At 61.9% G+C, this 115,343-nt stretch carries 91 protein-coding genes, 2 tRNA genes, 3 rRNA genes and 1 pseudogene (2 of these 97 running past the window's edge); 57 read left to right on the top strand and 40 right to left on the bottom strand.

All coding sequences use genetic code 11. The features are described 5' to 3' along the window. A protein-coding gene (glyA, locus tag FH041_RS14175) for a serine hydroxymethyltransferase (RefSeq protein ID WP_132578572.1) crosses the window boundary here: on the top strand, positions 1-268 show its final stretch. 998 nt of this gene lie to the left of the window's left edge; the window shows 268 of its 1,266 coding nt (coding positions 999-1,266); its start codon lies off the left edge, out of view; the stop codon is at positions 266-268. 254 nt (positions 269-522) lie between these two features. Here glyA and FH041_RS14170 read toward each other — a convergent pair whose 3' ends face one another. The 3 genes from FH041_RS14170 to FH041_RS14160 form a co-directional block, all read right to left on the bottom strand. Then, entirely contained in the window at positions 523-3,327 is a 2,805-nt protein-coding gene (locus FH041_RS14170; protein WP_111475472.1) for an FAD-binding and (Fe-S)-binding domain-containing protein, read from the bottom strand. 74 nt (positions 3,328-3,401) lie between these two features. Continuing rightward, positions 3,402-4,547: an FMN-dependent L-lactate dehydrogenase LldD gene (gene lldD / locus FH041_RS14165; protein ID WP_140174717.1), complete on the bottom strand. Its 1,146-nt coding sequence runs from the start codon at positions 4,545-4,547 to the stop codon at positions 3,402-3,404. A 63-nt stretch (positions 4,548-4,610) separates the two neighbouring features. After that, entirely contained in the window at positions 4,611-6,281 is a 1,671-nt protein-coding gene (locus FH041_RS14160; protein ID WP_049696585.1) for a lactate permease LctP family transporter, read from the bottom strand. 254 nt (positions 6,282-6,535) lie between these two features. Here FH041_RS14160 and FH041_RS14155 point away from each other — a divergent pair, with 254 nt between their 5' ends. Further along, positions 6,536-7,303 carry an FCD domain-containing protein gene (locus FH041_RS14155; protein WP_027915425.1) on the top strand — a complete coding sequence of 256 codons (768 nt, stop codon included), beginning with the start codon at positions 6,536-6,538 and terminating at the stop codon, positions 7,301-7,303. Positions 7,304-7,446: 143 nt separating this feature from the next. Here the strand turns inward: FH041_RS14155 and smpB are convergent, their stop codons facing one another. Further along, positions 7,447-7,929, bottom strand: a complete 483-nt coding sequence (gene smpB, locus FH041_RS14150; protein ID WP_023533119.1) for an SsrA-binding protein SmpB — start codon at positions 7,927-7,929, stop codon at positions 7,447-7,449. A 163-nt stretch (positions 7,930-8,092) separates the two neighbouring features. Here smpB and FH041_RS14145 point away from each other — a divergent pair, with 163 nt between their 5' ends. Next, the gene (locus tag FH041_RS14145; protein ID WP_027915424.1) at positions 8,093-8,533 is read left to right on the top strand and encodes a type II toxin-antitoxin system RatA family toxin; all 441 of its coding nucleotides are present in this window, start codon (positions 8,093-8,095) and stop codon (positions 8,531-8,533) included. A 123-nt stretch (positions 8,534-8,656) separates the two neighbouring features. On the opposite strand, the gene FH041_RS14140 is transcribed toward FH041_RS14145, so the two are convergent. Next, positions 8,657-9,184 carry an outer membrane protein assembly factor BamE gene (locus FH041_RS14140; RefSeq protein ID WP_140174715.1) on the bottom strand — a complete coding sequence of 176 codons (528 nt, stop codon included), beginning with the start codon at positions 9,182-9,184 and terminating at the stop codon, positions 8,657-8,659. 97 nt (positions 9,185-9,281) lie between these two features. Between FH041_RS14140 and fur the strand changes: the two genes are divergently transcribed. Beyond that, positions 9,282-9,686 (top strand): ferric iron uptake transcriptional regulator, encoded by a 405-nt coding sequence (gene fur / locus FH041_RS14135; protein WP_023533128.1) that lies wholly within the window; start codon positions 9,282-9,284, stop codon positions 9,684-9,686. Positions 9,687-9,788: 102 nt separating this feature from the next. Here fur and recN read toward each other — a convergent pair whose 3' ends face one another. After that, positions 9,789-11,462, bottom strand: coding sequence for a DNA repair protein RecN (gene recN / locus FH041_RS14130; protein ID WP_027915423.1), 1,674 nt, complete (start codon positions 11,460-11,462; stop codon positions 9,789-9,791). Between the two features lie 193 nt (positions 11,463-11,655). Between recN and grpE the strand changes: the two genes are divergently transcribed. The 8 genes from grpE (at position 11,656) to FH041_RS14090 (ending at position 22,041) form a co-directional block, all read left to right on the top strand. Next, on the top strand, positions 11,656-12,213 hold the full coding sequence (grpE, locus tag FH041_RS14125; protein ID WP_027915422.1) for a nucleotide exchange factor GrpE: 558 nt from the start codon (positions 11,656-11,658) through the stop codon (positions 12,211-12,213). Between the two features lie 101 nt (positions 12,214-12,314). Next, on the top strand, positions 12,315-14,240 hold the full coding sequence (dnaK, locus tag FH041_RS14120) for a molecular chaperone DnaK (protein WP_023533180.1): 1,926 nt from the start codon (positions 12,315-12,317) through the stop codon (positions 14,238-14,240). A gap of 191 nt (positions 14,241-14,431) precedes the next feature. Beyond that, on the top strand, positions 14,432-15,556 hold the full coding sequence (dnaJ, locus tag FH041_RS14115; protein ID WP_027915421.1) for a molecular chaperone DnaJ: 1,125 nt from the start codon (positions 14,432-14,434) through the stop codon (positions 15,554-15,556). Between the two features lie 13 nt (positions 15,557-15,569). Next, the gene (gene dapB, locus FH041_RS14110; RefSeq protein ID WP_028687807.1) at positions 15,570-16,373 is read left to right on the top strand and encodes a 4-hydroxy-tetrahydrodipicolinate reductase; all 804 of its coding nucleotides are present in this window, start codon (positions 15,570-15,572) and stop codon (positions 16,371-16,373) included. A 299-nt stretch (positions 16,374-16,672) separates the two neighbouring features. Then, positions 16,673-17,809 (top strand): glutamine-hydrolyzing carbamoyl-phosphate synthase small subunit, encoded by a 1,137-nt coding sequence (gene carA / locus FH041_RS14105; protein WP_027915419.1) that lies wholly within the window; start codon positions 16,673-16,675, stop codon positions 17,807-17,809. A gap of 104 nt (positions 17,810-17,913) precedes the next feature. Continuing rightward, positions 17,914-21,135: a carbamoyl-phosphate synthase large subunit gene (gene carB / locus FH041_RS14100; protein ID WP_027915418.1), complete on the top strand. Its 3,222-nt coding sequence runs from the start codon at positions 17,914-17,916 to the stop codon at positions 21,133-21,135. Beyond that, positions 21,132-21,614: a transcription elongation factor GreA gene (greA, locus tag FH041_RS14095; protein ID WP_173645884.1), complete on the top strand. Its 483-nt coding sequence runs from the start codon at positions 21,132-21,134 to the stop codon at positions 21,612-21,614. The genes carB and greA overlap by 4 nt, the downstream gene beginning before the upstream one ends. Beyond that, entirely contained in the window at positions 21,592-22,041 is a 450-nt protein-coding gene (locus tag FH041_RS14090) for an MFS transporter (RefSeq protein ID WP_080992917.1), read from the top strand. Before greA ends, FH041_RS14090 begins: the two co-directional genes overlap by 23 nt. Positions 22,042-22,053: 12 nt before the next feature. Here FH041_RS14090 and yhbY read toward each other — a convergent pair whose 3' ends face one another. After that, entirely contained in the window at positions 22,054-22,362 is a 309-nt protein-coding gene (gene yhbY / locus FH041_RS14085; RefSeq protein WP_023533185.1) for a ribosome assembly RNA-binding protein YhbY, read from the bottom strand. Positions 22,363-22,464: 102 nt separating this feature from the next. Between yhbY and rlmE the strand changes: the two genes are divergently transcribed. From rlmE to FH041_RS14005, 16 genes are all read left to right on the top strand, one after another. Next, positions 22,465-23,091, top strand: coding sequence for a 23S rRNA (uridine(2552)-2'-O)-methyltransferase RlmE (gene rlmE / locus FH041_RS14080; RefSeq protein ID WP_027915415.1), 627 nt, complete (start codon positions 22,465-22,467; stop codon positions 23,089-23,091). Positions 23,092-23,294: 203 nt separating this feature from the next. Next, positions 23,295-25,199 carry an ATP-dependent zinc metalloprotease FtsH gene (gene ftsH / locus FH041_RS14075; protein WP_027915414.1) on the top strand — a complete coding sequence of 635 codons (1,905 nt, stop codon included), beginning with the start codon at positions 23,295-23,297 and terminating at the stop codon, positions 25,197-25,199. A gap of 8 nt (positions 25,200-25,207) precedes the next feature. Next, positions 25,208-26,059, top strand: a complete 852-nt coding sequence (folP, locus tag FH041_RS14070) for a dihydropteroate synthase (RefSeq protein WP_049696584.1) — start codon at positions 25,208-25,210, stop codon at positions 26,057-26,059. A 16-nt stretch (positions 26,060-26,075) separates the two neighbouring features. Continuing rightward, the gene (glmM, locus tag FH041_RS14065; protein WP_027915412.1) at positions 26,076-27,416 is read left to right on the top strand and encodes a phosphoglucosamine mutase; all 1,341 of its coding nucleotides are present in this window, start codon (positions 26,076-26,078) and stop codon (positions 27,414-27,416) included. A 65-nt stretch (positions 27,417-27,481) separates the two neighbouring features. Beyond that, positions 27,482-28,237 carry a triose-phosphate isomerase gene (tpiA, locus tag FH041_RS14060; protein WP_027915411.1) on the top strand — a complete coding sequence of 252 codons (756 nt, stop codon included), beginning with the start codon at positions 27,482-27,484 and terminating at the stop codon, positions 28,235-28,237. A 4-nt stretch (positions 28,238-28,241) separates the two neighbouring features. Beyond that, a complete protein-coding gene (gene secG / locus FH041_RS14055) occupies positions 28,242-28,640 on the top strand; it encodes a preprotein translocase subunit SecG (RefSeq protein WP_027915410.1) in 399 nt (132 codons plus the stop codon). Between the two features lie 19 nt (positions 28,641-28,659). Continuing rightward, positions 28,660-28,745: transfer RNA gene (locus FH041_RS14050), tRNA-Leu, on the top strand. Between the two features lie 100 nt (positions 28,746-28,845). Next, positions 28,846-28,922: transfer RNA gene (locus FH041_RS14045), tRNA-Met, on the top strand. A 129-nt stretch (positions 28,923-29,051) separates the two neighbouring features. Next, on the top strand, positions 29,052-29,510 hold the full coding sequence (gene rimP / locus FH041_RS14040; protein WP_027915409.1) for a ribosome maturation factor RimP: 459 nt from the start codon (positions 29,052-29,054) through the stop codon (positions 29,508-29,510). A 59-nt stretch (positions 29,511-29,569) separates the two neighbouring features. Further along, complete coding sequence (nusA, locus tag FH041_RS14035) at positions 29,570-31,051, top strand: transcription termination factor NusA (protein ID WP_023533184.1); 1,482 nt, start codon at positions 29,570-29,572, stop codon at positions 31,049-31,051. A 27-nt stretch (positions 31,052-31,078) separates the two neighbouring features. Beyond that, positions 31,079-33,607 (top strand): translation initiation factor IF-2, encoded by a 2,529-nt coding sequence (gene infB, locus FH041_RS14030; protein ID WP_027915408.1) that lies wholly within the window; start codon positions 31,079-31,081, stop codon positions 33,605-33,607. A gap of 114 nt (positions 33,608-33,721) precedes the next feature. Next, the gene (gene rbfA, locus FH041_RS14025) at positions 33,722-34,120 is read left to right on the top strand and encodes a 30S ribosome-binding factor RbfA (RefSeq protein ID WP_028687810.1); all 399 of its coding nucleotides are present in this window, start codon (positions 33,722-33,724) and stop codon (positions 34,118-34,120) included. 3 nt (positions 34,121-34,123) lie between these two features. Beyond that, entirely contained in the window at positions 34,124-35,041 is a 918-nt protein-coding gene (truB, locus tag FH041_RS14020) for a tRNA pseudouridine(55) synthase TruB (RefSeq protein WP_027915407.1), read from the top strand. A gap of 150 nt (positions 35,042-35,191) precedes the next feature. Next, the gene (gene rpsO / locus FH041_RS14015; RefSeq protein ID WP_023533188.1) at positions 35,192-35,461 is read left to right on the top strand and encodes a 30S ribosomal protein S15; all 270 of its coding nucleotides are present in this window, start codon (positions 35,192-35,194) and stop codon (positions 35,459-35,461) included. Between the two features lie 249 nt (positions 35,462-35,710). Continuing rightward, positions 35,711-37,816: a polyribonucleotide nucleotidyltransferase gene (pnp, locus tag FH041_RS14010; protein ID WP_023533183.1), complete on the top strand. Its 2,106-nt coding sequence runs from the start codon at positions 35,711-35,713 to the stop codon at positions 37,814-37,816. A gap of 294 nt (positions 37,817-38,110) precedes the next feature. Further along, positions 38,111-38,461: a BON domain-containing protein gene (locus FH041_RS14005; RefSeq protein ID WP_027915406.1), complete on the top strand. Its 351-nt coding sequence runs from the start codon at positions 38,111-38,113 to the stop codon at positions 38,459-38,461. A gap of 124 nt (positions 38,462-38,585) precedes the next feature. Here the strand turns inward: FH041_RS14005 and FH041_RS14000 are convergent, their stop codons facing one another. The 13 genes from FH041_RS14000 to dksA all read right to left on the bottom strand — a co-directional run bounded on the left by FH041_RS14000 (position 38,586) and on the right by dksA (position 57,177). Then, positions 38,586-41,522: a DUF748 domain-containing protein gene (locus FH041_RS14000; RefSeq protein WP_140174713.1), complete on the bottom strand. Its 2,937-nt coding sequence runs from the start codon at positions 41,520-41,522 to the stop codon at positions 38,586-38,588. Positions 41,523-41,600: 78 nt separating this feature from the next. After that, positions 41,601-42,470 (bottom strand): oxygenase MpaB family protein, encoded by an 870-nt coding sequence (locus FH041_RS13995; protein WP_140174711.1) that lies wholly within the window; start codon positions 42,468-42,470, stop codon positions 41,601-41,603. A gap of 41 nt (positions 42,471-42,511) precedes the next feature. Then, positions 42,512-44,446, bottom strand: a complete 1,935-nt coding sequence (acs, locus tag FH041_RS13990) for an acetate--CoA ligase (RefSeq protein WP_132578562.1) — start codon at positions 44,444-44,446, stop codon at positions 42,512-42,514. 278 nt (positions 44,447-44,724) lie between these two features. Beyond that, positions 44,725-46,389, bottom strand: coding sequence for a glucose-6-phosphate isomerase (pgi, locus tag FH041_RS13985; RefSeq protein ID WP_027915403.1), 1,665 nt, complete (start codon positions 46,387-46,389; stop codon positions 44,725-44,727). A gap of 143 nt (positions 46,390-46,532) precedes the next feature. Beyond that, positions 46,533-47,396 (bottom strand): pantoate--beta-alanine ligase, encoded by an 864-nt coding sequence (panC, locus tag FH041_RS13980; RefSeq protein ID WP_027915402.1) that lies wholly within the window; start codon positions 47,394-47,396, stop codon positions 46,533-46,535. Next, complete coding sequence (gene panB / locus FH041_RS13975) at positions 47,393-48,193, bottom strand: 3-methyl-2-oxobutanoate hydroxymethyltransferase (protein WP_027915401.1); 801 nt, start codon at positions 48,191-48,193, stop codon at positions 47,393-47,395. The genes panC and panB overlap by 4 nt, the downstream gene beginning before the upstream one ends. Before the next feature lie 250 nt (positions 48,194-48,443). After that, on the bottom strand, positions 48,444-48,923 hold the full coding sequence (gene folK, locus FH041_RS13970; RefSeq protein WP_027915400.1) for a 2-amino-4-hydroxy-6-hydroxymethyldihydropteridine diphosphokinase: 480 nt from the start codon (positions 48,921-48,923) through the stop codon (positions 48,444-48,446). Next, the gene (locus FH041_RS13965) at positions 48,920-50,302 is read right to left on the bottom strand and encodes a polynucleotide adenylyltransferase PcnB (protein WP_027915399.1); all 1,383 of its coding nucleotides are present in this window, start codon (positions 50,300-50,302) and stop codon (positions 48,920-48,922) included. Before FH041_RS13965 ends, folK begins: the two co-directional genes overlap by 4 nt. 751 nt (positions 50,303-51,053) lie before the next feature. After that, positions 51,054-52,493, bottom strand: a complete 1,440-nt coding sequence (locus FH041_RS13960) for a sigma-54 dependent transcriptional regulator (protein WP_027915398.1) — start codon at positions 52,491-52,493, stop codon at positions 51,054-51,056. A 4-nt stretch (positions 52,494-52,497) separates the two neighbouring features. Then, positions 52,498-55,473 carry a sensor histidine kinase gene (locus tag FH041_RS13955; RefSeq protein WP_027915397.1) on the bottom strand — a complete coding sequence of 992 codons (2,976 nt, stop codon included), beginning with the start codon at positions 55,471-55,473 and terminating at the stop codon, positions 52,498-52,500. Continuing rightward, on the bottom strand, positions 55,457-55,633 hold the full coding sequence (locus tag FH041_RS13950) for a hypothetical protein (RefSeq protein ID WP_003250005.1): 177 nt from the start codon (positions 55,631-55,633) through the stop codon (positions 55,457-55,459). Before FH041_RS13950 ends, FH041_RS13955 begins: the two co-directional genes overlap by 17 nt. A 146-nt stretch (positions 55,634-55,779) precedes the next feature. Then, positions 55,780-56,667: a tRNA glutamyl-Q(34) synthetase GluQRS gene (gluQRS, locus tag FH041_RS13945; RefSeq protein ID WP_028687816.1), complete on the bottom strand. Its 888-nt coding sequence runs from the start codon at positions 56,665-56,667 to the stop codon at positions 55,780-55,782. Positions 56,668-56,730: 63 nt separating this feature from the next. Beyond that, entirely contained in the window at positions 56,731-57,177 is a 447-nt protein-coding gene (dksA, locus tag FH041_RS13940; RefSeq protein ID WP_023533176.1) for an RNA polymerase-binding protein DksA, read from the bottom strand. 210 nt (positions 57,178-57,387) lie between these two features. Between dksA and FH041_RS13935 the strand changes: the two genes are divergently transcribed. Beyond that, on the top strand, positions 57,388-58,560 hold the full coding sequence (locus FH041_RS13935) for a pyridoxal phosphate-dependent aminotransferase (RefSeq protein ID WP_049696577.1): 1,173 nt from the start codon (positions 57,388-57,390) through the stop codon (positions 58,558-58,560). Then, positions 58,560-59,273, top strand: coding sequence for a DNA/RNA nuclease SfsA (gene sfsA, locus FH041_RS13930; protein WP_088523496.1), 714 nt, complete (start codon positions 58,560-58,562; stop codon positions 59,271-59,273). The genes FH041_RS13935 and sfsA overlap by 1 nt, the downstream gene beginning before the upstream one ends. On the opposite strand, the gene FH041_RS13925 is transcribed toward sfsA, so the two are convergent. After that, positions 59,263-59,580: a Rieske 2Fe-2S domain-containing protein gene (locus FH041_RS13925; protein WP_049696576.1), complete on the bottom strand. Its 318-nt coding sequence runs from the start codon at positions 59,578-59,580 to the stop codon at positions 59,263-59,265. The genes sfsA and FH041_RS13925 overlap by 11 nt on opposite strands. 150 nt (positions 59,581-59,730) lie before the next feature. Here FH041_RS13925 and FH041_RS13920 point away from each other — a divergent pair, with 150 nt between their 5' ends. From FH041_RS13920 to FH041_RS13910, 3 genes are read left to right on the top strand one after another with little or no spacing between them, the layout of a single operon-like run. Further along, positions 59,731-60,615 carry a hemin ABC transporter substrate-binding protein gene (locus tag FH041_RS13920; protein ID WP_049696575.1) on the top strand — a complete coding sequence of 295 codons (885 nt, stop codon included), beginning with the start codon at positions 59,731-59,733 and terminating at the stop codon, positions 60,613-60,615. A 50-nt stretch (positions 60,616-60,665) separates the two neighbouring features. Beyond that, positions 60,666-61,649: an iron ABC transporter permease gene (locus FH041_RS13915; protein ID WP_176417790.1), complete on the top strand. Its 984-nt coding sequence runs from the start codon at positions 60,666-60,668 to the stop codon at positions 61,647-61,649. Continuing rightward, positions 61,649-62,416 (top strand): heme ABC transporter ATP-binding protein, encoded by a 768-nt coding sequence (locus FH041_RS13910; RefSeq protein ID WP_049696573.1) that lies wholly within the window; start codon positions 61,649-61,651, stop codon positions 62,414-62,416. The genes FH041_RS13915 and FH041_RS13910 overlap by 1 nt, the downstream gene beginning before the upstream one ends. 189 nt (positions 62,417-62,605) lie before the next feature. Here the strand turns inward: FH041_RS13910 and FH041_RS13905 are convergent, their stop codons facing one another. Together FH041_RS13905 and FH041_RS13900 are read right to left on the bottom strand one after the other, a co-directional pair. Continuing rightward, the gene (locus FH041_RS13905) at positions 62,606-62,908 is read right to left on the bottom strand and encodes a TfoX/Sxy family protein (protein WP_027915389.1); all 303 of its coding nucleotides are present in this window, start codon (positions 62,906-62,908) and stop codon (positions 62,606-62,608) included. Between the two features lie 138 nt (positions 62,909-63,046). Further along, the gene (locus tag FH041_RS13900) at positions 63,047-64,609 is read right to left on the bottom strand and encodes a bifunctional aminoglycoside phosphotransferase/ATP-binding protein (protein WP_049696572.1); all 1,563 of its coding nucleotides are present in this window, start codon (positions 64,607-64,609) and stop codon (positions 63,047-63,049) included. Positions 64,610-64,724: 115 nt separating this feature from the next. Between FH041_RS13900 and mrcB the strand changes: the two genes are divergently transcribed. The 15 genes from mrcB to recD all read left to right on the top strand — a co-directional run bounded on the left by mrcB (position 64,725) and on the right by recD (position 89,539). Further along, entirely contained in the window at positions 64,725-67,046 is a 2,322-nt protein-coding gene (gene mrcB / locus FH041_RS13895) for a penicillin-binding protein 1B (RefSeq protein ID WP_028687825.1), read from the top strand. Positions 67,047-67,073: 27 nt separating this feature from the next. Further along, on the top strand, positions 67,074-67,853 hold the full coding sequence (locus FH041_RS13890) for a tetratricopeptide repeat protein (protein WP_027915386.1): 780 nt from the start codon (positions 67,074-67,076) through the stop codon (positions 67,851-67,853). 38 nt (positions 67,854-67,891) lie between these two features. Further along, entirely contained in the window at positions 67,892-68,185 is a 294-nt protein-coding gene (locus tag FH041_RS13885; RefSeq protein WP_049696753.1) for a YqcC family protein, read from the top strand. Between the two features lie 407 nt (positions 68,186-68,592). Beyond that, positions 68,593-70,317, top strand: coding sequence for an acetolactate synthase 3 large subunit (locus FH041_RS13880; RefSeq protein WP_023533127.1), 1,725 nt, complete (start codon positions 68,593-68,595; stop codon positions 70,315-70,317). 1 nt (position 70,318) lies between these two features. Further along, a complete protein-coding gene (gene ilvN / locus FH041_RS13875) occupies positions 70,319-70,810 on the top strand; it encodes an acetolactate synthase small subunit (protein WP_003250040.1) in 492 nt (163 codons plus the stop codon). Positions 70,811-70,868: 58 nt separating this feature from the next. After that, positions 70,869-71,885 carry a ketol-acid reductoisomerase gene (gene ilvC, locus FH041_RS13870; protein WP_023533144.1) on the top strand — a complete coding sequence of 339 codons (1,017 nt, stop codon included), beginning with the start codon at positions 70,869-70,871 and terminating at the stop codon, positions 71,883-71,885. A 150-nt stretch (positions 71,886-72,035) separates the two neighbouring features. Beyond that, positions 72,036-72,887, top strand: a complete 852-nt coding sequence (pssA, locus tag FH041_RS13865; protein WP_023533151.1) for a CDP-diacylglycerol--serine O-phosphatidyltransferase — start codon at positions 72,036-72,038, stop codon at positions 72,885-72,887. Positions 72,888-72,966: 79 nt separating this feature from the next. Continuing rightward, positions 72,967-73,980 (top strand): protein-methionine-sulfoxide reductase catalytic subunit MsrP, encoded by a 1,014-nt coding sequence (msrP, locus tag FH041_RS13860; protein ID WP_049696571.1) that lies wholly within the window; start codon positions 72,967-72,969, stop codon positions 73,978-73,980. After that, complete coding sequence (gene msrQ, locus FH041_RS13855) at positions 73,980-74,591, top strand: protein-methionine-sulfoxide reductase heme-binding subunit MsrQ (RefSeq protein ID WP_028687827.1); 612 nt, start codon at positions 73,980-73,982, stop codon at positions 74,589-74,591. Before msrP ends, msrQ begins: the two co-directional genes overlap by 1 nt. A 531-nt stretch (positions 74,592-75,122) precedes the next feature. Further along, a 16S ribosomal RNA gene (locus FH041_RS13850) occupies positions 75,123-76,659 on the top strand. Positions 76,660-76,937: 278 nt separating this feature from the next. After that, positions 76,938-79,829 (top strand): 23S ribosomal RNA (locus FH041_RS13845). A 134-nt stretch (positions 79,830-79,963) separates the two neighbouring features. Beyond that, a 5S ribosomal RNA gene (gene rrf, locus FH041_RS13840) occupies positions 79,964-80,079 on the top strand. Together the 16S, 23S and 5S rRNA genes form the textbook arrangement of a ribosomal RNA operon. Before the next feature lie 234 nt (positions 80,080-80,313). After that, complete coding sequence (gene recC / locus FH041_RS13835; protein WP_033737041.1) at positions 80,314-83,793, top strand: exodeoxyribonuclease V subunit gamma; 3,480 nt, start codon at positions 80,314-80,316, stop codon at positions 83,791-83,793. Continuing rightward, positions 83,790-87,467 (top strand): exodeoxyribonuclease V subunit beta, encoded by a 3,678-nt coding sequence (gene recB / locus FH041_RS13830; protein ID WP_088522880.1) that lies wholly within the window; start codon positions 83,790-83,792, stop codon positions 87,465-87,467. The genes recC and recB overlap by 4 nt, the downstream gene beginning before the upstream one ends. After that, positions 87,464-89,539 carry an exodeoxyribonuclease V subunit alpha gene (recD, locus tag FH041_RS13825; protein WP_140174708.1) on the top strand — a complete coding sequence of 692 codons (2,076 nt, stop codon included), beginning with the start codon at positions 87,464-87,466 and terminating at the stop codon, positions 89,537-89,539. Before recB ends, recD begins: the two co-directional genes overlap by 4 nt. Positions 89,540-89,560: 21 nt before the next feature. Here the strand turns inward: recD and FH041_RS13820 are convergent, their stop codons facing one another. Further along, the gene (locus FH041_RS13820) at positions 89,561-90,523 is read right to left on the bottom strand and encodes a LysR family transcriptional regulator (protein ID WP_027914370.1); all 963 of its coding nucleotides are present in this window, start codon (positions 90,521-90,523) and stop codon (positions 89,561-89,563) included. Between the two features lie 133 nt (positions 90,524-90,656). Between FH041_RS13820 and FH041_RS13815 the strand changes: the two genes are divergently transcribed. Continuing rightward, a complete protein-coding gene (locus tag FH041_RS13815; protein ID WP_027914371.1) occupies positions 90,657-92,183 on the top strand; it encodes a CoA-acylating methylmalonate-semialdehyde dehydrogenase in 1,527 nt (508 codons plus the stop codon). A 10-nt stretch (positions 92,184-92,193) separates the two neighbouring features. Continuing rightward, positions 92,194-93,081 (top strand): 3-hydroxyisobutyrate dehydrogenase, encoded by an 888-nt coding sequence (gene mmsB / locus FH041_RS13810; RefSeq protein WP_027914372.1) that lies wholly within the window; start codon positions 92,194-92,196, stop codon positions 93,079-93,081. A gap of 61 nt (positions 93,082-93,142) precedes the next feature. On the opposite strand, the gene FH041_RS13805 is transcribed toward mmsB, so the two are convergent. The 7 genes from FH041_RS13805 to FH041_RS13775 form a co-directional block, all read right to left on the bottom strand. After that, a complete protein-coding gene (locus FH041_RS13805) occupies positions 93,143-93,487 on the bottom strand; it encodes a cupin domain-containing protein (protein ID WP_023534343.1) in 345 nt (114 codons plus the stop codon). A gap of 155 nt (positions 93,488-93,642) precedes the next feature. Beyond that, a complete protein-coding gene (locus FH041_RS13800) occupies positions 93,643-94,575 on the bottom strand; it encodes a phosphatidate cytidylyltransferase (RefSeq protein ID WP_023534414.1) in 933 nt (310 codons plus the stop codon). Position 94,576: 1 nt separating this feature from the next. After that, on the bottom strand, positions 94,577-95,200 hold the full coding sequence (locus FH041_RS13795; protein WP_027914373.1) for a lysophospholipid acyltransferase family protein: 624 nt from the start codon (positions 95,198-95,200) through the stop codon (positions 94,577-94,579). Between the two features lie 10 nt (positions 95,201-95,210). After that, on the bottom strand, positions 95,211-95,642 hold the full coding sequence (locus tag FH041_RS13790) for a hypothetical protein (protein ID WP_132578119.1): 432 nt from the start codon (positions 95,640-95,642) through the stop codon (positions 95,211-95,213). Then, a complete protein-coding gene (locus FH041_RS13785; protein ID WP_059183338.1) occupies positions 95,643-97,397 on the bottom strand; it encodes a bifunctional alpha/beta hydrolase/class I SAM-dependent methyltransferase in 1,755 nt (584 codons plus the stop codon). Positions 97,398-97,427: 30 nt separating this feature from the next. After that, complete coding sequence (locus FH041_RS13780; RefSeq protein ID WP_027914376.1) at positions 97,428-98,033, bottom strand: CDP-alcohol phosphatidyltransferase family protein; 606 nt, start codon at positions 98,031-98,033, stop codon at positions 97,428-97,430. 113 nt (positions 98,034-98,146) lie between these two features. Beyond that, the gene (locus tag FH041_RS13775) at positions 98,147-99,034 is read right to left on the bottom strand and encodes a LysR substrate-binding domain-containing protein (protein ID WP_049696529.1); all 888 of its coding nucleotides are present in this window, start codon (positions 99,032-99,034) and stop codon (positions 98,147-98,149) included. Positions 99,035-99,111: 77 nt separating this feature from the next. Here FH041_RS13775 and FH041_RS13770 point away from each other — a divergent pair, with 77 nt between their 5' ends. Further along, positions 99,112-99,876 carry a sulfite exporter TauE/SafE family protein gene (locus FH041_RS13770; protein WP_027914378.1) on the top strand — a complete coding sequence of 255 codons (765 nt, stop codon included), beginning with the start codon at positions 99,112-99,114 and terminating at the stop codon, positions 99,874-99,876. Here the strand turns inward: FH041_RS13770 and FH041_RS13765 are convergent. Next, positions 99,866-100,180, bottom strand: a complete 315-nt coding sequence (locus FH041_RS13765) for a putative quinol monooxygenase (RefSeq protein ID WP_027914379.1) — start codon at positions 100,178-100,180, stop codon at positions 99,866-99,868. The genes FH041_RS13770 and FH041_RS13765 overlap by 11 nt on opposite strands. 155 nt (positions 100,181-100,335) lie before the next feature. On the opposite strand from FH041_RS13765, the gene FH041_RS13760 reads away from it, so the two are divergent. From FH041_RS13760 to ggt, 3 genes are all read left to right on the top strand, one after another. After that, complete coding sequence (locus FH041_RS13760) at positions 100,336-100,926, top strand: NAD(P)H-dependent oxidoreductase (RefSeq protein WP_027914380.1); 591 nt, start codon at positions 100,336-100,338, stop codon at positions 100,924-100,926. Between the two features lie 82 nt (positions 100,927-101,008). Beyond that, positions 101,009-101,914 carry a LysR family transcriptional regulator gene (locus FH041_RS13755; RefSeq protein WP_027914381.1) on the top strand — a complete coding sequence of 302 codons (906 nt, stop codon included), beginning with the start codon at positions 101,009-101,011 and terminating at the stop codon, positions 101,912-101,914. 110 nt (positions 101,915-102,024) lie between these two features. Next, on the top strand, positions 102,025-103,692 hold the full coding sequence (ggt, locus tag FH041_RS13750) for a gamma-glutamyltransferase (protein ID WP_104925841.1): 1,668 nt from the start codon (positions 102,025-102,027) through the stop codon (positions 103,690-103,692). A gap of 132 nt (positions 103,693-103,824) precedes the next feature. On the opposite strand, the gene FH041_RS23260 is transcribed toward ggt, so the two are convergent. From FH041_RS23260 to FH041_RS13725, 6 genes and pseudogenes are all read right to left on the bottom strand, one after another. Next, positions 103,825-104,529: a methyl-accepting chemotaxis protein gene (locus FH041_RS23260; RefSeq protein WP_373682150.1), complete on the bottom strand. Its 705-nt coding sequence runs from the start codon at positions 104,527-104,529 to the stop codon at positions 103,825-103,827. Between the two features lie 198 nt (positions 104,530-104,727). Continuing rightward, positions 104,728-105,609: pseudogene (locus tag FH041_RS23255) on the bottom strand (methyl-accepting chemotaxis protein); the annotation flags it as partial. A gap of 340 nt (positions 105,610-105,949) precedes the next feature. Continuing rightward, the gene (locus FH041_RS13740; RefSeq protein ID WP_027914384.1) at positions 105,950-106,831 is read right to left on the bottom strand and encodes a neutral zinc metallopeptidase; all 882 of its coding nucleotides are present in this window, start codon (positions 106,829-106,831) and stop codon (positions 105,950-105,952) included. A gap of 148 nt (positions 106,832-106,979) precedes the next feature. Further along, positions 106,980-108,065: a tRNA (uridine(54)-C5)-methyltransferase TrmA gene (gene trmA / locus FH041_RS13735; protein ID WP_027914385.1), complete on the bottom strand. Its 1,086-nt coding sequence runs from the start codon at positions 108,063-108,065 to the stop codon at positions 106,980-106,982. After that, a complete protein-coding gene (locus tag FH041_RS13730) occupies positions 108,062-109,357 on the bottom strand; it encodes an NCS2 family permease (RefSeq protein ID WP_027914386.1) in 1,296 nt (431 codons plus the stop codon). The genes trmA and FH041_RS13730 overlap by 4 nt, the downstream gene beginning before the upstream one ends. Before the next feature lie 202 nt (positions 109,358-109,559). Further along, complete coding sequence (locus FH041_RS13725; RefSeq protein ID WP_027914387.1) at positions 109,560-110,780, bottom strand: MFS transporter; 1,221 nt, start codon at positions 110,778-110,780, stop codon at positions 109,560-109,562. A 355-nt stretch (positions 110,781-111,135) separates the two neighbouring features. Here FH041_RS13725 and FH041_RS13720 point away from each other — a divergent pair, with 355 nt between their 5' ends. From FH041_RS13720 to FH041_RS13710, 3 genes are read left to right on the top strand one after another with little or no spacing between them, the layout of a single operon-like run. Continuing rightward, entirely contained in the window at positions 111,136-112,572 is a 1,437-nt protein-coding gene (locus tag FH041_RS13720; protein WP_027914388.1) for a cytochrome ubiquinol oxidase subunit I, read from the top strand. 3 nt (positions 112,573-112,575) lie between these two features. Continuing rightward, positions 112,576-113,583 carry a cytochrome d ubiquinol oxidase subunit II gene (cydB, locus tag FH041_RS13715; protein WP_027914389.1) on the top strand — a complete coding sequence of 336 codons (1,008 nt, stop codon included), beginning with the start codon at positions 112,576-112,578 and terminating at the stop codon, positions 113,581-113,583. Between the two features lie 11 nt (positions 113,584-113,594). Next, positions 113,595-113,747 carry a DUF2474 domain-containing protein gene (locus FH041_RS13710; protein ID WP_033737044.1) on the top strand — a complete coding sequence of 51 codons (153 nt, stop codon included), beginning with the start codon at positions 113,595-113,597 and terminating at the stop codon, positions 113,745-113,747. Positions 113,748-113,822: 75 nt separating this feature from the next. Here the strand turns inward: FH041_RS13710 and FH041_RS13705 are convergent, their stop codons facing one another. Then, a complete protein-coding gene (locus FH041_RS13705; RefSeq protein ID WP_028687617.1) occupies positions 113,823-114,947 on the bottom strand; it encodes a methyltransferase in 1,125 nt (374 codons plus the stop codon). A 97-nt stretch (positions 114,948-115,044) separates the two neighbouring features. After that, positions 115,045-115,343, bottom strand: the end of a protein-coding gene (locus FH041_RS13700) for an autoinducer binding domain-containing protein (RefSeq protein WP_027914391.1). The gene runs 409 nt beyond the window's last position; 299 of the gene's 708 nt are visible here — the last part of the coding sequence; its start codon lies beyond the right edge, outside the window — the gene reads right to left on this strand; the stop codon is at positions 115,045-115,047.

The following is a 115,343-nucleotide window of genomic DNA, read 5'->3' as shown; positions in this document are numbered from 1 at the left end:
AGCCGATGCGGCCTTGAGCAGCGCCTATATCACGGCCAACAAGAACTCGGTGCCCAACGACCCGCGTTCGCCGTTCGTGACCTCGGGGCTGCGCATCGGTACACCGGCGGTGACCACGCGAGGGTTCGATGTAGAGGCGTGCGAGCAGGTGGCGGGGTGGCTGTGTGATGTGCTCGATGCCCTGGAAACCGGGCGCAGTGACGAGGTGGGGCACCATGTGCGTGAGCAGGTGGTTGCGCTGTGCCGTCGTTATCCGGTTTATGGTTGAGAGGATGGGGGCCTGGCACGGGCGGTGTCGGGGTGTTTGAGGCAGGTTTTTTGACCTGTGTGAAAGGGCTGCCTGGCAGCCCTTTTTTGTTGCTGGGTTTGCTGTGCCGTCGGGTCCGGGATGAAGACCGCCTGGGCCGCTGTGCGGCCCATCGCGGCACAAGGCCGCTCCTACAGGGATTTGCTTATTCGAAAGCTACCGGGATCTACTGTGGGAGCGGCCTCGTGCCGCGATGGGCCGCATAGCGGCCCCAACTACCGCGCCCGAGTGACCCGATCCACCAGATACACCAACCCGTGATAATCGATGCCACTGTGGGTCGACAAGCCAATTTCACAGGTGCGGCTGGTGGAGATGCCTTCACCGCAGTACTGCACCGCATCCTTCAGGCTGCGCAAGGCATGGGCATTGAGCTCAGGGGTGGTGAAGCCCTTGTCGCCGGCAAACCCGCAGCAATGAATCCCTTCAGGTATCACCACCTGCGTGCTGCACCGCCGCGCCAGGTCGATCAGCGCCTGGCTTTCGCCCAGGTGCTGCGTACTGCAGGTCACATGCACGGCGACCGGTTCATCCTGCGGAGTGAAGGTGAGCCGATCGACCAGGTGCGTACGGATGAAACGCACCGGGTCGTACAGGTCCAAACGGGTATCCCCCAGGTCCTGGACCAGGCGCAGGGTGCAGGGGCTGGTGTCGCAATAGATCGGGTCCAGGCCGCCCCGGCTGGCGTGCAGCAGTGCATTGATCAGCTCCTGGCGCTTGTGTTCAGCCTGCTCAGGGTAGCCTTTGGAGGCGAAGGGCTGGCCGCAGCACAGGCTTTCGGCATTGTCAGGGAAGACCACCTGATACCCTGCCTTCTCCAGCAGGCTGCGGGTCTTGTCGAGCAACGAGCTCTGCTCGCGATCGGCATACGCCGGGCCCATGACCTTGGACACGCAGGCAGCCAGGTAAACCACGCGAGGGCGCGGGTCGTTGCTCGCCTCACCCACGCGCACAGGGCGCACAGGCTGGGGCATGGCCGGGGTCCAGCGGGGCATGCGCCCTTTGCTGGTCTTGCTCAGGACGGCGCTCAAGCGGTTCAGGCGCGGCGCGCCCAGCAGCTTGCGGGCGGTATTGGCGGCGGTCAGGGACAGGCGCGCGCCGCCCATGGCCGTCTTGAAGTGTTCGGCCAACCAGTCGGCGGCCTTGCCATGTTCGGCCGTCTGGGCGCGCAGCTTCTTGACCAGCTCGCCGGTGTTGATGCCCACCGGGCAGCGCTGGGCACACAGCCCCGTGGCGGCGCAGGTGTCCATGCCCTGGTACTGGAAAGTGTCGCGCAGCGCGCGGGTGTCCTGGCCGTCGCGCTCCCTGGCCTGGATATCCCGCCACATGACGATGCGCTGGCGCGGGCTGAGGGTCAGCCCCTTGGACGGGCACACCGGTTCGCAGAACCCGCATTCGATGCATTTGTCGACGATCGCGTCGGCAGCCGGCAGCGGCTTGAGGTGCTTGAGGTGGATGGCCGGGTCTTCGCTGAGCACCACATCGGGGTTGAGAATGCCGTTGGGGTCGAGCAGGCGCTTGAGCTGCCACATCAGCTGGTAGGCATCCTGGCCCCATTCGAGCGCCACGAAGGGCGCCATGTTGCGGCCGGTGCCGTGCTCGGCCTTGAGCGAGCCGCCGAACTCCACGGCCACCAACTGCGCCACGTCGTCCATGAAGGCCTGGTAGCGCGCCACTTCCTCGGCGCTGTTGAAACCCTGGGTGAAGACGAAGTGCAGGTTGCCTTCCAGCGCATGGCCGAAAATGATTGCCTCGTCGTAGCGGTGCTGGTCGAACAGCTGGATCAGCCGGTTGACGCCTTCGGCCAGTTGCTCGACGGGGAAGGTGACGTCTTCGATGATGACCGTGGTGCCGGTCTGGCGCACGGCGCCCACGGCGGGGAAGGTGTCCTTGCGGATCTTCCACAGCTGGTTGTACACCACCGGGTCTTCGCTGAAATCCACTTGCTGTTCCAGGGGGAACTCGGCAATCGAGGCCATCACCTGGTGCACTTGCTCGTGCAGCAGGGTCTGGCTGGCGGCGCGGGATTCGATCAACAGGGCGCAGGCGTTGGCCGACAGGCCCTTGACCCACACCGGCATGCCGGCCATGTCCTGCACCGAGCGCAGGCTGCGCCGGTCCAGCAACTCCACGGCCGATACGGGCTGGCGCTTGAGGATCGGCACGGCGCGGCAGCAGCTTTCGACACTGGGGAACACCAGCAGGGCGCTGGCCTTGTGCGGGTGGTCGGGCACGGTGTCGTAGGTCACCGCGCTGATGAAGCCCAGGGTGCCCTCGGAGCCGACCAGCAGGTGCTGCAGGATGTCGAGCGGCTGGTCAAAATCCACCAGGGCATTGAGCGACAGGCCGGTGGTGTTCTTGAGCCGGTACTTGTGCCGGATGCGCTCGGCCAGGGCCGTATTGGCGCGGGTCTCCCGACCCAGGCGGGCGAGGGCGTCGAGCAAGGGGGCGTGGCTGTTCTGGAAGGCCGCGACGCTGGCCGGGTCCTCGCTGTCCAGGCAGGTGCCGTCGGCCAGCACCAGGCGCAGACCGGCCAGGGTGTGGTAGGTGTTCTGCGCCGTGCCGCAGCACATGCCGCTGGCGTTGTTGGCGACGATGCCGCCAATCTTGCAGGCATTGATCGAGGCAGGGTCGGGGCCGATCTTGCGCCCGAACGGCGCCAGCCAGGCGTTAGCCTGGGCGCCGATGACACCCGGCTGCAGCCTGATCTGTTCGCCCTGGCCGCGCACCTCGCGCCCGTTCCAGTTATCGCCCAGCACGATCAGGACCGAATCGCTGATGGCCTGGCCGGACAAGCTGGTGCCGGCGGCGCGGAAGGTGATGGGCACCCGCTCGCGCTGGGCCAGCTTGATCAGCCCAACCACTTCGTCCTCGGACTCTACCCGCACCACCAGCTTGGGGATCAGGCGATAGAAGCTGGCATCGGTGCCGAAGGCCAGGGTAGAGGTCGGGTCGTCGAAGCGACGCTCGGCAGGTATCAGGCGCTCGGCATCGCGCAGAAACGCAGCAGGCAGGCTCATGCAGTCTCCTCGCGGGGCCGCGGCGTCTGGTGCGGCGCGTGCCCCGGTAATCAGGCGGTGTTTCAGGCAGGCGCTCAGGCGCCGAGTTCGCGTACCAGCGAGTCGCGGGTGATCTCGCCGATGGACTTGGTGCCGGTCAGCACCATGGCCACGCGCATTTCTTTCTCGAACAGCTCCAGCAGGTTTTTCACCCCGGCCTGGCCATGAACGGCCAGGGCATACAGGAAGGCCCGGCCGATCAGTACGGTGTCGGCGCCCAGGGCGATCATGCGCACCACGTCCAGGCCGCTGCGAATGCCCGAGTCGGCCAGGATCTTCAGGTCGCCCTTCACCGCGTCGGCAATCGCCGGCAAGGCGCGGGCGCTGGACAGCACGCCGTCGAGCTGGCGGCCACCGTGGTTGGACACGACGATACCGTCGGCACCGAACTTGACCGCATCGCGGGCATCGTCGGCATCGAGGATGCCCTTGATGATCATCGGGCCGTCCCAGAATTCGCGGATCCATTCCAGGTCGCGCCAGGAAATGGACGGGTCGAAATTGTTGGCCAGCCAGCCGATGTAGTCGGCCAGGCCCGTAGGGTTGCCCCGGTAGGTGGAGATGTTGCCCAGATCGTGCGGGCGGCCCATGACGCCCACGTCCCATGCCCACTGCGGGTGGGTCATGGCTTGCAGCATACGCCGCAGCGGGCCGTTCTTGCCGCTCATGCCCGAGTGGGCATCGCGGTAGCGGGCGCCGGGGGTGGGCATGTCGACGGTGAACACCAGGGTGCGAACGCCGGCAGCCTTGGCGCGCTCCAGGGCATTGCGCATGAACCCGCGGTCCTTGAGCACGTACAGCTGGAACCACATCGGCCGGTCGATGGCCGGGGCCACTTCTTCGATGGGGCAGACCGAAACGGTGGACATGGTGAACGGGATACCGTGGGCAGCAGCCGCACGCGCCGCCTGCACTTCGCCACGGCGGGCGTACATGCCGGTCAGGCCGACCGGGGCCAGGGCCACAGGCATGCTCAGGGTTTCACCGAACAGCTCGGTCTGCAGGCTGAGTTCGGACATGTTCTTCAGCACGCGCTGGCGCAGGGCGATGCTGGCCAGGTCCGAAACGTTATGGCGCAGGGTGTGCTCGGCGTAGGCGCCGCCATCGGCATAGTGGAACAGAAAGGGCGGCAACTTGCGTTGGGCGGCGGCGCGGTAATCGGTAGAGGCAGAAATGATCATGGGCTCTCGCAGCTTGGCAGGTGAGTAAGGCCGGGCGATGTGGGCTGCCCGGCCCCTTTCACTTTAGTGATGAACCAGCATGCCGGTCAGCCAGTAGGCCTGCACCAAGGTGATCAGGCCGACGATGGTGGCGAAGAACAGGCTGTGCTTGACGGTGAAGCGGAACAGGTCGGACTCCTTGCCCACAAGGCCGGTGGCGGCGCACGCCACGGCGATCGACTGCGGCGAGATCATCTTGCCGGTCACGCCGCCGCTGGTGTTGGCGGCAACCAGCAGGGTGTCGTTCACGCCGATCTGGTGCGCGGTGGTGGCTTGCAACGAGCTGAACAGGGCGTTGGAGGAGGTGTCCGAACCGGTCAGGAACACCCCCAGCCAGCCCAGGAACGGCGAGAAGAACGGGAACGCCGCGCCGGTGCCGGCCAGTACCAGGGCCATGGTCGAGGACATGCCGGAATAGTTGGTCACGAAGGCGAAGGCCAGCACCATGCCGATGGACAGAATGGGCCAGCGCAGCTCGAAGAGTGTTTCCTTGAAAGTGGTCAGACCAGTCTTGACGTTGATCTTGAGCACGGCCATGGAGATCAGTGCCGACAGGAAGATCGCGGTGCCCGTGGCAGAAATCGGGTCGAGCTTGAACACGGCCGGCATGGCCGTAGGCGCCGCCACGATGGGGGCGGTCTTGATCACCAGTTGGTCGAGGTGCGGGATGGCGAAGTTGAACACGAAGTTGTACATCGCACCGCCCGGGGCAAACGCGGCCTTGAAGGGCTTGAGGGTCCAGATCGTCACCAGCACCGTGAGAATCAGGAACGGCGACCAGGCCTTGAAGATTTCACCCAGGCTGTAGGGGCTTGGCTGGCTGCCACCGGTTTGCACCACGGCCGCGCCAACGCTGCCGGTGGCCGCTGCGAACGAACGCTTGGGCTGCCACACTTTCAGGAACAAGGTCAGGGCGATCAGGCTGGCCAGGGCCGAGGTGATGTCAGGGAGTTCCGGGCCGATGAAGTTCGAGGTGAAGTACTGGGTGACGGCGAAGCTCAGGCCGGCCACCAAGGCAGCAGGCCAGGTTTCCTTCACGCCGCGCAGGCCGTCCATCATGAACACCAGCCAGAACGGCACGAACAGTGACAGCAACGGCAGCTGGCGACCGGTCATGGCGCCGATGTGGAAGGCGTCGATGCCGGTGACCTGGCCTGCCACGATGATCGGGATGCCCAGCGCGCCGAAGGCGACCGGTGCGGTGTTGGCGATCAGGCACAGGCCTGCGGCGTACAGCGGGTTGAAGCCAAGGCCCACCAGCAGCGCGGCGGTGATCGCCACCGGTGCACCAAAGCCGGCCGCCCCTTCCAGGAAGGCGCCGAAGCAGAAGCCGATCAGCAACACCTGCAGGCGCTGGTCGTCGGTGATCGACAGCACCGAACTGCGGATCACCTCGAACTGGCCGCTCTTGACCGTGAGTTTGTACAGGAACACGGCCGCGACGATGATCCAGGCGATGGGCCACAGACCATAGAGGAAGCCGTAGCCGGCAGCCGCCAGGGCCATGTCGACAGGCATCTGGAAAGCGAAGATCGCCACCAGGATCGACAAACCCAAGGTGATGCTGCCGGCGACATGGCCCTTGAGACGGAAGACGGCCAGGGCCAGGAAGAAGAAGACGATGGGGATGACTGCCGCCAGTGCGGACAGGCCGAGACTGCCCAGCGGGCTGTAGAGTTGTTGCCAGGTTTGCATATGGGGTGGCCCCTAATTGTTGTTGGTCATGCGCCGGCCCTGGATAATTGGTAAGACCAATTTACAATGGCTCGCCGCTAGGTTAAAAGCGCACACGGGGGTGTGTCAATTTGTCCGAGGCAGCACTTTGGTCGAATGCCGATGAGCGGGCAGGTGATGTGGCGTGAAAATCGAGCGCTGGTGGGTGTCGGCCGGCTGTGGATCGGCGAGAATGGATGCCCCGGATATCAGCCGGGATTCGTGGAGAGCGTGTGATGGTTTTTGATCAGGTCCGCCAGCGGCGCCTGTCCGACGACATTGTCGATCGGTTGGAAGGGATGATTCTGGAAGGCACGTTGACGTCGGGCCAGCGGCTGCCAGCCGAACGCGTGCTGGCCGAGCAGTTTGGGGTATCACGCCCGTCGTTGCGCGAAGCGATCCAGAAGCTGGTGGCCAAGGGGTTGCTGGTCAGCAAGCAAGGCGGCGGCAACTATGTGGCGCAGTCGCTGGGCTCCACGTTCAGTGACCCGTTGTTGCAACTGCTCGAACACAGCCCTCAGGCGCAACACGACCTGCTGGAGTTTCGCCATACCCTGGAGGCGTCTTGTGCCTACTACGCGGCCCAGCGCGCCACCGCACCCGACCGGGCTCGCTTGAAGGAGGCGTTCGACGTGCTGCAGGACTGCTACGCACGGGTGGGGGAAGTCACGCGGGCCGAAGAAGGCGCCGCCGATGCGCGCTTTCACCTGGCCATTGCCGAGGCCAGTCACAATGCCGTGCTGCTGCACACCATTCGTGGCTTGTTCGACCTGCTCAAGCGCAACGTGGTCACCAACATCGGTGGCATGTACCAGCAACGCAGCGAAACGCGCGACATGCTGATCAGCCAGCACCGGGAGTTGTACCTGGCGATTGTCGAAGGCAGGGCCGAGGATGCGCGTGAGGTGTCCAGCCGGCACATTCTGTACGTGCAGGAGGTGCTCGAAGAGGCGCATGAAGAGGCGCAGCGGGTCGCACGGGCGGAGCGGCGCAACGGGCACTGAGGGTATGTGTGCGGGCGAGTGTACGCATGAGCAGGTGGCCGCTGTGGGCGGCGCGCTGTTCACGGCAGGTAAGCTTCCCCTTGATGAAACGATCGGGCAACTAGTTGCCCGTATCATCACTCGGCGGGGAAGAGGGGCAAGCGCTAGTCTTCCTTGCCCTTGTTGCGCACGGCCCGCTGCAGCTCGCGGTTGGAATCGCGTTCGCGCACGGTATCGCGCTTGTCGTATTCCTTCTTGCCCTTACCCAGTGCGATTTCGCACTTGATCAGGTGCTTGCTCCAATACAGCGCCAATGCCACGCAGGTATAACCCTTTTGCGCCACGGCCGCTTCGAGCCGCTCGAGCTCACGCTTGTTGAGCAGCAGCTTGCGGGTGCGGATGGGGTCTGCGATGACGTGGGTGCTGGCGGTGGTCAGCGGGGTGATGTGGCTGCCGAACAGCCAGGCCTCACCGTCCTTGAGCAGCACGTAGCTGTCAACGAGGTGCGCCTTGCCGGCTCGCAGGCTTTTTACTTCCCAGCCGGACAGGACCAGCCCGGCCTCGAACTTGTGTTCGATGAAGTAATCGTGTCGCGCTTTCTTGTTCTGCGCGATGGTCCCGGTCGGATGTTTTTTTTGCTTAGCCATAGGGTCGGCATTATAGGCAAGTCCGCGCGTCGTCCGCTATGGGATTTCTGCGTGCTTGAGCCACTGGAATGAATACCGGACAATGCAGGCACTGTCATAGGTACAGAACCTGTAATCGGAATGCTGCGAAGCACCGCCACCCAGCCTAGGAAGTGACGCCTGGATGACTACCCATATTCAACGCTCCGCCCTGCTGCCGTATCCTGCCCAGGCCTTGTACGACCTGGTAAACGATGTAGCCAGCTACCCGGACTTCTTGCCCTGGTGTTCCGACTCGACGGTGCTCGAAGCCAGCGAAACCCACATGCGCGCCAAGCTCGAGGTGGCCAAAGGCGGTATCAGCCAGCACTTCGTTACCCGCAATGTGCTGGTGCCGGGGGAATCCATCGAGATGAACCTGGAGGAGGGGCCGTTCACCCAGCTGCATGGCATCTGGGTGTTCAAGCCGCTGGGCGAGAAGGCCTGCAAGATCAGCTTGGACCTGTCGTTCGACTATGCCGGCTCATTTGTGCGCGCCACGCTGGGGCCGCTGTTCAATCAGGCAGCCAATACCCTGGTGGATGCGTTCTGCGAGCGGGCCAAGCAGTTGTACGCTGCTTCGTAAGGTCTGCAATCGAGGTATCGCCACGCGCCTCCAGTGGCAGGAGGCGGTGACGTTTGATTGGCAGCGTTTATTGCAGCAATGAAAAAGCCCGGACACTGTCCGGGCTTTTTTGTATCAGCGCGTTTAGCGCGTTTCCAGCGGTGCCGGTGTAGGCACTGGCGTGGTTTCGATGGTGTCGATTTCGCGCTGGATGGATTCCTCGACCGAGCCTGGTTTGGCCGGTTTTTCTTCCGGTTGGGCTGCCGGCTGCTCGCCGTTGGCGCCTGGGCTGACCGTGGTGTCACCGCTGCCACCGAGGATTTCCTGGTCGCGGCTGACGCCCGGCATGAAGTCGCCAGACAGGCTTACCAGCTGGTCGTTTTCATTGAAGAAAATGCTCATGCGTTCCTGTTGGCGCTGACCGCCACCAGGTTGCAGGCTGTAGAGGTAATCCCACCGGTTGGTGTGGAACGTATCCTGAATCAGAGGGTTACCCATGATAAACCGCACTTGCCGCCGGGTCATTCCCGGACGCAATTGGTCTATCATGTCTTGCGTGACGACATTGCCCTGCTGGATGTCGATTTTGTAAACCCCGGGAAACGAGCAACCGGCGAGTGCGAGCAGTCCCACGAAGGTGAGGCTGGTTAGCAAGAGCTTGGTGTTTTGCATCGGTGGGCGACTTCCACTATCTTGGCTGGACAACGTAAACACCGATCATACCCGTATTAAGAGAAGCTGCGAAGCAGCATCGGCGAGAAAGCTGACCATGGTTGAAAATAGCGAATTGCGCAAAGCCGGTCTCAAGGTGACCCTGCCTCGAGTCAAGATCCTTCAAATGCTCGACTCTGCCGAGCAGCGTCACATGAGCGCCGAAGATGTGTACAAGGCCCTCATGGAGGCAGGCGAGGATGTTGGCCTGGCCACCGTGTACCGTGTACTGACCCAGTTCGAAGCAGCAGGTCTGGTGGTTCGCCACAACTTCGACGGCGGTCATGCAGTGTTTGAACTGGCCGATGGCGGTCACCACGACCATATGGTCAACGTGGATACCAGTGAAGTCATCGAGTTCATGGACGCCGAGATCGAGAAGCGTCAGCGTGAAATTGTCGAAGAGCACGGTTTCGAGCTGGTGGACCACAACCTGGTCCTTTATGTGCGTAAGAAGAAGTAACGATTACTTCGTTCTTAAACAGCAAAGGCGACCCTAGGGTCGCCTTTGTTTTTTCTGCAAGCGGTGGTGTTGGCCGTTACCCCGGCCCTTTGCCGAATGACTTCAGGCCTTGCCGCTGACCACCATCTTGCGCGCATGGGCCAGCGATTCCTTGGTCAGGTCGATGCCACCCAGCATGCGCGCCACTTCCTCGACCCGCTCGCGTTTGCCAAGGCTGGCCACAGCCGTGTGCGTGGTATCGCTCTCGCGGACCTTGTGCACGAACAGGTGATGATGGCCTTGAGCGGCCACCTGGGGCAGGTGGGTGACGGTCAATACCTGGCCGCGCTCGCCCAGGCGACGCAACAGTTGGCCCACGATTTCCGCCGTCGGCCCGCCGATGCCTACGTCCACTTCGTCGAACACCAGGGTAGGGATGCGCGAGGTCTGGGCCGTGATGACCTGGATCGCCAGGCTGATCCGGGACAGTTCGCCGCCCGAGGCGACTTTGGACAGCGCCTTGAGGGGTTGGCCGGGGTTGGCGCTGACCAGCAATTCGATCTGCTCGAGCCCATTGGGTGAAAGGTCGGCCGTCTCATTGGGCGTGAGCTGAATGCAGAAGCGACCGCCGGGCATGCCCAGGCGCTGGATTTCCTGCTCGACAGCCTCTGCCAGCTGCTTGGCGGCATGCTGACGCAGCCCGCTCAGTTCGCGGGCCTTCTCTTTATAGTGCTGAGCGAATGCAGCCATCTCTTCGCCCAGGCGTTCCAGCGATTCGTCGCTGGCGTTGAGCCCTTCGAGTTCCTCCATCAACTGCTGCTGCAGGTGGGGTAGCTCTGTGGGGTGCACCCGGTGCTTGCGCGCCAGGGTATAGATGGTGTCGAGGCGTTCTTCCAGGGCCTGCAGGCGCATGGGGTCGGCATCGAAGTTGTCGAGGAAACGGTTGAGCTCGCCCACGGCTTCTTCCACCTGAATCTGCGCGCTGGCAATCAGGTTGGCCGCTTCCGACAGTGCCTTGGGGGCATTGCTGGCAGCGCCCAACCGGTTGAGGCTGGAGGTGAGCGCGCCAAGCACATTGCCCGAATCGCTTTCACTGCACTGGTCGATGACCTGGCGGCAAATGCCGAACAGGGCCTCGGCGCTGGTGAGGTTCTTGTGCTCCTGCTCCAGGTGCTCCAGCTCGTTTTCGCCCAGGCCCAGGTTGTCCAGCTCTTCGAGCTGGTAGCTGAGCAGCTGGTGACGGGCCCGCTGTTCGTCGCCGGAATTGGACAGGCGCTCCAGTTCGAGTCGCGTCTGGTTCCAGCGCTTGGCCGCCATTTGCACCTGCCGGGCCAGGTCGATGGCCCCGGCGTACTCGTCGAGCAGGCGCCGGTGGGTGTCGGCCTTGAGCAGGGACTGGTGCTCATGCTGGCTGTGGATGTCTATCAGCAGCTCGCCCAGGGCCTTGAGGTCGCCGAGCGGGCAGGGCGTGCCGTTGATGTAGCCACGGCTGCGGCCTTCGGCAGTGATGACACGCCGCAGGATGCACAGCCCGTCGCTGGCGAGGTCGCGTTCGGCCAGCCAGGTGTGGGCTTCGGGAATGTCGACCAGGTCGAACGTGGCGAGGATGTCGGCCTTGTCGGTGCCGGGGCGTACCACACCGCTGTCGGCGCGGTCGCCCAGGGCCAGGCCCAGGGCATCGAGCATGATCGACTTGCCCGCACCTGTCTCGCCCGTGATCACGGACATGCCGCGGGCGATTTCCAGGTCGAGGTGTTCGACGATGGCGTAGTTGTGAATGGACAGGTGCACCAGCATGAGGGCGACTCCAGAAAGTCATGTCTGGTTATTTATACAGTAGTTTTTTCCAGCCTGCCAATGCCCTTTTGGCGCAAACGCTTGAAGGCGTAAAAACCGGGTTGCCCCTTGAAGCTGTATTTTCCGGCCCCATATACGCCACATCACCGGCGAGCCTGGCTCGCAGTCCACCAAATTGCGCAGGAGATATCCCATGGCTGATGAGCAGCTGAACGAGAAAGACCTCAACGTCGAGCAAACCGGTGCCGACAACGCAGCTGATGCCCGCGTGCTGGAACTCGAAGAACAGCTGGCCGCGGCCAAGGACCAATCGCTGCGTACCGTGGCCGAACTGCAGAACATCCGCCGTCGTGCCGAGCAGGATGTGGAAAAGGCGCACAAGTTCGCCCTGGAAAAATTCTCCACCGACCTGCTGCCTGTGATCGACAGCCTGGAACTGGCCCTGGCTCACTCCAGCGCCCAGGACGAACACGTCAAGCAGATCCGCGAAGGCGTCGAGCTGACCCTGAAGATGTTCCAGGACACCCTCAAGCGCTACAACCTCGAGGCCATCGACCCGCACGGCCAGCCGTTCAACCCTGAGCATCATCAGGCCATGGCCATGCAGGAAAACGCCGAGGTCGAACCCAACAGCGTATTGAACGTGTTCCAGAAGGGCTACCTGCTCAACGGCCGCCTGCTGCGCCCCGCCATGGTGGTGGTCAGCAAGGCGCCGAGCGCAGCGCAACCTTCTATCGATGAAAAGGCTTGAAATCCTTCCGGGCATCCCCATCTAGGTGTCAAGCCTTCAAGTATTACCGCAGTTGGCCACAGTAGCCGCTGCTACCTCATTCAAGTTTCGGGAGAGTTAACATGGGCAAGATCATCGGTATCGACCTGGGGACCACCAACTCGTGCGTCTCTGTGCTGGAAAACGGTAACGTCAAAGTCATCGAGAACGCCGAGGGTGCGCGTACCACCCCCTCGATCGTGGCCTACGCCAACGACGGCGAAATCCTGGTCGGCCAGTCGGCCAAGCGCCAGGCCGTGACCAACCCGCACAACACGCTGTTTGCCGTCAAGCGCCTGATCGGCCGTCGCTTCGAAGAAGACGTCGTGCAGAAAGACATCAAGCTGGTGCCTTACAAGATCGTCAAGGCCAACAACGGCGACGCCTGGGTTCAGGCCAGCGGCAAAGACATGGCGCCGCCGCAGATCAGCGCTGAAGTGCTGAAGAAAATGAAGAAGACCGCCGAAGACTACCTCGGCGAGCCTGTGACCGAAGCGGTCATCACTGTGCCGGCCTACTTCAACGACAGCCAGCGTCAGGCCACCAAGGACGCCGGCCGCATCGCCGGTCTGGACGTCAAGCGCATCATCAACGAGCCGACCGCCGCTGCACTGGCCTACGGCATGGACAAGGCCAAGGGCGACCACACTGTCATCGTCTATGACCTGGGTGGTGGTACCTTCGACGTATCGGTCATCGAAATTGCCGAAGTCGACGGCGAGCATCAGTTCGAAGTACTGGCCACCAACGGCGACACCTTCCTGGGTGGCGAAGACTTCGACATGCGCCTGATCGACTACCTCGTCGACGAGTTCAAGAAAGAGTCCGGCATGGACCTGAAGAACGACCCGCTGGCCCTGCAGCGCCTGAAGGAAGCTGCTGAAAAGGCCAAGATCGAGCTGTCCTCGGCCCAGTCGACCGACGTCAACCTGCCGTACATCACTGCAGATGCAACCGGTCCGAAGCACTTGAACGTGAAGATTTCCCGCGCCAAGCTGGAATCGCTGGTCGAAGACCTGGTCAGCCGCACCATCGAGCCTTGCCGCATTGCGCTCAAGGACGCCGGTATCGACGCCAGCAAGATCGACGACGTGATCCTGGTCGGTGGCCAGACCCGTATGCCGCTGGTTCAGAAAGCCGTTGCCGACTTCTTCGGCAAGGAAGCGCGCAAGGACGTGAACCCGGACGAAGCCGTTGCCATGGGTGCCGCCATCCAGGGCGCAGTATTGGCCGGTGACGTGAAGGACGTTCTGCTGCTGGACGTCAGCCCGCTGACCCTGGGTATCGAAACCATGGGCGGCGTGATGACCTCGCTGATCGAGAAGAACACCACCATCCCGACCAAGAAGTCGCAGGTGTTCTCGACGGCCGACGACAACCAGGGCGCCGTGACCATTCACGTGCTGCAAGGCGAGCGCAAGCAGGCGGCACAGAACAAGTCGCTGGGCAAGTTCGACCTGGCTGACATTCCGCCAGCACCACGTGGCGTGCCGCAGATCGAAGTGACCTTCGACATCGACGCCAACGGCATCCTGCACGTCAGCGCCAAAGACAAGGCCACTGGCAAGTCGCAGTCCATCGTCATCAAGGCCAACTCCGGCCTGTCGGACGACGAAATCGAGCGCATGGTGCGTGACGCCGAGGCCAACGCCGAGGAAGACCGCAAGTTCGAAGAGCTGGCCGCTGCCCGTAACCAGGGTGATGCACTGGTTCACTCGACCCGCAAGATGGTCGCCGACGCGGGTGACAAGGTCACCGCCGAAGAAAAGACTGCCATCGAAGCGGCCGTGGTCGCCCTGGAAACCGCCGTCAAAGGCGACGACAAGGCTGCCATCGACGCCAAGGTCGAAGAGCTGTCCAAGGTCTCTGCACCGGTTGCCCAGAAGATGTACGCCGAGCAGTCGGCTGAACAGCCTCAGGGCGGCGCGCAGCAGGCCGAGCCGGAAGCCAAGCACGATGACGTGGTGGACGCCGAGTTCGAAGAAGTGAAAGACAACAACAAGCAGTAATTCCTGCAAGTTGTCGGCCAGTGCACCGCCGTTTGGCGGTGAACTGGTAGGATGTCGCCGCGCGGGGGCTTGCTCCCGCGTTGACGTATCTGGAATTCGAGAATTTTTGCAGCATTTGTCAGCCCCTCATGGGGAGCAGGTGCTGACGGCGCGGCGCAGATGCCGGACGCCCAACAAGGTGCAAATGACCTATGTCCAAGCGTGATTATTATGAGGTCCTGGGTGTCGAGCGCGGCGCCACGGATGCTGACCTCAAGAAAGCCTATCGCCGGTTGGCGATGAAGTACCACCCTGACCGCAACCCGGGTGACAAAGAGTCCGAAGACAAATTCAAGGAAGCCAACGAGGCCTACGAGGTCCTGTCGGACGCCAGCAAGCGCGCAGCGTTCGACCAGTATGGCCATGCCGGTGTCGACCCGAGCATGGGTGGCGGCGGGGCCGGTTTCGGGGGCGCCAACTTCTCCGATATCTTCGGTGATGTGTTCAGCGATTTCTTCGGCGGCGGCCGGGGTGGTGGACGCGGTGGCGCCCAGCGCGGCAGCGACCTGCGCTACACCCTGGAGCTGAACCTGGAAGAAGCCGTACGCGGCACCACGGTCAGCATTCGCGTGCCGACGCTGGTCAACTGCCAGCCGTGCGATGGCAGCGGTGCGAAGAAAGGCTCCACCCCGTCGACGTGCCCGACCTGCGGCGGTATCGGCCAGGTGCGCATGCAGCAGGGCTTCTTCTCGGTGCAGCAGACCTGCCCGCGCTGCCATGGCCAGGGCAAGATCATCACCGACCCTTGTGGCGCCTGCCATGGCGAAGGCCGGGTCGAGGAATACAAGACCCTGTCGGTCAAGGTGCCAGCAGGCGTCGACACCGGTGATCGCATACGCCTGTCGGGCGAGGGCGAAGCCGGCGCGCACGGTGGGCCGACCGGTGACCTGTACGTGGTGATCAACGTGCGTGAGCACGAGATCTTCCAGCGTGATGGCAAGCACTTGTACTGCGAAGTGCCGATCAGCTTCACCGATGCTGCGCTCGGTGGCGAACTCGAGGTGCCAACCCTCGACGGTCGGGTCAAGCTGCGCATTCCCGAAGGCACCCAGACCGGCAAGCAGTTCCGCCTGCGTGGCAAGGGCGTGGCGCCTGTGCGCGGTGGTGGTGCGGGCGATCTACTGTGCCGCGTGGCGGTGGAGACGCCGGTCAACCTCAGCCGTCGCCAGCGCGAGCTGCTTGAAGAGCTGCGTGATTCGCTCGAAGGCGACAGCTCCCATTCGCCCAAGGCCAATGGCTGGTTCGATGGCGTGAAGCGTTTCTTCGGCGATCTCTGACAAGGAAAAGGCTATGCGACGTATTGCAGTGATGGGCGCGGCAGGGCGAATGGGCAAGACCCTCGTCGAAGCCGTGCAGCAAACCGCAGGTGCCGGACTCACGGCTGCCATCGACCGCCCGGACAGCACGCTGGTGGGTGCGGATGCAGGCGAGTTGGCGGCCCTGGGGCGCATTGGCGTGCTGCTGTCAGACGACCTGGCCAAGGTTGCCGATGACTTCGACGTGCTGATCGACTTCACCCATCCATCGGTCACCCTGAAGAACCTGGCGTTCTGCCGCAAGCATGGCAAGGCCATGGTCATCGGCACCACCGGGTTCACCGTGGAAGAAAAGCACCTGCTGGCCGAAGCGGGCAAAGACATCCCGATCGTGTTCGCGGCCAACTTCAGTGTGGGCGTCAACCTCAGCCTCAAGCTGCTGGACATCGCGGCGCGTGTGCTGGGCGATGACGTCGATATCGAGATCCTCGAGGCGCATCACCGCCATAAGGTCGATGCGCCTTCGGGCACCGCGCTGCGCATGGGTGAAGTGGTGGCCAATGCGCTGGGGCGCGACCTGCAGGAAGTGGCGGTGTATGGCCGCGAAGGGCAGACCGGTGCACGTGATCGCAAGACCATCGGCTTTGCCACGGTGCGCGCCGGCGATGTGGTCGGTGATCACACGGTGCTGTTCGCTGCCGAAGGCGAGCGCCTGGAGATCACCCACAAGGCCTCCAGCCGCATGACATTCGCCAAGGGTGCCGTGCGAGCGGCTTTGTGGCTGGACGGGCGCGAGCCTGGCCTGTACGACATGCAGGATGTGCTCGAGCTGCACTGAGCCATCGGTCGTGACCAGGGCAACCTGCCACCGCTGACGCGCACCTGTGCGGGTCTAGGCGGTGGGGCTCGCTTCTGGCGCGTGGCTCTGACAGCGGTCTGTCGCATTCATGTGTTTAAGAGGCACATATGCGGTAGACCCAAAACGCACTTTTCTGTAAGCTACAGCTTTAGTGTGTCCACTAAAAGCGCGCAGCGAATTGAATTCAGCACATAAAAGCGGGGTGACGTGTCCATACGTCACTCCGCTTTTTTGCAACCTGCGATCGCCCTTTCATGCTTGATTTTCGGGAGGTCTTCTTGACAAAGCCAGCCATACTCGCCCTTGCCGACGGCAGTATTTTCCGCGGTGAGGCAATCGGTGCCGACGGCCAGACCGTTGGTGAGGTGGTATTCAACACCGCTATGACCGGCTACCAGGAAATCCTTACAGACCCTTCCTACGCGCAGCAAATCGTTACCCTGACCTACCCGCACATCGGCAACACCGGCACCACGCCGGAGGACGCAGAATCCAACCGCGTCTGGTCGGCCGGCCTGGTCATTCGCGATCTCCCGCTGCTGGCCAGCAACTGGCGTAACACTCAGTCGCTGCCCGAGTACCTCAAGGCCAACAACGTGGTGGCCATTGCGGGTATCGACACCCGCCGCCTGACCCGAATCCTGCGTGAAAAGGGCGCTCAGAACGGCTGCATCCTGGCCGGTGACGACATCAGCGAAGAAGCCGCGATCGCTGCTGCGCGCGGCTTCCCAGGCCTTAAAGGCATGGACCTGGCCAAGGTGGTTTCCACCAAGGAACGCTACGAATGGCGCTCCAGCGTGTGGGAGCTCAAGACCGACAGCCACCCCACCCTCGAAGCTGCCGACCTGCCTTACCATGTGGTTGCGTTCGACTACGGCGTCAAGCTGAACATCCTGCGCATGCTGGTCGCCCGTGGCTGCCGCGTCACCGTGGTACCGGCCCAGACGCCGGCGAGCGAAGTGCTGGCTCTCAACCCGGACGGCGTTTTCCTGTCCAACGGCCCGGGCGACCCTGAGCCTTGCGACTACGCCATTCAGGCGATCAAGGAAATCCTGGAAACCGACATCCCGGTCTTCGGCATCTGCCTGGGTCACCAGCTGCTGGCCTTGGCCTCCGGCGCCAAGACCGTGAAGATGGGCCACGGCCACCACGGTGCCAACCACCCGGTTCAGGACCTCGATACCGGTGTGGTCATGATCACCAGCCAGAACCACGGCTTTGCGGTAGACGAAGCGACCTTGCCTGGCAACGTGCGCGCCATTCACAAGTCGTTGTTCGACGGCACCCTGCAGGGTATCGAGCGCACCGACAAGAGCGCGTTCAGCTTCCAGGGCCACCCTGAAGCGAGCCCAGGCCCGACCGACGTCGCGCCCCTGTTCGATCGTTTCACCGATGCCATGGCCAAGCGCCGCTGAGCCTCCTGCTTCAAGGCCCCGGGCGGCATGTGCCATGCCCGGATGCGCCTGACCCAGATTGTTCAATGCGGCTTGCCGACTGACCCCGGATTTGAGTGACAACCATGCCAAAACGTACAGACATCAAAAGCATCCTGATTCTCGGCGCTGGCCCGATCGTGATCGGCCAGGCCTGCGAATTCGACTACTCCGGCGCCCAGGCTTGCAAAGCCCTGCGCGAGGAGGGGTTCCGCGTCATCCTGGTGAACTCCAACCCAGCCACCATCATGACCGACCCGGCCATGGCCGACGCCACCTACATCGAGCCGATCAAGTGGCAGTCGGTGGCCAAGATCATCGAGAAAGAGCGCCCTGACGCCGTCCTGCCGACCATGGGTGGCCAGACTGCGCTGAACTGCGCCCTGGACCTGGAGCGCCATGGCGTTCTGGAGAAGTTCGGCGTGGAAATGATCGGCGCCAATGCCGACACCATCGACAAGGCCGAAGACCGTTCGCGCTTTGACAAGGCCATGAAGGACATCGGCCTGGAGTGCCCGCGCTCCGGTATCGCCCACAGCATGGAAGAGGCCAATGCGGTGCTCGAGAAGCTTGGCTTCCCGTGCATCATTCGTCCGTCGTTCACCATGGGCGGCACTGGCGGCGGCATCGCCTATAACCGCGAAGAATTCGAAGAAATCTGCACCCGTGGCCTGGACCTGTCGCCGACCAAGGAACTGCTGATCGACGAGTCGCTGATCGGCTGGAAGGAATACGAGATGGAGGTGGTCCGCGACAAGAAGGACAACTGCATCATCGTCTGCTCCATCGAAAACTTCGACCCGATGGGCGTGCACACCGGCGACTCGATCACCGTCGCCCCGGCGCAGACCCTGACCGACAAGGAATACCAGATCATGCGCAACGCCTCCCTGGCGGTGCTGCGTGAAATCGGTGTCGAGACCGGCGGTTCCAACGTGCAGTTCGGCATTTGCCCGAACACCGGCCGCATGGTCGTCATCGAGATGAACCCGCGTGTGTCGCGTTCCTCGGCCCTGGCCTCGAAAGCTACCGGCTTCCCGATCGCCAAGATCGCCGCCAAGCTGGCCATCGGCTACACCTTGGACGAGCTGCAGAACGACATCACCGGTGGCCGCACCCCGGCTTCCTTCGAGCCGTCGATCGACTACGTGGTGACCAAGCTGCCACGCTTTGCTTTCGAGAAATTCCCGAAGGCCGACGCTCGCCTGACGACCCAGATGAAATCGGTCGGTGAAGTCATGGCCATCGGCCGTACTTTCCAGGAATCCTTGCAGAAGGCCCTGCGCGGCCTGGAAGTCGGCGCCTGCGGCCTCGACCCGAAAGTCGACCTGGCCAGCCCCGAGGCTGCCAGCATCCTCAAGCGCGAGCTGACCGTGCCGGGCGCCGAGCGCATCTGGTATGTGGCCGACGCCATGCGTTCGGGCATGACCTGCGAGCAGATCTTCGACCTGACCGGCATCGACATGTGGTTCCTGGTGCAGATGGAAGACCTGATCAAGGAAGAGGAAAAGGTCAAGACCCTGGCCCTCACCGCGATCGACAAGGACTGCATGCTGCGCCTCAAGCGCAAGGGCTTCTCGGACCAGCGTCTGGCCAAGCTGCTGGGCATCACCGACAAGACCCTGCGCCGTCACCGCCACAAGCTGGAAGTGTTCCCGGTGTACAAGCGCGTCGACACCTGCGCCGCCGAGTTCGCCACCGACACCGCCTACCTGTATTCCACCTACGAGGAGGAGTGCGAGGCGAACCCGTCGACCCGCGACAAGATCATGATCCTCGGCGGTGGCCCCAACCGCATCGGGCAGGGCATCGAGTTCGACTACTGCTGCGTGCACGCCGCCTTGGCGCTGCGTGACGACGGTTACGAGACCATCATGGTCAACTGCAACCCGGAAACCGTTTCCACCGACTACGACACCTCCGACCGTCTGTACTTCGAGCCGCTGACGCTGGAAGACGTGCTGGAAGTCTGCCGCGTCGAGAAGCCCAAGGGCGTGATCGTGCACTACGGCGGCCAGACCCCGCTCAAGCTTGCCCGCGCCCTGGAAGAAGCCGGCGTGCCGATCATCGGCACCAGCCCCGACGCCATCGACCGTGCCGAAGACCGTGAGCGCTTCCAGCAGATGGTGCAGCGCCTCAACCTGCTGCAGCCGCCAAACGCCACCGTGCGCAGCGAAGAAGAGGCCATCAGCGCCGCTGGCACCATCGGCTACCCGCTGGTCGTGCGTCCATCCTACGTCCTGGGTGGTCGTGCCATGGAGATCGTCTACGAACTGGACGAGCTCAAGCGCTACCTGCGCGAAGCCGTTCAGGTGTCCAACGACAGCCCGGTGCTGCTGGACCACTTCCTCAACTGCGCCATCGAGATGGACGTGGATGCGGTCTGCGACGGTACCGATGTGGTTATCGGCGCCATCATGCAGCACATCGAGCAGGCCGGCGTTCACTCCGGTGACTCGGCATGTTCGCTGCCACCTTACTCGCTGAGCAAGGAAGTGCAGGATGAAGTGCGTGTGCAGGTCAAGAAAATGGCCCTGGAGCTGGGCGTAGTTGGGCTGATGAACGTGCAGCTGGCCCTGCAGGGCGACAAGATCTACGTGATCGAAGTCAACCCGCGTGCCTCGCGTACCGTACCGTTCGTGTCCAAGTGCATCGGCACGTCGCTGGCCATGATCGCCGCCCGCGTCATGGCAGGCAAAACCCTGAAGGAACTGGGCTTCACCCAGGAAATCATCCCCAACTTCTACAGCGTGAAGGAAGCCGTCTTCCCGTTCGCCAAGTTCCCAGGGGTTGACCCGATCCTCGGCCCTGAGATGAAATCGACCGGTGAAGTAATGGGTGTCGGTGACAGCTTCGGTGAAGCCTTCGCCAAGGCCCAGATGGGTGCCAGCGAAGTACTGCCGACCGGTGGCACTGCGTTCATCAGCGTGCGCGACGACGACAAGCCGCAAGTGGCCGGCGTTGCCCGCGACCTGATCGCCCTGGGCTTCGAAGTGGTGGCAACCGCAGGTACCGCCAAGGTCATCGAGGCGGCCGGCTTGAAGGTGCGCCGCGTGAACAAGGTGACCGAAGGCCGTCCTCATGTGGTCGACATGATCAAGAACGACGAAGTGTCGTTGATCATCAACACCACCGAAGGCCGTCAGTCGATCGCCGATTCCTACTCGATTCGCCGCAATGCGCTGCAGCACAAGATCTACTGCACCACGACCATTGCGGCCGGTGAAGCCATCTGCGAGGCGCTGAAATTCGGTCCGGAAAAAACCGTTCGCCGCCTGCAGGATCTGCACGCAGGACTCAAAGCATGAGCATGACCAAATACCCGATGACCGTCCAGGGCGCTCGCGCCCTGGAAGAAGAACTGCTCTTTCTGAGCAAGACCGAGCGCCCGCGCCTGAGCCAAGCCATTGGTGAAGCGCGTGAGCTGGGTGACTTGAAGGAGAACGCCGAGTACCATGCCGCCCGCGAGGAGCAGGGCATGGTCGAGGCCCGTATCCGCGACATCGAAGGCCGTTTGCAGAACTCGGTCGTGATCGACGTGACCACCATTGCCCATACGGGCAAGGTCATTTTCGGCACTACCGTCGATCTGGAAAACACCGAGACGGGTGATCAGGTCACCTACCAGATCGTTGGCGAGGATGAAGCCGACGTGAAGAAAGGCAAGCTGTCCAGCAGTGCGCCGATCGCTCGCGCCATCATTGGCAAGGAAGAGGGTGACACCGTTGTCGTCAAGACGCCAAACGGTACGGTCGAGTACGAGATTGTCGAAGTCAAGCACATCTGACCGGCGCCTGCGGGCGCCTTCCCTCGAGGGGATCCTCTGGCAGCTGGCCCAGGTATTCTGGGTCGGTGGCCTGTGGGTGTTCCACGTGGGGTTGGTGCCTGCGTTGAAAGTCAGCGGCCTTGCGCCATTGCTTGTCCAGGACATTGCCGGGCAGATCGACCGTTGGTTGATCGGCGTGGCACTGCTCGGCTTGATCACCCAGCTGGCCGTATTGGCGAGGGTGGAAGGCCTGGCTGCCTGGTGGCGCCAGTTCCGTGGCCAGATGCTGTTGCTGGGCCTTGGGGCCTGCATCGGCTACTACACCTTGCGCTACGGGATCTCCGTGGGCGAGCGCTGGCAGATGTTCTGTTTCCTGGTGCTGGGCTTTTCCGGCATCGTGCTGGTCGCCCAGCCCGTTCCACTCAGGGCGCGACATTCGCGCCACTGAGCGGCGCCACCGTTACTTGTAACGGTGGACGTTGGACAGCTGCTTGTTCGGCTGAGGGTTCTTGCGGTAGATCAGCGCCTTCTTGCCGATGGTCTGAACCAGCTCGGCGCGGCCGGCCTTGCACAGCGCGGCAATGGTCTCGGCACGCTCTTCGCGGTCTTCGGAACGAATTTCGACCTTGATCAGCTCGTGGTCGGCCAATGCGCGTTCCAATTCGGCGACGACGCCTTCATTCAAACCGTTGCCAGCAACGATCAGGACCGGCTTGAGGTCATGACCAATGGATTTGTATTGCTTCTTCTGCTCGTTATTGAGCGGCATAATCTGACCCTTTCCGTCTGATTCTGTAAAATTGACCGGCATTTTACCCGAGGGCCACCGGCTCCGCCCAGTCAATCACCACGCATATCATCGAGGTGCCCCGTGGTACAACGTTCCAAAAGCAGCGCAAACTGGCTGCGAGAGCATTTCAACGACCCTTTCGTCAAACAGGCGCAGAAGGACGGCTACCGCTCGCGAGCAAGCTACAAGCTGCTTGAGATCCAGGAAAAGGACCGCCTGATCCGTCCTGGCATGAGTGTCATCGACCTGGGCGCGGCGCCGGGCGGCTGGTCCCAGGTGACCAGTCGTCTGATTGGTGGTCAGGGTCGACTGATCGCCTCCGACATCCTGGAGATGGACTCAATCCCCGATGTCACCTTCATTCAGGGGGACTTCACCCAGGACGAGGTGCTACGGCAAATTCTCGAAGCCGTCGGCGATTCACACGTAGACCTTGTGATTTCGGACATGGCCCCCAATATGAGTGGTACGCCCGCGGTCGACATACCGCGAGCCATGTTCCTTTGCGAGCTGGCCCTGGATTTGGCAACCCGCGTGCTTCGGCCCGGCGGTGATTTCCTGATCAAGATCTTCCAGGGTGAAGGTTTCGATGTGTACCTCAAGGACGTGCGCACCAAGTTCGACAAGGTACAGATGCGCAAACCGTCTTCATCGCGGGATCGCTCCCGCGAGCAGTACCTGCTTGGCAAGGGGTTCAAGGGCGCGTGAACGGTACTAAGCGCAGCGGCCGATAGTTAATTCCAATCGGCCACGGCGTCAGGATCGTCCGAACTTCGTGTAGTCTGGATTTCACAAAGGGTTACAGACGGTGCCTGCGGTTGCGTGGGCAATGTAGTAAGTTAGGGCGATGAATATCATGCGAGGCACGGCTGCGTCGTGCGCCGGCCTCAGAGGGTAGCGAATTGAACGACATGGCAAAGAATCTGATCCTGTGGTTGATCATCGCAGCTGTCCTGGTGACGGTGATGAACAACTTCTCCAGCCCTAACGAGCCGCAGACCCTCAACTACTCCGACTTCATCCAGCAGGTCAAGGATGGCAAGGTCGAGCGAGTGACCGTCGACGGTTACATCATCACCGGCAAGCGCTCCGACGGCGACAGCTTCAAGACCGTGCGCCCGGCGATCACCGACAACGGCCTGATCGGCGACCTGGTGGACAACCACGTTACCGTTGAGGGCAAGCAGCCCGAGCAGCAGAGCATCTGGACCCAGTTGCTGGTTGCCAGCTTCCCGATCCTGGTCATTATTGCCGTGTTCATGTTCTTCATGCGCCAGATGCAAGGCGGGGCAGGTGGCAAGGGTGGCCCCATGAGCTTTGGCAAGAGCAAGGCGCGCCTGCTCTCCGAGGACCAGGTCAAGACCACCCTGGCTGACGTCGCCGGTTGCGACGAGGCCAAGGAAGAAGTGGGCGAGCTGGTCGAGTTCCTGCGCGACCCGGGCAAGTTCCAGCGCTTGGGCGGCCGCATTCCGCGCGGTGTGCTGATGGTGGGCCCGCCCGGTACCGGTAAGACCCTGCTGGCCAAGGCCATTGCAGGCGAGGCCAAGGTGCCGTTCTTCACCATTTCCGGTTCGGACTTCGTTGAAATGTTCGTCGGTGTCGGTGCCAGCCGTGTGCGCGACATGTTCGAGCAGGCCAAGAAGCACGCCCCGTGCATCATCTTCATCGACGAGATCGACGCCGTCGGCCGTCACCGTGGGGCTGGCATGGGCGGGGGTCACGACGAGCGTGAGCAGACCCTCAACCAGTTGCTGGTAGAGATGGACGGCTTCGAGATGAACGATGGCATCATCGTCATCGCCGCGACCAACCGCCCTGACGTGCTCGACCCTGCGCTGCTGCGCCCCGGTCGCTTCGACCGTCAGGTCGTCGTTGGCCTGCCGGACATTCGGGGTCGTGAGCAGATTCTTAAAGTGCACATGCGCAAGGCGCCGATCGGCGACAACGTCAACCCGGCCGTCATTGCCCGTGGTACGCCGGGCTTCTCCGGTGCAGACCTTGCCAACCTGGTCAACGAAGCCGCGCTGTTCGCCGCTCGCGCCAACAAGCGCCTGGTCGACATGAAGGAGTTCGAGCTGGCCAAGGACAAGATCATGATGGGCGCTGAGCGCAAGACCATGGTCATGTCCGAAAAGGAAAAGCAGAACACGGCCTACCACGAAGCCGGTCACGCGATCGTCGGTCGCCTGGTGCCCGAGCACGATCCGGTCTACAAGGTGTCGATCATCCCGCGGGGTCGTGCACTGGGTGTGACCATGTTCCTGCCCGAAGAAGACCGCTACAGCCTGTCCAAGCGTGCGCTGATCAGCCAGATCTGCTCCCTCTACGGCGGTCGTATCGCCGAGGAGATGACCCTGGGCTTCGACGGCGTCACCACCGGCGCTTCCAACGACATCATGCGTGCCAGCCAGATCGCGCGGAACATGGTCACCAAGTGGGGCCTGTCCGAGAAGCTGGGCCCGCTGATGTATGCCGAAGAAGACGGCGAAGTGTTCCTGGGTCGTAGCGCAGGCAGCCAGCAGACCAGTGTTTCCGGTGAGACGGCCAAGCTGATCGACTCCGAAGTGCGCAGCATCATCGACCAGTGCTACGCCACTGCCAAGCAGCTGCTGACCGAGAACCGCGACAAGCTCGATGCAATGGCCGAAGCCTTGATGAAGTACGAAACCATCGACGCCGAGCAGATCGACGATATCATGGCCGGCCGTACGCCTCGCGAACCTCGCGATTGGGATGATGATTCGGCTTCCGGTACACCGGCTGCCCAGGGTGACCGCCCGGAATCGCCCATCGGTGGTCCAGCGGCTCAACACTAAGGGCACCTATGAGCTCAGTGCAGCACCCGACCCGATTGCCTTGCGGCAATCGGGTTCTTGATTTGTCGCGTACCCATGTCATGGGTATTCTCAATGTCACGCCCGATTCCTTCTCCGACGGTGGCCGCTTCAGTCAGCGCGACGAGGCTTTGCGCCACGCCGAGGCAATGGTGGCTGCAGGCGCCACGCTGATCGATGTGGGCGGGGAGTCCACCCGCCCGGGTGCGCGGCCCGTTTCGGTCACCGAAGAGCTTGAGCGCGTGGCGCCGATGGTCGAGGCCATCCACCGTCATCTCGATGTCGTGGTGTCGGTGGATACGTCCACGCCTGCCGTCATGCGCGAAGCCGCCCGCCTGGGCGCTGGCCTGATCAACGATGTGCGCGCCCTCGAGCGCGATGGGGCGCTGGATGCCGCTGCTGCAACCGGGCTGCCGGTGTGCCTGATGCACATGCGCGGCGAGCCGGGCACCATGCAGGACGACCCGCATTATGAGAATGTCACCCAGGACGTGGCGCGCTACCTCCAGCAGCGCATGGTGGCCTGTGCGGACGCGGGCATCGAGGCCGACCGCATCGTGCTCGATCCAGGCTTCGGTTTCGCCAAGACCCTGGCCCACAATCTCAGCCTGTTCAAGCACCTCGAAGCGCTCCATCGCCTGGGGCGTCCGCTGCTGGTAGGCGTTTCCCGTAAAAGCATGATCGGCCTGACGCTCGAGCGTCCTGTGGATGAGCGTCTTTATGGCAGCCTGGCGCTCGCGGCGCTGGCCGTGACCAAGGGCGCAAGGATCCTGCGCGTGCATGATGTAGCGCAAACCGTTGACGTGGTCCGCATGATCGCCGCCGTTCAGCACGCCGAATAAGAACATTGGAGTTCCTATGAGCAGAAAATATTTTGGTACCGACGGCATTCGTGGCCGCGTCGGCGAATACCCGATCACCCCAGAGTTCATGCTCAAGCTTGGCTGGGCGGCTGGCATGGCGTTTCGCAAACAAGGCCATTGCCGCGTGCTGGTGGGCAAGGACACGCGGATCTCCGGCTACATGTTCGAATCCGCGCTCGAAGCTGGTCTTTCGGCCGCAGGCGCCGATGTGATGCTGCTGGGCCCGATGCCCACGCCTGCCATCGCCTACCTGACCCGCACCTTCCATGCCGAAGCCGGTATCGTCATCAGTGCCTCGCACAACCCGCACGATGACAATGGCATCAAGTTCTTCTCGGGGCAGGGCACCAAGTTGCCGGACGAAGTGGAGCTGATGATCGAGGAACTGCTCGATCAGCCCATGACCGTCGTGGAGTCGAGCAAGCTGGGCAAGGTTTCGCGCATCAACGACGCAGCCGGTCGCTACATCGAGTTCTGCAAGAGCAGCGTGCCCAGCAGCACCAGCTTCGCCGGCCTCAAGCTGGTGGTCGACTGCGCCCATGGCGCCACGTACAAGGTCGCGCCCAGCGTGTTCCGTGAGTTGGGTGCCGATGTGACTGTGCTGCACGCCCAGCCTGATGGCCTGAACATCAACGAGGGCTGTGGTTCGACCCACATCGAGTCGCTGCAGGCCGCCGTGCTGGTCGGCCACGCAGACCTGGGCATCGCTTTCGACGGTGATGGCGACCGTGTGTTGATGGTCGATCACACCGGCGCGATCGTCGACGGTGACGAGCTGCTGTTCATCATTGCGCGCGACCTGCATGACCGCGGCAAGCTGCAAGGGGGCGTGGTAGGCACGCTCATGAGCAACCTGGGGCTGGAGCTTGCACTCAAGGACCTGGATATCCCATTCGTGCGTGCCAAGGTCGGTGACCGCTACGTCATGGCCGAGCTGCTCGAGCGCGAGTGGCTGGTGGGTGGGGAAAATTCCGGCCACGTGGTGTGCTGCAACTACACCACCACAGGGGATGCGATCATCGCTGCGCTGCAGGTGCTGATGGCGCTCAAGCGCCGTGGCGAGACCCTGGCCCAGGCGCGCCAGGCGCTGCGCAAATGCCCGCAAGTGCTGATCAACGTGCGCTTCAGTGCAGGCGACGTGGACCCCCTCGAGCACCCGGACGTCAAGCAAGCCAGCGCGCAGGTCACAGAGGCCCTGGCAGGCCGTGGGCGGGTGTTGCTGCGTAAATCCGGGACCGAGCCGCTGTTGCGCGTCATGGTCGAAGGTGAGGATGAACACCAGGTGCGTCTGCATGCCGAAGCACTGGCAAAGCGCGTCGCAGAAGTTTGTGCCTGAAGCCGCTTGCCAGCGCGAATCTGGTTGGGTAAGATCTGCGCCCACTTTGACCGACGAGGTAAAGCATGCGTCGCCCTATGGTTGCTGGTAACTGGAAGATGCACGGTACCCGCGCCAGCGTCGCTGAGCTGACCGAGGGTTTGCGCAATCTTGCCCTGCCGAGCGGAGTGGAAGTCGCGGTATTCCCGCCAACCTTGTTCATCAACCAAGTGGTTGCCGAACTCGACGGCAAGGGTATTATCGTCGGTGCACAGAATTCTGCGGTAATGCCCGAACAGGGCGCGCTGACCGGTGAAGTTGCTCCGGAACAGCTGGTTGAAGCAGGTTGCAAGTTGGTGTTGATTGGCCATTCGGAACGTCGCCAGGTAATCGGCGAAGATGACGAAGTGCTGAATCGCAAGTTTGCAGCGGCTCAGGCCAAAGGTTTGAAGCCCGTGCTCTGTATTGGGGAAACCCTTGAAGAGCGCGAGGCCGGCAAAACGCTCGAAGTTGTTGGGCGTCAACTCAACAGTATCATCGAAGCTTTCGGTGTTAGTGTGTTTGCCAATGCGGTAATTGCCTATGAGCCTGTATGGGCCATCGGCACTGGCCTAACGGCCACGCCTCAGCAGGCCCAGGATGTGCACGCCGCCATCCGCGGCCAGCTGGCGGCAAAAGATGCTGAAGTGGCTGCGAAGGTGCAGTTGCTCTACGGCGGCAGCGTGAAGGCGGCCAATGCGGCCGAACTGTTCGGCATGCCGGATATCGATGGGGGTCTCATTGGTGGGGCTTCCCTGAACGCAGACGAATTCGGTGCAATTTGTCGCGCCGCAGGAAACTGAACAAATGCTGGAAACAGTCATCGTTGTTTTTCATCTGTTGGCAGCGCTTTCGCTGGTAGTGCTGGTACTGTTGCAACAGGGTAAGGGGGCGGAAGCCGGTGCATCTTTTGGTGCGGGTGCTTCCAATACCGTCTTCGGAAGTCAGGGCTCTGCCACCTTCCTAAGTAAATTCACTGCAATACTCGCTGCCACTTTCTTTTTGACAGCACTTGGGTTAGGATACTTCGCGAAGCAACAAGCTCACCAGCTTAGCCAAGCAGGTCTTCCAGATCCAGCCGTGCTAGAAGTGAAAGAGCAGCCAAAACCGGCCATCAATGATGATGTACCGGTGCTCCAAGAACAGAAGAGCGAAGCCACTCCTAATTCGGGTGATGTACCTCCTCCGGCAGAAGAGCAGAAGTAACGGGTTTCAAAGTAGTATTGCCGAGGTGGTGGAATTGGTAGACACGCAACCTTGAGGTGGTTGTGCCCATAGGGTGTAGGGGTTCGAGTCCCCTTCTCGGTACCATTTAAAGCTTGAGAGCCCGCCTTGGCGGGCTTTCTTGCAGGTGAAGGTTTGGATTTGACCCTCAAGTGGGTTCGGTCTTATACTTTCGCCCCAGCTTTGTCGCGGGGTGGAGCAGCTTGGTAGCTCGTCGGGCTCATAACCCGAAGGTCGTTGGTTCAAATCCAGCCCCCGCAACCAGCTTCAGCGAAGCCCCTTTTCAGGGGCTTTTTGCTAACCGAACAGTTCAGGCGTCGTTGTCCAACGGCGCTTTCAGGGATGGGCGCTTCGCCCATTTTTTATTTGCACAGCATGCACGAGGGGGTTCAGGTGTCGAGCAAGCTAGAACAGTTGCAGGCCTTGTTGGCCCCGGTTGTCGAGGGTCTGGGCTATCAATGCTGGGGGATCGAATTCGTTTCCCAGGGCAAGCATTCGGTATTGCGTATCTACATCGACAAGGAAGGCGGCATTCTGGTGGAGGACTGCGAAGCTGTCAGCCGTCAAGCCAGCGCCATCCTGGATGTCGAGGATCCGATCAGCAGCGAGTACACCCTCGAGGTGTCTTCTCCAGGCATGGATCGCCCACTGTTCACACTGGAACAGTTTGCCTCGCATGCCGGCGAACAAGTGAAGATCAAGCTGCGCTCACCCTTCGAGGGTCGTCGTAACTTCCAGGGCCTTCTCCGCGGTGTGGAGGAGCAGGATGTGGTGGTCCAGGTGGACGACCAGGAGTTCCTACTGCCGATCGATTCGATCGACAAGGCCAATATTATTCCCAGTTTTGACTGAGACGTGCCGGGCCCGACGGATTATCCGGGCCCAATGGCTTGCGCAAGGCGAGGCGTACGATGAGCAAAGAAGTACTGCTGGTTGTTGAATCGGTATCCAACGAAAAAGGTGTACCGCCCGGCGTCATTTTCGAAGCGCTGGAGGTGGCCCTGGCCACCGCAACCAAAAAACGTTTTGAAGACGAAGTCGACCTGCGTGTGGAAATCAACCGCCACACCGGTAGCTACGAGACTTTCCGTCGTTGGACCGTGGTCGATGAAGCCGACCTCGATGATCCGGCCATCGAAACCTGGCTGGACAAGATCAAGGACACGCATCCCGAAGCCAAGATTGGCGACGTGATCGAAGAAAAGATCGAATCCATCGAGTTCGGCCGCATCGCCGCGCAGACCGCCAAGCAGGTCATCGTGCAGAAGGTCCGTGAGGCCGAGCGTGCGCAGGTGGTCGATGCCTACCGTGAGCGTGTGGGCGAAATCATCTCCGGTACCGTCAAGAAGGTCACCCGCGACAACGTCATCGTCGACCTGGGCAACAATGCCGAGGCGTTGCTGGCCCGCGAAGACATCATTGCCCGCGAAACTTTCCGTGTGGGTGTGCGCCTGCGTGCACTGCTCAAGGAAATTCGCACCGAAAACCGTGGTCCTCAGCTGATCCTGTCGCGCACCGCGCCGCAGATGCTGATCGAGCTTTTCCGCATCGAAGTGCCGGAAATCGCTGAAGGCCTCATCGAAGTCATGGCCGCTTCCCGTGATCCGGGTTCGCGAGCCAAGATCGCCGTCCGCTCCAAGGACAAGCGCATCGACCCGCAAGGCGCCTGCATCGGCATGCGTGGGTCGCGCGTCCAGGCCGTATCCGGAGAGTTGGGTGGTGAGCGTGTGGATATCGTTCTCTGGGACGATAACCCGGCGCAGTTCGTCATCAACGCCATGTCGCCGGCTGAAGTCGCGGCGATCATCGTTGATGAAGATGCCCATGCCATGGACATCGCCGTCGCCGAAGACAACCTGGCTCAAGCCATTGGCCGTGGCGGTCAGAACGTTCGCCTGGCCAGTCAGTTGACTGGCTGGACCCTGAACGTGATGACCGAGAAGGACATCCAGGCCAAGCAGCAAGCCGAAACTGGCGACATCCTGCGCAATTTCATCGATGAACTGGAAGTCGACGAGGAGCTGGCCCAAGTGCTGGTCGACGAAGGCTTCACCAGCCTTGAAGAAATTGCCTACGTACCGTTGGAAGAAATGCTCAACATCGATGGCTTTGACGAAGATATCGTCAATGAGCTCCGCGCTCGAGCCAAGGACCGTTTGTTGACCAAGGCCATCGCTACCGAAGAAAAACTGGCAGACGCCCATCCGGCCGAAGACCTGCTCTCCCTTGAGGGCATGGACAAGGACCTGGCGGCGGAACTGGCGGTGCGCGGCGTGGTTAACCGCGAAGACCTGGCCGAGCAGTCGATCGACGACCTGCTCGACATCGACGGCATCGACGAAGAGCGTGCCGGCAAGTTGATCATGGCCGCCCGAGCCCACTGGTTCGAGTAATTAGGCGCGGCCTGAGGAGAGAAGTGCATGACGCAAGTCACGGTGAAAGAACTGGCCCAAGAGGTCGAGGCACCGGTAGAGCGCCTGCTGCAGCAGATGCGTGAGGCAGGTCTGCCGCACACCGACGCCGGTCAGGTAGTGACCGACAATGAGAAGCAGACCTTGCTGACTCATTTGAAGAGCAGCCACAAGAGCAAGGCGGAAGAACCGCGCAAGATTACCTTGCAGCGCAAAACCACCAGCACCCTGCGTGTCGCCGGTAGTAAGAGTATCAGCGTAGAAGTACGCAAGAAGAAAGTATTCGTGCAGCGCAGCCCGGAAGAAATCCAGGCTGAGCAGAAGCGTGAGCTCGAAGAGCGCCGTGCAGCTGAAAACGCTGCCCGCGACAAGGTTGACGCTGAAGTGCGTCAGCGCAACGAAGAGCAGGCGCGTCGCCAGGCTGCTGATGCCGCCGCTTCCGCTCCGGCTCCGGCTGCTAAGGCAGAACAGGCTTCTGCCCCTGCCGCTGCGCCGGTCGTAGCCAATGCGCCGACGTCGGAAGACGCTGCCGCCCGTGCGGCCGAGCGCAAGAAAGACGAGACCCGTCGCAACGAAAGCCGCACCCGTGATGACGACCGTCGTCGTGGCGAGGCGCCACGTGTGTCGATCAAGGTCAAGGTCAAGGAAAAGGAAAAGGCTCCGACGCCTCGTGCCGCGCCGCGTACCACCGACGAAGAGAGCGATGGCGCTCGTCGTGGTCGTGGTGGCAAGAGCAAGCTGAAGAAGCGTAACCAGCACGGCTTCCAGAACCCGACCGGTCCGGTCATTCGTGACGTGACCATCGGCGAGACCATCACCGTCTCCGAGCTTGCCAACCAGATGTCCGTCAAGGGCGCTGAAGTGGTCAAGTTCATGTTCAAGATGGGCACCCCGGTGACCATCAACCAGGTGCTCGATCAGGAAACCGCTCAGCTGATCGCCGAAGAGCTGGGCCACAAGGTCACGCTGATCAGCGATTCCGCCCTGGAAGACTCCCTGGCCGAATCCCTGAAGTTCGAAGGCCAGACCGAGTCCCGTGCGCCGGTCGTCACTGTCATGGGTCACGTCGACCATGGTAAGACCTCGCTGCTCGACTACATCCGTCGTGCCAAGGTTGCTGCTGGCGAAGCCGGTGGTATCACCCAGCACATCGGTGCCTACCACGTGGAAACCGACCGCGGCATGGTCACCTTCCTCGACACCCCTGGCCACGCTGCGTTTACCCAGATGCGTGCCCGTGGTGCCAAGGCGACCGACATCGTCATCCTGGTGGTGGCGGCGGACGACGGCGTGATGCCACAAACCCGCGAAGCCGTTCAGCATGCCAAGGCAGCTGGCGTACCGCTGGTGGTTGCGGTCAACAAGATCGACAAGCCTGGTGCTGACCTTGATCGCATCCGTAACGAGCTGTCCGTCGAAGGCGTGACCTCCGAGGACTGGGGTGGTGACACGCCATTCGTCAAGGTTTCGGCCAAGATGGGTACCGGCGTGGACGAGCTGCTCGAAGCGGTGCTGCTGCAGGCCGAGATCCTCGAGTTGACCGCTACGCCGACCGCCCCAGGGCGCGGTGTGGTCGTCGAATCGCGTCTGGACAAGGGCCGCGGCCCAGTCGCTACCATCCTGGTTCAGGACGGTACGCTGCGTCAGGGCGACATGGTGCTGTGCGGCTCCAACTATGGCCGCGTTCGCGCCATGCTGGACGAGAACGGCAAGCCTGTGAAGGAAGCTGGCCCGTCCATCCCGGTCGAAATCCTTGGCCTGGACGGCACACCGGAAGCCGGCGACGAGCTGTCGGTAGTGGCTGACGAGAAGAAAGCCCGCGAAGTTGCCATGTTCCGTCAAGGCAAGTATCGCGAGGTCAAGCTGGCCCGTGCTCACGCAGGCAAGCTGGAAAATATCTTCGAGACCATGGGTCAGGAAGAGAAGAAAACGCTCAACATCGTTCTCAAGACCGATGTGCGCGGTTCTCTCGAAGCGCTGCAGGGTTCGCTCGGCGGCCTGGGCAACGACGAAGTGCAGGTCCGTGTCATTGGTGGCGGCGTAGGTGGTATCACCGAGAGCGATGCCAACCTGGCGCTGGCTTCGAACGCAGTACTGTTCGGCTTCAACGTGCGTGCCGATGCCGGTGCGCGCAAGATCGTCGAGCAGGAAGGTCTGGATATGCGTTACTACAACGTGATCTACGACATCATCGAAGACGTCAAGAAAGCCCTGACCGGCATGCTCGGCAGCGATGTTCGCGAGAACATTCTGGGCGTCGCCGAAGTGCGTGACGTGTTCCGTTCGCCGAAGTTCGGCGCCATCGCTGGCTGTATGGTCATCGAAGGTACCGTCTACCGTAACCGTCCGATCCGCGTACTGCGCGACGACGTGGTCATCTTCGAGGGCGAGCTGGAATCGCTGCGCCGCTTCAAGGACGATGCCGCCGAAGTGCGTAACGGCATGGAGTGTGGTATCGGCGTGAAGAGCTACAACGACGTCAAGGTCGGCGACAAGATCGAAGTGTTCGAGAAAGTCCAGGTGGCTCGTACCCTCTGAGGGTGAGCAGGCTGCAAGCGCCTTGGCGGGCGCTTTGCAGCACCTCTTCAGGCAGCGCCCGGTCAGGCATCGTTCTGACCGGGCGTTTGCCGCTTTACGTTACAGGTAACAAGAATGGCCAAAGAATATAGCCGTACCCAACGCATTGGCGATCAGATGCAGCGCGAGCTGGCTGAGCTGATCCGTCGTGAAGTCAAGGATCCGCGTGTCGGTCTGGTCACCATCACTGCTGTGGATGTGAGCCGCGACCTGGGCCATGCCAAGGTGTTCATCACCGTGATGGGTGAAGAAACCTCCGATGCCGTGCAGCAGTCGCTCAAGGCCCTGAACAGCGCCGCCAGCTTCCTGCGCCTGCACCTGGGTCGCTCCATGCAGCTGCGCAGCGTGCCGCAACTGCATTTCCACTTCGACGAAAGCGTCAGCCGTGGCGTGCACCTGTCGGCATTGATCGAGCGTGCAGTGGCCGAAGACCGCCTGCACAAGGATGCCGACGAGTCTGGCACCAAGGAGTAATCGGTGGCCCAGGTCAAACGCATTCGCCGCAATGTCAGCGGCATCATCCTGCTGGACAAGCCCTTGGGCTTCACCTCCAACGCTGCCTTGCAAAAGGTGCGCTGGTTGCTCAATGCAGAGAAGGCCGGTCACACCGGTAGCCTCGACCCGCTGGCCACTGGCGTCTTGCCGCTGTGCTTCGGCGAGGCCACCAAGTTTTCGCAATACCTGCTCGACTCCGACAAGGGTTACGAGACGGTCATGCAACTGGGCCAGACGACCAACACCGGCGACGCCGAGGGCGAGGTGCTGCGCACCCGCGAGGTGACCGTTGGTCGCGCCGAACTGGAAGCCGCATTGCCCGGTTTTCGTGGCCCGATCAGCCAGATACCGCCCATGTACTCGGCTCTCAAGCGTGACGGTCAGCCGTTGTACAAGCTGGCGCGTGCAGGAGAGGTAGTGGAGCGCGAGGCGCGTTCTGTTACTATTAGCCGTCTTGAACTGCTCGAGTGCGAAGGCACCCGTGCACGCTTGAGCGTTGGCTGCAGCAAAGGCACCTATATTCGTACCCTGGTGGAGGATATCGGTGAAGTGCTGGGCTGCGGTGCGTATGTCGCAGAGCTGCGCAGGACGCAGGCCGGGCCTTTCGCGCTGGCACAGACGGTCACCCTCGAGGAGCTCGAGCAGGCCCACGCCGAAGGCGGCAACGAAGCGCTCGATCGTTTCCTCATGCCGTCAGACAGCGGGCTGCAGGATTGGCCGATGGTGAGCCTGTCCGAGCACAGCGCGTTCTACTGGCTGCATGGGCAGGCAGTGCGTGCACCGGACGCGCCGCAATTCGGCATGGTTCGTGTACAGGATCACAATGCCCGCTTCATCGGTATCGGTGAAGTGAGCGAGGACGGGCGGATCGCGCCACGTCGATTGATTCGGTCGGAATGACCGAAACCATGGGCCTAGGCAGGTGCCGAGGTCCGTGGAGCAGAGGGTGGCTGTCAGTAGGCACGGTCACACCTCTTTCTATTGATACAGGGTTAAGTCCCTGGCCTATTGGAACCCGTTCGCGGGGTCCGTTTAATCAGGAGAAGCCTCATGGCCCTCAGCGTTGAAGAAAAAGCTAAGATCGTTGCCGAACACCAGCAAGCCGCCGGCGACACCGGTAGCCCGGAAGTACAGGTTGCTCTGCTGACCGCCAACATCAACAAGCTGCAAGGCCACTTCAAGGCCAACGACAAAGACCACCACTCCCGTCGTGGTCTGATTCGTATGGTCAACCAGCGTCGTAAGCTGCTGGACTACCTGAAGGGCAAAGACACCACCCGTTACAGCGCGCTGATCGCTCGCCTGGGCCTGCGTCGCTAATAGCGGCCTGGTTGGTGGTGTGCATGGCGTGCCGCTGGCTTCGACAGGGCTGTTTCACAGCCTTGTCGTGGGGCACGCCACGCATGACTTCGAGGCTGGCAGCCTGGTAACTCGAGCGGTTTTTTCGTTCGGTTCCAGGCTCCCGGCCTCGAGTTGTATCTGGACGGTAGACAGGGCCGATTCCCTGCACTGCCCAAGCATTCGCAAGAAAACAGTTCCCCCAAGAGCCACTGAAGAAGGTAGGAAACCGTGAACCCGGTAATCAAGACATTCCAGTTCGGTCAATCGACCGTTACTCTCGAAACGGGCCGCATTGCCCGTCAGGCAACCGGCGCCGTGCTGGTCACCGTCGACAACGACGTCACCGTGCTGGTGACCGTGGTCGGTGCCAAGCAAGCTGATCCAGGCAAGGGCTTCTTCCCGTTGTCGGTTCACTACCAGGAAAAAACCTACGCTGCCGGCAAGATCCCCGGTGGTTTCTTCAAGCGTGAAGGCCGTCCTTCCGAGAAAGAAACCCTGACCTCGCGCCTGATCGACCGTCCGATCCGTCCGCTGTTCCCTGAAGGGTTCATGAACGAAGTGCAGGTCGTCTGCACCGTGGTTTCCACCAGCAAGAAGACCGACCCCGATGTCGCCGCGATGATCGGTACCTCGGCGGCCCTGGCCATCTCCGGCATTCCATTCGAAGGCCCGATTGGCGCGGCGCGCGTTGCCTTCCACGAAAGCACCGGCTACCTGCTGAACCCAACGTACGAGCAACTGGCGGCTTCGAGCCTGGACATGGTCGTCGCCGGTACCGAAACCGCCGTGCTGATGGTTGAATCGGAAGCCAAAGAGCTCACCGAAGACCAGATGCTGGGCGCCGTGCTGTTCGCCCACGATGAGTTCCAGGCCGTCATCCAGGCCGTCAAGGAACTGGCTGCCGAAGCCGGCAAGCCAACGTGGGACTGGCAGCCCGCTGCCGCCAACACCGAGCTGATGAACCTGGTACGTGCCGAGTTCGGCGAGCAGGTGTCGCAGGCCTACACCATCACCCAGAAAGCGGACCGCTACACCCGCCTGGGCCAGCTGCGCGATGAAGCCATTGCCCGCCTGAGCAACGAAGAAGCCGGCCCGACCGCTGGCCAGATCAAGGAAATCTTCGGCGAGCTGGAATACCGCACCGTGCGCGAGAACATCGTGAACGGCAAGCCGCGCATCGACGGCCGTGACACCCGCACCGTGCGCCCGCTGAACATCGAAGTCGGTGTTCTGCCCAAAACCCACGGCTCGGCACTGTTCACCCGTGGCGAAACCCAGGCGCTGGTCGTTGCCACCCTCGGTACTGCCCGTGACGCACAGTTGCTGGACACCCTGGAAGGCGAAAAGAAAGACCCCTTCATGCTGCACTACAACTTCCCACCGTTCTCGGTCGGTGAGTGTGGTCGCATGGGCGGCGCTGGCCGTCGTGAAATCGGCCACGGTCGTCTGGCGCGTCGCGGCGTGCAGGCGATGCTGCCAAGCGACAGCGAGTTCCCGTACACCATCCGTGTCGTCTCGGAAATCACCGAGTCCAACGGTTCCAGCTCCATGGCTTCGGTCTGCGGTGCCTCGCTGGCCCTGATGGATGCCGGTGTACCGATGAAAGCACCGGTTGCCGGTATCGCTATGGGTCTGGTCAAGGAAGGCGAGAAGTTTGCCGTTCTGACCGACATCCTGGGTGACGAAGACCACCTCGGCGACATGGACTTCAAGGTAGCCGGTACCGCCAAGGGCGTCACCGCCCTGCAGATGGACATCAAGATCAACGGCATCACCGAAGAGATCATGGAAATCGCCCTGGGCCAGGCCCTGGAAGCGCGCCTGAACATCCTCGGCCAGATGAACCAGATCATTGCCCAGTCGCGTACCGAGCTGTCGGCCAACGCGCCGACCATGATCGCCATGAAAATCGACTCGGACAAGATCCGCGACGTGATCGGCAAGGGCGGCGCCACCATTCGCGCCATCTGCGAAGAGACCAAGGCTTCGATCGATATCGAAGACGACGGCTCGATCAAGATCTTCGGCGAAACCAAGGAAGCGGCAGACGCTGCCAAGCAGCGCATCCTGGGCATCACTGCCGAGGCCGAGATTGGCAAGATCTACGTGGGCAAGGTCGAGCGTATTGTCGACTTCGGCGCCTTCGTCAACATCCTGCCTGGCAAGGATGGCCTGGTGCACATCTCCATGCTGAGCGATGCGCGCGTCGAGAAAGTCACCGACATCCTCAAGGAAGGTCAGGAAGTCGAAGTGCTGGTACTGGACGTGGATAACCGCGGCCGTATCAAGCTGTCCATCAAGGACGTCGCGGCTGCGAAGGCTTCTGGCGTCTGATCGCCTAGCGCTTCACAAAGGGCTCCCGCGGGAGCCCTTTTTTTTGGATCTATACTGGGCTGTGCCCGTGTAAATACAAAAACAGACACGGAACTTTTAGCGGACTTGCATCTTGCATGCAGGTTTATCGCGCAGGTTGCAGAATGCACGAGCGGTGAACGATGCGATGATACGTAAGTCATTGATTTAAAAGGAATCAAGCGAAGCGTAAAACCTGGCACAAGCCATGCAACTACCTGTTTACCTGCCGCCAGACACATGGCGCAGACCTTTCGAAAAACAGGAGTGACTCACATGAAGAAGTTCGCCATTGCTGCCGCTACTGCTACCGCTCTGACCCTGACCATGGCCAACGCCGCTTTCGCAGCCCAGGCCACCCAGGCTCCGGTAATGCTGGCTGCCAACACTATGGATGACGCTAAGCAAGAAGGCTCTGACACCTGGATCACCACCAAGGTCAAAGCGGATCTGCTGACCGAGAAAGGCGTACCAGGCAGCGACATCAAAGTAGAAACCAGCCACGGCGTAGTCTCTCTGTCCTCGGACGTCAAAGTGACCGAGTCGCAAAAAGAAGTGGCCGTGCGCGTTGCCAAGAACATCAAAGGCGTCAAGAGCGTAATGGCTGACGGCCTGAAAGCTGAATAAGGATCGTCCTGTCGGCCAAATGGATTTGGCCAGCTACAACAAAAGCCCCGGCCTGTGCCGGGGCTTTTTCGTGGAAGCTTTCATTGAGCCGCATAGGCTTGGCATCAAGCCTTAGGAGTCACGATCAGTCGGCATCCAGGTGCATTGGCGTGACAACGCGGCCATCTTTTTCGGGCTGCCCCAGGTGGGTGTCGATGAAGTACACCCTATCGTCTTCAAGCTTGGCTTTGTCCACCAGGTAATCCTTGATACTGCTGGCCCGCTCCTGCCCCAGAGTGCGTAACAGAGCCGTGCTTTCGGCCCAGAACTTGAGCACGGCGTTGCGAAGGTTGGCAGTGCGCGCGTCGCGGTCAAGCTGCTCCCATTCGGCAGGCGGTTGCTGCTTGAGGCGGCTGCGGTAAATGCCTTCGAGCATCGCTGGCTTGTCGGCCTCGTCGACCACCATCAGGGACGCACTGGCCGGTACCTTGTCACCGCGCCGCTGCAGAATCTTGTACCAGGTGGCCTGATATTCCCGCTCCAGACGCTGTTGGGCAAGAATGGGGCCGTCGCTTGCCTGAGCGCTGGTGCCTTCGATTTCCAGGCGCAGTTCCGGCCGCTTTCTCAACCCTTCGGCAAGTTTATCCAAGGATGCTTGGGCATCGCCTGCCAGCTCGCTGGACCCGGGTGCAAAGGCCACAGTGCCCAAGTCTTCGGCGCCGCCTCCGGCAACAAGGCCACCTATGAGCTTGAACGGTGCCTGCGCGGCGCGCAGCACCAGGTTGCGCAAGGTTTGCCACACGATCGGCATCACGCTGAACTGCGGGTTGTTCAGATCGCCCGCAACGGGCAACTCGATGGAAATCTTGCCGTGAGTGTCTTTGAGCAGCGCCACTGCGAGGCGAATCGGCAGATCGACCGCGTCCGGGCTGTCCACTTTCTCCCCAAGTTGCAACTGCTCAACGACCACCTTGTTCTCGGCTTTGAGTTGGCCCTTGGTGATCAGGTAGTGCAGGTCCAGGTTCAGCCGGCCTTTGCGGATGCGGTAGCCGGCAAACTTGCCCGAGTAGGGCGTCAGGGTGGTCAGTTCGACGCGTTTGAACACGGCGGCGATGTCCAGGCTCGCGAGTGGGTCGAATGGGTTGAGGCCACCTTTGATGGTGACGGGTGCGTACCGGTCAACCTTGCCTTGCACATCCACCGGGGCAGGGAGGGGCTTGCGGTTATCGATGGTCCCCACCTGGCCGTTGAGCTGTTGCACGGCCGTGGCGAAATTGGGCGTGAGCGACAGGTCGGCGAAGTTGGCCGAACCGTCCTTGATCACGATCTGGCCAATGTGGATACCGAGCGGCTTTTCCTCGGTGGCGCTTGCAGGCTGGGGCTGGGCCTTGGCAGGCGCATCGTTTGACTGTGGGATCAACAGGTCATTGATGTTGGTAGTACGGTCTTCGTTGATGATGAAGCGTGCATAAGGCTGTTGCAGTGTCACCTTGGCGATCGACAGGGCATCGCCATGCACATATGTCAGGCCATCGAGGTTGACCTGCTGCCATTTGACGAAGTCCCGGCTCTTGATGGTGTCGAGGGTGTGCAACTGATTCACCTGCGCTTTGCCGCTTACCGTCAAGGCCAACGGCGAGGTACTTTTCAGGTCCACCTTCAGGTCGCTGTCGAGCATACCGCTGCGCAGCTCCAACAGAATGAAGGGGCTGATGTAGGCTTGGGCTAACCGCAGGTCGATGTCCCGGGTGCCGACATCCAGCTTGGCCCACACCGGCGCCAGGTTGACCTGGCCCTGGCCCTGCAGGGTGCCTTGCTTGCCGATGCCGGTGTCGAACTTGACCGTGAAGGGCTTCTGGTTGAGGCTGTCGAAGCCCTTCAAGTCAGCGTTCAAGGGGCCTACGTCCAGGGTGACCGGTTCTTTTTGCGTGCGGTCTGCCAGGTGAACACGGTAGTTCCTGAGCTGGACATCATTAAGCAACACCTGCCAGGGCTTGCTTGGGGCCGCTGGCGTCTGCGGTGCAGCTGAAGCCCCTGCAGTGGGCGGCTCGGCCTTTTCAGCTGGTGTTGGCTTGCCAGGCTCGCCGGCAAACAGCACCTGCCAATCGAGCTGACCGTCCTTCTCCAGCGCTGCCCAGGTTTCCAGTTTTTCACTGCGTACCTTGCCGATCGTGACCTGCTGCTTGACCAGGTCGACGGAGGCATCACTCAACTCCAGATTGGCGAGCCTTGCCAACGGACGACCATTCGGAGCCTTGATGGCAAAGGGCGCCACCCGCACCGAGGCTTTTTCCAGACGCAGTTCGGTCTTATCTGCCAGGTTGAGCCGATAATGCGTGCTCAGGCTGAGCTTGCCGTCTTCCAACACCAAGGGCACCGCATCGCGCACATAGGGCCAGAACAGCTTCATCTTGCTGTCGGTGACCTTAATCGTGCCTTCGGACGCGATAGGCGCTAGGCTCAACGTGCCCTGCCAGTCGATGCGCCCACCGTTGGGACTGTTGGCCACCATGGTCATGTCGGCATTGTCATTGGCGAGGGTGCTGAGGTTCTTCAATTCCAGGCCAAGGTTGTCGTAGAGAAACTCGATCGGCTCGCTGGGACGCAGGTCTTCGAAACGCACGAAACCCTGCTCAAGCTTGATGCTGCCGATACGCAGCGGGAAAGGATCGCCTGGGGGTGTATCGGGCTCGCTTTTGCTGGCAGGCAGTTGGAAAAGGCGAGCGAGGTTGAGCGTGCCATCTTTGGCAAATAGCACTTCGGTGCGTGGTTTGACCAACTCGAGGGCGTCAAGGTGCAGCGCGCCGGTCCATAGGCTGTCCAGCGACAGGTTGGCGTACAGTTTTTCGAAGCCAACCTGCTCTTTACCGGGCTCGCCGATCTGCAAGCCCCACAAGGTCAACTCAAGGCTGAAGGGGTTGAACTCGGCCCGCTGGAGGTGGGCCGGCACCGTGGCGTAGTGGGCGAGCTGCTGGTTGGCGATACGCAGCGCGACGCCCGGAAGAATGAAAAAGCCAAGCAGGCTGTACAGGGCGAGCAACGCCAGCAGTGCGCCGATGGCGCGAGTCAGTCCTTTGTACATGAATCGCTTCGTCTGTCCGGGCCGGGATGCCTTGGAGTATGGCACGTTAAATCAGTTCCGCTGAGGTGCGCTCAGTGCTTATTCGATGCCCATGCGGCGCCTGGCCCGGTGCGCAGACCCGTCGCGCATGGCCCAGCGCAATACCGGTGCGGTGCCTTGCACGCCCAGGCGGATCAACCGTTTTTGCCAATGGCCCGGTTCGAGGCCAAGCTGCTGTTGTGCCCACTGGGGCAGCAGCTCGATACCGGCGTGCAGCATCAGCTTGCCCACCGGTTTTGCCAGCCGGCTGGGCGCAGGGGCGTCGAGCAGAATACTCATGACTTCCTGACTGCGGGCATCGCAGCTCAGTTGTGGGCGCATCGCATGCAGGTAGTGTTCGACCTCACGGCGCGAGCGTGGCACGTCCAGGGCGCCCAGGCGTTCGGCGATCAGGGCGATTTCCTGGTAGTAAGCGTCTTGGTCGGCCAGGGACAAGCGGGGGTTGCGGTAACGCAAGTGAGCGGCCAGAAAGCTGCTGACCTCGGCCACATGCACCCAGGTCAGCAGGTGAGGGTCGCTGGCCGCATAGGGGCGGCCATCCGGCGCAGTGCCTTCGACTTGCAGGTGTATCCGGCGCACTTTTTCGATCAGCCAGTGCGCATCTTCGGTCGCACCGAACGTGGTCCCTGAAATGAACTGGCTGGTGCGCCGCAGGCGCCCGATCAAGTCATGGCGAAAGTTGGAATGGTCCCAGACCCCAGCGAGCGCCAGCGGGTGCAGCAACTGCAGCATCAGTGCGCTGATGCCGCCGACCAGCATGCTGGGGAAGTCGCCATGCACCCGCCAACTGACACTGCCGGGCCCGAACAGGCCAGGGTCGCCCTTGGGCGACTCCAGGTCGAGCTGCCCCAACGCCAGGCCGGTGAGGCTCATGGCTTGTTGTTCGATACGGCGGCGAAGCGCTTCCATGGTGACCTGCAGGGCTGGGCAGCCTGGGTAGCGGCCGCCGGTTATCGGTTCAGGCGAGTGTCGATCAACCCTTGGACGACGCTCGGGTCGGCCAGGGTAGAGGTGTCGCCCAGGCTGTCGAGCTCGTTACAGGCGATCTTGCGCAGTATACGCCGCATGATCTTACCCGACCGTGTCTTGGGCAGAGCCGGAGCCCATTGCAGCAGCTCGGGCTTGGCGAAGCTGCCGATCTCCTTGCCGACGAGCGCCAGTAACTGGGCCTTGAGGTCTTCATCGGGGCTGACACCGTTCATGGTGGTCACAAAGGCGTATACACCCTGGCCCTTGAGATCGTGGGGGTAACCCACCACGGCTGCTTCGGCCACGCTGTCGTGAAGCACCAGGGCGCTTTCGACCTCCGCCGTGCCGATGCGATGTCCGGACACGTTGATCACATCGTCCACGCGCCCAGTGATCCAGTAATGCCCGTCGGCATCGCGCCTGGCGCCATCCCCGGTGAAGTAGTAGCCGGGCATGGGCTTGAAGTAGGTGTCGACCATGCGTTGGTGATCGCCATGGACGCTGCGAATCTGCCCCGGCCAGCTGGCCTTGATCGCCAGCAGCCCAGCCCCTGGACCCTCGATGACCTGGCCCTTGTCGTCAAGCAGCACCGGCTGCACGCCGAACATGGGTTGGGTGGCGCAGCCAGGCTTGAGGGTCTGGGTGCCGGGCAGTGGCGTGAGCATGATGCCGCCGGTTTCGGTCTGCCACCAAGTGTCGACGATGGGGCAGCGGCGCTGTCCGACCTCATCGAAATACCAATGCCAGGCTTCCGGGTTGATCGGTTCACCCACGCTGCCCAGCAAGCGCAGGCTCGCACGGGAGGTACTTTGCAGGGGCGCAAGCCCTTCGCGCATCAGGGCGCGCAGGGCGGTGGGTGCGGTGTAGAAGATGTTGACCTGATGCTTGTCCACCACTTGCCAGAACCGCGAGCTGTCGGGGTAGTTGGGCACGCCCTCGAATATCAGCGAGATGGCGCCATTGGCCAGAGGGCCATACACGATGTAACTGTGGCCGGTGACCCAGCCGACGTCGGCGGTGCACCAGAAGACTTCCCCCTGCCGGTAGTCGAACACCACGTCGAATGTCATGGCCGCTTGCAGCAAGTACCCGGCCGTGGTGTGCAGCACGCCTTTGGGTTTGCCGGTGCTGCCGGATGTGTAGAGGATGAACAGCGGCGCCTCTGCCTCCATCGGTTCGGGCGGGCAAGTCTCGTCGACCTGCTCGATGGCGTGGTGGTACCAGAGGTCACGACCGTCGTCCCACGCGACATCACCCCCAGTGCGCCGCACGACCACGACGGTGCTGACGGCTGGGCAACTGGCCAGCGCCTTGTCGACATTCTGTTTGAGGGCGATGCGCTTGCCGCCGCGTACGCCTTCGTCAGCGGTGATGACGGTGCGGCAGTCGGCATCGAGGATACGGTCACGCAGCGCGTCGGGGGAAAAACCACCGAACACCACGGAGTGAACAGCGCCTATGCGCGCGCACGCGAGCATGGCGAACGCGGCTTCGGGGATCATCGGCATGTAGATGCACACCCGGTCACCTTTGGCCACGCCTCGCGACTTCAATACATTGGCCAGGCGACACACCTGGCGGTGCAGTTCACGGTAGCTGATGGCCTTGGTGTCGCTAGGGTCGTCGCCTTCCCACAGCAGGGCGGTCTGCTCGGCCCGCGTGGCCAGGTGGCGATCGATGCAGTTGTAGCTGACGTTCAGTTGGCTTCCGTCGAACCAACGGGCCTGGCCGGTGCGCAGGTCCGACCGTTGAACCTGGGACCATTGCTTCATCCAGGTCAGGCGTTGCGCTTGAGCGGTCCAGAAGGTATCCGGGTCTTCGACCGACTGGCGGTACAGGCGGTCATAGTCGTCCTGGGAAAGGGCTGCCGCCTGACTGACGGCGAGGGCGTGCGGGTAATGTCGGAGATCGAACATGGCGGTGGTCCTGCTCTTGTAAGGGGCGAGGCACGGCAACGGCTATTGAGTAGGACAGTTTTGGGGGGAGGGGTGTTCAACCGGTCCGGCGATTGGGCGGTCACGGGCTACAGGGACAGTGGAGCTGCAGACTGGCTTGCTGCGCAGGCTTCACTCACGTGCGATAGGCGCTGCGCGGCAGCCCCGCCAATCGCCCGGAAGCGAACTGCAGAAGCTACGGCGCACTTTTTTCACGCCCTGCCTGACGAGCAGGATGCACTGCCAGGCAGAGGGTGGGATCAGCCGCGATGGCGGCCGCGGAAGTAATTGATCAGGCCCTGGGTAGAACCGTCCTCGGCAACCTCTTCCTGGCTGCCCACAAGACGCTGGTACACACCCTTGCCCAGCTCCTTGCCCAATTCCACGCCCCATTGGTCGAAGGCATTGATACCCCAGACCACGCTCTGCACGAACACCTTGTGCTCATACATGGCCACCAGGGCGCCCAGCCGGCGTGGGCTGATACGCTCGACCACCAAGGTGTTGCTCGGACGATTGCCCGGAATGACCTTGTGCGGGGCGAGCTTTTGCACATCGGCTTCGCTCATGCCCTTGGCACGCAGTTCGGTCTCGGCTTCCTCGCGCGTCTTGCCCAGCATCAGCGCCTGGCTCTGGGACAGGCAGTTGGCGTACAGCCACTGGTGGTGGTCGGCCACCGGGTTGAAGCTGACAACCGGCACGATGAAGTCGGCCGGGATCAGCTGTGTGCCCTGGTGCAGCAATTGGTGATAGGCATGCTGGCCGTTGCAGCCCACGCCGCCCCAGATCACCGGGCCGGTCTCGGTTTTCACCGGGGTGCCGTCCTGCAGCACGCTCTTGCCGTTGGACTCCATGTCCAACTGTTGCAGGTGCTTGGTGATGTTGCGCAGGTAGTGGTCGTACGGCAGGATCGCGTGGCTGCTGGCACCCCAGAAATTGCCGTACCACACGCCCAGCAGCGCCAGCAGCACGGGCATGTTCTTCTCGAACGGCGCGCTCTGGAAATGCTGGTCCATGGTGTAGGCACCGGAGAGCAGTTCCTTGAAGTTGGCGGTGCCGATGGCAAGCGCAATCGGCAGGCCGATGGCGGACCACAGCGAATAGCGCCCACCGACCCAGTCCCACATCGGGAAGATGTTCTCTTCGCGGATGCCAAACGCCACGGCGGCGGCCTTGTTGCTGGAAACGGCGATGAAGTGGCGGTACAGCTCGGCTTCCGAGCCGCCCTGGGCCAGGTACCAGGTACGCGCGGCCATTGCGTTCTTCAGGGTCTCGAGGGTGTTGAACGACTTGGACGAGACGATGAACAGGGTGGTTTCGGCGCGCAGGCTGGCCGACAGTTCGTGGAACTCGCTACCGTCGATGTTCGCCAGGTAATGGCAGCGTACACCGCGCTGGGCGTAAGGCATCAGCGCTTCGGATACCAGTTCCGGGCCCAGGAACGAGCCACCGATACCAATGTTGACTACGTCGGTGATGGGCTTTTCGCTGTAGCCACGCCACAGGCCATCATGGATGCGGCCTACCAGCTCGGTGATCTGGTTGAGCACCTTGTGCACTTCCGGCATGACGTTCACGCCGTTGACGCTGAGCTTGTCACCCACCGGGCGGCGCAGGGCGGTGTGCAGCACCGGCCGGCCTTCGGAGGCGTTGATGATCTCGCCGCTGAACATCGAGGTGATGGCGTCCTTGAGGCCCACTTCGTCGGCCAGGTTTACCAGCAGGTCACGTGTCTGTTCGGTGATCAGGTTCTTGGAATAATCCAGGAACAGGCCACAGGAGCTCAGGGAGAATTGTTCGAAGCGCTGAGGATCGGCGGCGAAGGCTTCACGCATGCTGAAGCCTTGCATGGCATCGCGGTGCTGCTTGAGCGCCTGCCAGGCGGGTAGAGCCGTGACATCGTGGGGGGTACGGTAATACGCCATTGCGCGGGGGTCCCTTGGTCCGTGGTGATGCGTTGGACACGGCAGTCATTGCCGGGTTCAGGCTGGCATCATTATAGGCAAAGGTCCGGCGCTGGGAATGGGGGGCGTTCAAGTAGATGAGGTGCCTGGGCACCCCAGGCCGTTCAGGCAGTCGTGTCCTGCACTTGCACGTACAGGTTGTCGATCAGGCGGGTGTTGCCCAGGTAAGCCGCCGCGATGACCACCAGGTCTCGGTCATCGACCACGGCCGGGCGCAGGGTCAGGGCATGCCGTACTTCCAGGTAATCGGTGCGCAGACCGGCTGTGCTCAACTGGGCCTGGCCGTCGGCCACCAGCGTGGCGAAGTCCTTTTGGCCATGGGCGATGGCAGCTGCCAGTGTCTGGAGTACCCGATACAGCACTGGCGCTGTTGCCCGCTGCTCTGGGGTGAGGTAGCCGTTGCGCGATGACAGTGCCAAACCGTCTGCGGCGCGCACCGTAGGCAGGCCCATCACCTGGATCGGCATGTTCAGGTCGCGCACCATGGCGCGGATGACTGCCAACTGCTGATAGTCCTTTTCGCCAAAGACCGCGAGGTCAGGCTGCACCATGTTGAACAATTTGCTGACCACGGTGGCCACGCCTTCGAAGTGCCCTGGCCGACTGGCGCCGCACAGCCCTTGCGACAGGGTGGGCACGCTGACCCGCGTCTGCACGCTCATGCCGTCCGGATACATTTCATCCACGCCAGGGGCAAACAGCAGGTTGCAGCCCGATTCGACCAACAGCTGCTGGTCGGCTGCCAACGTGCGAGGGTATTTGTCCAGGTCTTCATTGGCCCCGAACTGCAGCGGGTTGACGAAGATGCTGGCAACGACGAAGTCGGTGCATTGCGCGGCCTTGACCACCAGGGCCGCATGGCCGCTGTGCAGGTTGCCCATTGTCGGCACGAAGCCGATGCGCTTGCCTTCGTTGCGGGCGCGGGCTACCGCGGCGCGCAGCTCCCGCACGGTCTTGACTGTATTCATGCGCTGAACCCGTGTTCACTGGCGGGGAAGGTGACCTGCTTGACGGCCTGGACATAAGCGGCGAGGGCGCTGGCGATGTCAGGTTGGCCGTCCATGAAGTTCTTCACGAACTTGGGCACCCGACCGCTGAGAGACAGGCCGAGCATGTCGTGCAGCACCAGTACCTGACCATCGGTGGCGTTGCCGGCACCAATGCCGATGACCGGGATGCGCACGGCCTGGGTGATCGCTGCGGCCAGATCGCTCGGCACGCACTCGAGCAACAGCATCGCGGCGCCCGCGGCTTCAAGGGCGATGGCATCGGCCTGCATCTGCCGGGCTTGTGCCTCAAGGCGGCCTTGTACTTTATAGCCGCCGAGCACGTTTACTGTCTGAGGTGTCAGGCCCAGGTGGGCGCACACAGGCACGCCGCGCTCGGCCAGCAGCCGAATGGTCTCGGCCAGCCAGGCTGCACCTTCGATCTTGACCATGTGGGCGCCGGCCTGCATCAGCGCCGCGCTGTTGGCAAAGGCCGATTCGGGCGTGGCGTGGGCCATGAAAGGCAAGTCGGCGAGAATCAATGCGCCGTGATTGCCGCGCTTGACCGAGGCGGTGTGGTAGGCCATGTCTGCCGTGGTGACCGGCAAGGTGCTGTCATGGCCTTGCAAGACCATGCCCAAGGAGTCGCCCACCAGCAGGACGTCGACGCCAGCCTGGCTGGCTGCCTTGGCGAACGTCGCGTCATAGCAGGTCAGCATGGCGATTTTTTCACCCTTGGCCTTCAGGCCATTGAGGGTGGAAAGGGTTACTTCAGGCATGTAGAGAGTTCCTCATTCTGGCGCCAGGGGAAACGACTGCATGCAACCTGAGTAGTCATCTTCCGCGGCGGCACATCATCGCGCGTGATGTTCTGGCACAGGTCCGTCCGGGCCTCGATAGGGGTGCGCAACACGGGGGTGCCACGCGGGTCGCCTATAGTCGTGAGCGGAATGAGGGAAGTCAATCACCCTGTTACCGCATTGTTACGATCAGGGTGTTACTGGCGTTACTGCCCTAACGAACGGCCGGTTACAGGCGTTCGAGGCCAATGCAAGGGCAGGCGGCGAGCAGTTGGGACAGTTGGCGGCCATCGGCAAGCCGGAAGTCTGCAGGTACCAGTTCGGCCAGCGGATAAAGCACGAAGGGCCTGGCATGCATGTGGTAGTGCGGTACCTGCAGGCGCGGCAGGTCCAGCACCTGGTCACCGTACAGCAGGATGTCCAGGTCGAGGGTGCGCGGCCCCCAGCGTTCCTTGCGCACCCGGCCCTGGTCGTTTTCGATGGCCTGCAAGGCATCGAGCAGGTCAAGTGGCGCCAAGGCGCTGTCGAGCGCGGCGACCGCATTGGTGTAGCGGGGCTGACCCGGCAGTAACGAATCGCTGGTATACAGCGCCGAAGCAGCCACCAGTCGCGTTGCCTGGACCTGATCGAGGGCGTCCAGGGCGCTGCGCAACTGCTCGGCCGGGGCATCCAGATTGCTGCCCAAGCCGACGTACACGCGGATGCTCACTCGAAGGCCTCTTCACCACCGCGCTTGCGCTTGCTGTTGCTGCGCTTGCGTTTGCGGGACGCACCGCCTTCATCACGGCTGCCCAGGTCGCGAATCATGTCGCGGCGCTCGCTGTCATTGGCTTCCTGATACTCGGTCCACCACTGGCCAAGGTCATCGGTTTCTTCGCCAGCGCTTTCGCGCAGCAGCAGGAAATCGTAACCGGCACGGAAGCGCGGATTGTCCAGCAGCATGTCGGCGCGTTTACCGCTGCGGCGCGGCAGGCGTTCCTGCATATCCCAGATTTCGCGGATCGGCAGCGTGAAGCGCTTGGGGATGGCGATGCGCGCGCATTGCTCGGCGATCAGGTCATGGGCTGCGCCGTTCATGGCCGGAATCGGTGGCACCCCTTGGTTCTGCAGGTGCAGAACGCGTGCTGGCAGGGCAGGCCACAACAGGGCTGCGAACATGAAGGCAGGCGTTACCGGCTTGCCTTGCTTGACGCGCAGGTCCGTGTTGCTCAGCGCCTGGCTGATCAGCGTGTGGGTATAAGTGGGGCGGTCTTCCAGCGCCTGGGCACTGGCGGGGAACAGGGGTTCGAACAGCTGCAGGTCGACCAGCATTTCGAACACCATGGCGCCCTGGCCCGAAAGGAACAGCTTCAGGCTCTCTTCGAACAGCCGCGCCGGCGGTATTTCGCGTAGCAACGGCGCCAGTTCGCGGATCGGCTGTACGGTGTGCTTTTCGATACCGAAGTCGAGCTTGGCCGCGAAACGCACCGCACGCAGCATGCGTACTGGGTCTTCCTGGTAGCGATGGGTAGGATCGCCGATCAGGCGCAACAGGCGATTGCGCACATCGTGCACGCCGTTGGCGTAATCGAGGATGCGCTCGCTGACCGGATCGTAATACAGCGCGTTGATGGTGAAGTCGCGGCGCTGCGCGTCTTCTTCCAAGGTGCCATATACGTTATCGCGCAAGATTCGCCCGCTGGCATTATGGGACGAGCGGTGGCTATCGCCCTGATCGTCCTCGGAGTGAGGGGCACGGAAGGTGGCGACTTCAATGATTTCACGGCCGAAATGCACGTGAACCAACTTGAAGCGGCGGCCGATGATCCGCGCGTTACGGAACTCGGCGCGTACCTGTTCGGGGGTGGCGCTGGTGGCCACGTCGAAGTCTTTCGGCGTGATGCCCAGCATCAGGTCGCGGACACAACCACCGACCAGATAAGCCTGGTAACCGGCGCTCTGCAGGCGCTCCACGATGTTTACCGCATGGCGGCTGAACTGGTGGCGCTGCAGCGAATGCTGGCTTTTGTTGATCACCTCGGGCGTGGTACGCCGGTGGTGCTGGCCCGGTACGGGCGGGCGGAACGACTGGAACAGCTTCTTCAGCATGGGATGCACTGTTTGAAGGAATGTTCGGCCAAGAATATGAGAATGGCCGCATGATGGGCGGGGATTCTAGCATTTACTCGCGGGATGGTGTAGGCGGTCGCAGAATGCCTGCCCAAAGGCAGAAACGACAAGGGGAGCCTAAGCTCCCCAAGAAGTCGTTGCGTGTGCTCTTATTGTTTTTTTTGCGGGCTTCTTGTTTTTGTTGAGCGCCCTGCCACTAAGCGCGAAGCTTGTGGACGACCCCCAAGCCAGGGGTAAAGAGCAAACGGATTGCTTTGGCCGCTGATGTCACGTTGATCGTCGATCCATCCAGTTCAGGTGCTGCTTTTTAGTGCAGTTTTTGTTGTTCTCTGCCTGGGTGTGGGGCAAGCCCCAAACATGCATCCTCTCCAAAAGAATCAGTTAGCTGCGCCTCCGCCGTCTTGTTCTTATTGTGCGTGAGTCGTTTCGTCTTGTTCTTATTGTGGGTTGCAGTGCTTGTTATTGTTTTTGTACTAAGCATATAGCAGAAGGCGTGCCAACTTTGGCTGGCCCAGCAAATCCGGGGGTTTGGTCATTTCTGCAGGGTTGCATCCCAGGGGCGCAACGTGTTTTTCGTTACCGTTTGCCTCGGTAACTGTTACGTGCCAGCAGGCAGGTAACAGATTTTTGCAGAGGGGGAGGGTGCGGGGAATGGGTTTGAGCCCTATTACGAGGAAGGGCTTTGCAGGGTGACCGAAGACGGGCAGGAGATGACGCCTGCCCGGTTGAATCAGTTCTCGCTGGTGGCGTTGGTTTTACGGCGTGGAATACCCAGGCGCTGCCTGCGCTCCCAAAGGCATTTACGGCTGACGCCCAGCTTGCGTGCCAGCTCGGTCTCCGTCATGTGGTCCTGATGCTCCAACACGAAATGCTGGAAGTAGTCCTCCAGCGACAGGTCTTCGGTCGGCTCATGACTGGCCGTGGCGGCACCGGCCACGGTCAGCGTACTGTCGAGCAGCTCGTCCTCGTCCAGCTCGCTGAGCTCGATGTCGATGCCCAACAGCTCCGCCGAAATTTCCGGGCTCTCGCTCAGGATCACCGCGCGCTCCACGGCGTTTTCCAGTTCTCGCACGTTGCCGGGCCAGCTGTAGTGACGAATGGCCTGCTCTGCCTCGGAAGAGAAGTGCAGATCGTCGCGCCCGATCCGCGCGCACTGGCGGGCCAGGAAGGCACTGGCAATTTCGTTCACATCGCTGCCACGCTCGCGCAGGGCAGGTAGCTTGAGCGCGATCACGTGCAAGCGGTAATACAAGTCTTCACGGAACTGACCGGCCTTGGCCAGGTTTTTCAGGTCTCGGTGAGTGGCCGCGATCAGGCGCACGTCGACCTTTTGCGACTGCACCGAACCCACCCGGCGAATTTCCCCTTCCTGAAGCACGCGCAACAGGCGCGCCTGAGCTTCGAGTGGCAGTTCGCCGATCTCGTCAAGGAACAAGGTGCCGCCGTCAGCAGCCTCCACCAGCCCGGCCCGGCCTGCGCTGGCGCCGGTAAAGGCGCCCTTTTCGTGACCGAACAGCTCGGACTCGATGAGCGTTTCGGGAATCGCCGCGCAGTTGACCGAAATCATCGGTGCCTTGGCCCGCCGAGACAGGTTGTGCAGCGCGCGGGCGACCAGTTCCTTGCCGGTGCCTGATTCACCCTGGATCAGCACATTGGAATCGGTAGGGGCGACCTTGCGGATCTTGTTGAACATGTCCTGCATGGGGGCGCAGGAACCGATGATGCCGATATCTCCGTTGGTCGCCGGTGCGCTGGCTTTGTCCGCCGGGGCAGACTTGCCGGAAACCGGGCGTGGCTCAGGGGCTGCGGGAGGCGCGCTTGGCCGATCACGCAGGATGCGCGCAACCGCCTGGAGCATCTCATCATGATCGAACGGCTTGGCGATGTAGTCGACCGCGCCCATTTTCATCGAGTCCACGGCCGAGCGCAGGCTGGCGTAGCTGGTCATGATCAGCACAGGCCTGCCCTCGCCGAGCTTGATCAACTCGGTGCCAGGGGCACCCGGCAGGCGCAGGTCGCTGACGATCAGGTCGAAGGTCGCAATGCTGAAGCGTTCCTGTGCTTCCTGCACCGAGCCGGCTTCGCTGACCTGGTACTGGTTCCGTTCGAGCAGGCGTCGCAGGGCCGAGCGGATGATGGTTTCGTCTTCGACGATCAGAATATGCGGCATTGATTCAATTCTCTCGACGGTCTCGATTTTCAGGGGACGTCGCTACGACATGCCGGGGCAGGGTCACGCGGATCCGTGTGCCACGTTGCCGTTCGATATCGGCCGGGCTGTCGATGGTGATTTGTCCATAATGCTCTTCCACGATGGAATAGACCAGCGCAAGGCCCAGCCCGGTTCCCTCGCCAGGGTCCTTGGTGGTGAAGAAGGGTTCGAACAAGCGATCCATGATGTTCTTCGGAATGCCGCTGCCCTCATCCTCCACGATCAGGTCGACCGTGTGCTCGCAGCCCACGGTGCGCACGCGGATCGCGCTGCCGGGTGGGGAAGCGTCCCGCGCATTGGACAGCAGGTTGATCAGCACTTGAGCCAGGCGCTGCGGGTCGCCCTCTGCCCAGTGGTCGGGGTCGCACAGGTTGAAGAACTGCACGTCGAAGTTGCGCCGATTCAAGGCCAGCAGGCCAATGGCGTCCTGGGCCACTTCGGCCAGGCACACGGGTTCTTCGCTGTTCTGATGACTGCCGCCTGCATGGGCGAAGCTCATCAGCGACTGCACGATGCGCGACACCCGCTTGGTCTGTTCGAGGATCTGGCTGGACAGCTCGATGATTTCCCCATCCCCTTCGCGCTCCTCGCGAAGGTTCTGCGCAAGGCAGGCGATGCCGGTGATCGGATTGCCGATCTCGTGGGCCACACCCGCCGCCAGGCGACCGATGCTGGCCAGGCGTTCGGAGTGCACCAGCTTGTCTTCCAGGGCCTGGGTGTCGGTCAGGTCTTCCACCAGCAGCACCAGGCCACTGTTGCCTGGGGCCAGCGGTTCGTCGATGGCGGCCTTGTGCAGGTTCAGCCAGCGCGGCTGGCCGTCCAGCGCCAGGCGCTGCTTGTGCAAGTGTTCATCCGGCACATTGATGAAGCCCTGCAGCAGGCCCCGCCAGGGTTCGGCAATGGTGATCAGGCGCGAACCGACCACGTGCTTGGCCGCAATGCCGGTCAGCTCTTCCATGGCCTTGTTCCACATGAGGATTTCCTGGTCCTTGGCCAGGGAACATACCCCCATCGGCAGCTCCTGAAGCGTCTGGCGGTGATAGCGGCGCAACGCGTCGAGTTCCGCAGCCAGGCCGGTCAGGCGCGAGTGGTAGTCTTCCAGCCGGCTTTCGATGAAGTGGATGTCTTCGGTCACATAGTTTTCATTGCCTGACTTGTAGGGCAGGAAGGTCTCCACCATGTCCTGGGCGACGCTTGGGCCCATCAGGCCGGACAGGTTGGCCTCGATGCGGTCGCGCAACCGACGCAGGGCGTAGGGGCGCCGCTCGTCGAAGGGCAGATACAGGTCGCGCAGGGCTTGCTCCACTTCTTTCTGCGCGGCCTTGGCGCCCAGTGGCTTGGCCAGCTGGGTGGCGAACTCCTGTGGCGAGGCGGCGTGCAGTTCGCGGCGCTGGGGACGGCGGACGTTGTCGACGGCGCAGGCTTCGGCGGCGGCCACCTCTTCGTTGCTGGCATTGGTGAACAGGGAGATCAAGGTGAACAGCAGCACGTTGGCGGCCAGCGATGCAATGGCTGCCATGTGCCAGCTGGTGTCGTCGAGCACGTAGATCATGTCCAGCAAGGGGATGTAGAAACCCTGCAGGTTACCCAGCAGCGGCAGCAGCATGGTGCCCATCCACACCAGGGTGCCCGCCACTAAGCCGGCAATGAACCCCCGCCTATTCGCCGTGGGCCAGTACAGCACCGACAGGACCCCTGGCAGGAACTGCAAGGTGGCCACGAACGCGACGATGCCCAGGTTGGCCAGGCTCTGGTGGTTGCTCTGGGTGAGGTAGAACATGAAGCCGGCGGTGATGATGGCCACGATCAAGGCCCGGCGTGTCCACTTCAGCCAGCGGTAGATGTTGCCCTCGGCAGGCGGCTGGTACAGCGGCAGGACCAGGTGATTGAGCGCCATGCCCGAGAGGGCGAGGGTGGTCACGATGATCAACCCGCTGGCTGCCGAAAGCCCGCCGACATAGGCCAGCAGGGCCAAGGCCTGGTTGTTGGCCGCGATGCCCAACCCCAAGGTGAAGTATTCCGGGTTGGTACTGGCGCCCAGGCGCAAGCCGGCCCACAGCACCAGGGGCACGGCCAGGCTCATCAGCAGCAGGAACAGCGGCAGCCCCCAGCTGGCGCTGACCAGCGAACGCGGGTTGAGGTTTTCGGTGAACGCCATGTGGTACATGTGCGGCATGACGATCGCCGAGGCGAAGAACACCAGCAGCAAGGTGCGCCACGGGCCTTCCTGCAAGGGCGTGTGCAGGGCCGCGAGCGCCGTCTGGTTCTGCAGCAGCCAGACCTCCAGGCCGTGGGGCCCGCCAAAGACACCATACAGGGCATAAAGGCCGATGCCGCCCAGGGAGATGAGCTTGATCACCGACTCGAAGGCGATGGCGAAGACCAGCCCCTCGTGCTTCTCACGGGTAGCGATGTGCCTTGAACCGAAGAAGATGGTGAACAGGATGATGAGGGCACAGAAGGCGAACGCTACCCGGGCCTTGACCGGCTCCCCGGTGAGGATGCTGATGGAGTCGGCCACGGCCTGGATCTGCAGGGCAAGCAGCGGCAACACCCCGATCAGCATGATCACCGTGGTCAGAGCCCCGGCCCAGGTGCTGCGAAAGCGAAAAGCCAGCAGATCGGCCAGGGACGATAGCTGGTAGGTCCGGGTGATCTTCAGGATCGGATACAGCAACACCGGTGCCAGCAGGAACGCCCCTGATACCCCCAGGTAACAGGCCAGAAAGCCGTAGCCGTACTGGTAGGCCAGCCCGACCGATCCGTAGAACGCCCAGGCGCTGGCATAAACCCCCAGCGACAAGGTGTAGGTAAGGGGGTGGCGGATGATCGAGCGCGGTATCAAGCCGCGTTCGCTGACCCAGGCCACGCCGAACAGCACCAGCAGGTAGCCGGCACTGATCAGGATCATCTGGGTCAGGCTAAAGCTCATCGGCATCTCGTTGGCTCTGCAGGATGAAAGTGACGACGATCAGGATGAGCCAGAGCAGGTACGGGCGGTACCAGGCTCCGGTGGGCTCGATCCACCAGTCCATGATGGCCGGGGAGAACAGGTAGATCCCCACGACCAGAAGCAGGACCAAACGATAGATGTACATGCGGGCCTCGACGGTTGGGCGCTGCGGGTGTGGATCTATTATTGGCGCATATGGCGTGGCGGATGCTAGCGGGAATCGGCAGCGTTGGCCAAGGGTTTGAATTTCATGGCCTTTTGATTCAGGTTGGCGGGTTATCGAAACCCGGCCTAGCGCAAGTCGGCCTCAGGGACCGTGGTGCGCTGGGCAATGCGTTCGGGCCGCCACTGCGCACGTGCCAGGGCCAGCACTTCGGCCGGGGTGGCGCTTGCGAGCTGCGCGGGCGTGTCCTGGCCCAGTGCCCTGAGCGCGCGCAGCAGCAGCGGGGTAGCCTGGTCGGCCTGCAAGGGCGGGGAGCGGTACGACTTGCCCAGCTTGTGGCCGTCAGGCTGGACGATCAGCGGGACATGCAGGTAGCGCGGCTGCGTGAAGCCGAGCAACTCCTGCAGGTACAGTTGACGGGGAGTGTTGTCGAGCAAGTCGGCGCCGCGCACGATGTCGGTGATGCCTTGCCAGGCGTCATCGAGCACCACCGCCAACTGATAGGCATAGAGCCCGTCGCGGCGCTGAATGACGAAGTCGCCGACGTCGCGGCCCAGGTGCTGCTCGTACTCACCTTGAACCCGGTCGGTGAAGCGGTAGGTCAGCTCCGGTACCCGGATACGAATCGCCGCACCTTCGCGGGCGTGCCCGGCGTTGCGACAAAAGCCGGGGTAGATGCCGCCGTACGCTTCCAGCTGCTTGCGCGAACAGGTGCAGGCGTATGCCAGGCCCATGTTGAACAGGCGGTCGACCACGCTGGCATAAACATCAAAGCGCAGGCTCTGGAAAGCCACTTCGCCATCCCATTCCAGGCCGTAGCGCTCCAGGGTTTGCAGGATGGCATCGCGCGCGCCGGGCATTTCCCGTGGCGGGTCGGTGTCCTCCATGCGCAGCAGCCAACGCCCGCCCACGGCTCGGGCGTCCAGCCAGGACGCCAGGGCGGCTACCAGGGAGCCAAAATGCAGGAAACCGCTGGGGGTGGGGGCAAAGCGGCCGATGTAACGGGACTGGGTCATGATCGGGCAGGGCATATAAATGAAGCGGGGCGCATGATGCGCCCCGTTTGGAGAAGAAGACGATCAGCCTTTGCCGACGGTCTTTTCTTTCTTCTCGGCAATTTCCTTGCAGTCAAAGCACAGGTCGGCGGTAGGACGGGCCTCCAGACGGCGCAAGCCAATCTCGATCCCGCAGGAATCGCACCAGCCGTATTCTTCGTCCTGAATCTTTTGCAGGGTCTTGTCGATTTTCTTGATCAGCTTGCGCTCGCGGTCGCGGTTGCGCAGCTCGAGGGCGAATTCTTCTTCCTGGCTGGCACGGTCGGCCGGGTCGGGGAAGTTCGCCGCTTCGTCCTTCATGTGGTCCACGGTGCGGTCCACGCTCTGCATGAGCTCGCCTTTCCAGGCATTGAGAAGCTTGGTGAAGTGCTTCTTCATGGGCTCACCCATGTATTCTTCGCCCTTGGTCTCTTGATAGGGCTCGACACCGTACATGGTTTGACCGGTTTTTTGCTTTTCTACGGTGGACATGAATAGACCGCCTCTCACTCATCTGATCCTATGCGCAGGATGCTCCATCTCCGGCGACCGCCGGCCCTGCGACTGCGAGCCGCCGAACTTACCAGATAGATCGGGGGTGCGCTAGCCCGCCCGATCCTGCTTACTGACACCGGCGCGAACCGTACGTTCGATTGCGCGCAAGGGTAGAATCCCAAGTTTAGACCCGATTGAGAGAAGGACATGGCCCAACCCTACAGTGCGCGCAGTCGCGCCATCGAACCCTTCCATGTCATGGCGCTGCTGGCGCGTGCCAATGAGCTGCAGGCAGCCGGGCATGACGTGATCCACCTCGAGATCGGCGAGCCGGACTTCACCACGGCGGCGCCCATCGTTGCCGCTGGGCAAGCCGCGCTTGCCGAAGGCCACACCCGGTACACGGCCGCCCGTGGTCTGCCGGCACTGCGCCAGGCAATCGCCGGTTTCTATGGTCAGCGCTACGGCCTTGACGTCGATCCGGAGCGCATCCTGATCACGCCAGGTGGTTCCGGGGCGCTGCTGCTGGCCAGCAGCCTGCTGGTCGATCCCGGCAAGCATTGGTTGCTGGCCGACCCGGGCTACCCGTGCAATCGCCACTTCTTGCGCCTGGTCGAGGGCGGGGCGCAGTTGGTGCCCGTAGGGCCTGAGGTGAACTATCAGCTCGATGCAGAGCTGGTGCATAAACACTGGAATGCCGATACGGTCGGCGCCTTGGTGGCATCACCTGCCAACCCGACGGGGACGGTGCTGGGGCGCGAGGCGTTGGCCAGCCTTGCCCAAGCCACGCGCGCCCGCGCCGGTCACCTGGTCGTGGACGAGATCTACCACGGCCTGACCTATGGCATGGACGCGCCCAGCGTGCTCGAGGTGGACGATTCGGCGTTTGTGCTAAATAGCTTTTCCAAATATTTCGGCATGACCGGTTGGCGCCTGGGTTGGTTGGTGGCACCCGAAGATGCGGTGGCTGACCTTGAGAAATTGGCGCAAAACCTCTACATCAGCGCACCCAGCATGGCCCAGCACGCCGCGCTGGCCTGCTTCCAGCCGGAGGCGCTCGGGATCTTCGAGGCGCGCCGGGCAGAATTTGCCAAACGCCGTGATTACCTGCTGCCAGCCCTGCGCAGCCTGGGTTTCAAAATCGCCGTGGAGCCCCAGGGCGCGTTTTATCTGTACGCCGATATCAGCGCATTCGGGGGTGATGCCTTCGGCTTCTGCCGACATTTCCTGGAAACCGAGCACGTGGCGTTTACCCCTGGGCTGGACTTTGGTCGCCACCTGGCCGGCCATCATGTGCGCTTCGCCTACACCCAAAGCCTGCCGCGCCTGGAGCAAGCGGTCCAGCGGATTGCCCGTGGCCTGCAGAGCTGGCAGGGCTGATGCGCTTTTCTCCTGCCCTTGAACAAGGTCGGCTGCTGCGCCGGTACAAGCGCTTTCTGGCCGACATCGAACTGGCCACTGGCGAGCAGCTGACCATCCATTGCCCCAACACCGGCTCCATGCTCAATTGCATGCGCGAGGGTGGCCTGGTGTGGTTCAGTCGCTCAAGTGACCCGAAACGCAAACTGCCAGGCACCTGGGAAATCAGCGAAACCCCGCAAGGTAGGCTGGCGTGCGTCAACACCGGCCGCGCCAACGCATTGGTGGAGGAGGCGCTGCGGGCGGGGATCATCACCGAAATGGCAGGTTTCACTGCACTCAAGCGGGAGGTGGCCTACGGTGAAGAAGGCAGTCGCATCGATTTTCGTCTGGAATTCGACGGTGCACCGGCTTACGTGGAAGTGAAAAGCGTAACCCTGGGTTACGCCGACAGCACCACGGCGGCGTTTCCGGACGCCGTCACCCAGCGCGGTGCCAAGCACCTGCGCGAGCTGGCCAAGCTGGCGCGTCAAGGCATACGCGCGGTTCAGCTGTATTGCGTGAACCTGACGGGAATCGAGGCCGTACGACCGGCCGATGAGATCGACATGGCCTATGCCCAAGCGCTGAAGGTGGCGGCGGCCGAGGGGGTCGAAGTGCTGGCCTATGGGACCCGGCTGGATGCCGAGGGCATCGTCATTGACCGGCGCCTGCCGGTGATCCTCACGCCTTGAGCCAGATGCCCTGACTGTCTTCGAGGCAGTCCAGGGCCTGCAACGACTCGCCTTCGCAAGGCCCGGACACACATTCGCCCGTCTCGATCAAAAAGAGTGCGCCGTGGTGGCTACAGTGAATAAGGCTGTTGCTGTCGTCCAGAAAACGTTCCTGCGGCCCGTTCAATGCAATGCCACGGTGCGGGCAGCGGTTGCGGTAGAGGTAGACGCTGCCTTGGCGGCGAACGCCGAGCAGGAGAACGCCGTCTACATCGAACGGGCGGCTCTGGCCTTCGGGCAAGCTGTGGGAGGGGCAAAGAAAGTGCATGGCAGGCCTGACTCTTGGAACGGTGGTCGACTTGACGCGTCAATGCGAACAATTATCAAATGGCTGTCATTCGCTGCGCCTGGCGTTGCATGGTGCGCAGTTCTGCCGCCTGCTACAAGGTGTGGGGGCCAATCCAATAAAGGAAATCCAATGATGCGTCGCCTTGCCGCCGTGCTTGTTCTTGCCGCCTGCCCACTGCTCTGCACCAAGGCCCTGGCAGCCGAACAGTCAAGCCGTTGGGTCAGTGCTGGCGGTGCCTTGAGCGAGTGGGTGGTCGCGTTGGGCGCTGAGCGGCGGTTGGTCGGCGTCGATACCACCAGCCAACATCCAGCCTCCTTGAAAGCACTGCCCAGTATTGGTTATCAGCGCCAGTTGTCCGCCGAAGGCATTCTGAGCCTGCGCCCTGACAGGTTGATAGGTACGGATGAAATGGGCCCACCGCCGGTGTTGGCACAGATCACCAGGGCCGGCGTGCCCGTCGAGGTGTTCTCCAGCCAGCCCGATATCGATGCCCTCGGGCAGACCCTCAAGCGCCTGGGCGAGCTGCTTGGGGCCCAGGCGCAGGCCGCACGTGCGACTGAAGACTTTCGCCATCAGCTCGATGAACTGCACGACAAGGTACGCCAGGCACAAGCCGAGCAGCCCGCGCCCGGCGTGGTGTTGCTCGTGGGGCATGCCGGTGCCAAGCCGCTGTTGGCAGGTACCGGCACGGCAGGGGATTGGGTCTTGCAGCAGGCCGGGGGGCGTAACCTTGCAACCCATCAGGGCTACAAGGACTTTTCCAGCGAGGCGCTCGCGGCGCTGGACCCGGACGTCATCGTGTTCTCGGACCGCGTGCTCACCGATCAAGCAGCCTTGCAGGCACTGTTGAAGGAAAACCCTGCACTGGCCGCCTCGCGTGCAGTGCACGATCAGCGCCTGGTTCAGCTTGACCCGACCTTGCTGGTCGGTGGGCTGGGGCCGCGCTTGCCAGCCACGCTTAGGGTGCTGGCCGCTGCGTTCTATCCGTCGGCCACTATCCGCTTCGCGCCATGAGGCCACGGGTTCGACCGCGAACGTTGTTCATCTGGCTGGGCTGTGCATGCGTGCTCGCCATCCTGCTTTCCTTGTCGCTGGGGCCCGTGAGTCTGCCGCTGACCGATACCCTGCAGGCCAGCTTGCGGCTTTTGGGTGTACCGCTTGCAGCAGAGGGTTTGCAGCAGGCGCAGATGATCATTGGTCAGATCCGCCTCCCGCGAACGCTGCTGGGGCTGGCTGTGGGCGCGGTGCTGGCCTTGTCGGGGGTGGCCATGCAGGGGTTGTTTCGCAACCCGCTGGCAGACCCTGGGCTGGTAGGCGTGGCGGCCGGTGCGGCGGTTGGCGCCGCAGTCGCGATCGTTGGGAGTCAATGGCTGGGTAACATACCCGAGGGTTTGTCACCGTATCTGTTGTCGCTGTGTGCGTTTCTAGGCGGACTGGGTGTGACCGCGCTGGTATACCGGCTAGGCAGGCGCGACGGGCAGACCAATGTGGCCACCATGCTGCTGGCCGGGGTGGCCATGACCGCACTGGGCGGCGCGACCGTGGGGCTCTTCAGCTACCTGGCAGATGACGCCATCCTGCGCACCTTGACGTTCTGGAACCTGGGCAGCCTCAATGGCGCAAGTTACGCGCGGATCTGGCCTCTGCTGCTGGTCGCGACGGGCGTTTCGCTCTGGCTACCTCGCCGGGCGAGGGCGCTCAACGTGCTGATGCTGGGGGAGTCCGAAGCCCGCCATCTGGGTATCGACGTCGAGCGCTTGAAGCGCGAGTTGGTGTTCTGCACGGCATTGGGTGTCGGGGCGGCGGTGGCCGCAGCGGGCTTGATCGGTTTCATCGGCCTGGTGGTTCCGCATTTGGTGCGAATGCTGGCCGGCCCTGACCACCGGGTGGTATTACCTGCCTCCTTGTTGGCAGGTGGCGCCTTGATGCTGATGGCCGATCTGGTGGCGCGGCTGCTGCTGGCCCCTGCCGAGCTTCCCATTGGTATCGTCACCGCTTTCATTGGCGCGCCGTTTTTCCTGTACCTGCTGATCCGAGGGCGCGCGTGATGCTGCAAACCGAAGGCCTCTACCTGCGCCGTGGTCAACAGGACGTTCTGCGGGGTATCGATCTGCAGCTACCGCCTGGGCAGATCGTCGGTGTATTGGGGCCGAATGGTGCGGGCAAAAGCAGTCTGTTGGGAGCGCTCAGTGGCGAACTCGTGCCTGCGCAGGGGCGAGTGACACTGCAAGGGCGACCGCTGTCGGGCTGGGCCGGCCCCGAGCGCGCGCAGCGATTGGCGGTGTTGCCACAGGTGGCCAGCCTCGGTTTTGCGTTCCAGGTGCAGGACGTTGTGGGGATGGGGCGCATGCCGCATGCCACAGGGCGCCTGCGTGACGCACAGATTGTGGAGGCGGCATTGCAGGCAGCAGATGCAGCCCACCTTGCACGGCGCAGTTACCTGGCGCTGTCGGGTGGCGAGCGCCAGCGGGTGCACCTGGCACGGGTGATGGCGCAGTTGTGGCCGGGCGAAGAGGGCGTGACGTTGTTGCTCGACGAGCCCACCTCCATGCTCGACCCGCTGCACCAGCACACGACCCTGGAGGCGGTGCGTCGTTTCGCAGATCGTGGCGCTGCCGTTTTGCTCATTCTGCATGACCTTAACCTGGCAGCGCGGTTCTGTGACCAGATCCTGTTGCTGGAACAGGGGCGCAGTTACGCCTTGGCCAGCCCTGCCGGTGTGCTCACCCCAGAGGCGCTCAAGGCTGTCTTCGGAATCGATGTCATCGTGCAGGCGCACCCTGAGCGTGGGCATCCGTTGGTCATCGCCCGCTGAAAGAGAAGCAGGCGTGTTCATGACGTCGGTCGGGTACTCGACCTGAACAGCCAGGCAAAAAAAGACCCGGCAAAGTGCCGGGTCAATAACCGTGATTAGCCTGATGAGGAGATAATCTGAGAGTCCGAACCAAGGGCCCTGAGGTTATCCAACCAGTCTCGCGACCAGTTGTGATAATCATAACGATTCTCATTCATGGGTCAATAGCTTATTACACTTTATTTTTGCCTCGCGCCGAGTGGCGGCTTCCAGCAGCTCGAGCAGTGCCGTCTTGCGCGGGTGCGGCAGCGCTCTCCAGGCAACATCCAGCAGGGCGCCTTCGATGGCGAACAGCAGTACCTTGGTAGCGCGAAAACCGCGAGCCTTCACCGTCAAGTAGGCCTGGACTGCGCCAAGGCGGCGCAGATCCGACGGGGTTTGCACGCCGGCGGCCTTAAGCCACTGGACTGACGTCTTGCCAAGGTTTTTCAGGCATTGCAGATCCTCGGTCATCACGCCTCCTTGCGATGGTTGAGGAAAGAGCGCATGGCGCTGGAGCAAGTGTAGCGGGGCCCTACACGTGCGCGGCCTTTTGACAAGGCCGCAGGTCGGAGGCGCGTCGCTTGAAACGGCGTCTTGCCGCTTCAGGTATCAGAGCCCTGGCAGGCGCTGACGGATTTGCTCGATGACATGGTCCATGCTGCTGCTCGCCTGGGTGTCTACCGGCGTGCTCAAGGCGACTTCCTCGGCAGCCAACGGCTCACGGCTTGCCTGTTGGGCCTGAACGACCTCCAGGGTGGCATCCGACGGATCCTGGTTCTGCGCCTGGCGTTGCTGCAGCCAGCTGCTGATCACGGCATCCGGGGCATGGCAATCGAGGATCAGGAAGGGGACGCCTGTTTGGCTCGCGACGTCGGCGGCGGCTTGGCGCTGTGCATGCTTGAGGTAGGTGGCGTCGAGTACCACCGGCAAGCCTGCCCGCAGCACGGTACCTGCAATCTGGTGAAGGCGCTCGTAAGTGGCTGCACTGGCCTCTTGGTCGTAGATGCCTGCGCTCAACTGGCCTGTCGTGTCTTGCGCCTGTTCGCCGAACAGACGTTTGCGTTCCACATCCGAGCGCACGCGCACGGCGCCCAGCGCTTCGACCAGACGCATGGCGACATGGCTCTTGCCGACTGCCGAAACCCCATGGGTAATGGCCAGCAGGCGTGAAGGAATGGCGCTGTAGCTTTCTGCGAGATTGGCGTAGTTGCGGTAGGTACGCAGGGTCGTGGCCTTCTGTACGCCATCGGCGTCGGCAGGCATGCTGAACAGCGCGACCTTGGCACGCACCAGGGCGCGGTAGGCCTTGTAGAAGTTGAGCAACTCCAGCCCTTCATAGTCGCCGGTCAGTTCCAGGTACTGGCTGATGAAACGCCGGGCCAGGCACTTGAGCCCGCGGTCCTCGAGGTCCATGGCCAGGAAGCCGGTATCGGCATAGACGTCGGTCAGGCGGAAGGGCTCATTGAATTCGATGCAATCGAAGATCACCACCTGGCCATCGATCAGGGTCGCGTTGCCCAGGTGAATGTCGCCGTGGCATTCGCGAATGAAACCTTCGGCCTTGCGGCGTTCGAGCAGCCCATGCAAGCGGTCGAAACTGCTGCGCGCCCAAGCTTGCAGGGCGTCGAGCTGTTGCAGGTCGGCCTTGTCGCTCAGAAACGGACGGATCTGTTCGAAGTTCTGCTCCACCGGTGCCATCACGCTTTCTGGCGTACCCAGCGGGTGCTCCACCGGCACGCGAGGCGCCTGCATGTGGAACTCGGCGATCTGGCGGGCCATCTGGTCGACATGGGCAGCGGTCAGCTCACCGTTGGCCTGGAGAGTTGACAGCATCTGTCCCTGTGGGAATTGGCGCATTTTCAAGGCGAATTCGATGGCCTGGCCCTCTCCACCGATCTGCGGGGCGTCGGCGGTGCCGGTGATTGGCAGTACCTCCAGGTACAGACCGTCGGTCAGGCGCTGATTCAGGCGCAGTTCTTCGTTGCAGAAGTGCTGGCGCTGATCCAGGTGGGTGAAGTCGAGGAAGCCGAAGTTCATCGGCTTCTTGATCTTGTAGGCATACTCACCCGTGAGCAATACCCAGGAGATATGCGTCTCGATGAGGTGGAACCCATCCACGGGGTGGGGGTACAGGGCAGGGTTCTGCAACGCAGTGATGAGGGCTTGGCTCACGGGAAATCCTTCCGGGGGCAGGGAATTCGAATCGGCCATTATGGTCAATGGTGCCGTCCCTGCCTACCGCCGGGCCGCCTGCCCAGCCTCAGTAAAGTGCGTATAATCCGCCGCCATGACTCGATCTCGAAATTCCCGTACCCCCAAAAAACGCCCGACCGGCCGCTCCCGTGCCTGGCTGGGCTGGGCTTTGAAGCTCAGCCTGGTCGGCTTGGTGATCATCGCTGGCTTCGCGGTCTACCTCGATGCCGTCGTGCAGGAAAAGTTTTCCGGCAAGCGCTGGACTATCCCCGCCAAGGTGTATGCCAGGCCGCTGGAGCTGTTCACCGGCCAGAAACTGAGCAAGAACGACTTCCTCACCGAACTCGACGCGCTGGGTTATCGCCGTGAAAGTGCCGCCAATGGGCCAGGCGCGGCAGCGGTGAACGGCAACACGGTGGACCTCAATACACGTGGGTTCCAGTTCTATGAGGGCATGGAGCCTGCCCAGTTCGTCCGTGTACGGTTCTCCGGTGATTACGTGGCGGGACTGGCGGGCGCCGACGGCAAGGCCTTGGATGTGGTGCGGCTGGAGCCGCTGATGATCGGCGGCATCTACCCCAAGAACCTGGAGGATCGCATCCTGATCAAGATCGACCAGGTGCCCAAGTACCTGCTCGAAACCCTTGTGGCCACCGAAGACCGCGATTTCTACAGTCACTTGGGCGTGTCGCCCAAATCCATCGCCCGGGCCATGTGGGTCAATACCTCGTCCGGATCGATGCGCCAGGGTGGCAGTACCCTGACCCAGCAGTTGGTCAAGAACTTCTACCTCACCAGTGAGCGCAGCCTGAGCCGCAAGCTGACCGAGGCGATGATGGCGGTATTGCTGGAACTGCATTACGACAAGCGCGAAATCCTGGAGGCCTACCTTAACGAGGTGTTCGTCGGCCAGGACGGTCAGCGTGCCGTGCACGGTTTCGGCCTGGCCAGCCAGTTCTTCTTCAGCCAGCCGTTGTCCGAGCTCAAGCTGCATCAAATTGCGTTGCTGGTCGGCATGGTCAAGGGCCCGTCCTACTACAACCCGCGCCGTTACCCGGAACGTGCGTTGGCCAGGCGTAACCTGGTACTGGACCTGGTCGCCGAGCAGGGTGTGGCCAGCCAGGCCGAAGTGGATGCGGCGAAGAAGATGCCGCTGGGCGTCACCAAGCGCGGCAGTCTGGCCGACAGTTCGTTCCCGGCCTTCCTCGACCTGGTCAAGCGCCAGCTGCGTCAGGACTACCGCGACGAAGACTTGACCGAAGAAGGGCTGCGCATTTTCACCAGCTTCGACCCGATCCTGCAGATGAAAGCCGAAACTTCGATGAACGAGACGTTCAAGCGCCTGGCCGGGCGCAAGGGCGCCGACGAGGTGGAATCGGCGATGGTCGTGACCAACCCGGAGACCGGCGAGGTGCAGGCACTGATCGGCAGCCGCCAGTCGGGCTTTGCCGGCTTCAACCGAGCCATCGATGCCGTGCGCCCGATTGGTTCCCTGGTCAAGCCGGCGGTGTACCTGACGGCCCTCGAGCAGCCGAGCAAGTACACCCTGACCAGCTGGGTGCAGGACGAACCGTTCTCGGTCAAGGCTGCCAACGGACAGGTATGGCGCCCGCAGAACTACGACAGGCGTTCGCACGGCACCATCTACCTGTACCAGGGGCTGGCGCACTCGTACAACCTCTCCACCGCCAAGCTCGGCCTGGAAGTGGGTGTGCCGAACGTGATCAAGACCATCGGGCGCCTGGGTGTGGATGTGGACTGGCCGGCGTTCCCATCGATGTTGCTGGGTGCAGGCGGGATGTCGCCGATGCAGGTCGCGACCATGTACCAGACCCTGGCCAACGGCGGCTTCAACACGCCGATGCGCGGTATTCGCAGTGTACTGACAGCCGAAGGCGAACCGCTCAAGCGCTACCCGTTCCAGATCCAGCAGACGTTCGACCCGGCGGCCATCTACCTGGTCCAGAACGCCATGCAGCGGGTCATGCGTGAAGGCACCGGGCGCTCGGTATACAACACCTTGCCGCGCACCCTCACCCTGGCGGGCAAGACCGGTACCAGCAACGATTCACGTGACAGCTGGTTCTCAGGCTTCAGCCAGGACCTGCTGGCAGTGGTCTGGATGGGCCGCGACGACAACGGTAAAACGCCCTTCACCGGCGCTACCGGCGCGCTGCAGGTGTGGACCAGCTTCATGAAAAAAGCCGACCCACTGCCGCTCGACATGCCCCAGCCCGACAACGTTGTGCAGGCCTGGATCGATCCGTACAGCGGCCAGGGGTCTGACAGCAGCTGTCCGGGCGCCGTGCAGATGCCGTATATTCGCGGGAGTGAACCGCCTGCCGGCGCGACCTGTGGCGGCGAGCAGAATCCAGCTGAATCGGTCATGGACTGGGTCAAGGGCTGGATGAATTAAGCACAGGCTGCATTGAAGAGGTGTGACGTGAACAAGTGGCTGTTTCCTGCCGTGACGGCGCTGGTGGTGCTCCAGGGGTGCTCCAGCGTGCCTCGCGGCAATATACCGGTGGTCGACTCCAGTACCCGCGTGTCCAACAGCGAGCGCGTCACGGCCAAGCGCCAGGCCCCTGGCATCAACGCCGGCACGCCCCAGGCGCAGACCCTGCCGGAGGATTCCGGCGTCACGGTGATGATTCCCCAGGGGGCCGGGGCGTCCGGCATCCAGACGTTCCCTGCTGGCAATGGCGCGGCGCCTATCAGCACGACGCCGATCACCACCGAGCCGGTTAACGCCCAACCGATTACCACTGACCCTAACCCCATTGCCGACGAGCCTTTCGATATCGCGTCAATGAACAGCGCATCGGCCCCCAAGGCCAACAGCGCGCCTACCGGCATTCCGCGTAGCGGCGCTGGCGGCGGGTTGTCCGCTGACGAACAGCTCGATGGGCCGGTGCTGGCACTGCTGACCACCGCCCAGACGCAGCAGGGCAGCGGCGATTTCAACGGCGCGGCGTCGAGCCTGGAGCGGGCCCAGCGGATCGCACCGCGCGAGCCGCAGGTGCTCTACCGGTTGGCGCAGGTAAGGCTGTCCCAGGGCGACGCCCCGCAGGCCGAGCAGTTGGCGCGCCGTGCGCTGACCTATGCCAATGGTCGTCCGAGCTTGCAGGCCGAGTTGTGGAATACGATCGCCCAGGCGCGTGAAAAGCAAGGCGACAGTGCCGGGGCAGCGCAGGCACGGCAAAAGGCACGGGTGAGCTCGTGACGGTGGAACCGCGGGTACTGGCCATTGCCGATCACCTGATGCTGATCGAGCGTGAGTTGCAGGTGCAAGGTTGGTGGGACGACGAGGCGCCTGACGACGATGCCCTGGAGAGCACGGTGCCCTTTGCGGTCGACACCTTGCGTTTCGAGCAGTGGCTGCAGTGGATTTTTCTGCCGCGCATGAAGATCATCATCGAGTTGGGTCATCCATTGCCCAATGCGTCGGGGATCCTCACCATGGCTGAAACCGTGTTCGTGAACCGCCCGGACCAGAGCCGGGAGCTGCGCCGACTGTTGGCAGCATTCGACCAATTGATCGCCCCGACCGCCTGATTTCTTCCAATTTTCCTTCAAGGGCCGCAGATTGTGGCCCTTTTTTATGGAAATCTTAATTTTCCTGCTGCTTTAGTGATTTTTAGTGGTGCCAGGAATTCATCTTGGCTGAAAATTGGCAATAATTTTTCTTGACTTGTCGCCGCCAAATCACAAGAATCCAACTTCCGCTGTAGTGGGACTGCCAGAAGCAGACCCGCTAAGCAGATCATGAGGCGCACACCCGCGCCGACCTGTTACACCCCGCAACGCGTTACCTCGCGCTGGGTGGGAAACCCCCGCAACACTCTGGGGAGCTCCCAATACTTGCTCAGTCAGTGCTGACGTTCGCTCATGCTCTGCTTGGCAGTAAACCTATTAAGACCCGCCTGTTGGGGCGGTATTCTGGCGTTTTAGAGGTGAACAACGTGGAGCTTTTATCTGGCGCTGAGATGGTCGTCCGCTTCTTGCGTGACGAAGGCGTTAAGCACATCTACGGGTACCCTGGTGGTGCTCTCCTGCACGTCTACGACGCGCTGTTCAAGGAACCGGAAGTCGAGCACATCCTGGTTCGCCACGAACAGGCGGCGACCCACATGGCCGACGGCTACGCCCGCGCTACCGGCAAGGCCGGCGTGGTGCTGGTGACGTCCGGCCCGGGTGCGACCAATGCCATCACGGGCATTGCCACTGCCTACATGGACTCCATTCCGATGGTCATTCTGTCCGGCCAGGTGCCTAGCACCATGGTAGGTACCGATGCCTTCCAGGAAACCGACATGATCGGTATCTCCCGGCCTATCGTGAAGCACAGCTTCATGATCAAGAACCCGACCGAGATTCCGGAAATCCTGAAAAAAGCGTTCTACCTGGCGCAATCCGGCCGCCCAGGCCCGGTGGTGGTCGATATCCCCAAGGACATGACCAACCCGGCTGAAAAATTCGAGTACGTGTATCCCAAGAAGGTCAAGCTGCGCTCCTACAGCCCGGCCGTGCGCGGTCATTCCGGGCAGATTCGCAAGGCAGCAGAAATGCTGCTGGCTGCCAAGCGCCCAATCGTCTACGCCGGCGGCGGCGTGATCCTGGGTGGTGGATCCGAGTCCCTGACCGAGATCGCCAAGTCGCTGAACTTGCCCGTCACCAATACCCTCATGGGGTTGGGCTGCTTCCCGGGTACCGATCGCCAGTTCCTTGGCATGCTGGGCATGCATGGCAGCTTCACCGCCAACATGGCCATGCACAACGCCGATGTCATCTTCGCCGTAGGCGCGCGTTTCGACGACCGTGTGGTCAACGGCCCGGCCAAGTTCTGCCCGAACGCCAAGATCATCCACATCGACATCGACCCGGCGTCGATCTCCAAGATGATCAAGGCCGACGTACCGATCGTTGGCCCAGTGGACAGCGTGTTGTCCGAGATGATCGGCATTCTCAAGGAAATCGGCGAGCAGCCTGAGAAGGCGTCGCTGGATGCCTGGTGGAAGCAGATCGACGAATGGCGTGGCAATGGCGAGCTGTTCCCTTATGACAAGGGCGACGGCAATGTCATCAAGCCGCAGAAAGTCATCGAGACCCTGTGCGAAGTTACCAACGGCGATGCCTTTGTGACCTCGGACGTGGGCCAGCACCAGATGTTCGCTGCCCAGTACTACCGCTTCAACAAACCCAACCGCTGGATCAACTCCGGTGGCCTGGGCACCATGGGCTTCGGCTTCCCGGCAGCGATGGGCATCAAGCTCAATTTCCCGGACCAGGACGTGGCCTGTGTAACCGGTGAAGGCAGCATCCAGATGAACATCCAGGAGCTGTCGACCTGCATGCAGTACGGCCTGCCGGTCAAGATCGTCAACATGAACAACGGTGTGCTGGGCATGGTTCGCCAGTGGCAGGACATGGCCTACAACGGCCGTCACTCGCACTCTTATGTCGAGTCGCTGCCCGACTTCATCAAGCTGGCCGAGGCCTATGGCCATGTGGGTATCCGCATTACCAGCCTGAAGGACCTCAAGCCCAAGCTCGAGGAAGCCTTCGCGATGAAGGATCGCCTAGTGTTCATCGACATCGCGGTTGACCGTAGCGAGCATGTCTATCCGATGCAGATCAAGGACGGTTCGATGCGTGACATGTGGCTGAGCAAGACGGAGCGTACCTGATATGCGGCACATCATCTCCCTGCTGCTGGAAAACGAACCGGGTGCCTTGTCCCGTGTGGTCGGCCTGTTCTCCCAGCGCAACTACAACATTGAAAGCCTGACCGTGGCGCCGACTGAAGACCCGACCCTGTCGCGTCTGACGTTGACCACCGTTGGCCATGACGAAGTGATCGAACAGATCACCAAGAACCTGAACAAGCTGGTCGAAGTGGTCAAGCTTGTCGACCTGTCGGAAAGCGCTCATATCGAACGCGAGCTGATGTTGGTCAAGGTCAAGGCCACCGGTGCCCAGCGTGCCGAGATCAAGCGCACCACGGATATCTTCCGTGGCCAGATCGTCGATGTGACCGCCAGCGTGTACACCGTGCAACTGAGCGGCACCAGCGACAAGCTGGACAGCTTCATCCAGGCCATCGGCACCGCATCGATTCTCGAAACCGTGCGCAGCGGCGTTACCGGCATTGCCCGTGGCGACAAAGTGCTCAGCATCTGAATTCAACAATAAATTAGCGATGGCTCCTTTGGGGCCGGGATATAACCAGGGGTATTTCATGAAAGTTTTCTACGATAAAGACTGCGACCTTTCCATCATCCAAGGTAAGAAAGTCGCCATCATCGGCTACGGCTCCCAAGGCCACGCTCAGGCGTGCAACCTGAAAGACTCCGGTGTGGACGTCACTATCGGTCTGCGTAAAGGTTCGGCCACCGTTGCCAAGGCAGAAGCCCACGGCCTGAAAGTGACCGACGTAGCCTCGGCGGTCGCCGCTGCCGACCTGGTCATGATCCTGACCCCGGACGAATTCCAGGGCCAGCTGTACAAGCAGGAAATCGAACCGAACATCAAGAAGGGCGCTACCCTGGCGTTCTCCCATGGCTTCGCGATTCACTACAACCAGGTGGTTCCACGCGGCGACCTCGACGTGATCATGATCGCACCGAAAGCCCCGGGTCACACCGTGCGCTCCGAGTTCGTCAAAGGTGGCGGTATCCCTGACCTGATCGCCATCTATCAGGATGCTTCTGGCAATGCCAAGAACGTTGCCCTGTCCTACGCCTCGGGTGTGGGTGGTGGCCGTACCGGTATCATCGAAACCACCTTCAAGGACGAGACCGAAACCGACCTGTTCGGCGAGCAGGCCGTGCTGTGTGGCGGTACCGTCGAACTGGTCAAGGCTGGTTTCGAGACTCTGGTCGAAGCGGGCTATGCCCCTGAAATGGCCTACTTCGAGTGCTTGCACGAGCTGAAGCTGATCGTTGACCTCATGTACGAAGGCGGTATCGCCAACATGAACTACTCGATCTCCAACAACGCCGAATACGGCGAGTACGTGACCGGTCCGGAAGTCATCAACGAAGAATCCCGTAAAGCCATGCGCAATGCACTCAAGCGCATCCAGGACGGCGAGTACGCGAAGATGTTCATCTCCGAAGGTGCTACCAACTACCCATCGATGACCGCCAAGCGCCGTAACAACGCCGCGCACGGCATCGAAGTCATCGGCGAGAAACTGCGTTCGATGATGCCGTGGATCTCGGCCAACAAGATCGTCGACAAGACCAAGAACTAAGGTTCGTCGAACGATGAAAAACGCGGCTTAGGCCGCGTTTTTTCGTTCTGGCAGCCAGCTTCTGGTATAAAGCAGACCAGTGGCCCGCCGTCAGAACCTGTTTAGCGGGCCCGTGTCGAACTTTTTCCATCCTGTTGCAAGGTACCCTCCATGAGCGAACGTCCCGAAGAGCCGAACAAGCCCTCCGACGCCGAAAGCCTGCTACCTGTCGATGAGCACATTGAAGAGGGGCATGACGACGAAGGGCGCAAGGTGCGTCATCGCGGCATTTATCTGCTGCCCAACCTGTTCACCACCGCGAACCTGTTCGCCGGTTTCTATTCCATCATCAGTTCGATGAACGCGCAGAGTGCCCTGAGCGCTGGCGATCCACGCGAAGCGAGCAAGTATTTTGCCTTTGCTGCCATCGCCATCTTCGTGGCCATGGTGCTCGATGGCCTCGATGGCCGGGTGGCGCGCATGACCAATACCCAGAGCGCCTTCGGCGCCGAGTACGACTCGCTGTCGGACATGGTCGCCTTCGGCGTGGCCCCGGCCCTGCTGGCCTTTGGCTGGGCGCTGGGTGACATGGGCAAGGTCGGCTGGATGGTGGCCTTCATTTATGTGGCCGGTGCCGCGCTTCGCCTGGCGCGGTTCAATACACAGGTGGGAACCGCCGACAAACGCTATTTCATCGGCCTGGCCAGCCCGGCTGCGGCCGGTGTGGTAGCCGGTACCGTATGGGCGTTCAGCGACTATGGCATCCAGGGCTCGAAGCTCTCGTTCCTGGTGGCGCTGTTGGTGGCGGCTGCAGGCATGCTGATGGTCAGCAACATCAAGTACAACAGTTTCAAGGAGCTTGACCTCAAGGGGCGCGTACCTTTCGTGGCGATCCTTGCCGTGGTGCTGGTGTTCGCGGTGGTCTTCAGCGATCCACCGCGCATTCTGCTGCTGGCCTTCCTGGCCTATGCGGCTTCCGGCCCCATTCAGTTCCTGCTGCGCTCGCGTCGCCGAAAAGGGTGATAATCGCTTAATTGTGGAATAACCCTCCGGCTCCATAGTCTTACTGGTACATCCGTTATCCAGTGCTGTGGAGCCGCTCATGCTTATCAAGCTTTCCAGGTCTTCCGAATGCAAGGCGTCGGAGATCACCCCTGAAGGTCTCTATCTCTCGCGCCGCGCCCTGATGGGCGGTTCGCTCGCGGGTCTGGCACTGGGTACGTTGCCGGGCAATGTCCTGGCTGGCGAGCCGTCTCGCTATCCTGACGTACAGGCTGGCAAGGCGCCTGCCTGGTTTGCCGAAAAGCTGCCCGATACCCGCTGGCAGGCGGTGACAGTCCAGAACGAAGCCGTGACCCCCTTCAAGGATGCCACCCACTACAACAACTTCTATGAGTTCGGGGCCGACAAGGGCGACCCGGCTGCCAACGCAGACAGCCTCAAGACCGAACCCTGGAGCGTTGTCATCGATGGGGAAGTGGGTAAACCCGGTCGCTATGCACTGGAGGACTTCGTCAAACCCTACCAACTTGAAGAGCGTGTCTACCGGCTTCGCTGCGTGGAGGCGTGGTCGATGGTCATTCCGTGGCTGGGTTTTCCATTGGCGCACGTGCTCAAGCAGGTCGAGCCCACCTCCAAGGCCCGTTATGTCCGTTTCGAAACGCTCGAGGATCCCAAGAGCATGCCCGGCCAACGTTCTGGCTTTGCATTGATCGATTGGCCTTATGAAGAGGGGCTGCGCCTGGATGAGGCGATGCATCCGTTGGCCATCCTGGCAGTCGGTATGTATGGCCGGGAGCTGCCGAACCAGAACGGGGCGCCGCTCAGGTTGGTCGTGCCTTGGAAGTATGGTTTCAAAAGCATCAAGTCGATCGTGCGCATCAGCCTGGTGGCAGAACAACCGAAAACCACGTGGCAGGGGTTGGCCCCGGACGAGTATGGTTTCTATGCCAATGTGAACCCGACGGTCGATCACCCGCGCTGGAGCCAGGCTCGTGAACGCAGGTTACCTAGCGGGCTGTTCAGTCCCAACGTGCGGGAGACTCAGATGTTCAACGGCTATGCCGATGAGGTGGCGTCGCTATATGACGGGCTTGATCTGCGGAAGAACTACTGATGCGATACCCCTGGTTTCGTCTGGGCATATTCATGGCAGGCTGCTTGTTTCCGGCCTGGTGGCTCTATGAGGCCTCGGTCAACCTGTTGGGCCCTGATCCGGGCAAGGTGTTGATGGATCGATTGGGGTTGGGCGCCTTGGTGTTTCTATTGATCAGCCTGTGCATGACGCCATTGCAGCGGCTTACGGGTTGGCCGGGCTGGATCGTGGTGCGACGTCAACTTGGGCTGTGGGTGTTTGCCTACATCGTGTTGCACGTGCTGGCGTATCTGTTCTTTATCCTGGGGTTGGACTGGGGACAGTTGACGGTAGAGCTGCGCAAGCGGCCGTACATCATCGTCGGTGCGCTTGGCTTGCTGGGTTTGCTGGTGTTGGCGGTCACCTCCAATCGCTACAGTCAGCGCCGCCTGGGCGCGCGATGGAAAAAGCTGCACAGGCTGGTCTACGCGGTACTGGGCTTGGGGCTGCTGCATTTCCTATGGATTGTGCGATCTGACCTGCGGGAGTGGGCTGTCTATGCCTTTATTGGGCTGCTATTGATAGTGCTGAGGATACCGGCTGTTGCCCGTTCGCTTCCCCGCGTACACCGCCGACAGGGAAGGTCGACTTGAGTTGGCATTGGGGTAATAGGTGCTTGTCTCGCGATTTCTGAAAATAGTGGTTGACGCAGTTCCTAATCCGCTTATAATGCGCCCCACTTCCAGCGACATCGGAACGCGAAACTCCTTGAGATTCAATGAGTTAGCTAGTTCGGGTGGTGCTGAAAGGGCTACGATCGAATAGATCGACGGCGGTTGAGAAGAAGGTTGACAGCGTGTTGAAACGCTGTAGAATTCGCCTCCCGCTACGAGAGATCGAAGCGAGTCAAGTGGTTGAAGTTGAACGAGTTTCTCGAAACAAACTTCAAAATAAACGCTTGACAGGCAATGAGGAAAGCGTAGAATGCGCGCATCGGTTGAGACGAAACTCTCTCAGCCAAACGCTCTTTAACAAATCGAATCAAGCAATTCGTGTGGGTGCTTGTGAGTACGGACTGATAGTCAGAAAGATTATCAGCATCACAAGTGACCATGCGAGAAATCACATAGTCATTTGAGATTGCTGAGCCAAGTTTAGGGTTTCTTAAAAACCCAAGCAGTATTGAACTGAAGAGTTTGATCATGGCTCAGATTGAACGCTGGCGGCAGGCCTAACACATGCAAGTCGAGCGGATGACGGGAGCTTGCTCCTTGATTCAGCGGCGGACGGGTGAGTAATGCCTAGGAATCTGCCTGGTAGTGGGGGACAACGTTTCGAAAGGAACGCTAATACCGCATACGTCCTACGGGAGAAAGCAGGGGACCTTCGGGCCTTGCGCTATCAGATGAGCCTAGGTCGGATTAGCTTGTTGGTGAGGTAATGGCTCACCAAGGCGACGATCCGTAACTGGTCTGAGAGGATGATCAGTCACACTGGAACTGAGACACGGTCCAGACTCCTACGGGAGGCAGCAGTGGGGAATATTGGACAATGGGCGAAAGCCTGATCCAGCCATGCCGCGTGTGTGAAGAAGGTCTTCGGATTGTAAAGCACTTTAAGTTGGGAGGAAGGGTTGTAGATTAATACTCTGCAATTTTGACGTTACCGACAGAATAAGCACCGGCTAACTCTGTGCCAGCAGCCGCGGTAATACAGAGGGTGCAAGCGTTAATCGGAATTACTGGGCGTAAAGCGCGCGTAGGTGGTTTGTTAAGTTGGATGTGAAAGCCCCGGGCTCAACCTGGGAACTGCATCCAAAACTGGCAAGCTAGAGTACGGTAGAGGGTGGTGGAATTTCCTGTGTAGCGGTGAAATGCGTAGATATAGGAAGGAACACCAGTGGCGAAGGCGACCACCTGGACTGATACTGACACTGAGGTGCGAAAGCGTGGGGAGCAAACAGGATTAGATACCCTGGTAGTCCACGCCGTAAACGATGTCAACTAGCCGTTGGAATCCTTGAGATTTTAGTGGCGCAGCTAACGCATTAAGTTGACCGCCTGGGGAGTACGGCCGCAAGGTTAAAACTCAAATGAATTGACGGGGGCCCGCACAAGCGGTGGAGCATGTGGTTTAATTCGAAGCAACGCGAAGAACCTTACCAGGCCTTGACATGCAGAGAACTTTCCAGAGATGGATTGGTGCCTTCGGGAACTCTGACACAGGTGCTGCATGGCTGTCGTCAGCTCGTGTCGTGAGATGTTGGGTTAAGTCCCGTAACGAGCGCAACCCTTGTCCTTAGTTACCAGCACGTTATGGTGGGCACTCTAAGGAGACTGCCGGTGACAAACCGGAGGAAGGTGGGGATGACGTCAAGTCATCATGGCCCTTACGGCCTGGGCTACACACGTGCTACAATGGTCGGTACAGAGGGTTGCCAAGCCGCGAGGTGGAGCTAATCTCACAAAACCGATCGTAGTCCGGATCGCAGTCTGCAACTCGACTGCGTGAAGTCGGAATCGCTAGTAATCGCGAATCAGAATGTCGCGGTGAATACGTTCCCGGGCCTTGTACACACCGCCCGTCACACCATGGGAGTGGGTTGCACCAGAAGTAGCTAGTCTAACCTTCGGGAGGACGGTTACCACGGTGTGATTCATGACTGGGGTGAAGTCGTAACAAGGTAGCCGTAGGGGAACCTGCGGCTGGATCACCTCCTTAATCGACGACATCAGCCTGCTGATGAGCTCCCACACGAATTGCTTGATTCATTTGCTGATGAGAAATCAGAAATGAACATTCCGGTGTGAATGTTGATTTCTGACTTTTGTCAGATCGTTCTTTAAAAATTCGGATATGTGATAGAAATAGACTGAAGACCAGTTTCACTGCTGGAATTCAGGCTAAGGTAAAATTTGTGAGTTCTGCTCGTAAGAGCGACGTGCGAATTTTCGGCGAATGTCGTCTTCACAGTATAACCAGATTGCTTGGGGTTATATGGTCAAGTGAAGAAGCGCATACGGTGGATGCCTTGGCAGTCAGAGGCGATGAAAGACGTGGTAGCCTGCGAAAAGCTTTGGGGAGTCGGCAAACAGACTGTGATCCAGAGATCTCTGAATGGGGGAACCCAGCCAGCACAAGCTGGTTATCTTGTACTGAATACATAGGTGCAAGAGGCGAACCAGGGGAACTGAAACATCTAAGTACCCTGAGGAAAAGAAATCAACCGAGATTCCCTTAGTAGTGGCGAGCGAACGGGGACCAGCCCTTAAGTTGGTTTGAGATTAGTGGAACGCTCTGGAAAGTGCGGCCATAGTGGGTGATAGCCCCGTACACGAAAATCTCTTATCAATGAAATCGAGTAGGACGGAGCACGAGAAACTTTGTCTGAATATGGGGGGACCATCCTCCAAGGCTAAATACTACTGACTGACCGATAGTGAACCAGTACCGTGAGGGAAAGGCGAAAAGAACCCCGGAGAGGGGAGTGAAATAGAACCTGAAACCGTATGCGTACAAGCAGTGGGAGCCTACTTGTTAGGTGACTGCGTACCTTTTGTATAATGGGTCAGCGACTTATATTCAGTGGCGAGCTTAACCGAATAGGGGAGGCGTAGCGAAAGCGAGTCTTAATAGGGCGTTTAGTCGCTGGGTATAGACCCGAAACCGGGCGATCTATCCATGGGCAGGTTGAAGGTTAGGTAACACTGACTGGAGGACCGAACCGACTACCGTTGAAAAGTTAGCGGATGACCTGTGGATCGGAGTGAAAGGCTAATCAAGCTCGGAGATAGCTGGTTCTCCTCGAAAGCTATTTAGGTAGCGCCTCATGTATCACTGTAGGGGGTAGAGCACTGTTTCGGCTAGGGGGTCATCCCGACTTACCAAACCGATGCAAACTCCGAATACCTACAAGTGCCGAGCATGGGAGACACACGGCGGGTGCTAACGTCCGTCGTGAAAAGGGAAACAACCCAGACCGTCAGCTAAGGTCCCAAAGTCATGGTTAAGTGGGAAACGATGTGGGAAGGCTTAGACAGCTAGGAGGTTGGCTTAGAAGCAGCCACCCTTTAAAGAAAGCGTAATAGCTCACTAGTCGAGTCGGCCTGCGCGGAAGATGTAACGGGGCTCAAACCATGCACCGAAGCTACGGGTATCATCTTATGATGATGCGGTAGAGGAGCGTTCTGTAAGCCTGTGAAGGTGAGTTGAGAAGCTTGCTGGAGGTATCAGAAGTGCGAATGCTGACATGAGTAACGACAATGCGAGTGAAAAACTCGCACGCCGAAAGACCAAGGTTTCCTGCGCAACGTTAATCGACGCAGGGTTAGTCGGTCCCTAAGGCGAGGCTGAAAAGCGTAGTCGATGGAAAACAGGTTAATATTCCTGTACTTCCAGTTATTGCGATGGAGGGACGGAGAAGGTTAGGCCAGCCTGGCGTTGGTTGTCCAGGTTTAAGGTGGTAGGCTGAAATCTTAGGCAAATCCGGGATTTCAAGGCCGAGAGCTGATGACGAGTTGCCTTTAGGCGATGAAGTGGTTGATACCATGCTTCCAAGAAAAGCTCCTAAGCTTCAGATAACTGGGAACCGTACCCCAAACCGACACAGGTGGTTAGGTAGAGAATACCAAGGCGCTTGAGAGAACTCGGGTGAAGGAACTAGGCAAAATGGCACCGTAACTTCGGGAGAAGGTGCGCCGGCGAAGGTGAAGGGCTTGCCCCGTAAGCTTTTGCTGGTCGAAGATACCAGGCCGCTGCGACTGTTTATTAAAAACACAGCACTCTGCAAACACGAAAGTGGACGTATAGGGTGTGACGCCTGCCCGGTGCCGGAAGGTTAATTGATGGGGTTAGCGCAAGCGAAGCTCTTGATCGAAGCCCCGGTAAACGGCGGCCGTAACTATAACGGTCCTAAGGTAGCGAAATTCCTTGTCGGGTAAGTTCCGACCTGCACGAATGGCGTAACGATGGCGGCGCTGTCTCCACCCGAGACTCAGTGAAATTGAAATCGCTGTGAAGATGCAGTGTATCCGCGGCTAGACGGAAAGACCCCGTGAACCTTTACTATAGCTTTGCACTGGACTTTGAATTTGCTTGTGTAGGATAGGTGGGAGGCTTTGAAGTGGGGACGCCAGTTCTCATGGAGCCATCCTTGAAATACCACCCTGGCAACTTTGAGGTTCTAACTCAGGTCCGTTATCCGGATCGAGGACAGTGTATGGTGGGTAGTTTGACTGGGGCGGTCTCCTCCCAAAGAGTAACGGAGGAGTACGAAGGTGCGCTCAGACCGGTCGGAAATCGGTCGTAGAGTATAAAGGCAAAAGCGCGCTTGACTGCGAGACACACACGTCGAGCAGGTACGAAAGTAGGTCTTAGTGATCCGGTGGTTCTGTATGGAAGGGCCATCGCTCAACGGATAAAAGGTACTCCGGGGATAACAGGCTGATACCGCCCAAGAGTTCATATCGACGGCGGTGTTTGGCACCTCGATGTCGGCTCATCACATCCTGGGGCTGAAGCCGGTCCCAAGGGTATGGCTGTTCGCCATTTAAAGTGGTACGCGAGCTGGGTTTAGAACGTCGTGAGACAGTTCGGTCCCTATCTGCCGTGGACGTTTGAGATTTGAGAGGGGCTGCTCCTAGTACGAGAGGACCGGAGTGGACGAACCTCTGGTGTTCCGGTTGTCACGCCAGTGGCATTGCCGGGTAGCTATGTTCGGAAGAGATAACCGCTGAAAGCATCTAAGCGGGAAACTTGCCTCAAGATGAGATCTCACTGGGATCTTGAATCCCCTAAAGGGCCGTCGAAGACTACGACGTTGATAGGTTGGGTGTGTAAGCGCTGTGAGGCGTTGAGCTAACCAATACTAATTGCCCGTGAGGCTTGACCATATAACACCCAAGCAATTTGCTTCTGCAGATTGCGGTGGTGAAGATGACATGGACCGAAAGTTCGCAACGCATCACAAACATCACATATCCGAATTTGCTGGGCTGTCCAACAGGACATTCTGGCTACAGAATTTCTTGACGACCATAGAGCATTGGAACCACCTGATCCCATCCCGAACTCAGTAGTGAAACGATGCATCGCCGATGGTAGTGTGGGGTTTCCCCATGTGAGAGTAGGTCATCGTCAAGATTCATTTCGCAAAACCCCTATCTGCGCAGGCAGGTAGGGGTTTTGTCTTTAGGCTGGAAAAAATGACGTACTCGTGTTTGTACCGTCAAACGAGCAACCGCCGTGGGCGAGCCGGGGCAGGCGCGCGACTGCCTACCCCACACCAACGCCTCGAAACATCTCTACAACCCCGCCCTCGACCCGCTCCGTGATATCGTTCCTCCCCAAGTAAACGCGCCCGAAAGAGACCTGCCGATGTCCAGTACCCACCTCCAGCCTGGCTTCATGATCGTCCAAGGCAATCGCCCAGACGACCTGCGCAGCCTGGTGGTGAGCTGGATGCGCCGTTACCCTCTGGCGCCTTTGGAGAATGAAATCGCGCTGGTCCAGAGCAATGGTATCGCCCAATGGCTCAAGCTCGCCTTGGCCGAGGATCCTCTAGAAGATGACCAGGGCGGTTGTGGCATTGCCGCTGCCATCGAGATGCAGCTGCCGGGTAGCTTCATGTGGCAGTTGTACCGCACCGTGCTGGGCCGCGATCAGATACCGGAAGTGTCGCTGCTCGACAAGGCGCCGCTCACCTGGCGCCTGATGCGCCTGTTACCCGAACTGGTCGAGCGGCCGCACTTCGAGCCCTTGCGGCGTTTTTTGACTGACGACAGCGATCTACGCAAACGCTACCAGCTCGCCGAGCGCCTGGCCGATCTGTTCGACCAATATCAGGTGTACCGCGCCGACTGGTTGAAAGAGTGGGCCGCAGGGCGGCATGTGCTCAACACTGCCCGCGGCGAACGCAAGCCATTGCCTGTCGACAACTGCTGGCAGGCAGAACTGTGGCGTGCCCTGCTGGAGGATGTAGGCGAGGAAGGCATGGCCCAGAGCCGTGCCGGCGTACACCAGCGGTTCATGGCCTGCATCGACGACCTGGAGCAGGCTCCGGCAAACCTGCCCGCACGGGTGATCGTGTTCGGTATCTCCTCGCTGCCTGCCCAGACGCTCGAAGCGCTGGCCGGTCTCGCCCGTTTCAGCCAGGTCCTGTTATGCGTGCACAACCCTTGCCGCCATCACTGGGCCGACATTGTGGCCGACAAGGACTTGCTGCGGCACCAGTACAAGCGTCAGCAACGCCGGCCCGGCATGCCATTGGAACTGGATGACCAGTCGCTGCACCAACATGCGCATCCCCTGCTGGCAGCCTGGGGCAAGCAAGGCCGCGACTACATCAACCTGCTCGACAGCTACGACGACCCAGGCAGTTACCAGGGTGTCTTCAGCGATGGACGAATCGACCTGTTTACCGAAGGTTCACCCATCACGCTGCTCAACCAGCTACAGGACGATATCCTTCAATTGCGTCCGCTGGCCGAATCCCGTGAGCAATGGCCGCCGGTCAATGCACGCCGCGACCGTTCGGTGCGCTTCCACGTTGCGCACAGCCCGCAACGGGAAGTCGAGATTCTCCACGACCAGTTGTTGGCCCGCTTCAGCGCAGATCCCACGCTGCGCCCACGTGACGTCATCGTCATGTTGCCCGACGTCGATAGCTACGCACCGCACATACGGGCCGTCTTCGGCCAATTGCAGCGCAAAGACCCTCGCTACATCCCGTACACCTTGACCGACCAGGGCCAACGTGGCCGCGAGCCGCTGCTGATCGCCTTGGAGCACCTGCTCAAACTCCCCGAAAGTCGTTTTGCCGTCAGCGAAGTGCTGGACCTGCTGGACGTACCGGCAGTGCGGGCTCGGTTCGGCATTCGCGAAGGTGACTTGCCAACCCTGCACCGCTGGATCGAAGGTGCCGGCATTCGCTGGGGGCTCAATGCCGAGCAACGGGCCAGCCTGGGCTTGCCGGACGGGCTCGAGCAGAACTCCTGGCGCTTTGGTTTGCGGCGGATGCTGCTGGGTTATGCCGTGGGTGTGGGTGATGCCTGCGATGGCATCGAGCCTTACGACGAGATAGGCGGGCTGGACGCTGCACTGATTGGGCCGCTTGTCGCGTTGCTCGATGCGCTTGAAGTGGCGTGCCAAACCTTGTCTTGCCCGGCCAACGCCGGCGAATGGAGCGAACGCCTCAATGCCCTGCTGCACGTCTTCTTCCTGGCCGAGGATGAGCAGGATGAGTTTCTGCTGATCCAGTTGCAGGACCTGCGCGAATCTTGGCTGGATGTCTGCGAAACCGTGGACCTGCAAGACCCACTGCCGCTAACGGTGGTGCGCGAAGCCTGGCTGTCGGGCCTGGACCAAGGCAAATTGTCCCAGCGCTTCCTGGCCGGCTCGGTGAACTTCTGTACGCTCATGCCCATGCGCGCCATCCCGTTTCGCGTGGTCTGCCTGCTGGGCATGAACGACGGTGATTATCCACGCGCGCAGCCACCGCTGGATTTCGACCTGATGGCCACCGACTACCGCCCAGGTGATCGTTCGCGTCGGGAAGATGATCGTTACCTATTGCTCGAAGCCGTACTGTCGGCCCAGGACCAGCTCTACGTAAGTTGGGTGGGGCGCAGTATCCGCGACAACAGCGAGCGGCCTGCCTCGGTACTGATCGGCCAGCTTCGCGATCACATCGCTGCGGGGTGGCAACTGGCCGATGCGCAAGCCGATGTCAAACACGATCCGGGCCAGCAACTGCTTCATGCCTTGACCCAGGAACACCCCTTGCAGCCCTTCAGCCTGCGCTATTTCGAACAGGGCAGCGCGCTGTTCAGCTACGCACACGAGTGGCAAGTGCTGCACCAGGCCCACAGCAATGTCCCTCACGACCTGGCCGAGCTGCCGCCCTATCAGGATGATGAGCCGCTGACATTGAATCAGCTGGCCGATTTTCTCAGGCATCCGGTGCGGCATTTCTTCAGTCAGCGGCTCAAGGTCTATTTCGAAGCGCTCGAAGCGCCCACGCCGGACGAAGAGCCTTTCGTACTCGACGCCTTGCAGCGTTATGGTGCAAGTGAGGCGTTACTCAGCGCAGCCTTGAGCACACCCGAGGATGTTCCGCGCGCCCTGCATCAGCAGGCACGTCGCCTGCAGGCCCAGGGCTTGCTGCCCTTGGCCGGTTTTGGCGAACTCTTGCAGCATGACCTGATCGAGCCGCTGCCCGACTTGCTGCAACGCCATGGGCAGTTGCTCGAGCGCTGGCCGCGGCAGGTTGAGGGTGCACTGCCTGTGCATTTCGAGCACGGCCCCCATCGGCTGGAGGGCTGGCTGGGTCGCGTGTTCCAAGGCGATGACCAGAGCGTGCTGAGGATCAACACGGTCCCCAACACCATCAGTGCAGGGCGCAACAGCCTAAAATGGCATCGCCTCATCGCGCCGTGGGTGACACACCTTGCCGCCTGCGCGGCAGGTTACGCCTATCACAGTGCGCTGGTGGCCAGTGACGTGACCCTGCTACTGGCGCCTGTTGACCAGCAAGCGGCAGCGGACCTGTTGGGAGAACTGCTGGTGGCACGACAGGCGGGCATGTGTGCACCGCTCCCGGTGGCGCCCAAGACGGCATTCGCCTGGCTCGCCCAGGACGATCCGGACAAAGCCATGGCTGCGGCCGCCCGTGCTTACGAAGGCGACGAACGCACCAGTGCCGGCGAGCGCGGTGAAAGCGTTGCCCTGGCCCGACAGTTCCGCGATTTCGCCGCGCTCACGGCCGACGAAACCTTCGAGGGGTGGTGTGAGGCCTTGTACCGCCCCCTGTTCGACGCCCCCTGGCAAACCCTGGGCAACCCGGAGAAAAGCGCATGACCCAGGCTCGGCCACTGGCCCTAAATTTTCCCTTGCACGGCAGCCAGCTGATCGAGGCCAGCGCGGGAACGGGCAAGACGTTCACCATTTCAGCGTTGTACCTGCGCCTTATCCTCGGCCACGGTGGCGAGCAGGGTTTCGAACGAGAGCTGCTGCCGCCGCAGATTCTGGTAGTGACGTTCACAGACGCTGCCACCAAGGAGTTGCGCGAGCGTATCCGGACTCGGCTGGCTGAGGCGGCGCGGTTTTTCCGCGGTGAACTCGAAGCCGTCGACCCGCTGCTGGCGCAATTGCGTGACGATTATCCACAGCACGCGTGGGCCAGCAGTGCCGCCCGGCTGGAAACCGCTGTGCAGTGGATGGACGAAGCAGCCGTATCGACCATTCACGGCTGGTGCCAGCGCATGTTGCGTGAGCACGCATTCGACAGCGGCAGCCTGTTTACCCAGACCCTCGAAACCGACCACAGTGAACTGCTGGGGCAGGTGGTGCGCGATTACTGGCGACGTTTCTGCTACGGCATGCAAAGCCAGGCCCTGACGTGGGTGCGTAGCCACTGGGTCAGCCCTGCCGCGCTCTTGCCCCGCATTCGCCCGCTGTTTGGCAGGGTGCGTGCCGCCCACCAAGGGCCCGAGCCCGAGGCACTGATCCTTGAGGCGTTGCAGGCCCGCGACGAGCAACTGGCCCGGCTCAAGGGGCCCTGGGCGGTCTGGGTCCAGGAGCTGCGACAGCTCTGTCATGACGCCGTGGCCGCCAAACAGGTAGACGGCAGGAAGATGCAGGCCCGCTACTTCGAACCCTGGTTCGACAAATTATCCCAGTGGTGCAACGACGAACAGTGCGTGGAACTTGACCTGGGTACAGGCTTCACCCGCCTGACCCCTGCGGGCCTCGCCGAGGCCTGGAAAGTCGGCGAGCCGCCAGCGCACCCTGCACTCGATGCCATGCAAACATTGCAACAAGACCTGCAGGCCCTGGCCAGCCCGGACGCAGCGCTACTCGAACATGCCGCCAGCTGGGTTTCGGCGCAGTTCGAAGTGGAGAAGCGGCGCCGCGCGGAGATGGGGTTCGACGACATGCTCCTGCGGTTGCAGCAGGCACTGTACAGCGAGGCAGGCGAGCGACTGGCCGGATTGATCCGTGAGCAGTTCCCGGTGGCGATGATCGATGAATTCCAGGACACCGACCCGATCCAGTACGGTATTTTCGAACGCATCTACCGCATCAGCGAGAACCACGGCGACACCGGCCTGTTCATGATCGGCGACCCCAAGCAGGCGATCTACGCCTTCCGGGGCGCCGATATCTACACCTACCTCGCGGCCCGTCGCGCGACCCAAGGCCGCTTGCACAGCCTGGACACCAACTACCGCTCCAGCGAAGGCATGGTCGCGGCGGTCAACCAGGTATTCCAGCAGGCCGAGGCGCGTCCCAGCGGGCGTGGCGCCTTCCTCTTTCGGGAGGCGGACGACAACCCTCTGCCCTTCGTTGCAGTGCGCGCCCAGGGCCGCAGCGAGCAACTGATGCTCCAGGGTCAGCCCTGCGCCGCACTCCAGTGCTGGCAACTCCCCAGCGACGAGCCGGTTTCGATGGGCGTTTACCGGCAGCAGATGGCCACCAGTTGCGCGAGTCACATCGTGGGCCTGCTCAACGCCAGTCAACACGGCACGGCAGGCTTTGCGCACGCCAATGGCCATTTGCGCCCGTGCCTGCCATCGGACATCGCCATCCTGGTGCGCGATGGCCACGAGGCGCAACGTATCCGCGCAGAGCTCGCTGCCCGAGGCGTGCGCAGCGTCTACCTCTCCGACAAGGACTCGGTGTTCGCCGCCCAGGAGGCTCATGACCTGCTGGCCTGGCTCAAAGCCTGCGCAGAGCCGGACTCCGAGCGCCTGCTCAAGGCGGCGTTGGCCAGCTTGACGCTTGACCTGTCGCTGCCGGCGCTTGATCGCCTGAACCAGGACGAACGGGTGTGGGAAAGCTGGGTGATGCGGTTTCGCGCCTACCGCGACACCTGGCAGCGCCAGGGCGTGCTGCCCATGCTGCGTCAGTTGCTGCATGACTTCGAGCTGCCGCGAACGCTCATTCGTCGCACGGACGGCGAGCGCGTGCTCACCAACCTGTTGCACCTGGCCGAGTTGCTCCAGCAGGCCGCAGGCGAGTTGGACGGTGAGCAGGCGCTGATCCGCCACCTGGCCGATCATCTGGCCAGTTCAGGCCAGGCCGGCGAGGAGCAGATCCTGCGCCTGGAGAGCGACGAGCAACTGGTCAAGGTGGTCACCATCCACAAGTCCAAGGGCCTGGAGTACCCATTGGTCTATCTTCCGTTCATCTGCTCCAGCAAACCGGTGGACGGCAGCCGCCTGCCGCTCGCCTGGCACGACAGCCAGGGCAATGCGCACCTGACCCTGACGCCGGACGCCACGCAGGTCGAGCGCGCCGATGACGAACGCCTGGCCGAAGACTTGCGCCTTTTGTATGTGGCGCTCACCCGTGCCCAGTATGCCTGCTGGCTGGGGGTGGCCGACCTCAAGCGCGGTAATCACAAGCGCTCGAGCCTGCATCGCTCGGCGCTCGGCTACCTGCTAGGCGGCGGCGCCGAACTTGCCGATTCCAAGCAACTGACAGGCTGGTTGCAAGCACTGGCCGATACCAGCGCGCACATAACCTGCCCTGGGCTTCCGGAAGAGGACCGAGCGCTCTACCACACCCCGCAGTTGCAGCACCAACTGGTCCCAGCCCGTATGCCCCGGCGCGCGGCGGCCGAACAGTGGTGGATCGCCTCCTACAGCGCGCTGCGGATCGGTGAGCAGGCACTGGGCGTCGACAGCTCGCTGGCGCAACAACTGCTCGACGATGAGCCCGTCGATACCCAGGTACTGCGCGAGGTCCCCGCGGACAGCGGAGACATCCACCGCTTCCCGCGCGGCCCAAACCCCGGCACGTTCCTTCACGGGTTGCTGGAGTGGGCCGGGCGTGAAGGCTTTGCCCAGGTACACGATAACCCGCAAGCGCTGGCCCGCACCGTGGGCCAGCGCTGTAACCGGCGCGGCTGGGAGGGCTGGATACCGACGCTGACCCAGTGGCTCACAGGCCTGCTCGACACACCGATGCCCGTGGCACAAAACGGCCTGACCGTGACCCTCAGCCAGCTCACCCGCTACCAGGTCGAAATGGAGTTCTGGTTTGCCAGTCACCAGGTCGATGCCCAGCAGCTCGACCGCCTGGTGGCCCACTACACCCATCCAGGACTACTGCGCCCAGCCGCGCAGCCGACGCTGCTCAACGGCATGTTCAAGGGTTTCATCGACCTGGCGTTCGAGCTGGAGGGGCGCTACTACGTGACCGATTACAAATCCAATTGGTTGGGCCCCGACATTCAGGCGTATGACCCTGCCGCGATGCAGCGGGCCATCCTTGAGCATCGTTATGACCTGCAATACGTGCTGTACCTGTTGGCCCTGCACCGACAGCTGCGCGCCCGCCTGGCGGACTATGACTATGACCTGCATGTCGGCGGGGCCCTTTTCATTTTCCTGCGAGGGGCCAACAGCAGCGGGCATGGTATTTATCACGCCAAGCCCCCGCGCGAGCTGATCGAAACCCTCGATGCCCTGTTTCGCGGCGAGCACGCACCTGTTGCGCATGACCTGTTTGCCGGAGACGCCCCATGAGCCGAAGCCTCGTCGACCTGCTGCCCACCCCCCTGCAGGCCGAGCAACTGCTGGCCCTGGCCCCTCAACACCGCAGCAGTGACCTGCTGCAACTGCTCGATCGCTGGGTCGAACGCGGCTGGTTGCGGGCGCTGGACCGTGCTTTCGTATCCTTTCTGGAGACGCTTGCGCCGGGCAGTGACCCGCTGTTGCTGTTGGCAGCCGCCCTTGCCAGCCATCAACTGGGGCATGGGCACGTCTGCCTGGACTTGCAGCAGACCTTGGCCGAACCTGACTTCGCGCTCTCGTTACCGCCTGAGGGGGATGCGCTGACCGGCCCGCTGCTGTTGCCCTCCCAACTGCTGGCCGGCCTTGACCTGGACGCCTGGCGCCAGCGCATCGCCGCAAGCCCGCTGGTGGCAGCCGCCGATACGCCAGGGCAGCACACCCGGCCCTTGGTCCTCAGCGGCGAACGCCTTTACCTGCGCCGCTACTGGAGTTATGAGCGGCGCATCGACCGCACCCTGCGCCAACGCCTGACCCAGGCCGACGCCGTACCGTCAGACCTGACGAAGCGTCTGGATGCCCTGTTCGAGGGCGGCAGCCTCGGAGGGCAGGTGGACTGGCAGAAGCTTGCCTGCGCCCTGGCCACTCGCGCCGGGTTCAGCATCATCACGGGTGGGCCTGGCACCGGCAAGACCACCACCGTGGTACGCCTGCTGGCCTTGCTCCAGGCCCCGGCAGTGGAAGCGGGCAGGCCGTTGCGCATTCGCCTGGCGGCGCCCACGGGCAAGGCAGCTGCTCGCCTGACCGAATCCATTGGCCAGCAAGTCGAACGCCTGCATGTCAGCAGCGACGTGCGTGGCCATATCCCCACCGAAGTCAGTACCGTGCACCGCCTGCTCGGTAGCCGTCCAGGCTCGCGACACTTCCGTCACAATGCCGCCAACCCCCTGCCTCTGGATGTACTGGTGGTCGACGAAGCTTCGATGATCGACCTGGAGATGATGGCCAACCTGCTCGATGCCATGCCGCCAAAAGCACGACTGGTGCTGCTCGGTGACAAGGACCAGCTGGCCTCGGTGGAGGCCGGGGCGGTGCTGGGTGATTTGTGCCGGGATGCCGAGCAGGGCCGCTACTCCCCAGCGACCCAGGCATGGCTGGAGCATATCGGCGGGCAATCGCTGTCTGAAAGCGGTCTTGAGCCTGGTGATGAACAGCGCCATCCGCTGGCTCAGCAAGTGGTCATGCTGCGTTTTTCCCGACGCTTCGGCGAAGGCAGCGGCATCGGTCAGCTCGCCCGATTGGTCAACCGTCAGCAAAGCCATGCGGCGCGCGACTTATTGGCCATGCCGCCGCCCGACGTCCACAGCCTGGCCCTGAAACAGGAGCATGACCGCGCCTTCGATCGCCTGCTGCTCGACGGCCTGGACCGCGGCGCGGAAGGCCCCCAGGGCTATCGCAGCTACTTGCGTACCTTGGGCAGTCAGCGTCCGGCACTAGACACTCCATTCGACGACCCTGCCTGGGAACGCTGGGCCGCCAAGGTCCTGCACCGTTTCGAGGATTTCCAGCTGTTGTGCGCCGTGCGCCGTGGCGCCTGGGGTGTAGAGGGGTTGAACGAGCGGGTGGCGCGGGTGCTGCACAGCGCCGGCCTGATCGACAGCCAGCAGCCTTGGTACGAGGGCCGGCCGGTGTTGGTCACCCGCAACGACTATGGGCTGGGTTTGATGAACGGCGACATCGGTATCGCCCTGTGCCTGCCGGATGAGCAGGGCAAGCCATTGCTGCGCGTGGCCTTTCCCCGCAACGATGGCAAGGGTGGCGTACGCTTCGTGCTCCCCAGCCGCCTGAACGAGGTGGAAACCGTGTTCGCTATGACCGTGCACAAGTCCCAGGGCTCGGAATTCGGCCATACCGCACTGGTCCTGCCCGACGCGCTCAACCCGGTCCTGACCAAGGAACTGGTCTACACCGGCATCACCCGTGCCAAGCACTGCTTCAGCCTGGTGGAACCTCGCCAGGGCATTTTCGAGGAAGCCGTGGGGCGCAAGGTTCGACGTATTTCGGGGTTGATGCTCGAGCAGGTGTGAGGGCGACGCTCGTCAGCGCCGTCAGGCCTGGTTGCAGGCCTTGGTAAAGCGCATCACCGTGTCCTGCCCCATCATCAGTGGGGCATTGGCTTCGGTCACCTCGCGGATGTAGTCCCACAACAAGGTGATGCGCTTGAGCTTGCGCAGGTCTTCGCGGCAGTACATCCAGAATTGCCGCGTCACTTCCACTTGCTCGGGCAGCACCGTCACCAGCCGCGGGTCCTGCGCGGCCAGGAAACACGGCAAAATCGCCAGCCCGCGGCCTTGAAGCGCAGCGGTGTACTGGGCAATCACACTGGTACTGCGCAGGTGAGCCGTGGCCCCAGGGATCAGGTTGGCCAGGTACAGCAGCTCGGAGCTGAAGGCCAGGTCGTCGACATAACTGATGAAGGGATGCCCGGCCAGGTCGGCAACGGCCTGGATCGGCGCATGGCTGTCCAGGTATGCCTGCGTGGCGTACAGGCGCAGTCGGTAGTCGCACAGCTTGCAGCATACGTAGGGCCCGTGTTCCGGGCGTTCTAGGGCGATGACGATGTCCGCCTCGCGTTTGGAAAGGCTGATGAAATGCGGCAGCGGCAGGATATCCACTGAAATCGCCGGGTAGGCATCGACGAAGTGGCTCAGCTGCGGGGTGATGAAGAAACTGCCGAAGCCCTCGGTGCAGCCCATGCGCACATGCCCCGACAGCGCCACCCCCGAGCCGGATACCTGCTCGCACGCCATGTGCAGCGTGCTTTCGATGGCCTCGGCATAACTGAGCAGACGTTGACCTTCTGCCGTCAGCACGAAGCCGCTGGTGCGCGATTTTTCGAACAGCAAGGTGCCAAGCGCGCCTTCCAGCGAAGTGATGCGCCGCGAGACGGTGGTGTAGTCCACGCTCAGCCGTTTGGCCGCGCTGCTGGCCTTGCGCGTGCGGGCCACTTCGAGAAAGAACTTCAAGTCGTCCCAGTTGAGCGCGCTCAGGGATGTGAGGTCTTTTTGCATGATGATCCGGAATTTTTATGCGTTCTTGTAGGATGTTTGCACATCTATACTCGAAACATGCCCTCTTACGCCACCCCGCGTTAGCGACGGCGCTGGCGATCTCGTCCTGACAATAATTCCAAGGAGAACGCAGATGAACGCACCCCAGTCCCCTGACCAGACCAAGGTCGAGCAGGCCAAGCTGCTGATCGATGGTCAATGGGTGGAGTCCCGAACGAGCGAGTGGCGCGATATCGTCAACCCGGCCACCCAGGCCGTGCTGGCGCGTGTTCCGTTCGCCACCGCCGAGGAGGTGGACGCCGCCGTGGCGGCGGCCCAGCGTGCCTTTCTGACCTGGCGCCATACGCCGATTGGCGCGCGCATGCGCATCATGCTCAAGCTCCAGGCGCTGATCCGTGAACACAGCAAGCGCATTGCCCAGGTGCTGAGCGCCGAACAGGGCAAGACCCTGGCCGACGCCGAGGGCGATATCTTCCGTGGCCTGGAAGTGGTCGAGCACGCGGCTTCCATCGGCACCCTGCAAATGGGCGAATTCGCCGAAAACGTGGCAGGCGGTGTCGATACCTATACCTTGCGTCAGCCGATTGGGGTATGCGCTGGCATCACGCCGTTCAACTTCCCCGCGATGATCCCGCTGTGGATGTTCCCCATGGCCATCGTCTGCGGCAACACCTTCGTGCTCAAGCCCTCCGAGCAGGACCCGTTGTCGACCTTGTTGCTGGTCGAGCTGGCCGTGGAGGCCGGGGTGCCCGCCGGTGTGCTCAATGTGGTCCATGGGGGCAAGGCCGTGGTCGATGCCCTGTGCACACACCAGGACATCAAGGCGATTTCCTTCGTCGGCTCGACCGAGGTAGGTACCCATGTCTACAACCTGGCCAGCCAGCATGGCAAGCGCGTGCAGTCGATGATGGGCGCCAAGAACCATGCCGTGGTGCTGCCGGACGCCAACCGTACGCAAACCGTGAATGCCCTTGTAGGGGCGGCCTTTGGCGCTGCAGGCCAGCGCTGCATGGCCACCTCGGTTGCGGTGCTGGTGGGCAAGGCCCGCGAATGGCTGCCAGACATAAAGCAAGCGGCGAGCAAGCTCAGCGTGAACGCCGGCAGCGAGCCAGGTACCGATGTGGGGCCGGTGGTGTCCAAGCGGGCCAAGGAGCGTGTACTGAGCCTGATCGAGAGCGGCATCCGAGAGGGCGCCACCTTGGAACTCGATGGCCGCGACGTCAAGGTGCCGGGCTATGAGCACGGCAACTTCGTCGGCCCCACGTTGTTCTCGGGCGTGACCACCGACATGCAGGTCTATACCCAGGAAATCTTCGGTCCGGTTCTGGTGACGCTCGAGGTCGACACCCTCGATGAGGCCATCGCCCTGGTCAACGCCAATCCGTTCGGCAACGGCACCGGTCTGTTCACCCAGAGCGGCGCGGCGGCACGCAAGTTCCAGAGCGAGATCGACGTCGGGCAGGTGGGCATCAACATCCCGATCCCGGTGCCCGTACCGTTCTTCAGCTTCACCGGCTCGCGCGGCTCCAAGCTGGGAGATCTGGGGCCGTACGGCAAGCAGGTGGTGCAGTTCTACACCCAGACCAAGACGGTTACCGCCCGCTGGTTCGATGACGACAGTATCAACGACGGCGTGAACACCACCATCAGCCTGCGCTAAGGAGCACGTCATGCGTATCGCATTCATTGGCTTGGGCAACATGGGCGCCCCCATGGCCCGCAACCTGATCAAGGCCGGTCACGCGCTTGCCCTGTTTGACTTGAACAAGGAGGTACTGGCAGAACTCGGCGCCCTGGGTGGGCAGGTCAGCGCCTCACCACGCGAGGCGGTAGCCGAAAGCGACCTGGTCATCACCATGTTGCCGGCAGCCGCGCACGTGCGCAGCGTCTACCTCGATGACGATGGGGTACTGGCCGGGATCCGAGCTGGCACGCCCACCGTCGATTGCAGCACCATCGACCCACAGACCGCGCGCGAGGTGTCCAAGGCGGCGGCCGCCAAGGGCGTGGACATGGGCGATGCGCCTGTCTCCGGAGGCACGGGTGGGGCGGCGGCCGGTACGCTGACCTTCATGGTTGGAGCCAGCGACGAACTGTTCGCAGCGCTCAAGCCGGTGCTCGAGCACATGGGCCGCAATATCGTGCACTGCGGCGAAGTGGGGACGGGGCAGATCGCCAAGATCTGCAACAACCTGCTGTTGGGCATTTCGATGATCGGTGTGTCCGAAGCCATGGCGCTGGGCAATGCTCTGGGTATCGACACTCAGGTGCTGGCAGGCATCATCAACAGCTCCACCGGACGCTGCTGGAGCTCCGACACCTACAACCCCTGGCCTGGCGTGATCGAGACGGCGCCGTCCTCGCGTGGCTACACCGGCGGCTTCGGCGCCGAATTGATGCTCAAGGACCTGGGGCTGGCCACCGAAGCTGCGCGTCAGGCCCGCCAGCCCGTGATCCTCGGCGCCCTCGCGCAACAGCTGTACCAGGCCATGAGCCTGCGCGGGGAGGGTGGCAAGGACTTCTCGGCCATCATCGAGGCCTACCGCAAGCCACAATGATCAAAGGGTGCACGTCATCGTTGTACAGGGGGCGGCTCATTGCGCCCCCTGCGTCTGCCAATCAGGCGAAGACGAAGTATTTGCGCACCGTCTCGACCACTTCCCAGGTCCCCTTCATCCCTGGCTCGATCACGAACACGTCACCTGCCTTGAGGTGTTTCGGTTCCTCGCCTTCCGGGGTGACGATGCAGTAGCCATCGAGGAAGTGGCAGTATTCCCACTTGTCGTAGTTGACTTCGAACTTGCCCGGGGTGCAGATCCAGGTGCCCATGATCTTGCTGCCGTCGGCCGACAGGTAGGCGTTCAGGTTCACGGTGTGCGGGTCGCCGCCGATGCGTTTCCACTTGGTCGCGTCCACGACCGGGGTGGGGCAGGTTTCACGCAGCACGGTGATGAAATCGGACATGGCACAACTCCTGTGACTGGTTGAATGACCCGTCACCATAGGCGTTGAAGCGCCCGCGCAGTTGCCTGAAGTCGACGTCCAGGTGTCTGGCCGCGCTGTTCGCGCAGGGTCAGCCCAAACTACCGGCTAACGCGCTACCAGGCCTTGGCGCCGTTTCAAGCCCACCAGTAGCGCACGAAGTGGAAAAACACCGGTGCAGCGAAGCAGACCGAGTCGATGCGGTCGAGCATGCCGCCATGGCCTTCGATCATGTGCCCCCAGTCCTTGACGCCACGGTCGCGCTTGATCGCCGACATCACCAGCCCACCAAAGAAGCCCATGGTATTGACCGCCAAGGCCATCAAGGCGGCCTGCCAGAAGCTGAACGGCGTGATCCAGCACAGCAGCGCGCCGATCAGCGTGGCCAGTGCCACGCCGCCGACCAGGCCCTCGAGGGTTTTGGAAGGCGACAAGTTGGGCGCCACCTTGCGCTTGCCGAACAGCTTGCCGCACACGTATTGCAGCACATCGCTGAGCTGCACCACCACGATCAGCCAGGCGATCAGCAGCAGGTTGCGCCCCTCGAAGCCGGGGATCTCCAGGGTCATCAGCGCCGGCACCGACGATACGCAGTACACCGCGATCATCAAGCCCCACTGGACCTTCGAAGCCCGCTCCAGAAAGCGCGTGGTGTCGCCCCCAAGGCTGGCGAGGATCGGCAGCAACAGGAACAGGTAGACCGGAATGAAGATGCTGAACAGGCCATACCAGTCCATGGCGATGAGCACGTACTGGACGGGCAGCGCGATGTAGAACGCCGCCGCCAGGGCGGGGTAGTCACTGCGCCGGGTGGGCGTGAGGGTCATGAACTCGCGCAAGGCATAGAACGACACACCGTAGAACAGCACGATCACGCCGTATTTGCCGAAGACGAAGGCGATGCCGATTACCAGCACCATGACCCACCAGGCATTGATGCGGGCGTTGAGGTTGTCGATCACCGCATGGGGCCCGGGGCCTGCGCGCCACTTCAGCACACGGCCGATCACACTGGCGAGCAGCAGCAGGGCGCCGATGCCGGCGAACAGCGCGAGGGTATTGTCGTGCATGTCAAACGTCCTTGGGGGCTAGATCGAGCAGGGCTTGGCCAGCCCGCTCCAGAAAGGCTTGCTTGCTTTCGTCGGCCTGCAGGTGCAAGGGTTCGCCGAAACTCAGGGTGCATAGCAACGGCAACGGCAAGGCGCGTCCCTTGGGCATCACCCGATTGAGGTTGGCGATCCATACCGGCACCAGCTCGACCTGCGGGTGGGCCGCCGCCAGGTGATACAGGCCACTTCGCAACGGCAACAAGGGCTCATCGCTGAGGTTGCGCGTGCCTTCCGGAAAGAAGATCAGCGAATCGCCCTGGGCCACGGCGTCGAGTACCGGTTGCAAGGGGTGGCCCTGGCCTTCGTCGCGATGTCGCTGGATTAGCACCCCATTGAATACCTTGCGGATGAGAAAATCGCGAATCCCCGGCTTGGCCCAGTAGTCGGCACCGGCTACCGGCCGAGTGCGACGCCGCAGCGTCTGGGGCAGCGATGCCCATAGCAGGACGAAATCGCCGTGGCTGCTGTGATTGGCAAAGTACAGGCGCTGCACCGGAAGGGGCGTGCACCCCAGCCAGAGGGCTCGCGCCCCGGTAATCAGGCGCGCGGCCGAGGTGATCAGGTAGGCGGTCAGGTTGGCGAGCATGGAACGTTCATCATCCTTTGATAGACAGTATCAGCAGGGTAGCCAAGGCCACCGTGAGTTGCAGGCCCAGGCACAGGCCCTGGCGACGCAGCAGAGCAAGCGCAGCCCGGCTGCGGACCGGCCAGGTGCGCGCATCGACTGGCTGCGGCTTGAGCCCGTGGTCGAACAACGCGCGGTCCAGTGCCTGGGTGTCTGCTGCCAGGTCCTGGCTGTTGGCCAGGTGCGCGAACAGGTCGGCATCGAGTGCAACGCGGATGGCCCAGTACTTGTGCAGCATGCCCAGGCCGATGAGCAGCAGGCACGGCACAAGCGACCAGGGTGACAGCGCCGAGCCAAGCAGCGGCACCAGGCCGAACCCGAGCGCCAGCAGGGTCATGCCGTCCGAGAGCCCTGCCAGTTGCCGGCCCCGGCGCAGCAGGCTAGCGACCAACACAAGGTCCACTCAGCGCACCCGTTGAGCGAGGCTGACACTGAAAATCCCCCACTCGTCGATGCGCTGGGTCACCTTGCGAAAGCCTGCCGCCTCCACCAGCTGGTCCATTTCTGCCTGGCTGCGACGACGCATCACCCAGGCCTCGCCACCCCGGTGGCTGGTCAAGGCACGCGCAATCATCTCCAGTTGCGGGTGCCACGGTTGACCGGTGTAGACCAGGTAACCGCCATCCTCCATTGCCTGTGCCAGGCCAGCCAATGAGTTGCTCACTAGGGTGTTGCTGGCGAACAGTTCGTACAGGCCTGATACCACTGCCAGCGTCGGAGGCTGTTCCAGCGTCGCCAGGCTAGGGCGGTCGAAGGCATCGCCCTGGACGAAACGGGCAATGTCCCCCAGGCCCTTTTCCTGGATCAGCGCGGTGCCTTGTTGCACGTTGAGCGGGCTGTAATCGCGCAGCAGGATTGATTCTGGGCGTTGATCGACCTGTTGCAGGGCTTCGAGAATGTAGCGGCCATGGCCGGCTGCGATATCCACGATGTGCACGGGTCGGCCGGCCTCGCGTAGACGATCCATGGCCAGGCGCAGCAGTGCTTCCACATTCAGCTTGCGCTGGCGAATGCCACGCCAGCCGATGGCATTGAGGTAGTTCTGGTCGACCAGGCGGCCCAGCGCGCCTTTGCCTGCAGGCTGGTTGCGGTACACGTAGTCCAGTGTGCTGCCCGAATCGAAACCAGTGTCGAAGCCTAGCCGCACGCCGTCCGCTACCTTGCTGCCCAGGCGCAGACCGGCTCGGGTGGCGCGCCAGTAAAGCCCGCGCAGCGAGTGGCGGGGCAAAGGCGCGGCCAAGCTTTCGGCCTCGGCGCAACTGGCGCCGGTCTTGTCCGCATCGAGCAGCGAAGGCCGCTCGGCAGGGCAGGCGAAGCAGTGCTCGACGAAACGCTCGATACGCCGTAAAGCGTGTGCTCGCTCACGCTCGCCCAAGGTGTCGTGGAAGAACCCCGGCAGCACGTGCATCTCCTTGCGCGCACTGCCCAGACGGTCGAAGAAGCGCTGCTGGGGTGCTCGCTCGACCACCAGGTCTGTACCGGAGACCAGCAGTTGCGTCGGTAGCTGGATGGCCTGGGCGTCGGCCACCACACGATCGGCGGCTTCGTACAGCCCTAGCAGCATGGTCACCGAAATGGGCCGGCTGATCAGCGGGTCTGCCTTGTACGACATGACCCGTTCCGGGTCATGGGTCAGCAGTTGTGGCTTGACGTAGCTGTTGACGAAGAAATTGCCGCGCACGGCCTTGAGCAGCTTCAGGCCAGGGCGTGCCAAGGGGACGTACAGCTTGACCTTGAACGCCGGAGACGCCAGCACCAGGCAACGCACCTTGGGTGCATAGTCATGCGCCCAGGTGGCCACCAGCACCGCGCCGACGCTCTGCGCCAGCACCACCAGGTCCTGTTCGGCCAGCCCGTGACGGGCCTGAATGTGCTCGATGAACGTCTGCACGTCGCGCACGCTGGTCGCGAAGCTCGGGCTGTCCCCGCGTGCGCCGGGCGACAGGCCATGACCGCGGGCATCCCAGGCGAAAAAGTCATAGCCCGGCATGTCCAGCTCATCGGCCAAGTGGGCGATTCGCCCGCCGTGTTCATGGCCACGGTGGAACATCACCACCGCCCGACGCGGCTGGTGTTCGTTGCGCGTGGCGGGCCAGTGGCGGTAATGCAGCTCGACACCGTCATGGGTGGAAAAATGCAGGCTTTGCGCTTGGCGCATGGTCGATATCCTTATGCGACGGGCGAAGACTCAGCGGGTTTCAGCCAGCCCGCGACGCACCCGGTTGTAGAGGGTATAGAGGCAGAGCGCCAGGACCACAAGCAGCAAACCATTGATCCAGGTACCGTCAAGCACATCCAGGGCGACACCGGTACCCAGTACACCAAAGGCGAAGGCGCGGTCGCTCTTGCCCATGGGCCCGTCATAGCGGCGCGAGGCACCTGCCAAGGGCCCCATCACGCCAGCGTATTCGCTGATCGTCGCCAGTAGCACCACCATCACCACCAGCGGCGGCCACACGCCTACCAAGAGGGCGAACGGCAGGTACAGGGCGGCATCGGCGATCACGTCGCACAGCTCGTTCAGATAGGCGCCAAGGGTGGATTGCTGGCCAAATTCCCGTGCCAGCATGCCGTCGATGGCGTTGAGCGCCATGCGCAGCAGCATCCATATGGGCACCAGGATGAACAACCCGTGAAGGTGGGGCAGGGCCGCCAGCAGCAGCCCTAGCGCAACGGAGATGACGGCAGCGGTGAGCGTGACCTGGTTGGCCGTCACGCCCCTGTCGTACAGGCGCTGCACCAGAGGCCGCAGCAGGGCCTGGAAACGGGGTTTGAGCTGGTAGATCGAGGCCACTGGCAAGTCCTTTTTGGTGGGGCGTTGTCGCGCATTCTGTTGCAGTCTTGGTGGCCGGTAAAGCCGCAGGCACCGGCGCTCTTGCCACTGACCTGGCTGCGCGACAAGAAGTTTCAGGCACACCCGGCGAATACGCTGACCAATGCCGCTGCGTAGCCTGGCAGGGCCGCAAAGTCGCGCGCGCACAACAGCAACTTCCGGTTAGCCCAGGGTTCCTGCAGTGCCATGGCCCGCAGCGGCAACACCCCTTGCCAGCGCTGCACCGCCGCCAAGGGCACGACCCCGACGCCGGCACCGCCTGCGACCATGCGCAACACGCCTTCGAAGCCCTCGGCACGAACCCTGACGCGCATGCGCTGGCCTGCACGCAGCGCCTGCTCTTCCAGGTAAAGCGCCAGGGCACTGGCCGGCCCGAGGCCGACGTGACCATGGGCCAGGCTGTCGACGAAGCGCGGCGAGGGAAGGTTGACGAGCGGGTGATCCGTTGGCGTCACCAGTACCAACGGGTCGTCGCGAAAGGGCTGCGTCTGTAGATGCTCGCTAGGTGCTGCGCTGGAGATGATGCCCAGGTCGGCCATGCCCTGGGTGATGGCCTGCACGATGCGCAAGCTCGGGTACTCCTGCACATCCACGCTCATGCCTGGGTTCTGGGCAAGGTAGGCCGCCAGCAGTTCGGGCAGGTATTGGGTCAGGGCCGCGGTGTTGCACAGCAAGCGCACCTGGCCTTGATGCCCCTGCGCGTACTGACCCAGGTCGAATTGCAAGCGCTCGACCTGCTGGGCGATGAGCCGGGCATGTTGCAGCAATGCCTGCCCGGCGGGCGTGGGGCTGACACCTCGGCGATTGCGCAGCAGGAGTGCAACGCCCAGGGACGCCTCCATGGCACGAATCCGGGCGCTGGCTGCTGGCAGCGACAAGTGGCTACGCCCAGCACCGGCGGTGATGTTTCCACACTCGACAGCGTGCCGGAATAGGGTCAGGTCAACAAGATCAAAATGCACGTGGCTCTGTCCAGGCAAGAGGCTGACCACGAATATGACAGATGTTCAGCGCGTCATGCATTGGCCATGATGGGCACATGATGACATTTACAGCGTTTTACCAAGACCTTGGCCTACTGCTGACTGCGCTGGTGTTTGCCACCTTTGTTCTGGCAGGTGCCGTCAAGGGCGTGATCGGGCTCGGCCTGCCGACCGTGGCCATGGGGCTGCTGGGCATGGCTCTGCCGCCCGCGCAGGCTGCTGCGTTACTGATCGTCCCATCCACCGTGACCAATCTCTGGCAATTGGCGGCAGGAGGGCATTTGCGAGCGTTGCTGCGCAGGCTGGGCCCGATGCTGGCCATGATCTTTATCGGTACCTTGCTGGGCAGTGCGTGGCTGGGCATCAGCAGTGGCCCCTGGGCCGCGCATGCACTGGGAGGCGCACTGATTCTCTATGCCGTTTATGGACTGGCTGGGCCGGCCTTGCGCATTGCCCGGAAACGCGAAGGGTGGCTCGGCCCTGTCTGCGGCCTGGCTACCGGAGTGATCAGTGCGGCCACGGGTGTGTTCGTGATGCCGGCAGTGCCGTACCTGCAAAGCCTTGGGCTTAGCCGTGACGAGATGATTCAGGCCCTTGGGCTGGCATTTACGGTGTCCACCCTGGCGCTGGCTGTGGGCCTTGCCGGGCAAGGCGCACTCGGCGGCCCGGCGCTGGGTGCTTCTTTACTGCTGGTGGTGCCCGCCCTGCTTGGCATGCAGGCGGGCCAGTGGCTGCGCCGACGCGTCAGCGCACAGGTGTTCCGCCGCTGTTTCTTGGTGGGCCTGATGCTGCTGGGCGTGCATTTGCTGATCAACGGTTAGCGGATGAGTCGCTGAGCATGTCGACCCGTTGGACCTCGAAGTCGCGCTCCAGGTAATCCATGCGCCGGTCGAAAAAAGCAGCCATGTGCGGCAGGGCCGAGTGCACATCCAGTGCCGCCTTGTTCGCCCAGACTTCGAAGAACACGAACAGGCTCGGGTCCTGCTGATCGCGCAGCATGTGGTATTCGACACAGCCGGGTTCTTGTCGGCTGGGCTCGACATAGGGCCGGAACAGTTGCTCGAAGGCTTCTGCCATTTCCGGGCGTGTCTTGGCTTTGAGAATGAAGGCGTATTGCTCGTTCATGAGGGTCTCCTGCTTCGTAAGTGCCAAAGATTAAAGCAATAATCCCGGTCGATTCGTGATCTTGAGTCAAATGTATTTTGCTGTTGATTGGCTGTTTCCCAACTGCGCCTGACCTTAACCTGCCTGCAATCAGTGATCAGGTCCGGGAGGCCCCCATGAAAAACATCTTGCTACTCAACGGCGGCAAACAGTTTGCCCATTCCGCAGGCCAGCTCAATAGCACCCTGCATGAGGCCGCACTGGCGCACCTTGACCGTGCAGGTTTCGACGTGCGCCAGACCTTCATCGACGGGGGCTATGACGTCCAGGAGGAGGTGGAGAAATTCCTCTGGGCTGACGTGGTGATCTACCAGATGCCAGGCTGGTGGATGGGCGCGCCCTGGACCGTCAAGAAGTACATCGATGAGGTCTTCACTGCCGGGCACGGCAGCCTGTATGCCAGCGATGGTCGTACCCGCTCGGATCACACGCAGAAGTACGGCAGTGGTGGGCTCATTCAAGGCAAACAGTACATGCTGTCGCTCACGTGGAATGCACCGCAGCAGGCGTTCGACGAGGCTGACGACTTCTTCGAGGGCAAAGGTGTGGATGCGGTGTACTTCCCCTTCCACAAGGCGCAGCAGTTCCTGGGCATGAGCGGCTTGCCGACCTTCCTGGCCACCGACGTCATGAAGCGCCCGGATGTCCCGGCAGCGCTGGCGGCCTATCAAGCGCACCTGGAGCGGGTGTTTGGCAAGGCTCGGTAGACATCTGCCTTGATGGCACTGCTGGACTTCCCTTGCGCAAGCGGCTATCTAGACCCTGGCAACTCTACCCGCAGGCCTTGATGTGAAAACCCGATCCGAAGAACTCCAGGTGTTCGTCGCCGTCATCGACTGTGGGTCGATCTCTGCAGCGGCCGCGCAAATGGGCCAGACGCCCTCGGCGGTCAGCCGAACCCTGGCGCGCCTTGAGGCCAAGCTGGGCACCACGCTGGTCAACCGCACCACCCGGCGCATGGACCTGACCGAGGAGGGGCGGTTCTTTCTCGAACAGGCAAGGCAGGTGCTGCGGCAGATGGACGAGCTGGAAGAGCGCCTGGCGATGAACCGGCAGACGCCCATCGGTCGCCTGCGGGTCAACGCGGCCACGCCATTCATGCTTCACGCCATCGTGCCCTGGATAGGCGAGTTCCGGCAGCAGTACCCCGGCATCGACCTGGAGCTCAACACCGACGATTTGATCATCGACCTGCTTGAGCACAGTACCGACGTGGCCATCCGCATCGGTGAGCTGGCCGATTCCAGCCTGCACGCGCGCAACCTGGGTTGCAGCCCGGTGCAGGTGCTCGCCAGCCCGGCTTATCTGGCGCGTCACGGCACCCCCCAGCGGGTCGAGGATCTGGCCGATCACTGCCTGCTTGGCTTCAGTCAACCCGAGACGCTGAACCAGTGGCCCCTGCGCCATGCCCAGGGCGAACACTGGACCATTCGGCCTACGCTGGTCGCTTCCAGCGGCGAGACGCTGCGACAGCTGGCGCTGGCCGGGGAGGGCATCGTCAGCCTGTCGCACTTCATGACCCACGAAGACATTCGCAGCGGCCGCCTTCAGGTCGTGCTGCCCCAGGCCAATAACGGCCATCGTCAGCCCATCCATGCGGTGTACTACCGCAATACCCAGCTGGCCCTGCGCATTCAATGCTTCCTGGATTTCATCCAGCGCAAGTTGGCCATCTACGCCTGTTCAGTTGCCTGAACGCGACATCTGCTGCCTAGGGGCGGCGCGTCATGGACGATGAGATTGCACAGGCTTGACGCTTGGGTCTTACTGACGGTCCCACAAGAACAACACCCAAGGAATGTGTCATGCGTAGCGTCCCTTTCCAGTACCTGGCTCTGGCAGCCGCGCTGTTGGGCAGCTCATCGGTGTACGCCGTTGCCCTGGAGGGCGGGGCTGTCGCCGCGCCTGATCAGTATGGCGCCCAGGTAGCCGCCGATATCCTGAAAAAAGGCGGCAACGCGGTCGATGCCGCGGTAGCCACCGCATTCACGCTGGCAGTGACTTACCCCGAAGCCGGCAACATTGGCGGTGGGGGCTTCATGACGTTGTTCGTGGACGGCAAGCCCTACTTCCTTGACTACCGTGAAGTGGCGCCCAAGGCGGCCACGCGCAACATGTACCTGGATGACAAAGGCGAAGTGATCGAGAACCTGAGCCTGGTGGGTGCCCGTGCTGCAGGCGTGCCAGGCACGGTGATGGGCTTGTGGGAGGCCCATCGCAAGTTCGGCAAGCTGCCCTGGAGCGAGCTGCTGACACCGGCCATCGGCTACGCCAAAAACGGCTTCAAGGTCGCCGACAAGCAGTATCAGTACCGCAACGATGCCCAAGGTATGTTCAAGACCGCTACCAACTTCAACGATTACTTCGGCAGCATGAAGGTGGGCGAGCTGTTCAAGCAACCCGAGATGGCCCAGACCCTCGAGCGCATCGCCGACAAGGGCGTGAGCGAGTTCTACCAGGGCAAGACCGCCGACCTGCTGGTGGCGCAGATGCAGGCCGACAAGGGGCTGATCACCAAGCAGGACCTCAAGGACTACAAGGCCGTGTGGCGTGAGCCCATGGCCGTCAGCTGGCGCGGCAATGTCGTGTACACCGCGCCCCCGCCAAGTTCCGGTGGCGTTGCCCTGGCCCAGCTGCTGGGCATCAAGGAGGACCGTGCCGCCGATTTCAAGGGTGTGGCGCACAACTCTGCGCAGTACATCCACCTGTTGGCCGAGATTGAAAAACGCGTTTTCGCCGACCGGGCCGACTACCTCGGTGACCCGGCTTTCACAAAAGTGCCCGTGGATCAGTTGGTGGCCAAGGATTACCTGGCCAAGCGTGCGGCTCAGGTCAATCCCAAGGCCATTTCCGCTACCGATCAGGTCAAGCCCGGGCTGGAGCCGCACCAGACCACGCATTTTTCCATCGTCGACAAGGCCGGCAATGCGGTCAGCAACACCTACACGCTCAACCTCGACTACGGCAGTGGCGTGGTGGTCAAAGGTGCCGGGTTCCTGCTCAATGACGAGATGGACGACTTCAGCGCCAAGCCGGGTGCCGCCAATGCGTTCGGCGTGATCGGTGGCGATGCCAATGCCATCGAGCCGGGCAAGCGCATGCTGTCTTCCATGAGCCCCAGCCTCATGACCCGTGACGGCAAAGTGGAGCTGGTGATCGGCACACCGGGTGGGTCGCGCATTTTCACCTCGATCTTCCAGGTGATGAACAACCTGTATGACTACGGCATGCCGCTGGACAAGGCAGTGGCTGCGCAGCGGGTCCACCACCAGTTGCTGCCCAAGGACACGATCTATTTCGACAGCTATGCGCCGCTAACCGGGCAGGTGGCTGCTGATCTGAAAAAGATGGGTTACGTGCTGGAGGACCAAGGCTGGGAGATGGGCGATATCCAGGCCATTCGGGTCAACGGACAGGCGCTTGAGACCGCGTCCGACCCGCGTGGCCGTGGGGTAGGGATGGTGGTGAAGTGAAGGGCTGATGGCGCGCCGGTTGCTGGCGCGCCGAAGTGCGAGCACTCAGCCAATGGCTGAGGCTTGCGGCAACAGCAGAGGCCGTTGTGCGGCCTCTGCTACGGGCCACCACGCCCAACCCACTGCCTCAGGTCAAACGCGGAACCGGCTGACCAGCATCTGCAACTCGCCCCCCAGGCGCGCCAGCTCAACGCTCGACGCCGCCGTCTCGTCGCTGGCAGAGGCCGTCTGCTCCGACACATCACGCACATTCAGAATGCTGCGGCTGATCTCTTCGGCAACCGCGCTCTGCTGCTCGGCTGCGGCGGCAATCTGCTGGTTCATCGACTGGATGCTCGACACGGTGCCCGTGATGTTCTCCAGCGACTCACCGGCCTTGCGCGCCAGGTCGACACTGCTGTCGGTCAAGGCGCGGCTGCCCTGCATGGCATTGGCTACCTGCTGGGTGCCGTGCTGCAGGCTGGCGATCAGCTCCTCGATTTCCTCGGTCGACTTCTGCGTGCGCTGAGCCAGCCCGCGCACTTCGTCTGCCACCACGGCAAAACCGCGTCCGGCTTCGCCTGCACGTGCCGCCTCGATGGCCGCGTTGAGGGCCAGCAGGTTGGTCTGCTCGGCCACCGATTTGATCACGTCCATGACGCTGCCGATCTTCTGGCTTTCCTGCTGCAACGCAGTCATGGCCTCGGTGGAGCGGTGCATGTCCTGCGCCAGGCGCTCGATCTGGCTGATCGCCTCGCCCACCACCCGATCCCCGGCCCGCGCCTCGCCATCGGCACCTGTCGCCGCCTGCGAAGCCTGTTCGGCATTGCGTGCCACCTCCTGAACCGTGGCGGCCATCTCATGCATTGCGGTGGCCACTTGGTCGGTCTCGACTTTCTGGCTATTGGCACCGGCACTGGTCTGTTCGGTCACGGCCGACAGCTCCTCGGCAGCGCTGGCGATCTGGGTCACACTATCGCGAATGCCGCCGATCAGCTCGCGCAGGGTCGTGCCCATGCGGGCAATGCCTTGCTGCAGCACCCCCAACTCGTCGCGGCGGGTGACATGCAACTGTTGGGTCAGGTCGCCGCTGGCGATTTTCTCGACCGCCGCCAAGGTGTCCTGCAACGGCCGGGTGATCTGCCGGGTGATCAGGACGGCGGCCACGATACCCACCAGCAACGCCAGGAGGGTAGCGATGGTCTGCAAGGTGCGCGCCTGGCTGCTTTCGACATCGCGACGCTCCAGCTGGATCTTGTACAGCGCATCGCTGTGCTTGACGATGTCCGCGCCCTGGACCGTCATCTCGGCGCGAGCACCGGTAATGGTGGCCACGGCATCGCGGAATTGACGCGTAGCTTCACGGTAGTCGGTGACTGCGCGCTCGAGCTGTTGCACCCGGTCGCTCGGGCCGGACAGCTCGCGCTTGAGGCTATCGACCACCGCCAGCGCCGCATCGAGCTGGCGCAGAGCCGCCTGTTCATTGTCCGCCGTGTTGTCGGCGATGTAGCCGCGCACATCGATGCGCACCTGCATCAATTGCTGGCGGGCCTTGCTGATCAGTTGGTACTGAGCAAGGCGCACGCTGTCGGCCTCGGGCCGAGCCATGACTTCCTGGCTCAAGACCTCCATGGCCTGGTCGGCCTGGCTACCGGCGCGGGTCATGGCGGCGCGTGCGGCACGACTGGCGTCGTAACCCTGGCGCATCTTGGACAGCGACACCTTGTAGGCACTGATGATGTCGCCCAGTTCGCCCAGCAGCTTGACGTTTTCGGGGCTCTTGAACGTGTGCTCCAGGTAAGCCTGCTGCTTGCTGAAGGTATCGAGCTTGGCCAGGGTATTGGCAGCCGCGGCATCATCGCCGTTGGCGATCATGTATTGCAGGCGGGCAATACGCAGGTCGGTAAGGTCCTTGTTCAACTGGCCGATGTCGCTCATCCAGTTGCTGCGGTCGATGAGACCGCCCAGGCTCGTCCAGCCCACCAAGGCCAGCAGGCCGGTCAGGATCAGCACCAGGGCGAAGCCCAGGCCGAGTTTGAGGTTGACGCTGATATTGGCAAACCAGCTGTTCATGCACGCACTCCAGAAGTTGTTTTCGCTCTCTTGATCTCCGATCGCAAGGCGTTGTTATTCTGGCTGCCCGCTCAATCGTGCTGGAGTTATCGGCCGTTGGCGAGGAAGCTGAAACGCTTTTTCAGCCGTAGGGGCGATACGGCGCGTTTCAGCGACCACAGGTGCTGCAATGGACGAATCAATCAGGGCGCAACGCTGAGCACCTTCAGAGAGTACGCGCGCTGAAGGTGTCGCAGCTGTCGACGTCGCCTTCGGCGAACCCGGCCTTGAACCAGCGCACGCGTTGGGCCGAGGTGCCATGGGTGAACGAGTCCGGCACCACGCGCCCTTGACCCTGCTGCTGCAGTCGGTCGTCACCGATGGCGTTGGCGGCATTGAGCGCTTCCTCCACATCGCCAGGTTCCAACCAGTTCAGGCGTTTCTGTGCCTGGTAGGCCCACACGCCAGCAAAGCAGTCGGCTTGCAGTTCCTGGCGCACCAGTAGGCCATTGCTGCCTTCCATGCGCTGGCCGCTACGCCGTGCCGCGTCCACCTTGGCCGACACGCCAAGCAGCGTCTGCACATGGTGGCCGATTTCATGGGCGATCACGTACGCCTGGGCGAAGTCGCCAGCAGCCGAGAAGCGTGTTTCCATTTCTCGGAAGAACGACATGTCCAGGTACACCTGCTGATCCGCCGGGCAGTAGAACGGCCCGACCGCCGCTGTGGCAAAGCCGCAGGCAGAATTCACCTGACCGTTGAACAGCACCAGCTTGGGGTCCTTGTACTGTTTGCCGGACTGGGCGAACAATGCTTGCCAGGTGTCTTCGGTGTCGCCCAATACGGAGGCGACGAATTCCGCCTGCTGGTCATTGGCCGGAGGCGCCTTGCCATCGGTCACGGCAGGCGCTTGCTGCTGCATCTGGCCGGTCAATTGACCAAGGATCTGCAAAGGGTCCTGGCCCGTCAGCCAGCCGATCCCGACAATCAGCAAGATGGCGCCAAGTCCCAGTCCTTTGCCACCGCCAAAGCGCATACCACCGCCACCGCCACCTGCGCCCCGTGCATCGACCACATTGTCGCTACGCCGGCCTTTTCGCCATTCCATGAGTGCTCTCCAGAGCGTGAAACAAGAAGACAAATATTAGTTCAACACAGCCTCAGGTGTCAGGGCACCTGCGGCTGTCTAGCGCATTGGAGATGGCCGGGGCGCCTGAATTCAATTTCATCGTCCCCGGCCTGCACAGGGTCCAGGCTCAGCGCCGCACCAGCAGCACACCGCTTTCCATGTGGTGGGTGTAGGGGAATTGATCGAACAACGCGCAGCGTTCGATCCGGTGGGTGTCGTGGAGCTGGGCAATGTTCGCCGCGAGTGTTTCCGGGTTGCACGAAATGTACAGGATCCGCTCGAAACGTCGGGTCAGCTCGCAGGTGTCCGGGTCCATGCCGGCGCGCGGCGGATCAACGAAGACCGTGCCGAATGCGTAGCTTTTCAGATCGATGCCTTCGAGGCGGCGGAAAGGGCGCACTTCGTTCAGCGCCTGGGTCAGCTCTTCAGCTGACAAGCGCACCAGGCGCACGTTATCCACAGCGTTCTCGGCCAGGTTGCTCAGTGCGGCGTTGACCGAGGTCTTGCTGATCTCGGTAGCCAGCACCTGGCGCACGCGGGTGGCCAGCGGCAAGGTGAAGTTGCCGTTGCCGCAGTACAGTTCCAGCAGGTCGTCATCGCGATCGCCCATGGCCTCGAAGGCCCAGCTCAGCATCTTCTGGTTCACGGCGCCGTTGGGCTGGGTGAATGCGCCTTCAGGCTGGCGATAGCTGAACACACGGCCGGCCACGTCGAGCTTTTCAACCGCATAGTCACGGCCGATGACCAGGCGCTTGCCCTTGGAGCGGCCGATCAGGCTCACGCCCAGATCTTGGGCCAGTTGCCGCGCGGCCACTTCCCACGCTTCGTCCAGTGGGCGGTGGTAGCACAGCGTGACCATCGCATCACCCGCCAGGGTGGTGAGGAATTCCACCTGGAACAGGCGATTGCTCAAAGCCTCGCTGGCCTGCCAGGCCGCCTTCAGGCGCGGCATCAGGTCGTTGATGCGCTGGCTGGCAATCGGGAAGTCGTCGATCAGGATAGCCTTGTGCTTCTCGCCCGGGGCGAACATCGCATAGTGGCGCTGGCCGTCCTCGCGCCAGAGGCGGAATTCCGCACGCAGGCGATAGTGCGCGCGCGGCGAGTCGAAGACGGCGGGCTCCGGCGCACCGAAAGGTGCGAGCAGCTCGCGCAGGCGGGCGGTCTTATCCTGCAGTTGCGCGTCATAGGCGCTAGGGTCGAATGCAGCACTCATGCGTTGAACCAACCCAGTTTGATGACGAACAGGATGGAAAGAATCACCAGGGCCGCGTTCAGGTCATGGCGACGCCCGGAAATGAGTTTCACGGCGGTCCAGGCAATGAAGCCGAAGGCAATGCCGTTGGCGATCGAATAGGTCAGCGGCATGGCCAACGCGGTGACCACCACTGGGGCTGCTTCGGTGACGTCGTCCCAATTGATTTCCGCCAGGCCCGAGGCCATCAGCACGGCGACGAACAGCAACGCCGGCGCGGTGGCGAAGGCCGGTACGCTGCCAGCCAGCGGTGCGAAGAACAGGGCCAGCAGGAACAGCACGGCGACCACGATGGCCGTAAGGCCCGTACGCCCCCCGGCGCTCACGCCAGCCGCCGACTCGATATAGCTGGTGGTGGTCGAGGTGCCCAGCAGCGAGCCGGCCATGGCGGCGGTGCTGTCGGCAATCAGGGCACGGCCCATCTTCGGCATGTGGCCATCCTTGCCCATCAGCCCTGCACGTTTGGCTACGCCGATCAGGGTGCCGGAGTTGTCGAACAGGTCGACGAACAGGAAGGCGAAGATGACGCTCACCAGGCCCACGTCCAGCGCGCCGGCGATGTCCAGTTGCAGGAAGGTCGGCGCCAGCGAAGGCGGCATGGACACGATGCCCCCGAAGGGCGTGACGCCCATGGCAATGGCTGCCACGGTCACGGCCAGGATGCCGATCAACACGGCGCCGCGCACCTTCAACGCTTCCAGGCCAACGATCAGGAAGAAGCCCAGTGTGGCCAGAATCGGTGCCGGCTGACGCAAGTCGCCCATGCCCACTAGGGTTGCAGGGTTATCGACGACGATGCCCGCATTGTGCAGCGCGATCAGCGCTAGGAACAGTCCGATGCCCGCAGCAATGGCCGAGCGCAGGGGCAGGGGAATGCTGTTCACGATCCATTCCCGGATTCGGAAGATCGACAGCAGGAAGAACATCACCGCCGACAGGAATACCGCACCCAGGGCCACTTGCCAGGTGTGCCCCATGTGCAGCACCACGGTGTAGGTGAAGAACGCGTTCAGGCCCATGCCCGGCGCCAAGGCGATCGGGTAGTTGGCGATCAGGCCCATGGTGGTCGAGCCAATGGCCGCCGCCAGGCAGGTGGCGACGAACAGCGCACCCTTGTCCATGCCCGTCTCGCCGAGGATGCTCGGGTTGACGAAGAGAATGTAGGCCATGGCCAGGAAGGTGGTGACGCCCGCCAGTATCTCGGTGCGCACATTGGTGTTGTGTGCTTTTAGTTGAAACAGCCTTTCCAGCATGCCCGCTCCCCGAGGCGCCCCCGGCGCCATGAATATGTCGACCCCATCAGCAAAGCACAGACCGTACCGGCTGCCGTGATTTCTATGGGGCAGAAAAAAGCCGCGCATCATACCAGCATGCCGGGCAGGGGCCTATGGCCGTCTGGGAATAGGCTGGCCGCGCCCCGGTGCGCCTGGCGTACAGGGCCGCTGGGGCGGCCTTTCAGTCTTCGTGCAAACGGTCCCGGTTGGCCAACGTGGGGAACAGTTTTATCCACACTCCCGTCACCACCAAGGTGCCCACCCCACCCATGACGACGGCTGGCACCGTACCAAACCAGTGCGCGGTGACCCCCGATTCGAATTCGCCGAGCTGATTGGAGGCACCGATGAACAGCCCGTTGACGGCGCTGACGCGCCCGCGCATTTCGTCCGGGGTATGCAACTGCACGAAAGCGCCTCGAATGACCATGCTGATCATGTCGGCAGCGCCCAGTACCACAAGGACCGCCAGGGAAAACCAGAAGGATGTGGACAGGCCGAACGCGATAGTGGCCACGCCAAAGACGCCCACTGCCGTGAACATGGTTCGGCCCACCTTGCGCTCGAAGGGAAAGCGCGCCAACCACACCGACATCAGTAACGCGCCTACTGCGGGCGCCGAACGCAGCAGCCCGAGCCCCAGCGGCCCTGTCAGCAGGATGTCCTTGGCAAATACCGGCAGCAGCGCTGTGGCCCCGCCCAGCAGCACGGCGAACAGGTCCAGCGAGATGGCGCCCAGGATATCCGGCCGGCTGCGAATGAAACGAATGCCGGCCAGCAGCGACTCGACGGTGGCACGGCCCCGTTGAACGACTTGTCCTCGCGCCTGCAGGCTCAGGGTCAGCACACAGGCTATGGCATACAACGCCACGGTCGGGCCGTAGACCCAGCCGCTGCCGAATGCGTACAGGAAGCCGCCCACGGCGGGCGCCACAATGGTAGCCGACTGGGTCGCAGAGGCCGACGCGGCGACCGCCCGTGGAAACAGGCCCGCGGGCACGACGTTGGGCAGCAGCGCCTGGGTCGCCGGCATCTCGAACGAACGGGTGGCGCCGAGCAGAAACGCCAGCACGAAAATCAGTTCGCGGCTGACCTGATCCGTGGCGCTGCCCAGCGCCAGGGCCAGTGCGATCAGCCCTTGCAGGCATTGGCACAGGGCGGCAACCTTGCGCCGGTCATAGCGGTCTGCCACATGGCCGGTGTGCAGCATGAACAGCACACGGGGTGCGAACTCCACCAGTCCGACAAGTCCCAGGTCCAGCACGTTGCCGGTCAGCTGATACAGGTGCCAGCCAATCGCCACGGTCAACATCTGGAATCCGCTGGCGGTGAAGACCCGTGCCAGCCAGAACGCCAGAAAAGGGCGATGGTGACGCAACAGCGGCGGTTCAGTCTCGGACATCGGACACCTGTGACCTCGATGCAGGGGAAGCTCCGCAGCCTATCATCTGTATGTAACAAATAGTTGCTGTTTACCGTGTCCGACACCGTTTCGGTGCCGCTGAACAGGGGGTGGGGCAACCGGTCACGCGGCAAACAACCACACCTCGCACCGGGCTATTCGGGGCTATGCTTGATTCATATCGTTGACCTGGATCAATCGTTGCGTTTGCAACGATCCCCGACGATTTCGGCCTTTGGCCGCAATCCCTGCACATCGAACAGAACAATTCCAACACGCCGTACTCGACTATGTGGGGGCAGTGGGCGACAGGGCCGAGTGCCCGACCGCCGGATTATCTGATGAGGTAGCACCTATGTTCGGTCTGGAGGCACTGGATCTTGCCCGGATCCAGTTCGCGTTTACCGTGTCCTTCCATATCCTGTTCCCTGCCATCACTATCGGCCTGGCCAGTTACCTGGCGGTGCTCGAAGGGTTGTGGCTCAAGACAGACAGGCAGGTCTATCGGGACCTGTACCACTTCTGGTCGAAAATCTTCGCAGTCAACTTCGGCATGGGCGTGGTCTCGGGCCTGGTCATGGCCTATCAGTTCGGCACCAACTGGAGCCGTTTTTCCGAGTTCGCAGGTTCGGTCACCGGGCCCCTGTTGACCTACGAGGTGCTGACCGCCTTCTTCCTCGAGGCAGGTTTCCTGGGGGTGATGCTCTTTGGCTGGAACCGCGTAGGCCGTGGCCTGCATTTCTTCGCCACCTGCATGGTGGCGCTCGGAACGCTGATTTCCACTTTCTGGATTCTGGCCTCGAACAGCTGGATGCATACCCCGCAAGGTCACGAAATCATCGATGGTCGCGTGATTCCGGTCGACTGGTTCGCGGTCATCTTCAACCCTTCGTTCCCGTTCCGCCTGATGCACATGGCCACGGCGGCATTCGTCGCCACCGCCTTCTTCGTGGGGGCATCGGCTGCCTGGCACCTGCTGCGTGGACGCGACAACCCCTCGGTGCGCAAGATGCTTTCCATGGCCATGTGGATGGCGCTGATCGTCGCGCCCATCCAGGCAGTGATCGGCGACTTCCACGGGCTCAATACCCTCAAGCATCAACCGGCGAAAATCGCTGCCATCGAAGGGCATTGGGAGAACCCTCCTGGCGAGCCTACCCCGTTGATCCTCTTTGGCATCCCGGACATGCAAGCTGAAACGACACGGTTCAAGATCGAGATCCCAGTGCTCGGGAGCCTCATTCTCACCCACAGCCTGGACAAGCAGGTGCCGGCATTGAAGGAGTTCCCGCCTGAAGACCGGCCCAACTCCACCATCATCTTCTGGTCCTTCCGCATCATGGTGGCGCTGGGCATGTTGATGATCGCCGCTGGCGTGTGGAGCCTTGTATTGCGCAAAGGCGGCAAGCTGTACACCTCGCGGCCGTTCCTGCATTTCGTGACCTGGATGGGGCCTTCAGGATTGCTGGCAATCCTCGCCGGCTGGTTCACCACCGAAATCGGCCGCCAGCCCTGGGTGGTCTACGGGCTGATGCGCACGGCCGACGGCGTCTCCAACCACAGCTATGCCCAACTGGGGTTCACCCTGGTGGCGTTCGTGGTGGTGTACTTCGCCCTGTTCGGCACAGGGTTCGCCTACATGATGCGCCTGGTGCGCAAGGGCCCGCATACCGGTGAAGGCGATCAGCAGCGTCCGGGCGGTCCTGGCCGCAAACGCACGCCGGCGCGGCCATTGTCCGCCGCCGACGAAGGCAGCGATGCCACCACTGCAGACCTGAGCAAGGGGAACTGAGCCATGGGTATCGATCTTCCACTGATCTGGGCCGGCATCATCATCTTCGGCGTCATGATGTACGTGGTGATGGACGGCTTCGACCTGGGCATTGGCATGCTCTTCCCCTTCGTCAAACACGAGCGTGACCGCGACGTGATGATGAACACGGTCGCACCGGTCTGGGACGGCAACGAGACCTGGCTCGTGCTGGGTGGCGCGGGGCTGTTCGGCGCGTTCCCGATGGCGTATGCCGTCGTGCTCGAGGCGCTCTATCTGCCACTGATTCTGATGCTGATCGGTCTGATCTTCCGGGGCGTGGCCTTCGAGTTCCGCTTCAAGGCCACCGACGCTGGTCGCCATCTGTGGGACAAGGCGTTCATCTGGGGCTCTCTGGTGGCAACGTTCTTCCAGGGCGTGGCGCTGGGCGCCTTCATCGAAGGCTTCAAGGTCGTGGATCGGCATTACGCCGGTGGCTCGCTGGACTGGCTGACACCCTTCAGCCTGTTCTGCGGCTTGGGGCTGATCGTGGCCTACGCGCTGCTAGGGTGTACCTGGCTGATCATGAAGACCGAGGGGCCGCTTCAGGAACAGATGCACAAGCTTGGACGGCCGCTGGCGCTTGTGCTGCTGGCTGTAATGGGTGTGGTCAGCCTGTGGACGCCAATCGCCTATCCGCAGATTGCCGATCGCTGGTTCAGCATGCCCAACCTGGTGTGGTTCATGCCGGTGCCGATCCTGGTGCTGTTGACCTTCTACAACCTGTTCAAGGCAGTAGCCCGTAGCGCGAACTACATGCCGTTTTTGCTGACGCTGGGGCTGATCTTCCTGGGTTACAGCGGCTTGGGCATCAGCCTGTGGCCCAATATCATCCCGCCATCGATCTCGATCTGGGAGGCTGCCGCGCCGCCGCAAAGCCAGGGCTTCATGTTGGTGGGAACGCTGTTCATTCTTCCGCTGATCCTGGGTTACACCTTCTGGAGCTACTACGTGTTCCGCGGCAAGGTCACCCATGACCAGGGCTATCACTAGGAGGCCGCACCATGACCCATGAGCAGGACGTGGAAGGCAAGAAACCGCTGTGGCAGCGCCTGGGCTGGTTGGTGTTGATCTGGGCGTTGAGTGTGGCCGCGCTGGGTGTGGCGGCCTGGTTGATGCGCCTGTTCATGAGCGCAGCCGGGTTGACTACCCACTGAGCCCTGGCATCGACAGGTAGCGCGCTGTACGCGTCTGCTGACCCTGACGCCGTGCGGTGCGCTACCTGTGGACAGTTACTTGCGTGCCTTGAGCACCACGAACTTGGGCGTTGCCGCCACCTGCTCCACGCCTCGGAACAGGCGGGCAAGCTTGCTGTGATAGCCCAGGTGGCGGTTGCCCACGATATACAAGGCGCCACCGACCACCAGCGCCTCGCGGGCCTGCTGGAACATGCGCCAGGCCAGCACATCACCCACCACTTGCTGCTGGTGAAAGGGCGGGTTGCACAGCACTATGTCCAGTGACTGTTTTTCGATGCCGGCCAAGCCGTCTGCGGCCAGAAAATCGGCTGGCCGATCGCCCAGCGCAAGCTGCCAGTTTTCCCGTGCCGACTGTACGGCCATGTAAGACTCGTCCACCAGGGTGTACTGGGCGTCTGGATTTTTCAGGGCGCTGGCAATGGCCAGCACGCCGTTGCCGCAACCCAGGTCTGCGACCCGGGCATTGCCCAGGTTGTCCGGCAAATGCGGAAGAAACGCCCGCGTACCAATGTCCAGGCCTTCACGACAGAAGACATTGGCATGGTTGAGCAGTTCCAGCGGTGGCGATTCCAGGCGATAGCGGCTGGGGTAGGGCGAGGTGAAGGCGGGACGCGCCTCCACCGTGGCGGTCAGCAGCCGGGCTTTTTTACGTGCCAGCGAGGCTTGCATAGGTCCGACATACTTCTCCAGCAGGTCGCCGGCGGCATGGGGAAGGTGCTTGATCATGGCCCCGGCGATCACCAGCGCTCCTGGGGCCAGGTGCCCTTGCAGCCGAATGAGTTGCTCTTCGAGCAAGGCAAGCGTCTTGGGCACTCTGATCACTACCCGATCGAAGGGGCCTTGCCAGGTGTGGCAGGCAGGCACTAACGAAACGCTGTCCGCAGGCAGGCCGTTACGTGCCAGGTTCTTGCCTAGCGCGAGTTGAGCAAGGTAGGAGTCGCCGCTGCTGGTCACCTGCATGTGTCCGGCAAGGCTCACCGCCAGCGCCCCGAAACTGTCGTTGAGCACCAGCACACGGCTGCCGCCTGGCAATGCCTGGGCATGCAATTGTTCGAGCAGGTACTCATCGGCGGCGTCAAAGGCCTGCAAGGGGTCGTTGGCCTGGTCTGGCTGGCGGATCAGATCGAGTTCGGCGAAGGGCGTGGTCAACAGGGGCATGGCAATCTGGCTCGGGTACAAAGCTGCCCGCAACCGTTCGCTGCAGGCCTGGTCGAGCGATTCTACAGGGCTTTGGCTGGGCTCGCAGGCCCTGGCGTCAGATCCAGCCGCGCAACGCGGCAATGGCGACGGCGCCTGCCTTGTTGGCGGCATTGGTCTTGGTGATCACGCTGCGAATATGAAAGTTCACCGTACTCTGCGACAGCGACAGGATGCAGGCGACATCGGCAGCCGTCTTGCCGGCCGCAGACCACTTCAGCACTTCCAGTTCCCGTTCGCTCATCTTGGGTTGGGATGGGCACAGTGCATCGAGGTGATGGGCGCTCAGCACCGCATGTACGGTATGGCACAACCACTGGATGGCACCGGCTTTTTCGAACAGCTCGGCGGTCTCGA

It is taken from the genome of Pseudomonas sp. SWI7 (assembly GCF_006351945.1).
GTDB classification, from domain to species: Bacteria; Pseudomonadota; Gammaproteobacteria; order Pseudomonadales; family Pseudomonadaceae; genus Aquipseudomonas; species Aquipseudomonas fulva.
This window is presented reverse-complemented; position numbering and strand designations above follow the sequence as displayed.

What these genes read in the sequence shown, in the direction of transcription:
- FH041_RS14170 (WP_111475472.1), bottom strand. Translation starts at nt 3,327, where the DNA reads ATGAGCCTGCCTGCTGCGTTTCTGCGCGATGCCGAGCGCCTGATACCT.
- lldD (WP_140174717.1), bottom strand. Translation starts at nt 4,547, where the DNA reads ATGATCATTTCTGCCTCTACCGATTACCGCGCCGCCGCCCAACGCAAG.
- FH041_RS14160 (WP_049696585.1), bottom strand. Translation starts at nt 6,281, where the DNA reads ATGCAAACCTGGCAACAACTCTACAGCCCGCTGGGCAGTCTCGGCCTG.
- FH041_RS14155 (WP_027915425.1), top strand. Translation starts at nt 6,536, where the DNA reads ATGGTTTTTGATCAGGTCCGCCAGCGGCGCCTGTCCGACGACATTGTC.
- smpB (WP_023533119.1), bottom strand. Translation starts at nt 7,929, where the DNA reads ATGGCTAAGCAAAAAAAACATCCGACCGGGACCATCGCGCAGAACAAG.
- FH041_RS14145 (WP_027915424.1), top strand. Translation starts at nt 8,093, where the DNA reads ATGACTACCCATATTCAACGCTCCGCCCTGCTGCCGTATCCTGCCCAG.
- FH041_RS14140 (WP_140174715.1), bottom strand. Translation starts at nt 9,184, where the DNA reads ATGCAAAACACCAAGCTCTTGCTAACCAGCCTCACCTTCGTGGGACTG.
- fur (WP_023533128.1), top strand. Translation starts at nt 9,282, where the DNA reads ATGGTTGAAAATAGCGAATTGCGCAAAGCCGGTCTCAAGGTGACCCTG.
- recN (WP_027915423.1), bottom strand. Translation starts at nt 11,462, where the DNA reads ATGCTGGTGCACCTGTCCATTCACAACTACGCCATCGTCGAACACCTC.
- grpE (WP_027915422.1), top strand. Translation starts at nt 11,656, where the DNA reads ATGGCTGATGAGCAGCTGAACGAGAAAGACCTCAACGTCGAGCAAACC.
- dnaK (WP_023533180.1), top strand. Translation starts at nt 12,315, where the DNA reads ATGGGCAAGATCATCGGTATCGACCTGGGGACCACCAACTCGTGCGTC.
- dnaJ (WP_027915421.1), top strand. Translation starts at nt 14,432, where the DNA reads ATGTCCAAGCGTGATTATTATGAGGTCCTGGGTGTCGAGCGCGGCGCC.
- dapB (WP_028687807.1), top strand. Translation starts at nt 15,570, where the DNA reads ATGCGACGTATTGCAGTGATGGGCGCGGCAGGGCGAATGGGCAAGACC.
- carB (WP_027915418.1), top strand. Translation starts at nt 17,914, where the DNA reads ATGCCAAAACGTACAGACATCAAAAGCATCCTGATTCTCGGCGCTGGC.
- greA (WP_173645884.1), top strand. Translation starts at nt 21,132, where the DNA reads ATGAGCATGACCAAATACCCGATGACCGTCCAGGGCGCTCGCGCCCTG.
- yhbY (WP_023533185.1), bottom strand. Translation starts at nt 22,362, where the DNA reads ATGCCGCTCAATAACGAGCAGAAGAAGCAATACAAATCCATTGGTCAT.
- ftsH (WP_027915414.1), top strand. Translation starts at nt 23,295, where the DNA reads ATGGCAAAGAATCTGATCCTGTGGTTGATCATCGCAGCTGTCCTGGTG.
- folP (WP_049696584.1), top strand. Translation starts at nt 25,208, where the DNA reads ATGAGCTCAGTGCAGCACCCGACCCGATTGCCTTGCGGCAATCGGGTT.
- glmM (WP_027915412.1), top strand. Translation starts at nt 26,076, where the DNA reads ATGAGCAGAAAATATTTTGGTACCGACGGCATTCGTGGCCGCGTCGGC.
- tpiA (WP_027915411.1), top strand. Translation starts at nt 27,482, where the DNA reads ATGCGTCGCCCTATGGTTGCTGGTAACTGGAAGATGCACGGTACCCGC.
- secG (WP_027915410.1), top strand. Translation starts at nt 28,242, where the DNA reads ATGCTGGAAACAGTCATCGTTGTTTTTCATCTGTTGGCAGCGCTTTCG.
- nusA (WP_023533184.1), top strand. Translation starts at nt 29,570, where the DNA reads ATGAGCAAAGAAGTACTGCTGGTTGTTGAATCGGTATCCAACGAAAAA.
- infB (WP_027915408.1), top strand. Translation starts at nt 31,079, where the DNA reads ATGACGCAAGTCACGGTGAAAGAACTGGCCCAAGAGGTCGAGGCACCG.
- rbfA (WP_028687810.1), top strand. Translation starts at nt 33,722, where the DNA reads ATGGCCAAAGAATATAGCCGTACCCAACGCATTGGCGATCAGATGCAG.
- rpsO (WP_023533188.1), top strand. Translation starts at nt 35,192, where the DNA reads ATGGCCCTCAGCGTTGAAGAAAAAGCTAAGATCGTTGCCGAACACCAG.
- FH041_RS14005 (WP_027915406.1), top strand. Translation starts at nt 38,111, where the DNA reads ATGAAGAAGTTCGCCATTGCTGCCGCTACTGCTACCGCTCTGACCCTG.
- FH041_RS14000 (WP_140174713.1), bottom strand. Translation starts at nt 41,522, where the DNA reads ATGTACAAAGGACTGACTCGCGCCATCGGCGCACTGCTGGCGTTGCTC.
- FH041_RS13995 (WP_140174711.1), bottom strand. Translation starts at nt 42,470, where the DNA reads ATGGAAGCGCTTCGCCGCCGTATCGAACAACAAGCCATGAGCCTCACC.
- acs (WP_132578562.1), bottom strand. Translation starts at nt 44,446, where the DNA reads ATGTTCGATCTCCGACATTACCCGCACGCCCTCGCCGTCAGTCAGGCG.
- pgi (WP_027915403.1), bottom strand. Translation starts at nt 46,389, where the DNA reads ATGGCGTATTACCGTACCCCCCACGATGTCACGGCTCTACCCGCCTGG.
- panC (WP_027915402.1), bottom strand. Translation starts at nt 47,396, where the DNA reads ATGAATACAGTCAAGACCGTGCGGGAGCTGCGCGCCGCGGTAGCCCGC.
- panB (WP_027915401.1), bottom strand. Translation starts at nt 48,193, where the DNA reads ATGCCTGAAGTAACCCTTTCCACCCTCAATGGCCTGAAGGCCAAGGGT.
- FH041_RS13965 (WP_027915399.1), bottom strand. Translation starts at nt 50,302, where the DNA reads ATGCTGAAGAAGCTGTTCCAGTCGTTCCGCCCGCCCGTACCGGGCCAG.
- FH041_RS13960 (WP_027915398.1), bottom strand. Translation starts at nt 52,493, where the DNA reads ATGCCGCATATTCTGATCGTCGAAGACGAAACCATCATCCGCTCGGCC.
- FH041_RS13955 (WP_027915397.1), bottom strand. Translation starts at nt 55,473, where the DNA reads ATGCCGATGAGCTTTAGCCTGACCCAGATGATCCTGATCAGTGCCGGC.
- FH041_RS13950 (WP_003250005.1), bottom strand. Translation starts at nt 55,633, where the DNA reads ATGTACATCTATCGTTTGGTCCTGCTTCTGGTCGTGGGGATCTACCTG.
- gluQRS (WP_028687816.1), bottom strand. Translation starts at nt 56,667, where the DNA reads ATGACCCAGTCCCGTTACATCGGCCGCTTTGCCCCCACCCCCAGCGGT.
- dksA (WP_023533176.1), bottom strand. Translation starts at nt 57,177, where the DNA reads ATGTCCACCGTAGAAAAGCAAAAAACCGGTCAAACCATGTACGGTGTC.
- FH041_RS13935 (WP_049696577.1), top strand. Translation starts at nt 57,388, where the DNA reads ATGGCCCAACCCTACAGTGCGCGCAGTCGCGCCATCGAACCCTTCCAT.
- sfsA (WP_088523496.1), top strand. Translation starts at nt 58,560, where the DNA reads ATGCGCTTTTCTCCTGCCCTTGAACAAGGTCGGCTGCTGCGCCGGTAC.
- FH041_RS13925 (WP_049696576.1), bottom strand. Translation starts at nt 59,580, where the DNA reads ATGCACTTTCTTTGCCCCTCCCACAGCTTGCCCGAAGGCCAGAGCCGC.
- FH041_RS13920 (WP_049696575.1), top strand. Translation starts at nt 59,731, where the DNA reads ATGATGCGTCGCCTTGCCGCCGTGCTTGTTCTTGCCGCCTGCCCACTG.
- FH041_RS13910 (WP_049696573.1), top strand. Translation starts at nt 61,649, where the DNA reads ATGCTGCAAACCGAAGGCCTCTACCTGCGCCGTGGTCAACAGGACGTT.
- FH041_RS13905 (WP_027915389.1), bottom strand. Translation starts at nt 62,908, where the DNA reads ATGACCGAGGATCTGCAATGCCTGAAAAACCTTGGCAAGACGTCAGTC.
- mrcB (WP_028687825.1), top strand. Translation starts at nt 64,725, where the DNA reads ATGACTCGATCTCGAAATTCCCGTACCCCCAAAAAACGCCCGACCGGC.
- FH041_RS13885 (WP_049696753.1), top strand. Translation starts at nt 67,892, where the DNA reads ATGCTGATCGAGCGTGAGTTGCAGGTGCAAGGTTGGTGGGACGACGAG.
- ilvN (WP_003250040.1), top strand. Translation starts at nt 70,319, where the DNA reads ATGCGGCACATCATCTCCCTGCTGCTGGAAAACGAACCGGGTGCCTTG.
- ilvC (WP_023533144.1), top strand. Translation starts at nt 70,869, where the DNA reads ATGAAAGTTTTCTACGATAAAGACTGCGACCTTTCCATCATCCAAGGT.
- pssA (WP_023533151.1), top strand. Translation starts at nt 72,036, where the DNA reads ATGAGCGAACGTCCCGAAGAGCCGAACAAGCCCTCCGACGCCGAAAGC.
- msrP (WP_049696571.1), top strand. Translation starts at nt 72,967, where the DNA reads ATGCTTATCAAGCTTTCCAGGTCTTCCGAATGCAAGGCGTCGGAGATC.
- msrQ (WP_028687827.1), top strand. Translation starts at nt 73,980, where the DNA reads ATGCGATACCCCTGGTTTCGTCTGGGCATATTCATGGCAGGCTGCTTG.
- recC (WP_033737041.1), top strand. Translation starts at nt 80,314, where the DNA reads ATGTCCAGTACCCACCTCCAGCCTGGCTTCATGATCGTCCAAGGCAAT.
- recB (WP_088522880.1), top strand. Translation starts at nt 83,790, where the DNA reads ATGACCCAGGCTCGGCCACTGGCCCTAAATTTTCCCTTGCACGGCAGC.
- recD (WP_140174708.1), top strand. Translation starts at nt 87,464, where the DNA reads ATGAGCCGAAGCCTCGTCGACCTGCTGCCCACCCCCCTGCAGGCCGAG.
- FH041_RS13820 (WP_027914370.1), bottom strand. Translation starts at nt 90,523, where the DNA reads ATGCAAAAAGACCTCACATCCCTGAGCGCGCTCAACTGGGACGACTTG.
- FH041_RS13815 (WP_027914371.1), top strand. Translation starts at nt 90,657, where the DNA reads ATGAACGCACCCCAGTCCCCTGACCAGACCAAGGTCGAGCAGGCCAAG.
- mmsB (WP_027914372.1), top strand. Translation starts at nt 92,194, where the DNA reads ATGCGTATCGCATTCATTGGCTTGGGCAACATGGGCGCCCCCATGGCC.
- FH041_RS13805 (WP_023534343.1), bottom strand. Translation starts at nt 93,487, where the DNA reads ATGTCCGATTTCATCACCGTGCTGCGTGAAACCTGCCCCACCCCGGTC.
- FH041_RS13800 (WP_023534414.1), bottom strand. Translation starts at nt 94,575, where the DNA reads ATGCACGACAATACCCTCGCGCTGTTCGCCGGCATCGGCGCCCTGCTG.
- FH041_RS13795 (WP_027914373.1), bottom strand. Translation starts at nt 95,200, where the DNA reads ATGCTCGCCAACCTGACCGCCTACCTGATCACCTCGGCCGCGCGCCTG.
- FH041_RS13785 (WP_059183338.1), bottom strand. Translation starts at nt 97,397, where the DNA reads ATGCGCCAAGCGCAAAGCCTGCATTTTTCCACCCATGACGGTGTCGAG.
- FH041_RS13770 (WP_027914378.1), top strand. Translation starts at nt 99,112, where the DNA reads ATGATGACATTTACAGCGTTTTACCAAGACCTTGGCCTACTGCTGACT.
- FH041_RS13765 (WP_027914379.1), bottom strand. Translation starts at nt 100,180, where the DNA reads ATGAACGAGCAATACGCCTTCATTCTCAAAGCCAAGACACGCCCGGAA.
- FH041_RS13760 (WP_027914380.1), top strand. Translation starts at nt 100,336, where the DNA reads ATGAAAAACATCTTGCTACTCAACGGCGGCAAACAGTTTGCCCATTCC.
- ggt (WP_104925841.1), top strand. Translation starts at nt 102,025, where the DNA reads ATGCGTAGCGTCCCTTTCCAGTACCTGGCTCTGGCAGCCGCGCTGTTG.
- FH041_RS23260 (WP_373682150.1), bottom strand. Translation starts at nt 104,529, where the DNA reads ATGGCCGCCACGGTTCAGGAGGTGGCACGCAATGCCGAACAGGCTTCG.
- FH041_RS13740 (WP_027914384.1), bottom strand. Translation starts at nt 106,831, where the DNA reads ATGGAATGGCGAAAAGGCCGGCGTAGCGACAATGTGGTCGATGCACGG.
- trmA (WP_027914385.1), bottom strand. Translation starts at nt 108,065, where the DNA reads ATGAGTGCTGCATTCGACCCTAGCGCCTATGACGCGCAACTGCAGGAT.
- FH041_RS13730 (WP_027914386.1), bottom strand. Translation starts at nt 109,357, where the DNA reads ATGCTGGAAAGGCTGTTTCAACTAAAAGCACACAACACCAATGTGCGC.
- FH041_RS13725 (WP_027914387.1), bottom strand. Translation starts at nt 110,780, where the DNA reads ATGTCCGAGACTGAACCGCCGCTGTTGCGTCACCATCGCCCTTTTCTG.
- FH041_RS13720 (WP_027914388.1), top strand. Translation starts at nt 111,136, where the DNA reads ATGTTCGGTCTGGAGGCACTGGATCTTGCCCGGATCCAGTTCGCGTTT.
- cydB (WP_027914389.1), top strand. Translation starts at nt 112,576, where the DNA reads ATGGGTATCGATCTTCCACTGATCTGGGCCGGCATCATCATCTTCGGC.
- FH041_RS13710 (WP_033737044.1), top strand. Translation starts at nt 113,595, where the DNA reads ATGACCCATGAGCAGGACGTGGAAGGCAAGAAACCGCTGTGGCAGCGC.
- FH041_RS13705 (WP_028687617.1), bottom strand. Translation starts at nt 114,947, where the DNA reads ATGCCCCTGTTGACCACGCCCTTCGCCGAACTCGATCTGATCCGCCAG.